Here is a 115,343-nt window from a genome sequence, read left to right as displayed (position 1 = left end):
TCATCCCAGTCTGCTGAAATACTGGCAGGTTACCGTAAAATCGATGAAATCCCATTTGATTTTGAGCGCCGCCGGATGTCCGTGGTGGTCAGCGACCAATCGGATTATCACGAATTAATCTGCAAAGGCGCATTGGAAGAGATGCTGTCTATTTGCCGCCATGTCCGTCAAGGAGATGACGTTATCCCAATGACTGATGCGCTGCTGGCACGTATCCGCCGCGTTACCGATGAGCAAAACCAGCAAGGGCTGAGGGTGGTAGCAGTCGCTACACGGATTTTGCCAGCATATCAGCGCAATTATGCGGTTATCGACGAATATGACCTGATTCTTGAAGGCTATATCGCCTTCCTCGACCCGCCCAAAGAGAGCACCGCGCCCGCACTACTGGCATTGAAAAACAGTGGCGTCAGCGTCAAAATTCTTACCGGTGACAATGAGTTAGTGGCACGTAAAGTCTGTAAAGATGTCGGGTTGTCGGTCGAAAAAGTTTTGCGTGGCAGTGATATTGAACAAATGAGTGAGGCAGAGCTGACTCAAGCTACTCGCACCACCACCGTATTTGCGAAGCTGACACCGATGCATAAAGAGCGCATCGTGCAAAATCTGCGAGAAGCAGGTCATGTGGTCGGCTTTATGGGCGATGGTATCAACGATGCTCCGGCACTGCGGGCGGCGGATATCGGGATCTCGGTGGATTCGGCAGTAGATATTGCCAAGGAAGCGGCTGATATCATTTTGCTGGAAAAGAGCCTGATGGTGCTGGAACAGGGCGTGATAGAAGGCCGCCGCACCTTTGCCAACATGCTGAAATACATCAAAATGACGGCCAGTTCTAACTTCGGTAATGTTTTTAGTGTGCTGATTGCCAGTGCATTTTTACCCTTCTTACCGATGCTGCCGCTGCATCTGCTGATCCAGAACCTAATGTATGATATTTCTCAGATTGCCATTCCATTTGATAATGTCGACGAAGAGCAACTGGCAAAACCACAACGCTGGAACGCCGGCGATCTTGGACGCTTTATGGTGTTCTTTGGGCCGATAAGTTCAATTTTTGACGTTTTGACCTTCAGCTTAATGTGGTGGGTATTTAAAGCTAATACGCCGGAAATGCAGACCTTGTTCCAGTCTGGCTGGTTCGTTGAAGGGCTGCTGTCCCAGACCTTAATTGTGCATATGATTCGCACCCGTAAAATTCCCTTTATTCAAAGTCGCGCTTCATGGCCGCTGTGCCTAATGACATTGGCAGTGGTGGTCGTCGGTATCGGGCTGACTTTCTCGCCACTGGCCGGATTCCTGCAATTACAGGCACTACCACTCTCATACTTCCCATGGCTGATGGTGATTTTGGCAGGTTACATGGTGACGACACAGCTAGTGAAAGGCTGGTTTGTCAGGAGATATGGTTGGCAGTGATTCGGATTTAGTTATCGGTTCGGTTGATTTGGTCATCGATTCGGTTGATATGGGATCGGTGTTCACTTAACTACAGGTGCCTCAACCGCCAAAGGGTGCGCGCCCGCCCCCTTTGGCGGTTGAGCCACGGCAGTTATGTGAACGGTGAAGTATTAACAACCGAACTCATCACCGTATAACACCACCGAGTCGCTCACTCACTTAATCGGATAAAAATAAAATATGAATTAAATTCGACTCAAACAATCAATCGCAATAGCTTTAAAACTATCAAAATTCTGGCTGCTCAATAAACGGCTCATCGAGCGCTCGCGCACAAAGGTCACGAACAAATCATAAATCGCCATCGCTTCTTCATAATCGGTTTTACTGATAGCTAACAGGAAAATGACATGAGCCACTTCGCCATCCCCCCAGACAATGCCATTAGGTGCCAACAAAGTGACCACTACTGTTTTCTTGGCTAATAGGCCCAATGAATGTGGCAATGCTATCCCTTCACCCAGCATGGTAGAGACAATCGCTTCCCGCTCCACCACTGACGGGTAGAAATCCGCATCCACAAAACCTTCTTCTTCCAACTGACTACAGACTTTTTTAAACAGCTGCTCCTGCGTCATCGGCTGGTCGATAATCATAAAGTGTTGACTATCAAAGAACTTTTCCAGCATGTAAGGCCGGGTACGATCAACTAAGACCAGCTTACCCAGCTGCTCTAACTGATATTCCGTCGGGAAGGGGGACATCACGACTACCGACTTGTTCTTTTCCGTTAGTCGCGAATTAGAAATAATGAAATCTTCGTCGATATGGTCAAGATTTTCGTAATCACGCAGGGAAATGGTTTGAGTCATCACAATTTGCGGATACTTACGCGAGATCTGCGCCTGAATCATTCGGGTAGTAGAATTACCGGTATCACACACCAGCATCACCTGCGGATGGCGCTGATAACCAATGTTGTAATGGCGCTCCAACCCCACCCCTATATGCAACACCAGATAGCCAATTTCATTTTCACTTAAGCTGTAAGGCGTATATTTTCCCCAACTGGAAACCGCCGCCAGTGTGACATCATAAGCCATCGGATAGTGCTGTTTAATATTGGATAACAGTGGGTTAGGAATCGTAATCTGATACTTCACCCGGGTTATCATAGTCTTGATATGGGTGAGTAAATCAACCCGCAGCTGCTTATCGCCCTGCAAATTGTAGTTATAGTGAGCATTGATGTACGAGAGGATGTAGTCCACCAGCGTCTCTTCATCATCGGCATTGATTTCGTTCGGGCGACTGGTATTTAGCTGGCTGGCCTGCACCCGGCGGGCGGCAATATTCACGCGTAAATAAGCCTCTTCTGCGGCCGAAATACCCTTACCTGACAGTAACCTTAGCTCATTGGCCAAATGCCCCGAGGCTAACTTAACCGCCTCATCCACATCTTCGGCATCAAAATCAGATAAGGGATAACCGTCAGTGATACGTTTTATTGCCACCGCACAGTAGAAAATCAGGTATTGCTCGCCTTCATCGGTTAACCGTACGGCATATTGCGCGAGTAATTCATGCAGCAACCGTGTTAATTCTGGAATGGTTTGGATACTTAAAAATTCATTTTTTAATAACGGGTTATCAGCATCTTGCAGTTGTAACTGGAACAGTAAATCTGTCAGGCAGGTACGAATGGCCAGCTCAGAACCAAACAACTTCATACCATAACGAGGCTTAGTTTCGATGGTCAAATGATAGCGGTTTAACCTTTCTCTCACCTCAGCCATATCATTTTGCAATGTGCCACGGCTGACAAACCATTCATCGGCTAAATCTTCTAGCTTCAATGAAAAGGCAGAGGTCAAAAAACGGATTAACAGATAATGCACCCGCTCATTGGCGGTGCGCGGCGTCAGGTGCACCTTACGATTTTGCTGCTGTAGGCTACGGAAGCGGTCGGCATCTTCCACCATCAGCCGATAACCGAAACCACGATTATGTACAAAGTGCGCGCCATAATGCTCCAGAATCTCATTCAACGCCGTAATATCAGCCCGTACAGTACGTGTCGAGACCGCAAAACGTTTCGCCAACTCCTCCTGAGGTAGCGTTTCCGATTGCAGTGCATCGAACATATAGGCCAGGCGTTGATAGGGAAATCTCACTGCTCCACTCCATTATTCAGAAGATTAGCTGCCCCCCTGACAGCATGGCCGCAGGGGGCGCGTACCTCATATCATTTTTTCTGTGCGGCCGGGACGAACACCATTTGCGATGGGCTGCCAACGGCGGTATAGCCTGGGACAAAGGTCAATTTGCCACTTTGCGGAGAGACTTTAAAGCGCGTTATGTTATCGCTACGTTGATTCATGGCGTATAAATAGTGCCCCGTAGGATCAAGCACCAGCGTGCGCGGGTAGTCACCCCGTGTCCATACTTCCTCTATTGGCTTAAATTCACCGTCAGCGGTCACGGCAAATTGGCCGATACTATTATGCAGACGATTCGCGACATACAGGAATTTGCCGTCTTTCGAAAGCGTCAGGCCCGCTGCAAAGTTGGTGCCGCGATAATCAGCCGGGAGTGATGACAGAGTATGTAGCTGTTTCAACGTACCTTTTTCCGTATCCAACTGATAGCTGGTGAGGGTTGAGGCTTCTTCGTTGATTAAGAATAGTGTTTTGACGTTAGGGTGGAACACAAAATGCCGTGGGCCAGCACCGGCAGATGAGGCATCAATAAACGGCGGCGAGTTCGGTATCAATTTGCCATTATCCGCATCAAAGCGATATTGATAAATTCTGTCTAACCCCAGATCGGTGGAGAACACGAATTTACCACTCGGTGAACTGGCTATCATATGTGCATGTGGGCCATTGTGGTCACTGATGGCAAAGCTCCCTTCCACCGCCGCCGCAGGTCTCGCAGCCCCAGCAGGGCCTTCATCTTGCTGTACCGAACTGGCCTCAGCAAGTTTGCCGCCACTTTGTACCGGGAAAACGGCCACCGAACCGCTGATATAATTAGCGACCAGTAAATGGCTGCCCGATGGTGTTAATGAGAGATACACCGGCCCGCCGCCCTGAGAATCTACCTGATTAATTAATGTCAAATTACCATCAGCCGGGTTGATGCTGTATGCCGCAATCGAGCCGTGTTTGCCACCCTTGAAATCCGCAACCTCACTAGCGACGTATAAGGTTTTCCCCTGAGCATCCACCGCCAGTTGTGCCGGATTCGCCAGTGAGCTAACCAGCGTTCTCTCACTTAATTCACCGGATTTAGTATCAACCAGGAAGCGGTAAACCCCTTCCCCGTTGGGATTATAAGTACCGACATAAGCAAAAGACTGATTGCCAGGCTGTGCAGCATGCGCCAGTGGATTAAACAGCGCGACCATAGCCAGAGCAATACCTGCGGACAGGTCTTTCAAACCAGAATCTGTTGAACAGTTATTCATATTGGTCCTTACTCATAGGGAAGAGCTACCAGGCGGTAGGTGTCGCGCCAAGCCAAACCGCCACACCTACCTCCGCCGATACTGAGTTCTTAACCGGTAAATTAGTGGGTTATTGCACTATCTTTTTCACGATATCCAATAATGTTTTCACATCTTCCGGGCGGGTATTGCCGGTCTTGCTATCAATAATCGAGCTATAGATATGCGGGATAACTTTCGTCACGCCCGCATCCAGCGCGATTTGCACAATTTGTTCGAAATTATCCAGATCAATACCGCCGGTTGGCTCCAACCAAAAACCGGTTGCTGCACAAGCCTCGGCAACAAAACGATATTCATCAATAGAATCCAACCCATTCATCGGGAAGAATTTTACCGAGCTGCCGCCCATATCTTTCAACATCGCAATGGCGGTGGTGACCGGCACAATCGCGTCTTTTTGCTGTGAACTGAGCGGGCCGGTTGAAATCTTCACATAACCGACTTTGCCGGTCGGTGATATCAGACCATTGACCACAGTATCGTGCTGGCCCAGCAAGGCACGGCTGGCACCGACGCCGGTAAATACCTGATTCACATGCTGTGGCTGTACCTGTTGCGAAATCTGACTCACCATCACCGACTGCCTGGGATCACCCGCACCTAGCCCCACCGACAAAGCATTGTCGATCAGAGCTGCGTACTCACGCATGTCTTTGACGGCACTGTCGACATCCGGGTAATTCTTCGATAACACGCCCACCAGCACATGGCCTTCAGCAGCCTGATAAATCGCGCGCGCATTGTCTTTAGAACCGGCCAGCACATTCAAGCACACGCGGTCACGGTAATAATTTGGCGTCAGTTTCATTGGTTAGGCTCCTTTAACCAGGCGGTTAATACAGCTGTAAATAGTCTCAAGTTGCGCTGGCGTGACACTGCGCACATCAACCTCAATCTTGCCTTCGTTGGCTTTGTAAGCACGGAAGTAAATAGCGATGTCGCCATTTTTTAGCGCATCAACCAAATCGGGTGTCGAACGGCCAATTTTAATTTCATCAAAACTGATTTCCGTGCGGGCAATATCGCGCCCCGCCGCATCCCAAACCACTTTGGCTGAAACCCCATCAATGGAATTCAACTGGCTGATAAACGGCGTCATTTTATCTATCATCTGCTGGCCAGTTTCTTTCTCCAGCGTGATGTAACTTTCGATAGCGCGGGTCAAACCAAGGATGCCCTCTTTACCCACTTTCATTGCCCGACCGATACCGTTTGATTGCAACTTCACCCAATCCACATAGGTTTTTTTGCCCAAGACCAAGCCACTGGTTGGGCCTTCAATCGCTTTGGCTCCGCTGTAAATCACCAAATCAGCGCCCATTTGGTAGTAGCACTGCAAATCTTCTTCTGCAGCCGCATCAACAATTAATGGCAGTTGATGCTTGCGTGCAATTACCACCGCCTGTTCAACTGACAGAATGCTTTTTTGCACACAATGATGGGATTTTATATACAAGATCGCCGCAGTATTCGGCGTGATCGCAGCTTCCAGCTGTTCTGGTAGGCATTCATTGGCATAGCCCGCCTCCACTACTTTGCCGCCGCCCAATGTCACCATAGTATCGACTGGCGCACCAAAGTTAACATTGTGGCCCTTGGGTAAAACAATTTCATGGGGCACCGTGCGCGGCGCGGCGTGCAGATTCACCAGCAAATTGGCATTGTCTTTAACAATCACGGCCGCGACCGACTGGGCAATCCCGGCCGAAGCACAAGACACCACCACGGCGCTTTCTACATTCAGTAACTTCGCAATATAAGCGCCGGTCTGATTCACTAAATCTTTCATGACAAAGTAATGATTCAGGCCCAACTCTACGGCTTCGACCACATCTTGTCGTGGCGTCGAAACACCCAGCATCGTCATGCGGCCAGAAGCATTAATGACATGCTTTAACTGGTATTTTTCATAGACTGAAGACATCTTTTGACTTCCCTTCATCAGTTAATACTAAGTCACCGGCGACGACCGCAGCCAGTGGCACCAGATACTTCTCACCGGTTACCGATTTCCCTTCAGAATCATTGAATACTTGAGGTTGCTGTTTCAGCTCAAAAATAGTGAAATCAGCATCATAGCCTGTATCCACTACCCCTTTATCGGTCAGGCGCAGGGCGTGCGCGGCATTTTCTGTCACACAGCGAATGACTTGATCAAGGCTCAAACCGAGGGTGAAAAATTTGGACATTACGGTCGCTAAGCTATGGACGGGCCCGTTCAGGCGGTTGCGGCAATAAATGTCAGAACTGATAGTGTGCGGATAAATACCTTGCTTGATAGCAAGCTCAGCCACATCAAAGCTAAAACTGGCGCTGCCGTGACCCACATCTAACAATACGCCGCGTTTCAGTGCCCGCTGGATAGACTCACGTAGTGCGCCAGCAGGCGTCAAAATTCGGTTCGGTTTGCCGTTATAGCAATGAGTAATAATATCGCCCTGAGTCAATAAGTCGGCGATTTCATCCAGATCCGGTGGGTTATTACCGATATGCACCATCAGCGGCAACTGATTGTTTTCTTGCTGAATTTCTTTAGCGCGTACTAAGGGTTTGATGCCGTTTTTACCGACCACACTACTGCTCATGCGCGCTTTAATACCAATGATAAAACCAGGATTGCGGGCTATCGCCTCGGTCACACTTTGCTTATCAATCTGCGCCATATCGGCTAATTCGTTTTGTGTCACGATGCCGGTTTTCGCAATATTCAGAAAAGCGTAAACTTGGGTTTTAGCCGCACGAGTTAAGCGGTAAAAATCGTCCACATCATTGGCACCGGTACTACCCGCATCCACCACCGTGGTGACGCCACTGGCAACCCCGACTAAATCAGCCTCATCATGATAAATAGGCGATGCGGGGTAACAGTGGACATGGGAATCAATCCAACCTGCACTGAGGTAATATTTCCCCGCCAAATCCAACACTTTTTTAGCGGAATAAATCTGAGATTTTGTCTGATTTTCTTTATCTTCAGTAATAGCCGCACTGACCGCGACTATTTTTCCGTTATTAATTGCGATATCAACCTGGCGACCGTCAACTAATAGTGCTCCGGTAATAATAAAGTCATACATTATGTTCCCCTTCTTACTTGACGTCGCAGCAGTGTTAGCTGCTCTCACTTACCCGAATCACTTACTTATGTAAGCTCATCGGGATGCATTCATTTGCTGCCTTGCTGCATCGCCAATTACTTTGGGTAAATGACCTTCTTACTTGACGTCACAGCGGAGTAAATATCCTGTTATTTGAATATTTACTCCGTGGATTAGGAAATGGCGACGGGGAAAATAGAACCTAGAATCATCGCCCCCAAAATTGCACCACCGGTAATAGGTTTATTCCAGAGATAAAACAGTAATGCGCCGGCCAAAGAACCAATCCCAATTGGAATTGACGCCGTAATAGCAGACAAAATAATCAGTGGCCCTAAGAAACGGCCAGATGAATTACCTGCTCCCATCATGACATCAGCACCGTAGGTTGAATTACTTTGGTTAATAGTGAATTTACGCGCCAAAATAATCAGATAACCGATAGCTAAACCAATAATCAGGCCAGTAACTAGAGAAGCGGCAAAATTAGCAACCGGGAAGACAAATCCGGCCCCCAGCAATAATGCTGGCACACCCAAACCGACACCTGTTTGAATGGCACCGCCGATATCTAAAATACCGACCAGTGAACCTTCAATAATTCTGGCGAATAAGAAGCTGGCACCAAATGCTGCAACTGCACCATAAACTCCGGTGTCCATACCTGCACGTAGCATTGAAACAAAAGCGACTTCGTTAAATGCGCCGATCCCATATAAATAATACATATGAGTACCCGCGAATACGCCGGAGGATAATAATCCTACAAAGATCGGAAATGACCAGTCGGCATACCAGAAGTTATTCTTGGTTTGTTCATCCATCATCAAGCTCCTCTCACTGTGTTATTTTCCGCTTAATGCGTTATGAATAGTATCGAGCCATACTGGTGCACTCAGACTGAATGATTCCAGGAATTTCAGATCGAATCCGCGGAAGAAACCACTGAGCACGAATAACAGAACAATCACTGTCATCATGATTTTAGTGACTTTATTCCAGCCACTTTCTTCAACACCTTTCCCAATTAAAATACCCAAAACCAGGCCAGGTACTGCGTTACCCATAATTAACTGCGCCAAACCACCGAAAATAGTGGCCCAGAAACCAGAGCGTCGCCCTGCATCAATCGCTGCTAACCAGAAAATAACCGGCATCACGGTGTTAACCAGAATATTTGCCGCCGGTACAAGCACTTTAATTGCTGTGACCTGTAATGCCGCAGGAACAGCTGATGCTGTGGTATTTAAGAAACTGACCACAATAACCCCGATAATTCCGCAGGCAATCGCCATCTTTTTCGGGTTATGCATAGTTTCCGCCACATTACGATTTTTAATCATTAATGCTGCGGCACCCCAGTTAGGAATAATGCGGTGGTCAACGTCTTGAGTAAAAGCACCTGCAGCCACTGAAGAGGCCCAGGCGTTGAAGAAGAACCCTAATCCAAAGGAGAAATGCGAAGCCGGATCACCCTCACACGAGTTTAACTCGCCCAAAGTACGAAACGCCCCCATTCCCTGGATGGTCGGTGCATGGAACATGCGGGCGGCCCCAACACCAACCCCCACGCCGACCAATCCGCCGATAATAATCGACTTAAAAAGAATGATTAGAAACATCAGTATATCCTTTTATTTAGATATGAAGACGACCTTATCTGTATTAATAATTGTCACGCTCACCGTAATATCTAATTCGACGCTGTAGGTTTTTCTTTCCCGTGGCAGGAAAAAGAATAAAAACTTTTCATTTTTGACTGATAATTCGGCTTTTAATACTTTTACGTCTTGTGGTTCAATCCGCAGCAAAATATTTTGTGTCGACTTCAACACCGTATTCTGGACATTACCGAGTGCATTGGCGAAAGCCTTACCTTTAGTATCGCCTTTGCCTTTTACTTGCACCTGAGTGGTATATTGCTCTTTCATTACGGCTGACCATATTTCTTGATATAGGCTTCCACTAGCTTTTGTCCTAACTCTTCTTTGTCCATAAATCCGAAGCCTAATACCTTGCAGCCTTCGTTTATTGCCGTCACACCCTCTTCCACTGAACGCATACCGTATTTTGCTTTGTAACCATATTTATTTTGTGCAGTAATAGCACCCGCGCCACCACTACCACAGAATGAAATACCGAAATCTGCTTTTTCGCTATTCATCACATCACCCAGTTTCATATCTGCGGCTACACCAGGAATAACCACCACGCGGCCACCAGCTAATTCAACGCCTTGCCCAACTTTCTGGCCTTTTCCTAAACGGTCGCCAATCACAACGGTAATTTGACTCATAGTCTCTTCTCCATATCAGTATTTTATGGGTTATTATCTTTCGCTACTTCAAAATGCACCGACAACAAATAAGCCTCTTCAATGGGTAAATTAGGAAATTTATCGACTACCTGTTGCGCCATTTCCATCGAATGTTCCGAGATCTCATCAAATAATGATTTATCCACTTCAGGCAACGGCTCACCTGTTATTGATCTCAGCACCATAGCCCGAATATGTGATGTCAACATCTGCTGTTGAACAGCATTGGTAAAAATATTTTCGGCATTTAACATCGCGGTAATTTCAGCTAATACCCGCTCAGTGATGATAATGGCCTCTTTCATTCCAGGGTCTTCGGCTGCATTCAATGCGGCTACATCATTCACGCTGGCAATCCTCTATTCCTTGCTGCTACAGCTCTATGACTGCAAAGATAAGTTCAGTTATTTATTCGACCTTGCCTCTGCGCGATAACATCACCCTACCTGCAAGCGGAATAGCTGTGTAGCGGCATTTTTTCCAGTTCAAAGTGGAAATGTAATGGAGTGGAGGGATCACTTTCGCAAATAACGGTGTTAGATCGCTAACTTAATCATTAACAACAAAATAACTTTTATATAAATGCACAGCGAAAGCAGATGGCGGGAAAAAGTTCGTGATCTGGATCTCTTTCTTTTCTAGCCGGAAGAGCCTAATATCAGATAAATATTAAGCTATTTTCTAACACCCCCTCTCCTATGGCGTGGGGGTGTTGTTTTTATACTCTAAATAATTCGAGTTGCATGCAGGCGGCAAGGGAGATAACCCTGATGAGCTTACTGTGTTGTAAGTGATTCGGGTTATTGGGCGCAGCTAACGCACATGCAGCTTGAAGTATGACGGGTATATGTTTTGTTGAAATTGAATTGGAGAGTAGTATGACCAAGCCAACCATCACGATTAACGAGCTGGATGCTGAACGTTTGGATGCGTTACTGGCGCAACCGGCCTTTGCCGGTTCTGTGGTCGCAACAGCGCTCAATGAAGAACTGGATCGTGCAGAAATTCTGCCGCCGAATGCTATCCCGGCTGATGTAGTGACCATGAACAGTCGTGTGCGTTTTCGCGACCTAAATAGCCAGGAAGAACATATTCGCACCTTGGTTTATCCAGCTTCGCTGAAAGATAGCAACGAGCAACTCTCCGTCATGGCGCCCTTAGGTGCAGCATTGCTGGGATTGCATGTTAATGACGAAATTAGTTGGAAACTGCCGGGTGGGGATGAAGCCCGCATTACGGTGCTGGAATTGCTGTACCAGCCAGAAGCTGCCGGTGAATATCACCGCTAATTGATGTCATGAGGGTAACGACCTAAACCATTACCCTCTTTCCCAATCAGCGGTACTTTTTGTGATAAGTATCGCGCGTCGGTTTAAAGTCTTGTGCCGCCTTTTTAGCTTCATCTAGCTTGCCCTGTTCGGCCAATGCCAGTGCACCATCAATTTGCCCAATCAATAAGTCCAAACCGTGGCGAAAATCTTTCACCTCAGGGCTATCCTCAGCTTTATTTTTCAATTTGGTAGGAATCCCTTTCTGCGCATCAAGTGCTGCCACTCGCATCGCCTGTAAGCCTTTCTTGATGACATCAGTAGAATCAGCTTTCAGCACTTTGCCGTAATTCTCGGCAATAGTGTCCATGTTATCTGCCACACTCGCTGCCATTGCCAGACTGCTGGCACTGAGTAATGCCGCCGCGATTAATGCCATGATTATCTTGCCCATTTGTGTTCCTTATAATTATTGTTAATTTAATAGTTACATTGCTCCTACTTAACATAGGCAATGAAAGCGGAAACTGACAATAATTTTTGTCATCAGTTGAGAAATGGAACTGGGTTGGATTCAGACAAAAAAAAAGCTGGCAACAGATGCCAGCCTTAGATTCATAGCAACAAGTTATTATTCGCCCGCAATCTTCATGGCAGGTAATAAAATAGAGCCGCATTGAATGTTACTGCGCGTTTCGATGTCACTGCCGATGCTGACGATGTTACGTAGCATGTCTTTCAGGTTGCCAGCGATAGTTATCTCGCTGACCGGATACTGAATTTCACCGTTTTCGACCCAGAAACCAGCCGCACCACGCGAGTAATCACCGGTCACGGTGCTGACCCCCTGGCCCATCAATTCAGTTACTACCAAACCTTTATCCAATTGCTTGAGCATTCCCGCGAAGTCCTGCCCCTGACCGGCAACACGCCAGTTATGGATGCCACCTGCATGTCCGGTGCTTTGCAGCCCCAATTTACGGGCAGAATAGCTGGTCAGCAGATAGGTTTGCAGCACACCGTCCTTGACGATTTCACGTTGCAGCGTCCGCACACCTTCACTGTCAAACGGCGTCGAAGCCAAACCACGCAGTAAATGTGGATGCTCTTCAATCGTCAGCCACTCAGGCAAAATCTGCTTGCCGAGGTGGTCGAGTAAGAAAGTGGATTTACGATAAATATTGCCACCACTGATAGCCGACACCAAATGCCCAAACAGGCCAGTTGCCACTTCTGCGGCGAACAGCACGGGCGACTGCATGGTAGGCAGCTTACGCGGCGATAAGCGGGATAGAGTACGACGGGCGCACTCTTCACCCACCCATTCCGGGCTGGCTAAATCTTCCATTCGGCGGCCAATGGTATAAGCGTAATCTCGCTCCATATCCCCATTGTGCTCGGCAATCACACTGCTGGAGAGTGAGTGGCGGCTGGAGCAGTAGCTCTGCAACATGCCGTGGCTATTGCCGAATACCTTAATTCCGTAATGGCTGTTAAAACTACCACCTTCCGTATTGGTAATCCGCTTGTCAGCCTGCAATGCCGCCTGTTCTGCCCGGGCGGCCAGCAAGATACCTTGCTCTGCATCTAAATCACTCGGGTGGAACAAATCCAAATCCGGCGCATCAAAGGCCAGCAGCGATTTTTCAGCCGGGCCAGCGTAAGGGTCTGGGGAGGTATAACGGGCAATATCCAGCGCTGCCTGCACTGTACGAGCTACCGCATCTGGGTTTAAATCAGTAGTGGAAGCACTGCCTTTACGCTGCTGGTGATAAACGGTAATTCCCAGCGCACCGTCGCTGTTGAACTCCACGTTTTCCACTTCGCCAAAGCGGGTGCTAACGCTGATTCCGGTGGTTTTACTGACGGCAACTTCGGCCGCATCAGAACCCGCGCGGGCCAATTCCAAAGCCTGTGCAACAGCTTGTTCCAGCGTTTTACGCTGTTCTGCAACTTGAGTGACTACTTTCATCAGTCTGCCATAATTAATGAGATAATCGTTCAGGAAAGTGTCGTAATGAAACGACTTACACGGATAAAATAGAGAACGCCATGGTTCTGAGTCTATCAGAGATCTTTGTACAATTTCGCAGAAAGCCAACAACCTGCTACGATTAGCCTCTTTTTAAGGAATTTGACCATGAACAAACAGCCCGAAGACTGGCTAGATGAAGTCCCAGAAGATAAAAACGACGATGATGATGAAATTATCTGGGTCAGTAAAAGTGAAATTAAACGTGATGCCGAGGCGCTGAAAGATCTCGGTACTGAACTGGTTGAGCTGGGTAAAAACGCGCTAGAGAAGATCCCGTTAGATGAGGATCTACTGGCTGCCATTGAGTTAGCACAGAAAATCAAGAAAGAAGGCCGCCGTCGCCAAATTCAGTTAATTGGTAAAATGCTGCGTGCTCGCGATGTTGAGCCGATTCAAACCGCATTGGATAAGCTGAAAAATCGCCATAACCAGCAAGTCTCGTTGTTCCATAAATTGGAAACCCTGCGCGACCGTTTGGTTGAAGAAGGCGATGATGTCATTCCAACCGTATTGGAATTGTATCCAGATGCTGATCGCCAGCAACTACGTAGCCTGGTGCGTAATGCCCAGAAAGAGAAAGCGGCGAATAAACCGCCGAAATCATATCGTCAGATCTTCCAGTATCTGCGTGAATTGGCAGAGAAGCAGTAGTCTATCGGGTGGCAAACGGGCCAGATTTAATCAGGCGTAATTATCGGGCGGGGTCGGACTAATCCGGCTCCCGACTCAATAAGCGTCTCATTTAGGTAATATTGAAACGTAAGCTGCCCGCCAACTCCTCTTCCGCCTCTTCGAACAATAAAACTATTGCCCCAAAACGGCGTTTCCGGCGGTGATTGAAATGAATAAATTCAATCTCTACCGGTAAAGCTATCTCGCCTGTTACCACATCCCACAGCGCATCCAGATTGGCACCAAAACTTTCGCTCAACGCAAATTTTTCGGAAAATACGCGATAAAAAGCAGGAAGATCAGGTATATGGTCAAAATCGAATACTGCTTTTACCATCTTTTCACTCCATCCGAATGAAATGCTTGTAGTGATCCTGAGTGAGATAAATCAGGCCGTCATTGGAGTAAAGCAAGCGATCAGTACCACGATGCCCACAACGATAATTTACATCAGCTTCACGCCAGTTACGGCCTTTGGCTTCAGGTAGTTGGCGTTCACGGTTAGAAAAGCGATCACCACCAATCGCTTTCCCCGGCAGCACCTTACACAAGTTTCCCTCTTTTGGATTCCAGCCCTTTTCACGCGCCTGCTGTTTGGTGATGTAAAAATCCGGCAGGCGGTGATGGGCTTGCAAGTATTTGACGACCTGCTGGTGCTGAGTCAGTTGCTCAATAGAGGCAGGAGCCGATAACCGTGGGCGCTCAAGATCCGGTGACTGGCCAATATCACGGGCAGTGACATTATCAACGCCCTGGAACGCCACCACCACTAGCAGCAATAGCGCTGCCAGAATGGCCATAAGTCGTTTATTCATGGTTCTCCTTAACCGTCTGGCTTCCAATAATAATTTGGCTACTCATCGCGATCACCCACGGCCTGCCATAACTTTAATCTGAATTATAAATTGCCCAGATGCAGGGTTTTCACTTCCATAAACTCATCCAACCCCAGCACTGAACCTTCGCGGCCAAGGCCAGATTCTTTAACGCCACCGAAAGGTGCCAGCTCAGTTGACACCGAGCTTTCGTTCACACCAATCATACCGCTTTCCAGTGCGTCTGAAACCCGGAATACCCGTTGCAAGTTCTGAGTATAGAAATAAGCTGCCAATCCAAATGGAGTATTATTCGCCCGCTGAATGACTTCTTCTTCCGTTTTGAAGCGGAAACAGGCAGCCAGTGGGCCAAAGGTCTCTTCAGAAGCCACTTTCATTTGTTCGGTGGCATCAGCAATAACCGTCGGTTGGAAGAAATTACCGCCCAAGGCGTGGCGACTGCCACCGGCCAATAACCGCCCACCTTTCTCAAGCGCATCTTTTACGTGGTCTTCCACTTTCTCCAGACCGGCCAGGTTAATCAGCGGCCCCATATTGATGTCTTTATCCATACCATTGCCGACGTTCAATTTTTTAACCTCAGCGGCCAGGCGAGTAACAAACTCATCGTAAACGCCATCCTGAATATAGAAACGATTGACGCAAACACACACTTGCCCGGCATTGCGGAATTTACAGGCCATAGCGCCGGCGATGGCAGCATCCAAATCAGCATCATCAAATACGATATAGGGTGCATTCCCGCCCAGCTCCATGGAGATTTTCTTCATGGTAGCGGCGGCGTTACGCATCAAAGTCTTACCCACTTCGGTCGAACCAGTAAAGGAGATTTTGCGAACTTCAGAGCTGGCCATGATGGCATCGCTAATAGCATGAGTATCACCGGCGACACCATTGAGCACTCCAGCTGGCACACCCGCCTGCTCAGCCAATGCCAGTAAAGCAAAGGCGGATAATGGTGTGTTATTGGCCGGTTTAATCAGGCCGGTACAACCTGCTGCCAGTGCTGGCCCGAGTTTGCGGGTGAGCATCGCCAGCGGGAAGTTCCACGGCGTGATAGCCGCAACCACACCGACCGGTTCACGGGTCGCCAGAATGCGGGCACCTTCTTTGGCTGGCGGAATGATTTCGCCATTGGCGCGCTTAGCCTGCTCGCTAAACCATTGAATAAAGCTGGCGGCATAAGCAACCTCACCTAATGCTTCTTTCAATGGTTTACCTTGCTCAGAAACCATTATCTCGGCCAATGACTGCTGATGTTCCATTATCAACAAATACCAGCGCTGTAAAATCTCTGCTCGCTGTTTAGCGGGAGTTTTGCGCCAGGCAGGAAAGGCCTTACTGGCGGCTTTAATCGCAGCCTCGGTTTCATGTTTACCGGATTTCGCCACTTTTGCCACCAATTCACCAGTGGCAGGATTGCGGACCTCGAAAGTATCCTGTGCCTGATGCCAGGTGCCGCCAACGAAGTAGCCAATATGATAAACACCGTCGCTGTGTCGCTGAGGTTGTAATGGATTGCGTGATGGGGTGTGTGATGGATTATGTGATGGATTATGTGCTGACATCTTGTCGACCTCCTGCGGGAAATGATGCCCCCCCATCAATGGAGGGCGAGGAAGGATGGTTCCAGATTCAGTATAGCCTTTGAAAAAGCGATGGGAACAGCTTAGCGCCTTTCCAACATTAACTAGATAAGGGCATTCTGATATTTATGCAGCATATCTGCCAGTCGTTTTACCGGGCGGGTAACAGATTCAGGTGATTGATAATCAACTAACTTCTGCTGATATTGATCAAGTTCCTGTAATAATCTGGCGAAGTAATAACGGCGCTTCTGGGAGTTCTTCGCATTAATGACTCTATCCGCGGTGTAACGAATTTGCTTATGGAAAGCACTCAATTCAGCATTCACCGGAACTTCCGTTTTGTTGAGCCGCTGATGGGCGATTATCAAGGATAAAGCCAGGCGATACTTATCGATATCACCAGGGAACATCATCAAAAGCTGATTCAGTTGTTGATATAGCGCGGGCAGATGATTTTCATTGCGGCGCGCTTTATTGGTGGTCAGCGCGGATACTGCACTGTAAACAAAGCGATTTAATAGGGTTCTGCCGGTTCTGTCCTTGGCATTATCACGGATCAACAGCAATACAATCAGGGAAACAAAACAGCCGGCAATTTGGCCCAATGCGCTGTCGAGAAACAGGCTGACATTAAATTCCATTGGGTTGCTCAACACCATAATATTGATGGTGCTGGCTAGCGTCCCGAGTGATCCCAAGCGCCGTTTTTGCACTTCGATACCAATAATAAATGCCAACAACCCCAGGCTGATACACAGCAGCAGCATACTCTGCTGCGTAGCGGGGATGATAAACATAAAGTACAGCGCCCCGATGGGCAGCGCCATTATCACTCCCAGCAGGAAGTCTATCGCCACCATGCGAGGATTAGGGGTTCGCATCGCCAGCGACGTCACCACCGCAATCATCACCATACAACCCGCACCGGATGTCCAGCCAGTCCAGAGCCAGAACAGGCCACCAATTGCTGTTGCAATGCCGGTACGCAGGCCATTAATCATCGCGTGATGGCCTTCAGCTGAGACATGTTTCACCGGCACCACGCCCGTTAAAATATCTTCTTCAACCCCGCTAATGCTGCTGTTGGTATGAATCCCTTTTGCCAGTAATAAATAGCGGGTTGCCGCCCCAACCCAACTGCTGATGGTCGCGGGAATAGCATCACTGTGGCTGGCACCAATAAATTGGCGCAGTCTTTTCATTCGTTGATGAATTTCAGCCGGTGTTTGTGCCGGTTCGCTCAACATGGCTTTCAGTTCAGCGGTTAAGATATCGGGGTGATTGGCGAGCACCAGATAGGTTTCACACGCCTGGGTGATGAGTGTTAATGATTCGGTATGTAAGACCTGTAAACGGCGATTACAGCGCTGCCAACGAGAAGACTCCATCATCAGATAGCTGCGCATCCCATTGAGTGCAGTGGTATTTTTGACTAAATCATTCCAGGCACGATCAATATCGGTTTTTTCCGCCGGGCGAATACACAGTTGTAGTAGCCGATATTGATCCACCAACACCTTATCCACCAGCCGATCAATATCCTGCTTGATTGATCGCGGCGAAAACAGCAGATCAGCCATCACTGCACAGACGATCCCCAGCACAATCTCGCTACAGCGCTCGACAGCAAACTGAGGGGTTAATAGCGGGGTTTCACCGGTTGTCACAATGATGATAAGCGCGGTATAGCCTGCTAAACCAAAGGCATAGGAGTTTTCGACGCGCACCAGTGAAGAGATCCAGGTACACACCCCAGCCCACAGACAGCACAGCATTAAGGTCAAGACCGGCGCTCTGATGGTCAGGACAATTATAATCAGGCCACCAATACAGCCGATGAATGTCCCGATGATACGCAGCCAGCCACGATGACGAATTGCGCCAGAAAACGGTTCGCCACCGGCGGCAAAAGCCGGGCCTGCGGCCACAATTGCCGCCGTCAATACCGACCAGCGCGGTGTTTCCAATTGCAGATGAAAGCCCAGAAACAGTGCCGCCACAATGGCGAAACTGAGCTTAAAAGCAAAGCGCAGGCGGATAAAAGTCGGGCTGGTCATGTTAGCCAAACTCGCGCAGACGATGCATTAATTTCACAATAGGTGATGCCTGATTAGGATCGCGATCCGTTGAGCCAGTAATAACCACTGTCGCGGTAGTACCTGCCGGATACGAATGCTGCTGATCTTCGCTATCCAAACGGATCTTCACCGGCACACGTTGCGCCAGCCGCACCCATTCCAGATTATTATCAATGGTCGCCAACCCTTTGCTATCCGCACTGCTGCTGCTATTAGTCACCCCCGCAGAGATACTATCAACAGTGCCATGCAGAATGCGGTTGCTACCCAATGGCGTGATTTCCGCCCGATGCCCTGGCTTAACCCCTTCCAGCTTGGTCTCTTCCAGATAGGCTAAAATATAGAACGTATCTTTTTTCACCAAGGCCACCGCCGTTGCACCACGGTTAATAAACTCTCCGGCGTGAACATTCAGGTTTGTCACCCATCCTTCGGCGGGAGCACGCACGGTGGTGCGCTCCAAATCAAGTTTGGCTAAATCGCGCACCGCGACAGCTTTCGCCAATTGATGACGCACGGTTTGTAATACGTTGTTGGACTGATCTATCTCTTCTTGTGACATGGCCTGAATCCCCAGACGTTGGCGTCTGCCAGATTCCCGCTGTTTCTCGGCGGCCAGTGTCTGGTAATAGGCCACATCAGCTTCGGCTTCAGCCAATGCTTGTTGATAGCGCGGCTGGTCAATCACAAACAGGATCTGGCCTTTCTGCACCAGTTGGTTGTCTTTCACCGGCACATCGGTAATCAGGCCACTGACGTCAGGGGCAATCGCCACCACATCGGCGGTAAATTTTGCATCACGGGTCCACGGCGATTCAGTGTAAAAGGCCCAGACTTTGAAAATGGCGATAACAGCCAGTAAAACCACCAACAAGGTGATGCCGATGCGGATTATTTTTAATGAAAAAGTACTCACGGCGACCTCAGGAAAAAAGACGAGATATTAAATAAAAAAGACAACCATACAGCGCGGTATTAAACAGCGCTGGATGCCAGACAAACTCATAAATACCCGTGGGCTGCAACACACGGCGCAGAACGAAAAAAAGTGCCAGCGAGAGAATCAGTTCAAGGAATATCGGTGGAAAAGAAAGACCGAAAATAACCATCACCGGAAGCAAACTCATTCTTTAAATCCTTTCTATTATAGGGTGTCGGTGAATACGCCCGGGTGAATAATCTGATACTCAGTTGCAACACATCCAACCACAGCGATCACGGCCAAAAGCACCAGCCATAAGACTGACTTATAGGTTAAACTTGATTGTTCAGTATGACTGCAACCTGGACGAGGCGAGGTAACACTTCGGCTACGCGGCTTTCAAACTTCGGACTTTTCTCCCGACAGCAGTATATTAGCCTGCTTATTATCAAGTTATCTACAATGTGTGATCTAAATCACTTTTAAGCCAGAGTTAACAATCAATACAGAGTGAGCCATGGAAAGATTAAAACGGATGTCAGTCTTTGCCAAAGTCGTCGAGTGCGGATCCTTTACCGGCGCGGCACGACAGTTGGCAATGAGTGTGTCGTCGATAAGCCAAACGGTGTCAAAACTAGAAACTGAGTTAAATGTGAAGCTGCTTAACCGCAGCACCCGGCGTATTGGTTTGACGGAAGCTGGCCGGATTTATTATCAGGGCTGTCGGCGCATGTTGCAGGAAGTGCAGGAAGTGCATGAGCAGTTGTATGCGTTTAACAATACCCCGACCGGCACACTGCGAATCGGTTGCTCTTCAACTATGGCACAAAATGTGCTGGCGACCATGACGGCTGAGATGCTGAAAGAATATCCAGGGCTTTCTGTCAATCTGGTGACCGGTATTCCTGCGCCGGATCTGATTGCCGATGGTTTAGATGTGGTAATTCGTGTCGGTGCTTTGCAAGATTCAGGACTATTCTCGCGCCGCCTTGGTTCTATGCCAATGGTAGTCTGCGCGGCCAAAAGTTATTTAGCGCAACATGGCACTCCGGAAAAACCCAGTGATATGACTAACTTCTCCTGGCTGGAATACAGTGTACGGCCAGATAGCAATTTTGAATTAATCGCACCTGAGGGTATTACCACTCAGATATCGCCACAGGGCCGCTTTGTCACCAATGACTCGCAAACCATGATCCGCTGGCTTAAAGCGGGTGCAGGTATCGCCTATGCGCCATTAATGTGGGTTATTGAGGAAATAAAACGTGGTGAAGTGGAAGTGCTATTCAAAAAATACCATTCTGACCCACGCCCGGTATATGCTCTCTATACCGAGAAAGACAAAATGCCGCTTAAAGTCCAGGTCTGTATTGATTATTTAACCGAATACTTTAAACGCGTTGCAGAGGTGTATCAGGGTTATAGATAAATATTAGGTGCCCAATTTAAGACTAAACTGAGCACTCTAAATACCGACAACGCTTACGCCGTACCACCCACCGTCAGATTATCCAACTTCAGGGTCGGTTGACCGACACCAACCGGCAGGCTTTGGCCTTCCTTGCCGCAGACACCGACGCCTTTATCCAGCGCCAGATCATTGCCGACCATCGAAATCTGCTGCATGGCTTCAATACCCGAACCAATCAAAGTAGCCCCTTTCACCGCGCTGGTGATTTTGCCTTTTTCGATTAAATAGGCTTCTGAGGTTGAGAATACAAACTTGCCGGAGGTGATATCCACCTGACCGCCACCAAAGTTAGGGGCATACAGGCCATATTCCACACTGGCAATAATATCTTCCGGTGTTGATTTACCCGCCAACATATAAGTGTTGGTCATACGTGGCATCGGCAGATGAGCATAGGATTCACGGCGGCCGTTACCGGTCGGCGCAACACCCATCAGGCGCGCATTCAGCTTATCTTGCATATAGCCTTTCAGAATACCGTTTTCAATCAGCACGTTATATTGGCCCGGCACCCCTTCATCGTCGATAGCTAATGAGCCGCGACGGCCTTGCATGGTGCCATCATCCACCACGGTACACAGCTCTGAAGCCACCAGCTTACCCATTTGCCCGCTGAATACTGAGCTGCCACGACGGTTGAAATCACCTTCCAAGCCATGACCGACCGCTTCGTGCAACAACACGCCCGGCCAACCTGCGCCCAGCACCACCGGCATGGCACCAGCAGGTGCAGCGATCGCAGACAGATTCACCAGCGCCATACGCACCGCTTCATTGGCAAAGTTATCGGCACGCACTTCACCATCCACCGTTTCCAGAAAGTAGTCATAGCCGAAACGACCACCACCACCGCTAGCGCCGCGTTCACGTTTGCCGTTCTCTTCCACTAATACGCTGACTGACAGGCGCACCAGTGGGCGCACATCTGCCGCCAGCGTGCCGTCGGTGGCGGCGACCAAAATTTGCTCATACACACCGGTTAAACTGGCGCTCACTTCCTGCACCCGCTTATCAGCAGCACGCGCGACTTTATCTACGCGATGCAATAAAGCAATTTTGTCTTCACGCGACAGACTTTGCAGCGGATCGAGCAGCGGATACAACGCTTGATGGCGAATCTCACCCAAGGTATGTACTTTGCCGTTGCCAATATCGCGCACAATGCTGCGTGCGGCATGAGCGCTTTGCTGTAAAGCATTCAGAGTGATTTGGTCTGCATAGGCAAAACCGGTCTTTTCACCGCTGACCGCGCGCACACCTACACCCTGATCAATATTGTAAGAGCCATCTTTAATGATGCTGTCTTCCAACACCCAGGCCTCGTGATAGCTGGACTGGAAATACAGGTCAGCATAATCGAGGCGGCGTTCAGCCAACTGCCCCAATACTGAGAACAAGTCCTGATGGTTCAGCTTGTTAGCAGCGAGTAACTGCTCACTGACAAACGAGAGGCTCATAGTTTTCACTCTTTATTTAGATGATTGTTTTGAATCAGATAATCGCGGTACAAGCGATGACACAAAGCGATTGTGCTGTAATACCGGCATCTGATTACGAATAGTTTTCAAACCTGTGGTTTCAATTTTGACTTTTAAAGCAGCAACTGCATCCGGGTTCTGCCCAATGATTTTACCCCATGCATCTACTGCCATGGTATGGCCCCAGGTACGGCGGGTCGCGCCATGACGCCCTACTTGTGCTGCAGCCAGTATCACGCACTGGTTTTCAATTGCCCGTGCGCGCAATAAGATCTCCCAGTGAGCTTCACCGGTCACTTTTGTAAAGGCCGCCGGGACTGAAATAATCTCGGCTCCCTGCGCCCGCAAAGCCTGGAACAGACCTGGGAAGCGCAAATCATAACAAACCGTCATGCCGAGGCGACCTACCGGCGTATCAACCACTGTAAGGTGTTCACCCGGCTGATAGGTATCAGACTCGCGATAACGGCCATGCACATCGTTGATATCCACATCAAACATATGAATTTTATCGTAACGAGCTTTAAGTTCGCCTTGAGAGTCAAATAACAAGCTACTGGTGGTGATAAGATCCGGTGACTCACGGCTTATCATCGGCATAGATCCCACTTGAATCCAGACACCATACTTACGCGCCATCTCGCGGACTTCTTGCTGCAATGGCCCGTCATTATGTTGCTCGGCATGGTGACGATATGAGGCTGCATTGGCAAATAGCAATGCATTTTCAGGCGTCATAACCAGTTGAATACCTGAGTTTAACTGTTTGATCTGCTGCTCAATCTGAGCCAGATTGTCACGGGTATTTTCACCGCTGCATAACTGTAATAATGCAACATTGGCATTTTTCATGGCGCCTTACTCTCCTTTAGTTGGCGTAATACTTCATGGATGGTAGGTTGATCCAAGCTGCCAGTAATCTGGTAGCGAATCAGCGAAACCTTGCTCCATAATGGCCCTAAAATCTTCGAGGCTGCAAATACCGCAGCCCCAACCACCGGGTTAATCGCGAAAGCAGTGGCGACACCGACAGTGGCAGAAATCTCTGGTGTAATGACGGCTTCCATGGCTATCTGACGTTTCGCCAAATCAACATTCCCACTCATGGCAATATCAGCCGCCAACCCATCAACCACTAAGTCATTGGTATGCATCACGCCATCTTTGATATTGGCGGTGCCGCGAATAGAATCAAACGCAAAGTCACGACTAAACGTATCACTAAAATCAAGCTGGAGCTTACGTAATAGTGCGTCAAAACTCACCAGACGCAATAACTGACCCGCACGGCCGCCACCGAGATCCGTCAGTTGGCCTCTGCCCAATCTATTCTTTAACGTGCCATTCAGGGTATTAATCTGCGGTTGCCACGGAACCCCACGCCAATTGACGTCAGCATTAATATCAAACGAGGCATTCTTTATCGGCGTCGTCAGGCCAAAGAACGAGATAGTTTCATCAATTTTTGGCCCGCTTAGCGCAACATTGAGCGATGTTTTATCACCTGAACTGTCTTGTTGCCACTGCCCGCTAACTTTCGCCCGCCCATTACCCGCTTCGATTAGCCCATTAGTGAGCACCAACGTGTCACCTTTCGGGGTCAAATCTGCATTAACTCGCCCGACACTCTGCCCAAGAATCCAACAATCCTTGCAGCGTAGTTGCAGGGCTGGCCAGTCATGGAAGCGGATATTACTAATGCTTTGTGGCTCCTGCAATGCCGCTTGCGCCAGTGGGTCTTTCTTTTCATTTCCCGTCCACTGCGGGTTGTAATAAAGGTAATCAAAATCAGCATGCCATGGCCCACTTGCCGCCATAAGCAGACGACCATTCACTTCCTGACCTTGTGCCGTGATTTTTGTCCCGGAGGGTAACGGATCGACCTGTAAGGTCAGATTGTGCCAAGCCTGACCACCCACCAAGAGCTGAGGTGTCTGCAATATCAGTCGCTTAGGAAGAATGACACTGGACTGACCACCCTTAATTGCGGGTTGATCTGATGCAGCAAAAGGTGCACTGACCGCCGCAAACTCCGCTCCCAACAAAGCCAGCCAGCGCTCACCATCGAGGTTAGGCAACTTGAGCACCAAACCGTTATCATCTGGCAATGGCGGCACTTTTTTGCTGTCTGTTTTTAAAATAGTGGCGGTCTGCCAGATAGCGCGCGCCAACTCTACTTGCTGTTTTTGCATCAACCATTGGCTATTAAAAGTATTGTGACTACCCGCACTGCCCGACAAGGTAAAACTCTCCAGACCACCGACTGCTTGTACCTGTAGTGGTAACGGCTGACCACTTAATTTATCTAGCGGTGACGGTAAGTGACTACTCACTTTCTTAAGATCGGCTGTCACATCAATTTTGTAGTCCGGCTTACCATTTTTAGGCAATTGCACCACGACTTTACCTTGCCAGTTGGCGCTGCCACTCAGTAACTTGGCCACATCGCTCGGTACGCCCGGCAACTTGGCGGGTAACCAGTCGCCGTGCAGCCCAACATTCACCAGGAAGTTCTTCGGCTGCTCTTCGGTCGTAAAATCAACGGTTAACGGCTGCCCAAACCAGTTGGCTGATAAAGTATCACTTTCAAGATTACCGTCATTGAAACGGAATTTACCGCTGATATTCTCCAGTTGGCTTTGCAACGGCTTCACCAACAGGCTGTTATTTTTTAGTGTGACTTCACCGCTGGCATGAGTAATGCGGTTTTCTTCCAATGGGATATCTAGATGTAAGCGCCCACTAACATTACCTCCTACCTGCAACTCTTCCAGTGTTTCCGCTACCGAATCATTGAGTGGAGTTTTGGTAAAGTAGTCATGGACGTCACGCCCTGCACCGGCGACTTCAGCATCAACATAGAGTTTTTCTTTCAGATAGTCCGGAATGATAGCGCTGATATTGCTACCGGTAACTTTACCCAGCATGGCATGAGGCGCATTCATCCACAGGCCTTCATTGATAAAGTCGAGGTCGATGGCTAAATTATCTAACGCGGGCCAATCTGGCTGGAACTGGAAGGTCGCGTTACGCAGCGGAACATAAACCTGGAACTGGCCTTCTTTATGCTTATAGGGGAAATCGTGAGGATTGCCGTTGTAAATCAACGTAGCGTTATCGACCTGCCCTCCCTGCAATGCTTCAGTCAGATAATCAGCCAGCTTTCCACCCATTAAGGGCACCGGGAAGTAACGCCAGGCATCTGCCGCATCATACAAACGGATACCACTTAGAATCTTAAGCCACGGCTGCCCCGTGTCTGGCTGCATATAACGGAAACTGCCATTGGCCCACAATGATTTAGCCCTGACATCCAGCTGATCACTCCACAACTCCCAGCCGTTATCATCAACCTGCCAGTTCACCGTGCCGCTAGCCTGGCTGACCTCTAGCGGCGCACGGAACATATCGCCATAAGGTAATGTGCTGTTTTTCAAGTTGATATCCAGCCGCCCAAGCTCGGCGGAGCCACTGAGTGAACCGGCAAAATTATTCACCCCCGGCACCATATCCCAATGCTGCCAACTGATATCGTGCCATTTCGCCTGAAAACGGGTCTTTTGCGGCTGGCTGATAGGAATATCCAAAGCCAAAGCATCGACGATCCCTTGAGGCCGCAAATCAGCTAAGTGATTCATAAGCTCGGGGGTCAACAGTGACAAAGTGGGTAATAGCGGCCCGACTCGCTCTAACTGAATATTAGTGGCACGAATGCGTAACTCTTGAGATTGGTCTGGCCCAATAAATTGGGTGTTTTCCGGTAACCACAGCGCAGATAAATGCCCTTTTGGCCAAGGTTGCCCATCGGTTTTCAGACTCAATTCTGGCGCATCAATTTGCCAACCATTGCCATGACGGCTGCCTTCCAACACCAAGTTATCTACTGCTAACTGATGAGATTCCCCTTCCACCGTCCAATTGGCTTGCCCCTGACGGAGCAATACATTGCCGCTGTAGATTTCGCCACTTTTTATACTCAACCACGCCGCCAAACTGAACTCAGCACTCTCCAACCCGGTATTGGTGTGTAGCCAACGGCTAATCCAGGGTTTTACATCAATATTATCGGCCTGCATATAAACAGTACCGTTACTTAAAATCCCCTGATTATCATGCAGATCCATCCGCACCATTAGCACGCCATGCTGACCATTAATGGTCGACAGGCTGATTTGCCCTTCAGCACGATGCCGGGCTGGGGAGTTAAGCCAGGTGAGTTGTGGAATCTCTAATTCGGCGCGCGGGCCTGATGGGGTAAGGAAAGAAATACGGCTGTTACGCAGATCAAAGTGATCTAACTGACGTAAGAAGATATCAGTGATAGTGCTGGCTTCAAAGCTGTTGCCATTGCTCTGCTGCCTATCTAACGTGGTATGGAGATCCAGTTGCAACTGATAGAAAGTCATATCACGGAATTGCCAACGCCGATGTAGCAATGACTGCCATACATCAAGCGCAAGAGTCACCCGTTGCACTTGCCAGTCAGCTTTCGGCAACTTAGCGCGAATATCACGCAATTCCAATGTCGGACCAAAGGTTTCCCACGTCCCTTGCATAAATCCCACTTCCAGTGGAATACCGCTGATGGACTGAATCTTGGCCACGATTTGTGGACGATAATCGTTGATAAGCGGCAACATCATGCGCAGCCCACTGACCAACAGTGCAACCACAACAATTATTGTGGCGCCTGTCGCAAACATTATCCTGGGCAGTCGCCTCACACTTCTCTCCTTGCCATCCGCTGCAAGCTGTAAGACCGGGGGGCTCTTACATCATCACCACATCAAATTGTTCTTGGTTATACAGTGGTTCAATCTGAACTTTCACTTGCTTACCAACGAAGATTTCCACTTCAGCCAGTGCATGAGATTCTTCACCTTTCAGTGCTTCCCCCACCGCTGGAGAAGCATAAACCAGGAAACGGTCAGAATCATAAGCATGGTGAACACGGACAATTTCGCGCAAGATCTCGTAGCACACGGTTTCTACCGATTTTACCGTGCCACGGCCACGGCAGGTTGGGCACTCATTGCATAATACATGCTCGATGCTCTCTCGCGTGCGCTTGCGAGTCATCTCTACTAAGCCTAGCTGAGAGAAACCGCTAATACTGGTTTTTACTCGATCTTTAGTCAGTGCTTGTTCCAGTGAATGCAGGACTCGCCGACGATGCTCTTCGTTACTCATATCAATGAAATCAATAATGATAATTCCACCCAGATTGCGCAGCCGTAACTGGCGCGCGATAGCTTGAGTGGCCTCAATATTGGTATTGAAAATAGTCTCATCAAGATTACGATGACCGACAAAAGCACCGGTATTGATATCCACGGTGGTCATGGCTTCGGTCTGGTCGATAATCAGGTAACCGCCTGATTTTAATTCAACTTTGCGTTCTAATGATCGCTGTATTTCATTCTCGACATCATAGAGGTCAAAAATGGGCTGCTTACCCGCATACAGCTCCAGTTTTTCGGTCATTTCTGGGATATATTCACTGGTAAATTCCACCAGCAAATCATAGGTCAATTTGGAGTCGACGCGGATTTTATCCAATGCTGCACCGGCAAAATCCCGCAGTACACGTTGTGCCAGCGCCATTTCACCGTATAGCTTATATTTAGTAATATTACGTTTTTTACGTTCCTGAACCTTTGTCCATAAACGCTTGAGGAAAGCGGCATCAGCGGCCAGTTCTTCTTCACCAATCCCTTCCGCGGCGGTACGGATAATAAAACCACCTTGCTCATCGCAATACTCTGCCACGGTTTTTTTCAGGCGCTCGCGCTCAGCTTCACTTTCAATACGCTGGGAAACACCAACATGGGCAGCACCTGGCATAAGCACCAGATAGCGGGAAGGTAGGGTAATATCGGTGGTCAAACGTGCGCCTTTGGTGCCAAGCGGATCTTTCACCACCTGTACCATGAGATCCTGCCCCTGACGAACCAGTTCAGCGATATCGCGCACATTGAAATTTTTCTGCTCATCCCCAGCCACGCATTCGGTGTGAGGCATGATATCGGAAGCATGAAGGAAAGCGGCCTTATCCAGACCTATATCAACAAAGGCCGCCTGCATCCCCGGTAAAACCCGGCTAACACGACCTTTGTAAATATTACCGACGATCCCTCTTTTAGCTTCTCGTTCGATGTGTATTTCTTGTAGGATGCCGCCATCAATATAGGCAACCCGCGTTTCAGACGGTGTAATATTGACCAGTAATTCAGCTGTCATGTATTCCTCTCACATTACGTAGCGCAATGAAATTACTTAGTAATTCATGGGTTTCAACTAACGGCAGCCCCACCACAGCATGGTAACTGCCGGTAATGGATCTGACGAAACAACCACCTTTCCCCTGAATACCGTAAGCGCCCGCTTTGTCCATGGGTTCACCGGTAGCAATATAGTCACTGATTTCCAACTGGGATAACACGCGAAATGTCACATCTGTCACAACCATGGCAGATAACATATTTTTCCGGTCAGCGAGAGACACCGCAGTGATCACTTGGTGCTGCTTTCCAGACAGTGCACTCAGGATTTGCTGTGCATGCACTTTATCCCGTGGTTTTTCTAATACTTGCCCATTTAACACCACAATGGTATCTGCACCGAGTACCGGCAAATCCTGTGGTGCGACACTCACCCCTGCTCGTGCTTTATCCTGCGCTAAACGCTGGACATATTGTTGTGCACTTTCCTCGGCTCTGCGCTGCTCTTCAACGTCTGTTTTCAGTACCTCGAAAGGGACATCAAGCAGAGTCAGTAATTCACGGCGGCGCGGAGAGCCAGAGGCGAGGTACAGGGCGGTCATGAGTCTTAAGTCCTTATTGCACCGAGAATTGACGGCGAATTTTACGCATTAACAAAAATAGCCACGGCCACAAGATACCGTTGACCACGCTACTCCAGAAGACTTCGGGGCGGAATGAGACATTGCTGACTAAAAACTCAGACCAAAACACCACGACATCCATCGTCAGCGACAGCAACATCACAATAAGCGCCTGCTGCCACAAAGCCATATTGCGAAATAGCTGAAACTTAAACGCGACCAGATAAGCAATAATACTCAGTGCCAGCGCTCGTACACCGAGAGTGGAACCCAAAATAAGGTCCATAATCAGCCCAAGAGTAAAGCCTGTCCCTACATTCACGCGGTGTGGCAATGCCATAACCCAATAGATTAGGACTAATGCTAGCCATGAGGGCCGGAACATATATATCTGTTCAGGCCACGGCATGATTTGCAGCACCATGGCAATCAGGAAGGATAACCAGATAACCCAACGGCCATTGCTGCTGTAACGGTTCATGGTGACACTCCCGGAGCAGTCACTGCTGTTGGGGCCGCTGCTGCTGGCGGTGCCGGAGGGCCCATGGCATCTGCGGCAGGCAATACTTGCGACATCATGGGAGCCAGGCGCTCATTTGCGACGCGACGAACTTCATCGGGTGGTAATGGAATATCCCCATTGCGATCCGCACCCCATAATAACAGCAGGTAACGTAAGCGCTGTAAATCAGCGGTTGGGCGCGCTTGAATCACAGTATAGGCTCGCTGGTTATCAACTTTAACGGAAGAAACCACCGCGACCGGATATCCCTCAGGGAAACGGCCGCCCAACCCGGACGTCACTAATACATCACCAACACGAATATCGGTATTGCTAGGCAAGTGCTCTAATAATAAGTCATCAGTGCAACCGCTACCGGCGGCAATCACCCGAATATCATTTCGTAAAACCTGAATAGGAAGCGCGTGAGAGGTGTCACAGATTAATAATACGCGGCTGGTGAGTTTACTGACCGCAACAACCTGGCCTACGACGCCGCGATCACTAATAACCGGTTGGCCTTCGTACACCCCATTGTTAGAACCTTTGTCGATAACCACTTGGTCACTATAGGGGTCTGTCCCACTGGACATCACCTGCGTCACCATTTTTTGTTCATCCTGACGCAGCGGAGAGCCGAGCAATTCACGTAAGCGATTATTTTCCTGCTTAAATTGCCCCAACAACTGCAGATCAGTATTTTTTAGCAATAGCTCCTGGCGCAACGCACGGTTTTCCAGCTCCAACTGTTGGTGGGTAGCCAGAGTTTCAGAAACGTTGTCGAGAACTTTGCGTGGCCCATTGGCCAAAAAATAGAAAGGGCTAACGGCGGTGTCCATATAGGTACGTATTTTAACAAATGTACCCAATCGGCTATCCGCTATAACCAAAACAATGGCTGCAAGAACGGCAAAGAACAACCGCAGTTGCAGGGATGGACCCCGGCTAAAAATCGGCTTCATAAATTTTGCGTATTCCTCGACGACAAAAAAAGAAGCACTTGACCTGATGCGTACAGAATACGGTTATCCGATCAAGTCCTCTTCTTTTGTTTTGGCTGACTATTCTTCGCTGAACAAATCGCCGCCATGCATGTCGATCATTTCCAACGCTTTACCACCGCCGCGCGCAACGCAGGTCAATGGATCTTCTGCTACCACAACCGGGATACCTGTTTCTTCCATCAGCAGGCGATCCAGGTTACGCAGCAATGCGCCGCCACCGGTCAACACCATACCGCGCTCAGAGATGTCAGATGCCAATTCTGGTGGGCACTGTTCCAGCGCAACCATGACTGCACTAACAATACCCGTCAGCGGCTCTTGCAGCGCTTCAAGGATCTCATTGGAGTTAAGAGTGAAGCCGCGTGGCACACCTTCTGCAAGGTTACGGCCGCGAACTTCAATTTCCAGAACTTCATCACCTGGGTATGCAGAACCAATGCTGTGCTTGATACGTTCAGCCGTTGCTTCACCAATCAGGGAACCGTAGTTACGGCGCACGTAATTAATGATGGCTTCATCAAAGCGGTCACCACCGATGCGCACTGAAGAAGAATAAACCACACCGTTCAGAGAGATAACGGCCACTTCTGTAGTACCGCCACCAATATCCACAACCATTGAGCCGGTTGCTTCAGAAACCGGTAAGCCTGCGCCAATTGCCGCAGCCATAGGTTCTTCAATCAAAAACACTTCACGGGCGCCTGCACCCTGAGCAGATTCACGGATCGCACGGCGCTCAACCTGAGTTGCCCCGACCGGTACGCACACCAATACACGCGGACTTGGGCGCATAAAGCTGTTGCTGTGAACTTGCTTAATAAAGTGTTGCAGCATTTTTTCAGTGACAAAGAAGTCGGCGATAACGCCATCTTTCATCGGACGAATTGCTGCGATATTGCCGGGGGTACGCCCAAGCATCTGTTTGGCATCATGGCCCACAGCCGCAACGCTCTTCGGGGAACCGGCACGATCCTGGCGAATAGCAACCACTGAAGGTTCATTCAGTACAATGCCTTGTCCTTTAACATATATAAGGGTATTGGCGGTACCCAAGTCGATGGACAAGTCGTTGGAAAACATGCCACGAAATTTCTTAAACATAACGAAAGGATAATCCTGCAAGCTGGGGGCGGAAAATAAAATCCGCCTACTTTACCAACCACACGAAGCAGCGACAAGGCGCAAAAACGTCCTGATTCGGTGAAAAAGTAGCTGCGTTATTGACATCTCGCTCCATCATGAACCCATGTCGTTTGAAAAGGTTGAATAAACCCTCGGTACAACACAGACTCTGCGCAACGACCGGCGTAACACAGCACATAAAATCTAACATTTAACCTGATTCTCGTCGGAAGTAAGCACCCACCAACGATTTACGGAAATGACTGGCACATTCTACGTTAATTTTTGCTCAACGATCAGGCTAAACATGGCTCTAATACGAATATTTTTTCTTTCCAGGGTTTAAAAGCGTTGGCGGAGCAAAAAAATTGCCCTGTCCACCGTAAACACCTTTCTCCTTCAGAGTTTGCCATTCTTGCCGGGTAAGAACTTCTGCTGCAAAAACTTTTGCATGCGTTCCAGCACAAGCACCGGTCAGGCTCTCGACAAACAACTGATTTTCATAACGCAAATTAATACTTCTAACTAATCCAGGATGAAGTTTAATCATTTCAACCCGAAGAGACTTAATATATGACGTACTGACCACCGTCAATCCGGCCTGCGACACCATGACCTTACAACCCACACCCAGCAATAAACGCATCATCGGGCGTATTTGGCTGATATATTGACACACATCTGCCTCTGCAAGTTCAAAGATAATTCGCTCTCTATCTGATTTTCTACATTGCAACAGCGTATCACGCAGCCAGCGCTGGAAAGGACGCTGCAATAATGAATCAACGCTGATAGAAAATGCCAGAGTTTCATTCGGCCATAAAGCTAATAAAGGAATTATCCGATCAATTTTTTGACGGTCATAGCGCTCACCCAGACCGAACAATTGCACCAGCGGTGTAAATTCGGCAGCGCGTAATTCTTGTTCGCCATCATATATGCGGCTTATTATTTCCCGGTGGTGGATTTTGCCGTCAACGGTAACAACCGGTTTCTGATAAAGCCGAGGGCCACCGTTAGCCAGCGTTTGTTCTAACAAAGTGCGCCATTTAACACTACCTCGCCCTTTTTCTGCTACGTGGGTATCATAGACATACCAGCCGTTACCCCCATACATCGCCGCATTTTTAGTCGCCTGCCCAGCATTATCCATTACCTGCTCTGCCGAATCGCCATTGCGGTACGCCACAATGCCAATATGCAACAGTGATTCGCGATCAATAACCTGTGAATCGGGTAATGCCCCAAGGGCATGCACCAATTGAGCGGCGATAACATCAGCATCTTTTAGTGTTTTATGGGGGAGTAATATCGCGATATCACTGTGATGATAACGTGCCAATAACGCAGAAGGATGCCGGGTAACAAAAGTCGAAAGCAGGTTAATCAGCGAATGCATCAGTTCTTGTACTTTCTGGTGATCATCCGTTTCAATTAAGCTGTCAAAATCTGGTAGCTGCACCATCATCACAACCCCGTGGGCACCAGGTTCTTCCAATTGAGTGGTTAATTGATTATCAAAAAACTGGCGGTTACTGAAACCGGTTTTGGCATCCTGTGCGGCAAAAGTACGAATCAATGTATCAACGCGATTACGTTCTTCTCTTACTTCTATCAACTCAGCCAATAGCTGGTCTATGGCACGGCTGGCACAAGGCGGCCATTCGTGGCCGTCACTATTCATGGCATATTCACGTTCACCATTTAGGATCCGTTTAGCCCGCCATTCAAGTTTTTCCTGGCCGGCGGTCTGTTCACGCAACCAACGGAAACTCAACAACAGTGTTATCGCAATAATCACCACCGCCAACGATAAAATGGCAGCGGCATAAAGGGAACGGGCATAGCTGTTTAAGGGGTCAATATAAGTGAAGTGCATAGAGGCCCCCGGTTGATGCAACATAGGAACAACCAGGCTACGGGGGCGGTTTTGACTGTTCCAGGGGGTATAAATGGCGGAAAGTTTTAGTTGGTACAAAATGCGGTCTTCATTTTGAACGCTAACTTCCAGCACCCCCAGAGTTCGCATCATTATAGGTAGCCATTCGCGTTCTTTATCAGCAGGTTGTAACAGCAATGACTGATCATAAGCTGTCACAATGCTCTGAAGCCGATGCTCCATTTTTTTCTGGCATAAATAAAAGAAACTAGCCGTGCTCCCCAGCAGCACTAAGCACATCGCCAATACGACCAACAAGGTCATAAATACAGAAAGTTTGGTTGTAAATCGCATCCTTTAACCTTGCGAAGCGCAATTCAATGAAAAAATGCCTCAGTTCCTTCGAGAAAAACACTATATGTCAGAATACCGACATAATACTGGTTTTTTACTTCATAATGCGACCAGAACACAATAACTCAGCCTTTTTCCCTGAACTTTGGTGAATCCTCTTTCAAGGATAGTCATGGGCGAAATCAACCACCTGATTTTTGTTCTTGATCAGGCTCAAAGGTTGATGTTGTCGCTATATTGGCTCACTCTTAAATCATTCTTTTTCTGTTTTTCTGGAGTGCCATATGCGAGCGCTTGTACTTGAGCAAACTGAAGGCCGTACTACTGCAGAAGTGCGTGAGATATCCCCTTCACAGTTGCCAGCCGGTAATGTCACGGTTGATGTCAATTGGTCTAGCCTGAATTATAAGGATGCACTGGCTATCACGGGTAAAGGAAAGATTATCCGTGAATTCCCGATGGTGCCAGGTATCGATTTTGCTGGCACCGTTCACAGTAGCGAAGATCCACGTTTTCATATCGGTCAGTCGGTTTTACTGACCGGTTGGGGCGTAGGGGAAAATCATTGGGGTGGTTTGGCAGAACAGGCTCGCGTCAATGGCGATTGGCTGGTTCCTATGCCTGAAGGGTTGGAACCGCGTAAGGCCATGATTATTGGCACTGCGGGATTTACCGCAATGCTGTGCGTCATGGCGCTAGAAGAAGGTGGCGTGACACCGGATAGCGGAGAAGTGGTGGTTACCGGAGCCAGCGGTGGTGTGGGCAGTACAGCAATTGCCTTACTTGCCGCACTGGGTTACAAAATTGCCGCTATTTCGGGCCGAGACAGCAACAGCGAATACCTGAAAAGCCTGGGGGCTCATCGGGTGCTATCGCGTAATGATTATCTTGATGCTTCACGTCCACTAGAGAAGCAATTATGGGCGGGTGCGATTGATACCGTTGGCGACAAGTTATTGGCTAAAGTGCTGGCACAGATGAATTACAACGGCACTGTCGCAGCTTGTGGTTTGGCTGGAGGCTATTCACTCCCGACGACCGTGATGCCATTTATTCTGCGCAATGTGCGGTTGCAAGGGGTAGATTCAGTGATGACACCGCAACATCGCCGCCTACAAGCCTGGCAACGATTACAGAAAATTTTACCTGAAAGTTTCTATCAGCAGGCTTCGCAAGCCATTACACTCGCTGATGCACCGACTATCGCTGCTCGCCTGTTGGCAAATGAAGTCACAGGTAGAACCCTGGTGAAAGTACGCTAATTTAGTACCTCGGGGGGATTATACCCCCCGACTTATCATTTCCATTGTAATGATTTTCAAATTTCCCTCCGCCTACTAGCACTTATCCCCATAAGCCGCCATGATTAATGTCAATAAGGTTGGTATGTCTACCCCTGTTTGACGGAGTCATTTTATGCGCAACTTTTTACCCCATTCTCTGCGTAATGCTGCCACGCCGCGCAAACTGACCGAAGCTGATGTAACACCAGAAAGTGTTTTCTATCAGCGCCGTAAGGTACTACAGGCATTGGGAGTCACTGCCGCTACACTGGCATTGCCCACATCGGCACAGGCTGATTTGCTGGCATGGTTTAAAGGAAACGACCGTCCCAAAGCCCCTTCTGGCAAGCCACTGGATTTCACCAAATCAACGGTTTACCACCCAGACTTGGCGCTAACGCCGGAAGATAAAGTCACCGGCTACAATAACTTCTATGAATTCGGTTTGGATAAGGCTGACCCTGCCGCCAATGCCGGAACACTGAAAACCGAGGATTGGCAGATAAAAATCGACGGTGACGTCGCCAAGCCCATGACACTTGATATTGATGACCTGATAAAACGCTTCCCGCTCGAGGAACGTATTTACCGCATGCGCTGTGTTGAAGCCTGGTCAATGGTTGTACCGTGGATTGGTTTTGAATTGGGGAAATTACTCAAGTTAGTTGAACCCACCAGCAATGCCCGCTATGTCGCATTTCAAACACTTTACGCACCGGATCAAATGCCGGGACAAGAAGATCGCTTTATCGGCGGCGGTCTGAAATACCCTTATGTCGAAGGATTACGGCTGGATGAGGCAATGCACCCACTGGCTTTTATGACCTTGGGTGTCTATGGCAAAACCTTGCCACCACAAAATGGCGCGCCACTACGCCTCATCACCCCCTGGAAATACGGTTTTAAAGGAATAAAATCCATCGTTCATATTCATCTGACTCATGAGCAACCTCCGACGACCTGGAATCTGAGTGCGCCTAACGAATATGGTTTTTATGCCAATGTGAACCCACATGTCGACCACCCGCGCTGGTCGCAAGCAACCGAACGCTTTATTGGCTCCGGCGGAATTCTTGATGTTCAGCGCCAACCGACATTACTGTTTAACGGCTATGCCGATCAGGTAGCTTCACTCTATCGTGGCCTGGATCTACGGAAAAACTTCTAATGCGACTGACTTTACGACAAATCAAGTGGATCAAGGTGGCTATCTGGCTGGCCGCCGCACTGCCGTTTATATGGCTGATTTTATCGGTAGATCAAGGTTGGTTCAGTGCTGATCCCGCCAAAGACATTCAACACTTTACCGGACGCATGACACTGAAATTATTATTAGCGACACTGTTGGTCACGCCGCTGGCGCGCTATGGTAAGCAACCACTGCTGATCCGCTGTCGTCGATTATTGGGTTTATGGTGTTTTGCCTGGGGAACCTTGCACTTGGTGAGCTACTCGGTATTGGAACTTGGGCTGAGCAATATCGGACTGCTGGGACGTGAACTGGTGACCCGCCCTTATCTTACGTTGGGCATAATCAGTTGGTTGTTGTTACTGTCACTGGCCGTGACATCCACCTTATGGGCGCAACGAAAAATGGGAGCTAACTGGCAAAAATTGCATAATTTGGTGTATGTTGTCGCCATTCTTGCACCGATTCATTATCTTTGGTCGCTGAAAACCCTATCGCCACTTCCCATTATTTACGCAGTGACGGCAGCAATATTATTGGCGTTACGTTATAAAAAATTTCGGCAATGGTGCCGCTAACAGTCTGAACTTATCGTGGTTATCCCCATCATAAATAATGTTGAACGCACAGTTCGCTATTTTTTCTATTGAATATCTTCGCTGATAAGACCAGTATTTAGCTGCTAATTGCTACGATATCATTATAATGCCCGACCTTAGTACCGATCGCAGTGTCAAATTCATCGTAAAAAGGTGACAAATCGGTGACATCAGGTTATTTTTTACGATGATGTACTAATTGCCGGAGATACCAGCACAATGTCGGATAAGTTTCACATTTTGCTTCTGAATGGCCCTAACTTGAATCTGCTTGGAACCCGTGAACCGGAAAAGTACGGTTACACGACTTTGGCTGAGATTGTCAGTCAATTAGAGACTCAAGCTCAGGGAATGGATGTGGTGCTATCCCACTTGCAGTCAAATGCAGAGCATGTGCTGATCGATAGAATTCACCAGGCGCGGGGTAATACCGACTTTATCCTGATCAACCCGGCAGCGTTTACACACACCAGTGTTGCACTGCGCGATGCGCTGTTAGGTGTGCAGATCCCGTTTATCGAGATTCATTTGTCTAACGTGCATGCCCGGGAGCCTTTCCGTCATCATTCATATCTCTCTGATATCGCGGTTGGCGTAATCTGTGGACTTGGCGCAGATGGCTACAACTTTGCTTTACAGGCAGCGGTAAATCGCTTGTCAAAATCCAACTAATTGCAACACACAAAGAGTACGGAATCACACTCATGGATATTCGTAAGATTAAGAAACTGATCGAACTGGTTGAAGAGTCCGGCATTTCAGAGCTGGAAATCTCAGAAGGCGAAGAGTCAGTACGTATCAGTCGTGCTCCCGCCGCACCAAACTACCCAATGATGCAACAGCCATATGCTTTTGCTGCACCACAGCAACAACCAGCGTTGGCTGCCGCCGTTGCTCCAGCACCAGCTGAAGCCGCAGCACCAGCAGCCATCAGTGGCCATATCGTGCGCTCCCCAATGGTCGGTACGTTCTACCGCACCCCGAGCCCGGATGCTAAATCCTTCATTGAAGTAGGTCAGAAAGTTTCTGTTGGTGATACTCTTTGCATCGTTGAAGCGATGAAAATGATGAACCAAATCGAAGCAGATAAATCCGGTACTGTAAAAGCCATTCTGGTTGAAAACGGTCAACCGGTTGAATTCGACGAGCCTCTTGTCGTCATCGAGTAACGAGGCGTTCCATGCTTGATAAAATCGTAATCGCTAACCGCGGTGAGATTGCGCTACGTATCCTGCGAGCTTGTAAAGAGCTGGGGATCAAAACTGTTGCAGTTCACTCTGTTGCGGATCGTGATCTTAAACACGTGTTATTGGCTGACGAGACTGTCTGTATCGGTCCCGCACCTTCTGTTAAAAGCTATCTGAACATTCCAGCAATCATTTCTGCTGCTGAGATCACCGGCGCGGTGGCTATTCACCCCGGCTATGGTTTCCTGTCTGAAAATGCTGATTTTGCCGAACAGGTAGAACGTTCAGGTTTCATCTTCATCGGCCCACGCGCCGAAACCATTCGCCTGATGGGTGACAAGGTTTCGGCGATAAATGCCATGAAGAAAGCCGGTGTACCTTGTGTGCCTGGCTCTGATGGCCCACTGGACGACGACACTGCCAAGAACAAAGCCTTTGCCAAACGAATCGGTTATCCGGTCATTATCAAGGCATCAGGTGGTGGTGGTGGTCGTGGTATGCGTGTGGTGCGTCACGACAAAGATCTTGAGCAATCCATTAACATGACCCGTGCGGAAGCCAAAGCGGCTTTCAATAACGACATTGTTTACATGGAAAAATACCTGGAAAACCCACGCCATATCGAAATTCAGATTTTGGCGGACGGTCAAGGTAATGCTATCTATCTGGCTGAGCGTGACTGTTCTATGCAGCGCCGCCATCAGAAAGTGGTTGAAGAAGCACCAGCACCAGGCATCACCAGCGAAATGCGCCGTCATATCGGTGAGCGCTGTGCGAAAGCCTGTGTGGAAATCGGCTATCGTGGCGCAGGGACTTTCGAGTTCTTGTATGAAAACGGCGAGTTCTATTTCATCGAAATGAACACCCGTATTCAGGTTGAACATCCGGTTACCGAAATGATTACCGGTGTTGATTTGATCAAAGAACAGCTACGTATTGCTGCGGGCCAACCTCTCTCCATCAAACAAGATGAAGTGAAAGTTCATGGTCACGCAGTAGAATGTCGTATCAACGCCGAAGACCCGAATACCTTCCTGCCGAGTCCGGGTAAAATTACCCGCTTCCATGCGCCGGGTGGTTTTGGTGTGCGTTGGGAGTCTCATATTTATGCCGGTTATACTGTGCCGCCATATTATGACTCCATGATCGGCAAGCTGATCACTTACGGTGAAAACCGTGATGTTGCTATCGCCCGCATGAAAAATGCGCTGGCAGAACTCATTATCGATGGCATCAAGACCAACGTTGAGTTACAGCAACGCATCATGAACGACGAAAACTTCCAGCACGGTGGCGCCAATATCCACTATCTGGAGAAAAAACTCGGGTTGCAAGAAACCTAATATTTCGCCTTTCATGTGTTTTACCTTTTATATCAGGGCCGGTTAATCATCGGCCTTTTTCTTTGTTTGATTTTCTTTTGATTGATATAGCTGGTGTATTGCATAGCAGTAACTAACAACGCTGTAGCGCTAAAGAGTAATTACCCAAAGTAATTGGTGCTACAGCTAGGCAGCAAACGAGCTTATCCCGATGAGCTTACATAAGTAAGTGATTCGAGTGAGCGAGAGTAGCTAACAACGCTGTTGTGCCAAGTACGAAGGGTATTGGAGAGAATATGGACACAAGGTTCCTACAAGCCAATAAAGAAGCGCGCTGGGCCTTTGGCTTAACGTTGGCTTATCTGGCTGGGTGGATAATAACGGCGTATTTACCGGGCAACATTGCTGGGATAAGCGGTCTACCGGCCTGGTTTGAAGCCGCCTGTATTGCACTGCCACTGCTGTTTATTGTGCTGTGCTGGTTAATGGTACGCATCATATTTCGTGATATTCCATTGGAGGACGACAATGCAAACTGATGTCATCCTGCCATTAGTGGGCTATCTGGTCATGGTATTTGGCTTATCCGTTTATGCTTATACCCGCCGCAAAACCGGAAATTTCCTTAATGAATACTTCATCGGCAACCGCTCGATGGGGGGATTCGTACTGGCAATGACCCTGACCGCCACTTATATCAGTGCCAGCTCATTTATCGGCGGGCCGGGTGCTGCTTATAAATATGGCCTTGGCTGGGTACTGTTGGCCATGATTCAATTGCCAGCGGTGTGGTTGTCACTGGGCGTATTGGGCAAGAAATTCGCCATTCTGGCGCGCCGTTATAATGCTGTAACCCTCAACGACATGTTGTATGCCCGCTACCAGAGCCGCTTATTGGTATGGCTTGCCAGCCTCAGCTTACTGGTAGCATTTGTCGGCGCCATGACAGTGCAATTTATCGGCGGCGCTCGCTTACTGGAAACAGCAGCGGGTATCCCTTATGACACGGGTTTACTAATTTTCGGTATCAGCATCGCGCTATATACCTCTTTTGGTGGTTTTCGCGCCAGTGTACTCAACGACGCCATGCAAGGGCTGGTGATGTTGGTCGGCACTATTTTGCTGTTGGTGGCGGTTATCCATGCCGCAGGTGGGCTACATAAAGCCGTCGAAACCCTACAGCATATTGATCCCGCACTGGTTTCTCCGCAGGGTGGCGATCAGATCCTCGATCTGCCGTTTATGGCATCATTCTGGATCCTGGTGTGCTTCGGGGTTATTGGCCTACCACATACCGCCGTACGCTGTATTTCGTACCGTGATAGTAAAGCGGTGCATCGCGGCATTATCCTCGGCACCATTGTGGTGGCAATCTTGATGTTTGGTATGCATTTAGCTGGTGCATTAGGCCGGGCGGTGTTGCCGGATCTGAAGATCCCGGATCAAGTGATCCCGACACTGATGATAACCGTGCTGCCCCCCTTTGCTGCCGGGATCTTTTTGGCGGCACCGATGGCGGCGATTATGTCGACCATCAATGCCCAGTTGCTACAATCCTCTGCCACCATCGTGAAAGATTTATACCTCAATCTGTGGCCGGAGGAGCTGAAGAATGAGCGTAAACTGACACGTATATCCAGCATGTCGACACTGATACTCGGGCTATTACTGCTGCTTGCCGCCTGGCGTCCACCAGAAATGATTATCTGGCTGAATCTATTAGCCTTTGGTGGCCTGGAAGCCGTATTCCTCTGGCCACTGGTGTTAGGATTGTACTGGGAGCGCGCCAATGCTCACGGTGCCCTTAGCTCAATGATCGTCGGTGCGATATGCTATACAGTTCTGGCCAGTTTCGACATTAAGATTGCTGGTTTGCATCCGATAGTGCCCTCTCTGGTGCTTAACCTGCTGGCGTTTTATATCGGTAATCAGTTTGGCGATAGGGCGCGAGCGCGGCAGCCCGTGGTAGTTAGCGCTGATTAGAAACGATTAATTTATATCGGCTCGATTTTATACCCAATAGATTTCAAGATGCAGGAAGGCGGCAAGCGAGGGCATCCCGATGAGCTTACACAAGTAAGTGATTCGGGTGAATACGCGCAGCCAACACCCCTGCGACTTGAAAGATGAAGGGGATTGAACTTTTGAGAGAAAAGCTATGCCTTGGATCCAACTAAAATTAAACACCACCGGCAATCAGGCCGAATCCCTTGGGGACGCGCTCATCGAAAGTGGCGCAGTATCCGTAACTTTCCAGGATACCCACGATAACCCTGTATTTGAACCGCTGCCCGGTGAAACCCGCCTGTGGGGCGATACCGATGTCATCGGTCTGTATGATGCAGAAACCGATATGGCAGAAGTGATTGCCATGCTGGAATATCACCCGCAGATCGGTAAAGGTTTCATCCATAAAATTGAACAGTTGGAAGATAAAGATTGGGAACGCGAATGGATGGATAACTTCCATCCGATGCGTTTTGGCGAACGTCTGTGGATCTGCCCGAGCTGGCGCGATGTGCCCGACCCTACTGCCGTTAACGTGATGCTTGACCCCGGTTTGGCTTTTGGCACCGGCACCCACCCGACGACCGCACTGTGTCTGCAATGGCTTGATGGCCTCAGTCTGGAAGGGAAAACAGTTATCGACTTCGGTTGTGGCTCTGGCATTCTGGCGATTGCCGCGCTAAAACTCGGTGCAGCGCGCGCTATTGGCATTGATATCGATCCGCAGGCCATTCAGGCCAGTCGTGATAACGCGCAACGTAATGGCGTTTCAGAACGTCTGGAGCTGTATCTCGCCAAAGATCAGCCAGCCGATTTATCTGCTGACGTGGTGGTCGCCAATATTCTGGCTGGCCCATTACGCGAACTTGCGCCGTTGATTAGTGTCTTGCCGGTGGCAGGTGGCCATCTTGGCTTGTCAGGTGTGTTGGCTACGCAAGCGGCGGGTGTCGCACAGGCTTACGAGGATAAATTCACTCTCGACCCAGTGGCAGAGAAAGAAGAGTGGTGCCGCATCACCGGCATCAAGAAGTAATACCGCCAGCAAATTATTGGCGTTGCAGCTTACATTCAGTATTGTGATGCCAATGCTGTGACGCCAAATTAGCTGTGACGCCAAATTCGAAGAATAGCGCTAGCATTTCTCTGCACCAGGCCGCAATCCATCGGGCATTATTTTTAACTGAAATGAGATGCCGGACTCATTTACATCTACTCTTTATCATTGATTTGATGAATAAATCAGCACTTTCGACCATAGTTATGCTGCGTCAGCAGTCGATAATCATGTTGTTTAGTATAAAATCCTAAAGCGCACAAATTAACCACACCAAGATAACCAATTGTTATATATAAATAAATTATTAATCGACCAAGATTATCCTATAACTTATCGCTCTTTTTTCATCAATTGGTCAAAGTTTGGCCTTTCATCTGAGCGCAAAAATGCGTAATATACGCGCCCTTACGGACACAGTGTGGTCATTCTTTGTCTATGCGTATTGGACACATCCAGCTTACAAATTGCCTGATTGCCGCCCCGATGGCTGGTATAACAGACCGCCCCTTCAGAGCGCTATGTCACGGCATGGGGGCTGGGATGACTGTATCTGAAATGCTCTCCTCTAACCCAGAGGTATGGCGGACGGATAAGTCGCGTTTGCGCATGGTTCATAGCGATGAGCCAGGAATTCGTACCGTGCAGATTGCCGGTAACGACCCGGATGAGATGGCAGCAGCCGCCAAAATCAATGTGGCGAATGGTGCACAAATCATCGACATCAATATGGGATGTCCGGCCAAGAAAGTGAACCGCAAACTGGCAGGATCTGCATTATTGCAACATCCTGATCTGGTCAAACAGATCCTCTCCGCAGTGGTTAATGCGGTAGATGTGCCGGTAACGTTGAAGATCCGGACTGGTTGGTCTGCCGAACACCGTAACTGTATAGAAATTGCCCAACTGGCTGAAAATTGTGGTATACAGGCCCTGACGATTCATGGCCGAACCCGTTCTTGCCTGTTTAATGGCGAGGCGGAATACGACAGTATTCGATCAGTTAAGCAGATTGTTTCCATTCCCGTTATCGCGAATGGCGACATCACTGACCCGCATAAAGCCAGAGCGGTGCTCGACTACACTGGGGCTGATGCCCTGATGATAGGACGTGCCGCTCAGGGAAGACCTTGGATCTTCCGGGAAATCCAGCATTACCTGGACACTGGGGAGCTGCTGCCACCGATGCCACTTGGCGAAGTACAGCGCTTGTTGGACGGGCATATACGGGAATTGCACGACTTTTATGGTCCAGGCAAGGGATTTCGTATTGCACGTAAGCACGTCTCTTGGTATCTCCAGGAGCACGCCCCTAACGACCAGTTTCGGCGCACATTCAACGCCATTGAGGATGCCAGCGAACAGCTGGAGGCGTTGGAGGCATATTTCGAAAATCTTGCGTAAACAGAAAAAAGAGCTGACAGAACTATGTTCGAACAACGCGTAAATTCTGACGTACTGACCGTTGCAACCGTAAACTCACAAGATCAGGTGACTCAAAAGCCTTTGCGTGACTCGGTTAAACAAGCACTGAAGAACTATTTTGCTCAACTGAATGGTCAGGATGTAAGTGACCTGTATGAGTTGGTACTGGCTGAAGTTGAACAGCCATTGTTGGACATGGTGATGCAATACACCCGTGGCAACCAAACCCGCGCTGCCCTGATGATGGGCATCAACCGTGGCACGCTGCGTAAGAAATTGAAAAAATACGGCATGAACTGATACTAGTCAGTTAACTTGTTGTTTAAAAAGGCGTACTCCACACGGAGCGCGCCTTTTTTATTATTTAGAAAACTTCAACCCGATTACGCCCGTGCTGTTTCGCTCGATATAGCGCTTCATCAGCCCGTTTCAACGCATCCTCTGGCATTCCTTCGCCATTCCAGAACGCCACACCCAATGAAATCGTGATAGGTCGGACGTCTGCTATCATCATCATTTCTACATTATGCCGTAGCCGCCTGGCGACCTGTGTGGCAACCTCAGGCACAGTGCCGGGTAACAACATCAGAAACTCTTCACCACCACTGCGACACAGGATATCGCTGTCACGTGAACTTTCGCGAATTTGTATCGCCAATTGTTTGATAACTTCATCACCGACGTCATGACCATAAGAGTCATTAATCGCTTTAAAGTGATCAATATCCAATGCAATAACAGAAAAATGCTGCCCGAGCTGCGCGATAGGCTCAAGTGTTGTCGCCAGTCCACGTCGGTTATACAGGCCGGTCATGGGATCGGTTTGGGCCTCAAACCTTAACTTACCGATTTTCTTTTGCAACAGACTGATGCCTATCAGCAATGCCCGTTTGAGCTGAGTCGCTTCGAAATACCAAGAAGGGATCTCTTTAATGCTGCTGGCAATATCTGGCTTATCCATATCATTAGCACTACCTGCCAGTAACCACAGCGGACGAGCGATTAAGCGGGATAATAACCAAACCCCCAACAAGGTCAGTAATGCCAGTGGCGCTATGTGACCCAAGCCTTTAAGCATCAACCCTTCCAGAGGTTTCAAAGTGGATGACTCTGGCCGCAGAGTAATAATTTCCCATCCTGACGGCTCCACAACAGCGTAACCCGCCAGCATCGACTCACCATTGGTGCTAGTCACCATCAAACTACCATTGTCAGCTTTTTTGACAGCCTCGGTAATCGGCTTCGGCTCCAGTATCTCACCAATACGTTTAACATCCCGGTGATACAGAATGCGCCGATCGCGGTCGAGCACCACAATGTAAGAACCATCGCGATAATAATGCTCACCCAATAATTCATTTAAAATACTTTGCTTACGCAGATAAATCGTCCCGCCTATATAGCCACGATAGCGTCCATCTGGCGTGATAATAGGTGACGATATATTGATAACCAGATTATTGGCTGCTGACACATAGGGTTTACTAATAAGCGGACGCCGGACTTTTAGCGCTTCCGCCGATCCTGGCGAGGTCAAAGTATGGCCCAAGAGTTGCAAGCTATCTGGCGATGTAGCACGGATAATGCCGTGCGCATCCGTTATCACTACCGAATTAAAACTGTCTGTTTGGTATTTGAGCCGTGCGGTTTCTGCTTGCAGAACGGCCTGATCGTCAAAATGCTTAGCGGCGATCATGCTGCTGTAATGAAGCTGCTTTTGCGCACTTCGCACAAAAATTTCAGCACTTGACGCCAGCTTAGTGGCATAAACACGGTTAGCTTCCAGAGTGTTATCAATCAATAGCTGCCGTTGAACCCGATAACTGGCATAGAAGCTATTTGCCAGTGTCACAAAGGCACTCATCACAGCCAGAATAAGGATTAAGCGACCTAAGTCGAGGCGGAAAATCTTGGTTGAAATCATCGAGCGTAACAAGACAACATTCCTGAAGAGGTTAATCGGCGATATTGGGTATTGACGTTAACATGAAAAGTAAGCGGGAACTCACCTATGTGAGCATCTGCTCATTATTTATCTCCTCAAATGCACCGTTATCACGCTATAGTCATTATTAACAGTTATCTATACCCTAAATAATTCGAGTTGCAAGAAGGCGGCCAACGCACATGCAGTTTGAAGTATGACGGGTGTATGGCTTTGGTGATTGTTAGCTAACGTCTGACTTGTACTGATAATTAGGGGTTCATGATGAATAAACTGGTCATTGTTGTCGCACTTGCGGCTACCGTATTAAGTGGATGTGCCAACAACCGAACGGCGTCTGGTGATACTTTCACTGCTTCTCAGGCACGACAAGTACAGACTGTGACTTATGGCACGGTGGTCTCAGCGCGGCCAGTCACCATTCAAGGTGGTGATAAGAATAATGTCGCTGGTGCCATTGGTGGGGCCGTAGTGGGTGGCTTCCTGGGTAATACTATCGGCGGTGGCCGTGGTAATAGCCTGGCGACAGCGGGCGGTGTCGTTGCTGGCGGTATGGCGGGTCAGGGCGTACAAAGCGCAATGAACCGCAGTGAAGGTGTCCAACTGGAAATCCGTCGTGATGATGGCAGCAGTATAGTTGTCGTACAGGCGCAGGGGCCAACCCGCTTCAGCGCAGGTCAACGCGTCATCATTGCCAGTGATCGCAGCGGCACCGTGACCGTTTCTCCTCGTTAAATTCAAATGCCGGGGGGATTCTCCTCGGCATTTATTCCATATCCAAAAAAAATTAATAGTGCTTATTTATCGGCCTAACAAGCTGTTTAATAAAATAAAATCAACGATAAAACATAAGTTTTTAGATGAAAAAACCATTGATATTGATTATGACAGTCAAATATTAGGTTGCCACGAGTAATGTGTTGTGGTTAAATAGCGTCATCGGTTTGGAACACAGACCTTATGAAAGCAGTTTTAGTAAAGCAGTCCTCAGTTCAAGCGTTATCCATAGATATCCCTTCTCCGTGAGTCTCCTCCTAAGTGCCCAATAAGTTATCCTCTGAAAGACAGACCACGTTCGCCGCTGTATTGTGGCAAAAAAATAATTGAAGGAAGTATCTCTATGTCTAATAAAATGACTGGTTTAGTAAAATGGTTTGACGCTGGTAAAGGTTTTGGTTTCATCACTCCTGCTGACGGCAGCAAAGATGTGTTCGTTCACTTCTCTGCTATCCAGAGCAATGATTTCAAAACCCTGGATGAAGGTCAAAAAGTTGAGTTCTCTATCGAGAACGGCGCTAAAGGTCCATCAGCGGTAAATGTAGTCGCCCTGTAATTCAGTGTGATTAGGGGAGCAGGCTGCCAATAGCGATGACGGCCAGACCCGAGCAGTGCACCCGCTCCCCAAGTAAATTAAGTAACAGTAAGCAGTACCCGGTTGACAGTAACATTTATGCAAGCAGTTTTAGTAAAGCAGTTCCCCGTATTAGCGTTATCAGACAGATACCTCTTCTCCGCGAAATTCCTTCTAAGTGCCCCATAAGTTGTGCCCAAGCCTATTCGCTCGCCTATGGCGGCAATCAAAAATAATTGAAGGAAGTATCTCTATGTCTAATAAAATGACTGGTTTAGTAAAATGGTTTAACGCTGATAAAGGTTTTGGTTTCATCACTCCTGCTGATGGCAGCAAAGATGTGTTTGTTCACTTCTCTGCTATCCAGAGCAATGATTTCAAAACCCTGGATGAAGGTCAAAAAGTTGAGTTCTCTATCGAGAACGGCGCTAAAGGCCCATCAGCGGTAAATGTTATTGCTCTGTAAGAGTCAATAATGATACCCAAGTCATTGAGCCACGGCGTTAATGATGCAGGTATATCGGAATGACTTACGATAGCGATGAAGGTGATAGCCCTGAGCAGTTAAATCATTCTGAGTGAAGAAACCCGCCTTTGTGCGGGTTTTTGGTTACTGCTCATATGAGCTCGCCCATAATCATATAAATTTATTCGCAGGCAAACACGGCATGTTCGATGAACAATGTTTATATATCATTTCTTAACCGGCGTTCAGGTAACATTAAACAACATATCTGCCATTGATCTTATTATTTCATTTTCCATGGCTATGATATAATTCGCCGAAAGCTAGCCTCGCTTATCGATAGCCCCTCTTTTGTGACCATTCACTACGCGACCCCGCTTTTAATGTAAATAATTCGTCAATTATCGTGTTTGTGAAAACGATAGTCGACCTACGGTGTCTGAAGATATGTACCGCTATCGAATTATATCCTTATGCGCTACAAGCTCGCACTTAACGTATAACGATAGAGTTCCTTATGATAAAACCGCAGAAATTTCATATTTCCCTGCTCCACCCACGCTATTGGCTGACTTGGTTCGGTCTCGGCGTACTGTTTCTGTTAGTCCAACTGCCCTACCCATTGATAAACAAATTGGGGGTTTGGCTTGGCCGTACCTCAATGCGTTTTCTCAAACGGCGGGTTTCCATCGCCCGACGTAACCTCGAACTTTGCTTCCCTGATATGGACAAAGCCACCCTCGAACGGACTATTGTGGGTAATTTCGAATCCCTAGGTATGGGGTTGCTGGAAACCGGTATGGCGTGGTTTTGGCCCGATGCGCGCGTCAAACGTTGGTTTACTGTTTCCGGTTTGAATAACCTGAAAAAAGCGCAGGAAGGCAATCGCGGTGTCTTAGTCATTGGTGTACATTTTATGTCGCTGGAACTGGGTGGCCGAGTGATGGGCCAATGTCAGCCAATGATGGCAATGTACCGCCCACACAATAATAAAGTGATGGAACTGGTACAGACCTGGGGCCGTATGCGCTCCAATAAGGCGATGTTAGACCGCAAAGATCTACGAGGTATGGTGCAGGCACTGAAGAAAGGTGAAGCCGTTTGGTTTGCACCAGATCAGGACTACGGCCCACGTGGTAGTGTTTTCGCGCCCCTGTTTGCGGTAAATCAGGCTGCGACCACCAGCGGCACCTTTATGTTAGCGCGTCTGGCAAAACCAGCATTACTGCCATTGGTGCTGCTGCGTAAAACGGATGGCAGCGGTTATGACCTGCTTATCCAACCGGCATTGGAAGATTATCCAATAGACGATGAATTAGCCGCCGCCCGTTACATGAATAAAGTGATCGAAAAAGAAATCATGCGTGCACCTGAGCAATATCTTTGGTTGCATCGCCGTTTCAAAACCCGCCCAGCGGGTGAAGCATCACTCTATTAAGTTATAGTGTAACCAGGAAAACCCGGTCTCTACCGGGTTTTTTATTATCTGAACCCCACTCAATATGACGAAATTATGGCTGCCGCCCCTCCGGTGCTGCATCATCTATCTGTGTCGCAACTTCACTTGCTGCAATAGCACTACGCCCCGGCAATGTTTTACAACCCGCTCCAACTATTGGAGGTGCCGTCGTGGGATAGACCTCTTTTGGGAATATATAAACTGGCGTGGTAGCAACAAAACCGTCACTGAAAGTGGCTTCAACAAAAGTCGCCTGCCAGCCCGTAGCCGGTGTGGTCAGTGCAATATCCAGGGTATTAGCCGGTGTGATTGCTAGTGGGAATTCGCTGTAGCGCACATCACAAGCATAGCGAAAATCACGTGCATCTGTGTTAGCAGCGGTCCATAGCAGCACTTTATCCGGTGTTTCAGACAGGCTCACCGTCAATGTTTGTACCTTGTCTTTTATGGTAATACTGGCATTCACTTGCGGCATTGGCATAGATTGACGTAGCCGATTAACAAAGGAAATTAATGACTGTTCGCTGAAAGCCTTAATTCCCGAGTGACTAGAATTTGGTGCAACCCGCAGTGCTTTATCACCGGGTAATTTGTCGTAATAAAAATCTGTATTATCAGGCACGTAAAAATCATCACCACTGGCATTGATAATATATTTCGGAATACTAAGTCGTGATTGATATTCAGTCCCCATATACTGGAGGGGATCAATAATCTGCATCAATTTGGCAAAACCGGCCGTATCCAGTTTCTTATCAACTTCGTCCAGATAGTAAGGGGTGAATGCGATGGGCCAGTTGCCACCATAAGATTGATACATGTGCTCCAATGCAGCGCGAGTATCCAGTATATCAATGACAAACGGTGCGATGGCCGCAACGCGCGAGTCCGCAATCGCCGTCAGCCAGGTTGTCCAGCCACGTTTTGATAAGCCTGTAACAATGAAACTGTCTAATGTTTTCTCCGGCAGGGCTTGTTGGGCCATCGTCATAGCCTGGGAAATCGCCGCCGCCATCGGAACCTGCAAAGGCAATGTTGAGCGAGACTCCGGCGCATCCATAAATAAAGTCCAGCTACGGGCAACACTATAATCCTCTTTGCGTGGCTCACTATCCTGCTGATATTCAAGATATTGATTGGGAATATTGCTCACTGCTATCACCACGGCATTGGTTTGGCGCGCAATATTTTGTAATGACTCAATGGAAAAATCAGTCGGCCCGGAAACAGGAACCGTATCGGTAGGATGGTTAGTACCATTATTAATCACCACCAGTCCTTGCGTCGAAGTGCTCTCACTCGGGATAAAGACCTCAACTTCATGCTGCCAGGCGGCAGGAGTTACCAATCCCTCTGGTGACCAATGTTGAGAAGTCAGTTGGTAGCGACGCCATTCTAGCCCCGGTAAGTTTTCTTGACTCAGCAAATGGTAAATAAGCGGTTCTGTCGCCAATTTATCTTTGTAACAGGACAAAACCTGAGAGAAATCCGTATTGCTACATTTTGTCGATTCAACATCTGTTTGTGCCAGGCCGCGGGTCGTGAGCAGCCATGGCAACACACATATCAAGGCCGTTAAGTAACGAAGCATAATCCCTATCCTTTTATCTGGTTTAGGTAAAACTTTCCCAAAGGGATTAGATAACGGATTGAGAATTCAAAAAATCCGAAACTCACCTGTATCGACGGTTTTTTATATTACGGCACAGATAAAATACGAGCAGTAAAGCCACTCAGCAGCCTGAGATCCTACAGATTAAAACCATCAGAATTTTCTGCACTAAAAAACACCAATCCGCCCTGAAATGCCCTATTAAAGTGCGTTTTATCCTCTCGGTAATTACCAATAAAGAGTTAACCCTTAGTAATTATCCAGTTGTTCAATGAAATATAATTCTGGCACTCCATTTGCTAATACCAAACTGGCTACACGCCAACAGACAGCGACGGTGCATCACGGGTGCGCTACAAAATTAAAATAGGCACGACTTTGCCTCACAGGACGCTTTCATGAAAAAAATAATGATTTCAACGCTGGTTGCTGCTGCATCATTGGTGGCATTGGCGGGTCAGGCCCATGCGGGCACTACTTTGGATGCGGTGAAGAAAAAAGGTTTTGTGCAATGTGGTATCAGTGATGGGTTACCGGGTTTCTCTTATGCTGATGCCAGCGGAAAATTCTCTGGCCTTGACGTTGATGTCTGTCGCGGAGTAGCTGCGGCCATCTTTGGTGATGCAGAAAAAGTAAAATATACCCCGTTGACAGCCAAGGAGCGTTTCACCGCGCTGCAATCAGGTGAAGTCGATATTTTATCCCGTAACACCACCTGGACATCATCCCGCGATGCCGGCATGGGGATGCTGTTTACTGGCGTGAATTATTATGACGGCATTGGCTTCCTGACCCACAATAAAGCTGGGCTGAAAAGTGCCAAAGAGCTGGATGGTGCCACAGTGTGTATTCAAGCCGGTACTGACACCGAACTGAATGTCGCTGACTACTTTAAAGCCAATAAGATGCAATACACCCCGGTCACCTTCGACCGCTCCGATGAAAGTGCCAAAGCGCTGGATTCCGGTCGCTGCGACACGCTGGCTTCTGACCAATCCCAACTGTATGCATTGCGTATCAAGTTAGGTAAACCAGACGAATTTATCGTATTACCGGAAGTCATCTCCAAAGAACCACTGGGGCCAGTAGTGCGCCGTGGCGATGAAGATTGGTTTGCCATTGTACGCTGGACACTATTTGCCATGCTGAACGCAGAAGAAATGGGCGTGACATCGAAAAATGTCGAAGAACTGGCAGCCAAACCGACCACTCCTGATATGGCTCACCTGTTAGGTCAGGAAGGCAACTACGGGAAAGATCTAAAAGTGCCGAATGATTGGGTGGTTAAAATCGTCAAACAAGTGGGTAACTACGGCGAAAGTTTCGATCGCAATGTGGGTATGGGCAGTGAGCTGAAAATCAAACGTGGACAGAATGCGCTGTGGAACAATGGCGGTCTGCAGTACGCACCTCCGGTTCGCTGATTTATACCCGTCATACTTCAAGCTGCATGCGCGTTGGCTACGCTCAAGAACCCGAATCACTTACTACAGTAAGCTCATCGGGATTATCTTACTTGCCGCCTTCCTGCAACTCGAATTATTTAGTGTATAGACTCCCCTCCGGCAGGCTAGCCCTGCCGGATGAATGACCCAGACCGAGGCCCACACCTATGTCACAACGCCCAACCGTTAAAGGTGCCTTTTCGCTGACCAATCCAGCGGTGCGCGCCTGGCTGTATCAAATTATCGCGCTATTGATACTGATCGGATGCGGCGCGTATCTTTTCCATAACACCATCACCAACCTGTCAACCCGAGGTATTACTTCGGGTTTTGCTTTCCTCAATAACAGCGCCGGTTTTGGCATTGTTCAGCATCTTATCGACTACGAGCAGGGCGATACTTATGGCCGGGTGTTTCTGGTCGGGTTATTCAATACCTTGCTGGTCTCCGTATTATGTATTTTCTTTGCTTCGATACTGGGCTTCTTTCTCGGATTGGCGCGCTTGTCGGATAACTGGCTATTACGCAAACTGTCGACCATCTATATTGAGACATTCCGTAATATTCCGCCGTTACTGCAAATCTTCTTCTGGTATTTTGCCGTTTTGCGCAACCTGCCGGGGCCAAGGCAAAGTCTGGATGCTTTCGGCGTGGCATTCCTGAGTAACCGCGGTTTGTATCTGCCATCTCCTGAATTTACCACCGGTTTTGTACCCGCCCTGATAGCGGTGTTACTGGCGGTTATCGCCATCATTGCATTGCAGCGCTATAACCATTTTCGTCAGTTACATACCGGGCAATTCCACCGCACCTGGCCTATAGGCTTGGTGCTATTAATCACCCTGCCCACACTGGCCCATTGGCTTTATGGCCCGGCGCTACACTGGGATTTGCCGCAGTTACGGGGGTTTAATTTTAAAGGTGGATTGGTACTCATTCCCGAACTGGCTGCCTTAACGCTAGCGCTGTCAGTTTATACCTCAACCTTTATTGCCGAAGTTATTCGCTCGGGTATTCAGTCCGTACCTTATGGCCAACACGAAGCCGCCCGCTCATTGGCGCTGCCCAACACTGTTACTTTACGTCAGGTGATTCTGCCGCAAGCGCTGCGGGTCATCATCCCGCCGCTGACCAGCCAATATTTGAACATCGTCAAAAACTCCTCACTGGCGGCAGCAATTGGCTATCCCGATATGGTGTCGTTGTTTGCCGGAACAGTGCTAAACCAAACTGGTCAAGCCATAGAAACCATCGCCATTACCATGTCGGTCTATTTGGTTATCAGTCTGTCCATTTCATTTTTAATGAATCTCTACAACCGGCGCATTGCGCTGGTCGAGCGCTAAGGGAAGCGAATGACGATGACATTAACTCGTGAGCCACCCAGCACGGTACGACCGGGCAACCCCCTGAGCCGCATAGTGTTTTGGGCCAAAAAGAATCTGTTCTCCAGTTGGACTAACAGCTTACTGACCCTTTTGTGCCTATGGCTGATGTGGCAGTTGATCCCACCGCTGCTGAATTGGGCCATTTTCAACGCCAATTGGCTGGGTACAACGCGCACTGATTGCACCCGAGAAGGTGCCTGCTGGGTATTTATTCATGCACGCTTTGGCCAGTTTATGTATGGCCTTTACCCTATTGAACAGCGCTGGCGCATCAATACCACGTTGATTATTGGCTTGATCACACTCATCCCGCTGTTCTGGCGTGGAATGCCACGCCGCGGCCGTTATCTGGCAGTTTGGGCTGTGGTCTATCCATTATTGGTATGGGTGATGCTATATGGCGGTTTCTTCGGGCTGACCCGCGTTGAAACACGCCAATGGGGTGGGTTGACACTGACCTTAATCATTGCAGCCGTCGGGATTGCTGGCGCGTTGCCACTCGGCATTTTGCTGGCACTGGCACGCCGCTCCAGTATGCCAGTGGTGCGTATTCTATCGGTGGTATTTATCGAGTTTTGGCGCGGGGTGCCATTAATCACCGTGCTATTTATGTCCTCGGTGATGCTGCCGCTATTTATGACCGAAGGCACCAGCATCGATAAGTTGATCCGCGCATTGGTCGGGGTAGTGTTATTTCAATCGGCTTATGTCGCAGAGGTGGTGCGCGGTGGCTTACAAGCCCTACCCAAAGGCCAAACCGAGGCCGCCGAATCACTCGGGCTGGGTTATTGGAAAACTCAAGGGCTGGTTATCTTGCCACAAGCACTAAAAATGGTGATTCCAGGGCTGGTGAACACCATTATCGCACTGTTTAAAGATACCAGTCTGGTCATCATCATTGGTCTGTTTGACCTGTTCAGTAGTGTGCAACAAGCCACTGTCGACCCCGCCTGGCTGGGCATGTCGACCGAGGGCTATGTCTTTGCCGCCGCCGTTTATTGGATTTTCTGTTTCAGCATGTCGCGCTATAGCCAGCATCTGGAGAAGCGCTTTCACACCGGACGTTCCACACATTGAGGCATAACATGAGCGACAATCAGCCAACCCAAGGCGATAAAATGATGATTACGCTGGAAAACGTCAATAAGTGGTACGGGCAGTTCCACGTATTGAAAGATATCAATTTGCATGTACGCCCCGGCGAACGCATCGTGTTATGTGGCCCTTCTGGCTCGGGAAAATCCACCACTATCCGTTGTATTAACCACCTGGAGGAACATCAGGAAGGAAAAATCATGGTGGATGGTATTGAGCTGAATGATGATTTACGCAACATCGAGCGGGTACGCACCGAGGTTGGCATGGTGTTTCAACACTTCAATTTGTTTCCGCACTTAACCGTGATGCAAAACTGCACGCTGGCCCCGAGCTGGGTTCGTAAAATGCCGAAGAAAGAAGCGGATGAGCTGGCGATGCATTATCTGGAGCGCGTGCGCATTGCAGAGCATGCACATAAATTTCCCGGTCAGTTATCCGGCGGGCAGCAGCAGCGAGTAGCCATTGCCCGCTCTCTGTGTATGAAACCCAAAATTATGCTGTTTGACGAGCCGACCTCAGCACTGGATCCGGAAATGGTGAAAGAAGTGCTGGATACCATGATAAGTCTCGCACACGAGGGGATGACCATGCTGTGCGTCACCCATGAGATGGGTTTTGCTCGTACTGTCGCTGATAGGGTTATTTTTATGGATCGTGGGGAAATTGTTGAGCAAGCACCACCAGCTGAATTCTTCTCCAACCCAAAATCAGAGCGCACACAGGCATTTTTAGCGCAGGTTATTCACTAACAAATTCATTACGTTGGGAGTTTCATTGGGTACTTCTGGGTGAGGGCATCCTCACCCTTTTTTATCCTTACTCACCCACAATATTGTCAAACAGAATTCGGTCGTGAGTGACATGCGACTCTGGACATAAAAAGATAAACTCAACATCGGTTGTTGCAGCCAATTGATGTGCTGTATCAGGATAAATACAGAATACTGAACCTTTAGCAAAGGCATCTAAGCGCTTATTTTTTAACGCACCAGCAATAACATCCGCAGTCCAGATAACCCCGTCTCCCGAGAGAATGATATACCATTCTTCACCTTTGGTATGACTGTGGCATCCTACGTATTCCCCCTGTCCAACCTTGGCTCCATAGGCCTGTAAACCTACTTTTTTAAACATTGTGATAATTGATATTCCAACCAAAGGATCTTCTATCGCATTATTATCATTAAAATTCGCGAAATTTATCATGTGACATATCCTTACATAGGGCAGAGTAAATAATACACTACAAGGAAAAATGAAATTGCTATTTAATAAATCATACACCCCTTAGAAATCATAGGAAACACACTTTAACCATACTAATAATTAATTAAGTTCGGGAGGTAACAGAAATGGAAACGTTATCAGAGTCACTTAAAATTCTAATACAATCTTGGGAGCACAGCTCAGAACCTTGGGGGGCTAAAGATAATCAGTCAAGATTTATTTATGCAAATAATAGATACCATAAATTATTAGCACTACCTGATAAATTCAGTGTGGAAGGTCGATTTGATGGTGAACTCCCCGCATCAACATCAGATTTTCAATCTGAATTTCAAGAGCATGACCGTAAAGTAGAATTATTACAGGATCGCGTAACATCAGTTGAAATACATGCCTTTGAGGGCAACTCATATTTTCAACCTTGGTTTTTTGATAAATACCCACTAATAGATGAAAATGGAATTTCTATAGGAACTATTTTTCACGGACGGACAGTTGACAACATGACATTGACTTATTTAAACAAAATAAAAATACCAACATCTCTTGTATTTACTCCACCATCAACTTTATTCTCCAACAGGGAATGGGAAGTGTTATTTTATATTCTGCATTCATTTTCAAGTAAAGATATTGCCAAAAAACTTTGTCTATCGCCAAGGACTGTCTGTAACATTATTCAAATCATCTATAACAAAGCAGGCGTTTCCAGTAAACGACAAATTATAGATTATTGTTATGAACAAAAAATCAATAATTATGTCCCTCAGAGTTTCTTCGAAGCCACAGGTTCTTTTACATTAATATGATGCCAAATAAAAACCAGCATCAATGATGGTAATTACCACAGCAGATGCCCCATCAGCGGTGCGCTGATAACTGTAATAATACCGGCCAGCATCATCACCAGGCTGGATACTACGCCCTCCTGTTGCCCCATCTCATAGGCTTTAGCCGTGCCGGCCCCGTGAGAAGAAGCTCCAAGGCCCGCGCCCTTTGCCAGGCCACTGCGCACAGAAAGACGTAGAAATAGCAAATCCCCGACCGCCATCCCAAACACCCCGGTAATCACCACAAACAGTGCCACTAAATCCGGTTGCCCACCCAACTGTTTTGCCGCTTCCAATGCAAACGGTGTAGTAATAGAACGCACCGCTAAACTGCGCTGCACTTCTTCCGATAGAGTTAATAACTTCGCTAACCACACCGAGCTGACCACCGCCACGGTAATGGCGGTAATAACCCCCGCTGTCAGAGACAACCAGTGGCGGCGAATAATCGACAGATTCTCATACACCGGCACCGCAAACGCGATAGTTGCTGGCCCTAATAGCCACAATAACCAATGCGTCTCACCAATATAATCCTGATAAGAGATATGGGTGACCACCAGCAGCAACACCAACACCATCGGCGTCAATACCAAGGGCATCAGCAATAATGACCGGCGGCGGCGATAGAGTTTTTTATTGGCGAAATAGAGTGCCAGCGTGGCAAGGAAACACGCAATACTGATAATAAAATCATTCATGATGATTAGACTTGCGGCGTTGTAGCCACACCTCAAAACGGTAAACCCGGTCAACTACCAAACCCGTTGCCGCCAGGGTCAGTGAGGTACTGACCGCGATAACGGCGAAAATCTTCCAACCGTCCACCATGATCAACTGGGCATAATTCACCACCGCCACCACCGCAGGAACAAAAAACAACAGCATTTCAGCCAACAACCAACGTGAACCAGCCTGAACCCAGCGCACCGGCAAAATCCGCAGCATAATCATAGCCAGCAGCAATAGCATGCCGACGATATTAGCGGGTAATGGCAGATGGAAAACGCTAACCAGTTGATCAGAAATAATAAATATCCCAGCATACAGTGCTACCTGAACCGGCACCTGTAAATGCGTGAGAACAGACGGCGCAAAACTGCGTAACGCCAACGACATGAGAAACCCCGATGGGAAATTTAACCAGTGCTCAGTATAGGCCGCAGGCAACCTTGCGAAAAATGAATTAAAATCATTAGAATCATGCCTAAATGGCATACTTCTCCACTCGCTGACAGGAAAAACATGGATATTCGAACATTACGTTATTTCGTTGAAGTGGTACGCCAGCAGAGTTTCACCCGGGCGGCGGAGAAGTTGTTTGTCACCCAACCCACCATCAGCAAAATGCTGCGCAATCTGGAAAATGAGTTGGACTGTAGCTTACTGACTCGTGAGGGAAGACGCCTTCATTTGACCGATAGCGGGCAGGCGGTTTATCAGCGCGGGCTGGTGATTCTCGACCAGTTTCAGCAGTTGGAAGCGGAGCTGGAAGACATCAGTTCATTAAAAAAAGGCAAGCTGCGACTGGGTATTCCGCCGATGGTTGGCACGCAAATGGCGGTACTGATCAGCGAGTTTCGCCGCAGTTACCCCGGTGTAGAACTGCAAATTGCTGAATTTGGCGGTTTAACCGTGCAGCAGGCGGTACTCTCTGGTGAATTGGATTTAGCCCTGACCGCCCTTCCCGCTGACGCCGATTTGCCGCTGACATCATTGCCGCTGTTCAGCCATCCATTGTGTGTGGTGGTGCCGCGCACCGTGTTTTGGCTCAACCGCACCACCCTCAGTATTCCTGAGTTAGCTGACCAACCCATCCTGATTTATAACGAAGATTTTGCCCTTTATCGCCAGCTAATGGATGCTTTTGCCGCTGGGGGGTTTACGCCGCAAATCGCCGTGCGTAGCGGTCAATGGGACTTTCTGGCTGCGATGGTGCAAGCCAATATTGGCATCGCGATTTTACCCGAGCCCATCTGTCAGCGCCTGGATAAAAGCGCTCTCCTATGGCTACCATTAGAACCGCTGATGCCTTGGCAATTAGGATTGATCTGGCGTCAGGGAAGTTACCTTTCTCACAGTGCGCAGGCGTGGATTAGCCGCTGCCGTGAGTTTTGGCCCAATGGTTCGTTGGTAGAAATAAAACCGGCTACTGATCAGTAGCCGGATTGAGGGATATTAACCTTCTTTTTCGATCAGCAGCGCTTCCAGCAAATCCAAATCGTGCAACAGTTTTTGCAGGGTTTCGTTGCTGATTTTCTGTGTGGCGCGCAAATGATACAGCTCGCCGCGTTCAGCCCGCAGCGCGGTTAAGCGAAAGCGCCGCTCCAGATTTTCGATGAGCAAAGTGTTTTCGACTTCATCTTTACTGCCCGTTCGTCGACGCAAAGTCCCGATGACGCGAGAGCTGACCTCTTTTAGCAATTCAGGATCGATATTCTCCTCACTGCTGGCCGCCAGACGCTCTTCCATCTTATTCAAGCTGACAATCGCCACTTCTGCCGCTGCCGCCCGCGCCAAACGAATCTCTTCGCGGCTGGCGCTTTTATCGGCAACAACCACGCCACGCAATAATGGTGGCAAAGCAATCACCCCGACAATCACCGACAGCAAAATGACGCCGGTGGCGATAAACACCAATTGGTAACGGGATGGGAAGGCCGAACCATCACTGAGGAATAACGGAATGGACAGCACACCGGCCAGTGTAATTGCCCCACGCACCCCGGCAAATGAGGCAACCCATAGTTCACGGGTGGTGTAATTACTGAACTCCAATGGCCGCTTGCTCAACAAACGCTTACTGAGTTTTTTCATCGACCACAGCCAGCCAAAACGTAGCACCAGCAATGCACCATAAATGATGGCGACGTCGGCAAACAGATTCCAGGTTTGAATCGTCGGATCTAACTCAGCCTGCACAATTGAGGTTTCGAGAATCCCCGGTAATTGCAGGCCCAGCAGGATAAACACCATGCCGTTAAACACGAATTCCAACATCGACCATACACTGTCGGCGCGTAATCGCATGGTGAGCGGGGCATTACGGATCACACCAGACTGACTAATGGTCATCCCCGCCGCCACTGCGGCTAAAATACCGGACACACCAATATGTTCTGCAATCAAGTAAGAGGCGAATGGCAACAGCAGCAGCAAGACGATTTGTGTGGCCGGATCATCGCCACTCCAGCGGCTCATCAGGCGCAGCGACTTACTGTATAGCCAGGTGACGGCCACACCAGCCAGCAGGCCACCAATCGCTACTTTCAGGAATTCCAGCGTCGCGCCAGACACCGTAAACACCATAGTGCCCATGGCAACGGCAATAGCAAACTTCAGCGCCACCAGACCGGAAGCATCATTCATCAATGCCTCCCCTTCCAGCACGCCCATAATTGATTTAGGTATGCGCCCTTTCCCCACGATACCGGACAACGCCACGGCATCGGTTGGCGACAGTACCGCCGCCAGCGCAAAGGCGGCAACCAGCGGAATACCTGGCACCATCCAGTAAATCAGGTAACCGATACCCACCACCGTGACCAACACTAACGCCAAGGCCAGACCAAATATTTCCCGCCCGTGGTGAATAAACTCCCGCGTCGGTGTTTTCCAGCCATCAGCAAACAGTAGCGGTGGAATAAACAGAACCAGGAATAATTCCGGATCAAAATCGACATGCAAACCAAAGTGGGGCCAGGCCAACAAAGCACCACAAACTATCTGCATCAGAGGGAGGGGAACTTGAAACGGTAACATTCGCGTGACAACGCCGGAAAGCGACACCACTAAAATCAGAATGAGGATTGTAAAAAAGATTTCCATGCTTTCCTTAGACTCAACTCAACGCAACACAAAACCTGATCGTACTCGCCCGTAAATAGGGCTGGAGCGCAGCTTTTGATAGTAGATCAATTTTTTGTGCAATGGGGAAAAAAATCGGTAATTGATGGCAGGAATAGACAAAGAAAGTAGGGGCATTACGGAGGGTAATGGCATCGGGAATATATTCATCCCGATGCCAACAAAAACTCAGGGCTTAGATTGCCCAACCGCCAGCATAGAATGCCACCAGCGCCACTGCGATAATTACAGTACCAAGATTCAGCTTACGCCATTCACCGGAGCAAATACGGCCAATCACCAATGAACTGAAGCCCAGCATAATACCGGTCACGATATTACAAGTCAGCACGATAAACACCGCGCAGAGCAAGCCAGACATCGCATCAACGAAATCTTCAAAGTCCAATTTAGACACGTTGCTCAACATCAACAAACCGACATACATCAGGGCCGGGGCGGTTGCATAAGCTGGAACTAAATAGGAGAGCGGTGAGAGGAACAAAATCAGCAAGAACAAGATACCGACGACAGTCGCGGTCAGGCCAGTCTTGCCGCCTGCTGCAGTACCAGCCGCTGATTCAATGTAAACTGCCGCTGGAGCTGCGCCCACCAAACCGGCGAAGATGCTGCTGACGGAGTCAGAAGTCAGCGCTTTACCGCCACTGATAATCTGACCGTCTTTATCCAGCAAGTTTGCCTGCCCTGCTACCGCACGGATGGTGCCAGTGGCATCAAACACCGCAGTCATCACCAGCGCCAACACACTTGGCAGTACCACTGGTTTCAGCGCACCCATGATATCAAGACTAAAAATCAAGGAGTTGCCGTTTTCATCTGCCAGACTTGGCATAGCAAACAATCCTTGATATTTAACACTCGGATCAAAAATCAAACCGATAACTGAGATGGCAATAATCACCAACAGAATACCACCCGGCACCCGCAGTTTTTCCAGACCAAAAATCACCGCCAGACCCAATAACGTCATCATGACCGGGAAAGAGGTAAATGCGCCCAGCGCGACCGGCAAACCTTCAATTGGGTTTTTAATAACCAGACCGACACCGTTGGCAGCAATCAGCAGCAGAAACAGACCAATACCGATACCTGTACCATGCGCCACGCCCATTGGCAGGTTGCGCAATATCCACGAGCGAATACCCGTCACGGAGATAATGGTAAACAGCACCCCCATCAGGAATACTGCCCCCAGAGCCACAGGAATACTGATGTGTTGGCCCAATACCAAGCTAAATGCAGTAAACGCCGTCAATGAGATGGCACAACCAATCGCCATCGGCAAATTCGCCCACAAGCCCATCAGCAAAGAACCCAGGCCCGCGACCAGACAGGTTGCAACGAATACCGCTGTTGGTGGGAAGCCCGCTTTGCCTAACATGCTCGGGACAACAATCACCGAATAGACCATCGCCAAAAAGGTCGTCAGACCGGCCAGCACTTCCTGGCGCACATTACTGCCACGTTCACTAAGTTTGAAAAACGCATCAAGCGAACTCTTCGGCTTTACTGCCTGGTTCGCTTGAGGATTGGTGCTAGACATGGTTATGTCCCCTGTGTGTCATTTTAAAGTCGTCAATAAGCCACGCGCTCTTTCCATACGTAATCGTTTCCGTCCCTGCCGATTAACTCGTCAATTTTCCCAACGTCGACATGACGGAGAAAATAGCAAACGATTAGCTGGAAATACGCATGACTGAAAAAAATCGAAGTTTAGGGTAGATGAAATTCAAGGCAAACGATTATCTAGCTATTCACAGCGACTAATCAACATCAGAAAGTGACATTTAATGCATTTTCTTACATTAATTTGTCTGGGGACATGCAATTCGAGTTACATGAAGGCAGGAAAAGAAGTGTGAGCGGTCTCACACCCATTTTTCTTGCATAATTCTTGATAGCTAATTGTGGGTTTATCCGTTTTCTAATTTGAACGCGCCGCCCTTTTCAATCGCTTGTTGATAAGCCGGTCGCTGATGGATGCGCACTAAGAAATCTTGCAGTTTCGGAAATCCTTCAAGCCCATTACGGGCGTTGATAGCCTCAATAGGAAAACTCATCTGGATATCTGCCGCACTAAAATCACTACCTGCAAACCATTGGTTATTTGTTAAATGCTGTTCCAGATAATCGCGATGAGTGGCAATTTGCTTATTCAGATAACTTTTCTGCACCCCATCACCCAATGCTTTGGCCACCGGACGAATAATCCACGGCACAGGCGGCCCACCGAAGCGGCTAAAGATAAGTTTCATCACCAGCAATGGCATCAAAGATCCTTCTGCGTAATGCATCCAGTAACGGAATTGTTGGCGATCATAATGACCGGTGGGCTTAAACAAGCCCTGCGCATCATAAGTTTCCTGCAAATACTCGATGATGGCACCCGATTCCGCCAGTGTCAGGTCACCATCAGTAATCACCGGTGATTTCCCCAAGGGATGGATTTTTTTCAACTCCGGTGGTGCCAACAAGCTGCCAGGATCGCGTTGATAACGTTTTAACTCATAGGGGACTTGCAACTCTTCCAACATCCACAAGATACGCTGCGAACGTGAGTTATTCAGATGGTGAACAGTGACCATAGCTAAGCTCCAGATGGTAAGTGACAGAATGAGTTGCAACTATTGATACATGATTATAGTTGAGTCACGGATAGCGCTTTATAAATCTGGCTGCTGGCTCGATATACCACTTATACGTTGTTTAATAAAAAACCCCGCCGAAGCAGGGTTTTATTTTTATACAGACGATTAGTTAGTGCTTAGCAAGCCACAGGATCAGAACGGAATATCGTCGTCAAAATCCATTGGTGGCTCATTGCCGCCTTGTGGTTGTGCTGCTGGTGCTGACTGAGCCGGGCGTGACGCCTGCTGACCGCCGCTGAACTGGTTGCCTTGTGGCTGCTGAGGTTGACCCCAACCGCCTTGTGCGCCGCCGTCTTGTGATGCACCACCACCCGCCGGAGCACCGCCGCCTTGACGGCCACCCAGCATTTGCATAGTGCCGCCCACGTTAACCACAACTTCAGTGGTGTATTTCTCAACACCAGCCTGATCTGTCCATTTACGGGTTTGCAATGCGCCTTCGATATAGACCTGAGAGCCTTTGCGCAAATATTCACCAGCAACTTCCGCTAGTTTGCCGAATAACACCACCCGGTGCCATTCCGTCTTTTCTTTCTGCTCGCCGGTTGCTTTATCACGCCAGCTTTCGGAAGTGGCCAGGGTGATATTGGCAACAGCACCGCCATTCGGCATGTAGCGGACTTCCGGGTCTTGGCCCAAATTCCCGACCAAAATCACTTTGTTTACGCCTCTGCTGGCCATGTGAACTCTCCTGATGAAATAAATTTTGTACAGTATAAACCAGTGAGTTTAACACGCTAGCAGGTAAACGGCACAACTGATCATCACTGCGCAATGCATTGCAAATTTATTGCAATAACCGCCTTAATTGCACCCGGATACTGGATATCCATTCAGGTTTTTTTGTGTCATAATTATCCGTTTCGTACTGGCTGTGTCCTTTTTTGACGTTGCAAAATGCGTCTATACATTACTCAAAGTAGTTGGAGTTGCAGGTAGGCGGCAAGCGAGCGAGTCCCTATGAGCTTACAACCAGTAAGTGATTAGAGTGAGTGAACGCAGCCAACAACCCTGCGGCTTCAAGTACGAAGAGTAAAAAAGGGCATGGGAGAGGCTCAGTTTACATCCGGGAAGTGTTTGAATGGATAATATCGAAGTTCGGGGCGCTCGCACCCATAATCTTAAGAATATCAACCTGATTATCCCGCGCGACAAACTGATCGTGGTCACCGGTCTATCGGGTTCAGGCAAATCCTCACTGGCTTTTGATACCCTGTATGCCGAGGGTCAACGCCGCTATGTTGAGTCTCTCTCCGCCTATGCGCGCCAATTTCTATCGCTGATGGAAAAACCGGATGTCGACCATATTGAAGGTCTCTCTCCGGCCATCTCCATCGAGCAAAAATCGACTTCCCATAACCCGCGTTCTACCGTGGGCACCATCACTGAAATTCATGATTACCTGCGTTTACTGTTCGCCCGCGTCGGTGAACCGCGCTGTCCGGATCATGATGTACCGCTTGCCGCGCAAACGGTCAGCCAGATGGTGGATAACGTCATCAGCCAGCCCGAAGGCCGCCGCCTGATGTTACTGGCACCAGTGGTAAAAGATCGCAAAGGCGAACATACCAAGACGCTGGAAAATCTGGCGATGCAGGGCTATATCCGGGCGCGGATCGATGGCGAGGTTTGCGATCTGTCTGATCCACCAAAATTAGAACTGCAAAAGAAACATACCATTGAAGTGGTGGTCGATCGTTTTAAAGTGCGCGAAGATCTGGCTCAGCGTCTGGCTGAATCATTTGAAACCGCATTGGAACTTTCCGGTGGTACTGCCGTAGTTGCCGACATGGACGATCCTCACGCCGAAGAACTGCTGTTCTCTGCTAACTTTGCCTGCCCAATTTGCGGCTATAGCATGAGCGAGTTGGAGCCGCGCCTGTTCTCCTTTAACAACCCGGCCGGTGCTTGCCCAACCTGTGATGGTCTGGGTGTACAGCAGTTCTTTGATCCAGACCGTGTGCTACAAAACCCTGAGCTGTCACTGGCAGGGGGCGCAATTCGGGGCTGGGATCGCCGCAACTTCTATTACTTCCAGATGCTACGGTCACTGGCTGATCATTATAAGTTTGATATCGAAGCACCATTTAACTCATTGGATGCCACCATCCAGAAAGCCGTGCTGTATGGATCTGGCAAAGATACCATTGAATTCAAATACATTAACGACCGCGGTGATACCACGGTACGCCGCCATCCATTTGAAGGTGTGCTGCACAATATGGAGCGCCGTTATAAAGAGACGGAATCCAGTGCGGTGCGCGAAGAGCTGGCTAAATTCATCAGTAATCGCTCCTGTACTTCATGTCATGGCACACGCCTACGCCGTGAAGCACGTTATGTCTTTGTCGAAAACACCACATTGCCAGAAATCTCAGAACTGAGCATCGGTCATGCACTGAGCTTCTTCCAGAATATGAAACTCAGCGGCCAGCGGGCGCAGATTGCCGAGAAAGTACTAAAAGAAATTGGCGACCGGCTGAAGTTCCTGGTTAACGTCGGGCTGAATTATCTGTCACTGTCCCGTTCTGCGGAAACCCTCTCCGGTGGTGAAGCGCAGCGTATTCGTCTGGCCAGCCAGATTGGTGCCGGTTTGGTGGGTGTGATGTATGTGCTTGATGAGCCGTCCATCGGTTTGCATCAGCGCGATAATGAACGTTTGCTCGAAACACTGATTCACCTGCGTAATCTGGGGAATACCGTGATTGTGGTGGAGCATGATGAAGATGCGATTCGTGCCGCCGACCATGTGATTGATATCGGCCCTGGTGCTGGTGTGCATGGCGGTGAGGTGGTTGCAGAAGGGACGGTTGATGACATTATGGCAGCGCCCGAATCACTCACTGGCCAGTTCCTCAGCGGTAAGCGGGAAATTGCCATTCCAGCTCAACGCGTGGCAGGTGACCCGAGCAAAGTGTTGAAGTTGATTGGTGCCAGCGGTAACAACCTGAAAGATGTCACTCTCACACTGCCCGTTGGGTTATTTAGCTGCATTACCGGTGTTTCTGGCTCAGGTAAATCGACGCTAATTAACGATACTTTATATTGCATTGCACAGCGCCAGCTGAACGGGGCGACCAGTAATGAACCGGCTCCGTATCGTGATATTCAAGGGCTGGAGCATTTCGATAAAGTTATCGATATAGACCAAAGCCCGATTGGCCGCACACCGCGATCTAACCCGGCAACCTATACCGGTATCTTTACCCCTATTCGTGAACTATTTGCGGGAGTACCTGAGTCACGCGCCCGAGGCTACACGCCAGGCCGTTTCAGTTTTAACGTGAAAGGCGGCCGCTGCGAAGCCTGTCAGGGTGATGGGGTGATTAAAGTTGAAATGCACTTCCTGCCTGACATTTACGTACCTTGCGACCAATGTAAAGGCAAGCGCTATAACCGTGAAACGCTGGAAGTGAAATACAAAGGTAAGAGTATTCACGAAGTGTTGGCGATGACTATCGAAGAAGCACGTGAGTTCTTTGATGCCGTTCCGGCATTGGCGCGTAAGCTGCAAACCTTGATGGATGTTGGCCTGTCATATATTTGTCTGGGCCAGTCGGCAACTACCCTATCGGGCGGGGAAGCACAGCGCGTCAAACTGTCACGCGAACTGTCAAAACGCGGCACTGGCCAGACACTCTATATTCTGGACGAACCGACCACTGGCTTACACTTTGCTGATATTCAGCAGCTATTGGCGGTGTTACATCAGTTGCGGGATCAGGGCAATACCATTGTGGTCATTGAGCATAATCTGGATGTGATTAAGACCGCAGACTGGATTGTTGATCTGGGGCCAGAGGGCGGCAGTGGCGGCGGCGAGATTTTGGTTTCCGGCACGCCAGAGACCGTCGCAGAATGCGCAGCATCACATACGGCCCGATTCCTCAAACCTATGTTGCAGCGTAAGTAGCCATTAAATGAGCGCTCCGGGGCAATCTGTCAGCTGTCCTGGAGTGCTTTTTTAGCCCTCAGACAACTAACTCTTGCCGCCGATGTTCGGGCAATCCCTGTAAAACCAATTGATAAGAGCGGTCTATCAGCGAATAGAACTGTGAGTTTGGTAATTTGCCATCCAGAAACACCGTGTTCCAGTGCGCTTTGTTCAAGTGTTCACTCGGCACGATCTCCGGATGTTGCTCTCTCAGGCTTTCTGCCAATTCAGGGCTGGTTTTCAATGAGATAGAGGGGCGTCCTTCCGTCTCGCCTACCATAGCAAACATCACATCTGCTACTTTAATCTGATTCACCTGCCACTTCTCATGGTCGCTCTGCTCTGCCCCAGGTTTGGACATGCAGTATTCCAGTAATGCTGAATTATTCATGGGGATATCTCCTGTAATGGGCCGGTACCGTCTCGCGAAACGGCCTCATAAGCTATTTATTCCATAAAGACTCATTGCATCGGTTACATCTACTGAACCGCCAGTCTGCGCCTTTGACAACTGATTTACTGTGAGCAATGAATGATCGTTTGGCATGTATCAACCACATCAATTAGTATATTCTTTAATCGATTTACAGCCATCGGTCTTGGGCTAAACAAGTAGAAGATAAAGGTAACTCACGGATAGGCGGCGAAAAAAATAAACAAAAAAAGGCGATATTGCTATCGCCTGAGGTTAATGACAACGTGCCCATACCGGTGAAAACAGGCAGATCGTAAAGACGCCGTAAACCCCTCCCTGGGGGCTCGAGCCGCGCCATCCCTGGCGCGGACGCTTTACTCTTCTACCTGTTCTCACCTTGCAAGATCGAGTCGTTGGGGTTTGTCAGCAGTCTGAGGCGATATTCCTATCGCCTTAATTTAAATCATGTGAATAGTAGATTACTGTACCGCTGCAAAAGCCGCCGCAACACGCTGAACATTACTGTGATTGACGCCCGCCATACACATCCGGCCACTGGCAATCAGATACACACCAAACTCTTCACGCAGACGATCCACCTGTGCTGCGCTAAAACCGGTGTAGCTGAACATTCCGCGCTGTTGCAGCAAGTAGTCAAAATTGCGATTTGGTAGTGAGGCTTTCAAGGCTTCAACCAACGTGCTGCGCATTTCAATAATACGCAGGCGCATTTGCTCCACTTCAGCCCGCCATTGCGCCCGTAACTCGGTGTCATGCAGTACTTTGGAAACCACTTGCGCACCGAAGTTTGGTGGGCTGGAATAGTTACGACGAACGGTGGCTTTCAGTTGCCCTAATACACGGCCCGCGACGTCTTCACTCTCACACACCACAGACAGGCCACCGACTCGCTCGTTATACAAAGAGAAGATTTTAGAGAAAGAGTTACTGATCAAACAGGGTAACTCAGCCGCTGCCATCGCACGGATAGCATAAGCATCTTCATTCAGTCCAGCGCCAAAACCTTGATAAGCGATATCCAGGAAGGGGATCAGATCCCGACCTTTCGCCACTTCAATCACTTGATCCCATTGCGCATTAGTGAGATCCGAACCAGTCGGGTTATGGCAGCAAGGATGCAATAACACAATACTTTTGGCGGGTAATTGCTGGAGTGTAGCCAGCATTCGATCAAACTTCACGCCCAGTTTGTCGTTATCGAAATACGGATAGGTGTTTACCTTAAAACCCGCACCACTAAAGATAGCAACGTGGTTTTCCCAGGTAGGATCACTGACCCAGACCTGTGAATCAGGGAAATAATAATTCAGGAAATCAGCACCGACTTTTAACGCACCAGAGCCACCTACGGTTTGGATGGTCGCCACTCGCTGCTGCGCCAACATCGGATGATCTTCACCAAATAATAGCTGCTGTATAGCAATGCGATAGGAGTGCAGGCCTTCCATCGGCAAATAGACCGGTGCTCCGTGCGGCTGAGCATTCAATTGTTCTTCAGCCGCTTGAACCGCTTGCATCAGTGGGATCTCACCCAGCTCATTGTAATAAAGCCCGATACTCAAATTCACTTTATGAGTACGGTTATCGGCTTTAAAACTTTCCATTAGCGACAGGATCGGGTCACCTGCGTAGGCGTCAACATTTTGGAACACGGCGCTGCTCTCCTGAATTAAATAATAATTGTTTATACCTTGATTAGGCAGCTTACCTTATTCACCTAAATATTCCATCGCGACGCGGGAGGTCAGCTTTGTAATCAATTCGTAGGCGCTGATACCTGTGCACGCTGCAATTTTTTCAACTGGCAGTTCAGCCCCCCACAGCAATACTTCGTCACCCACTTTATCTTTTGCATTTGGCCCGAGATCAACAGAAATCATATCCATTGAAACCCGGCCCACAATGCCAACTTCGCGGCCATTCAACCACATCGGGGTGCCTGAAGGAGCGCTACGCGGATAACCGTCTCCATAACCGATCGCCACCACACCCAGACGGGTATCACGCTCACTCACCCAAGTGCCACCATAACCCACAGGCTCACCGGCTTTGTGCTCACGCACAGCAATCAGACTGGATTTCAATGCCATTGCAGGTAATAGACCAAAATGACTGGCATAAGGCTCATCCATCGGCGAAACACCGTACAAGATGATTCCCGGACGAACCCAATCACGGTGCGCTTCTGGCCACAGTAATATGCCACCAGATGCCGCAATAGATTGCTTGCCAGGCTTATCGGCGGCGAAAGTATCAAAACAGTCCAGTTGCTGGCGGGTGGTATCCACTTGTGGCTCATCAGCACGGCTAAAATGGCTCATGATATTGACTGGCTGAATAACATTGTTACACGCACTTAAGCGCTGGTAAAAAGCCTCAGCTTGTTCCGGGCGAACGCCCAGACGGTGCATACCGGTATCGAGTTTCATCCAGACATTGATTGGCGCAGAAAGCTCGGCAGCTTCCAATGCTTCCAACTGCTCAATACTATGTACTGCTGTTTCAATGCGGTTGGCCACCAGAACCGGCAGATCTTCTGCTGCAAAGAACCCTTCCAACAACAAAATCGGTTTCACGATCCCACCAGATCGGAGCATCAGTGCTTCACCGATCCGCGCTACACCGTAGCAATCTGCATCCTGCAAAGTATGTGCTATCTCTAATAACCCATGGCCATAAGCGTTTGCTTTCACAACAGCAATCAGGCGACTTTGCGGCGCCATGCGCCGTACCTGTTGCAAATTATGTCGCAGAGCGCGGCGGTCGATTACTGCTGTTGCCGCTTTCATTTCTTATCCTTATTTATTGATATTATTCACTACTCATCATCGTATTGCGGGCCTGCGTAGTTATCAAAGCGCGACCATTGACCATTAAACTTCAGTCGAACAGAACCGATCGGGCCGTTACGCTGTTTACCCAAAATAATCTGTGCAATCCCTTTCTCATCACTGTTTTCGTGATACACCTCATCACGATAAATAAACATGATTAAGTCGGCATCCTGCTCAATAGAGCCTGATTCACGTAAGTCGGAGTTGACGGGCCGTTTATCTGCACGTTGCTCCAGGCTACGGTTAAGCTGAGAAAGTGCTACGACCGGCACTTGTAGCTCTTTGGCTAATGCTTTGAGGGAACGCGAAATTTCGGCGATTTCCAGGGTACGGTTATCCGAAAGCGACGGGACCCGCATCAATTGCAGGTAGTCGATCATAATCAGGCTTAACCCACCATGTTCGCGGAAAATACGTCGCGCACGGGAGCGCACTTCTGTCGGAGTCAGGCCGGAGGAGTCATCGATGTACATATTGCGCTTTTCCATCAATATGCCCATGGTGCTCGAAATCCGCGCCCAATCCTCATCATCGAGCTGGCCGGTACGGATACGTGTCTGATCGACATGGGACAATGACGCCAACATACGCATCATGATCTGATCGCCTGGCATCTCCAGACTGAAGATCAATACCGGCTTTTCCTGCATCATCGCGGCATTTTCGCACAGGTTCATCGCAAAAGTGGTTTTCCCCATCGACGGACGCGCGGCGACAATGATCAAATCTGACTTCTGCAAGCCAGCAGTCTTCTTATCCAAATCGGTAAAACCAGTTGAGACCCCGGTAACGCCATCATGTGGCCGCTGATAGAGCTGCTCAATACGCGCGACCGTGGCTTCTAGGATCTGATCGACGCTTTTCGGCCCTTCATCTTTATTCGCGCGGCTTTCGGCAATCTGGAACACCTTCGATTCGGCTAGATCCAGCAGATCTTCACTGCTACGCCCTTGCGGATCATAACCGGCATCGGCAATTTCATTGGCGACCGAGATCATTTCACGTACAACTGCACGTTCGCGAACGATATCAGCATAAGCGCCGATATTCGCTGCACTTGGCGTATTTTTTGATAACTCTGCCAGATAGGCGAAACCGCCTACCGACTCCAAATCACCCTTTTGCTCCAGTGACTCAGAAAGTGTGATCAAATCAATCGGCTTACTGTTTTCCAGCAAGCGCTGCATTTCAGTAAAGATTCGGCGATGTGGGCGGCTGAAAAAGTCATTGCTGGCTACGCGCTCAGATACGTTATCCCAGCGCTCGTTATCCAGCATCAAACCGCCCAACACGGACTGCTCTGCCTCCAGCGAATGAGGCGGGAGTTTCAGCCCTTCCATCTGGCGATCGCGTGGCTCTGTCATATTGTTGGTTGGTTTTTTTGCTGCCATGAAAAGTGTTCTTTACCTCTTGCGATAGGATAATGGTTGCGATAGGAAAATAGTGCCGCTTAGTATACGCGATGATACCCGAAGGGTAATTATGAATTCCCTATTACTTATCGGTATTAGCAAGATCTTGGCTCCTCGTGTAGAACCCTGTAGGGTAAAAAATATATCTATCGTAAAGGAGCTAACATGGCAAAGCATATTCAATTTAGCACCACGGGTGGGCCGGAAGTATTGCAATATCTCGACTTCACACCGGCGGACCCTGCGGCACATGAAGTTCAGGTAGAAAACAAAGCTATCGGAATTAACTATATTGATACCTATGTGCGTAGCGGCCTTTACGCACCGCCACATTTTCCGAGTGGACTGGGAACAGAAGCCGCCGGGATCGTGACAAAAGTAGGTGCGGCGGTTAACTCGCTAAAAGTGGGTGACCGGGTAGTTTATGCTCAGTCAACTCTCGGGGCTTACAGTGAAGTACATAATGTTGCTGCGGAGAAAGTTGCCCTCCTTCCAAAACAAATCTCTTTTGAACAAGCCGCTGCTTCCTTCCTTAAAGGGCTGACCGTTCAATATTTATTGCGCCAAACTTATGAAATCAAACCCGGCCAGGTGTTCTTATTCCATGCCGCAGCAGGCGGTGTCGGGTTGATTGCCTGCCAATGGGCAAAAGCGCTGGGTGCCAGGCTAATTGGTACAGTCGGTTCTGATGAAAAAGCCGAACTGGCTAAAGCCAACGGTGCGTGGGCGACTATCAACTACCGCACAGAAAATATCGCCGAGCGCGTGGCTGAATTGACGAATGGCGAAAAAGTGGATGTGGTATATGACTCGGTGGGTAAAAGCACCTGGCTGGACTCTCTTAATAGCCTTAAACGCAGAGGCTTGATGGTCAGCTTTGGTAATGCCTCCGGCCCAGTGACAGGGGTAGACCTTGCTATACTCAACCAAAAAGGTGCGCTGTATGTGACTCGCCCATCACTTAATGTTTATGTCACCAACCGGCAAGAACTGGAAAGCGCCAGCTACGAACTGTTCTCACTGATTATCAGTGGCGCAATTAATGTTGATGTGGCCAAAGCTCAGCAATTCCCACTAAGTGATGCCCGTCGCGCTCATGAAATATTAGAAAGTCGTCAGACAACCGGCTCCAGCCTGTTAATTCCTTAATTAAAGACTTTCATCAATAATGGATAGTTAAATATTACTGTCCATTATTTACAATTATAATTTATTAAAAAAGTTATTTCCTATTATTTTCAGACTGCAGACTAATATATCCTGATTGCCCTCGCGTAACTAAATATATATCCTCAGAGCGTAATATCCAAACAATCAAAATCATTACATACACTGAGGTTTAAATAATGACTAACACTGAAAATAACAGAGATATAGATAAATTGTTAAGCTGCATTTATCATGATAATAAAATAAGTAACTTAGAGTTTCAGATATTACGGGATTTCGCTGATGAGAAATTTGATTTCTTATTAAATAATTATGGTAAGAATAATAATTTATCCGCCTTCCAGAAATCAATGGATGTCACAGTCCAATTAATGCAACAGAGTTTTTTTGATATCAAAGAGAAATGCAAAAGTGATGATGAAAAGAAATTAGCAAAAGAAGCCTTTGATGCACAAATTTCTTATATCATTGCCAACTATGAGCGGTTCTTTTCTAACCTTTAATATTGTTCCTTAATTTATTGCTCATCCGAGGCTCTTCTCATCAAGCCTCACATTGAAAGTAATAACCAGGGCCTCTAACAACTAGGAGCCCTGGTTACACTGTTTTCTTTAATGCAAGTGTAGGGGTACTACAGGGTAGACTGTCAGAACTGAGTGCTGTTTATACAGCTATTGTTAGCTCTGCCAGGGATGAAAATGTGACACCAAAAACGTATCGGATAGCATCCTAGCAAGCTCGTTTGAGAAAAAATACGTTTTCTCCCAGATTCATCCCACTAATCTTTCAGGCTGTGATCGCTGCCGCAAGAAAGCGAAACTTTAGTAACGCCTTACAGTGGGTTTCTGCATTGAACGCCATATCCAGACCACCACAACAGCCAAAATCAACCATGGCAGTAATTTAATCATCATCACAAATAAACCACCTAGCATCATAAAAGCTGCCGCTACCACTAAAGCTGCAAATATGCCCAACAAGGAGATGCCGGTTGCCATCAACATGATGAAAAAACCAATAACAAAAAGAATTTCGAACATGGCTAACTCCTTAATAACGGTGTATCCCCACCGCTGTATCATTAAATAAATGATATCGCCTGAGGTTTTATCAAGAGTATTACAAGAAACGTGCCAATCTAGTAAACGTATCTAACCGGTTGAATTTATTTGCTTTAGATAAAATAAGCCTGCCAGAGAAATAGGCAGGCATGGTCAATTTCACTAACTTATAGTCACTTTTCTTACGAATTGTGCTGTGGGCGAGTCACCAGAGCCAGCGCCTGTTCTACCACGGAAACATCAGCTCCAGGCTTATGTGCATTTTCACTTAGATGACGACGCCACTGGCGCGCACCAGGTATCCCTTGGAAAATACCCAGAATATGACGAGTGATATGACCCAAATAAGCACCGCGTGACAATTCCTGCTCAATATAAGGAAAGAGCGCTTCTATAGCCTTAACACTGTCGACCACCGGTGCATTTGGATCAAAAAGTTCACGATCCACTTGCGTCAAAATACTGGGGTTTTGGTAAGCCTCGCGCCCCATCATCACCCCATCAACATGTTTAAGATGTTCTTTGGCTTCAGCCAGTGTTTTCACGCCGCCATTAATGGCGATCGTCAGAGCCGGAAAATCACGTTTAAGTTGATAAACTCGCTCATAATCCAGCGGTGGTACTTCGCGGTTTTCTTTCGGGCTCAATCCTGAGAGCCAGGCTTTACGGGCATGAATGGTGAATATATCGCACTCACCACGCTCCGCGACAGTTTGCACGAATTCGCACAAAAACTCATAGCTATCCAGCTCATCAATCCCGATGCGGGTTTTCACCGTAACTGGAATAGAAACCACATCACGCATCGCTTTTATACAATCAGCAACCAAGCTGGCCTCAGCCATCAAACAAGCACCAAAACGGCCATTTTGCACTCGGTCAGACGGGCAACCTACATTTAGATTTATTTCATTATATCCACGCTGCTCGGCTAATTTAGCACAATGGGCTAATGCTTGCGGATCACTGCCACCCAGTTGCAATGCAACCGGATGATCCTGTTCGCTATAAGCCAGATAGTCTGCTTTACCATGGATAATCGCACCTGTCGTGACCATTTCGGTGTATAGCAATGCCTGCTTGGTTAACAAACGATGAAAATAGCGGCAATGACGATCTGTCCAGTCGAGCATCGGCGCGACGGAGAAACGCTGTAGGGGGTAACGCGGAGATATGCCTGGCTCATCTTTTTTCATGGCCAAATCGACTAAAGTATGTTCTTGATACATTCGTTGAATTTATTCTTGATTGGCCTCGCGACAGCCCATAAATGGGGCAAAGACTGAACGAGAGTGACGGAAAACGGCTCTTATAATAGCACAAAAATGTACCCGGAAATCCGGAAAATCTTTCTATCGTTTGCTGCAAAAAAGATCCTCCGATGCTATTAAATTTATATTTATTTGGATTTATCTTTGGTGTCCTAAGGGGAATTGCTCTATGACCAATTTAGCCCCTGCATTGGAAAGATGATTCCCCTGATTATACAATCCACCATTTTTATTGATAATCATGCAGTTATGCCCATCACATAAACTATCAACGGGTCTAATAATAATTAAGTTAGGATTAGGTTTAATATAGTTATCTAACTCTTCACTCAATGATATTGCAGCATTATATCCTTTTGTACTTTTATCATAAACTTTCCCGACATTACCATTACTGATATCGAGTAATCTGAAATAATCCCTTTTCACATCCGTTCGTACCGAAGGAATTGGGTAAACCAAAACAACGCGGTGCCCCATGGAAAGCAGTTTATTAATATTATCGGCTAAAGACTCCCATACCAATTGGTTCGGCGCAATTTTCTCTGATGTTATACCTTGAACTGAAGCACCCTCAACAAGTTTGGTATCTTTAAATTGGGCATAATTAGCCGCAATAAGAAACGTCTTTTTATCTGTGAATGCTTTAATCACTTCCCAACGTCTGCGATTGATTTCTGGACACTCTGGCGCAGTTCCAAACCATAAGTTATCTGACACAAAGGAGCATTGTTCATATGCCAGAGATATAATGCCTTTACCTTGCTTAGCCAACTCTGTTTGCAACGCATATTCAAAAGACCCAGCATAGCTATCACCAATAACAACCCAACTTTGATCGCCAAATCGACATGCATCCAGAGGGTCTCTATTCCCACATGATGGCACCGCATCACCTGAAAGGTAATTCCTCCCTTTTGTGTTACCGTCTAATCGTCTAAATTCAGGTACTTTAAATTCTTGATACATCTTTTTTGCAACAGGAGATAAACGTTCTCCCGTTGAATCAGCAAAGCCATTTTTAATAATAACTACACCAGCAAAGATAACCAGAATGAGTACTGATACCAACATCACTATCCATTTCCATAGTGCAAGTTGTGTTTTCCTAAATGGTTTTTCGATTAAATAAAATGATATGACAGCAAAAATTACTGTAAAGACAGTTAACATTAAAGATGTTTTATTGTCTATACTGCCAATTTTTATTCTATAGAAAACAAATAGCGGTTGATGCCAAAGATAAACGGAATAAGATATAGCGCCAATAAAAATTACAGGTTTGGCTGATAATAGTGACGTGGCGATATCATTCTGTCGCGAAAAATAAATAATAATACATGTTCCCAATATGGGAATAGCTGTAATGAATGAAGGGTGTAAAATCTTATCATCAATAAAAACAATTGAAATTATAATAAGAAGCAAGCCGATAATAGGCATTATTTTAGTGTAATTATCTTTTAGCCTAATTTTATTTTCCATTAAAAGAATGGCAACAATGCTACCTGCTAATAACTCCCACATCCTTGTCGGTAATAAATAAAAAGAAAAATTCGGTTGCCAGAATGATAGAAATTGAGCCAATAACAACGATAATAAAAGCAAACATACAATAAATATCCATTTATTGCATTTAAAATACCTGAATGCAAGAACACATAAAAATGGAAATATTAAATAAAACTGCCATTCAACAGATAAGCTCCATGTATGTAATAATGGCTTGTATTCACTTGAGTCAGAGACATAAGTATCTTCATCAAAAAAATAAAAATTTGATACAAAAAATAGTGCGGATAGCAGCGTTTTTGCATAAACCACCAAACTATCTGGCAATAAAAATCTATAAGCAAAAAAAGAAGTAACGATCAGTATGAAAATTAATGCTGGTAATATTCTCTTCGCTCTTCTTAAGAAGAACTCACGTATGGAAAATTTATCACCCTCTAAATCAGAAAATATAATTGAAGTTATCAAAAAACCTGATAATACAAAAAATATATCAACACCAAAAAAGCCACCTTTAAATAATTCATAACCCAAAATAGATAACTTAGCGTGGTAGAAAACCACGGCTAAAACAGCTATTGCCCTCAAACCATCTAACTCGGCTCTATATCTCAAGTTGTGGGACATATATTTCTCTATAGTTTTATAAATTATATTTTTTATTACATAAAAATCATTATAAATAAAAAGATAGAGCCAGGTAAACAGATTAATACAACCAGATGATTTTATTAGATTTCATAACCAGAGTTAACTCACTATAAAGTGTTTTATTTTACTTCCATGAAGTTCACTTCGACTGATACCAATAGATGAGATTGGTTTTGTGAACCGCAAACCATCAATCAGTCTAAACACCTGTCATTATGCTGACTGCTGCAAATATGATAAAGTCAGACTATAAACTAGCGCTGTGAGAAGACAATGATGAACCCTATCAATCAGGAAAGGCTGCTTGCTCAGGCTGAAAGCCTGTGCCAACAACGAAACGTCCGGCTGACACCGCAACGTCTTGAAGTTTTGCGTTTGATGGCGCAGCAACCTGGCGCAATCAGTGCTTATGACCTGTTGGATTTACTGCGTGTATCGGAACCGCAAGCTAAGCCACCAACAGTCTACCGTGCGTTAGATTTCTTGCTAGAACAAGGTTTTATTCACCGTGTAGAATCAGCAAACAGCTATGTGCTGTGCCATCACTTTGAAGAGCCAACCCATACTTCGGCACTCTTTATCTGTGATCGCTGCAAGATAGTGACTGAACGGACTACTGTCGGCATTGAAGAATCTCTGGCACAACTGGCCAAACAGTCGGGCTTTACCCTGCGCCATACTGTGGTTGAAGCTCATGGTTTATGTGCTGAATGTGGAGAAGTCGAAGCCTGCGAAAGCCATGATCATTGTGATCATGACCATTCTATTGTGGCTAAAAAGAAATAGTCCCTGATGGTAAAAGCAAGCTGTCGCCAGATAGGCGGCAGGACAAACATAAGTGGGATTAGAATAGTAGAAAGTATGGATGGACTTTAAATAAAGCACGTCCTTGTGCTGATTCGATATAAATATGACACCAATAGAATATTGTTAATTATTAAATTTCCCACTCATTTAATTTTAAAAAATAGAAAAGGAATGGTTACTTAACAAATAAATATTCTATAAAACTAGAGACCAAATATATTTATATCGATATCAGTTTAATTCCATTTAACGCTGCTACCAGCGATATTTACTATGATCTTCCCAGGCTTTAACTTCTTTCTCGGCTTGCTCTTTCTGATAGCCGTATTTTTCCTGGATTTTACCCACCAGTTGGTCACGCTTACCTTCAATGACTGTCAGGTCATCATCGGTTAACTTGCCCCATTTCTCTTTCACTTTACCTTTAAACTGCTTCCAGTTACCGTCGGCTTGATCTTTATTCATAATATCTCCGTTACCTTAGAATTAGTCAGTTTATTTAATTCAATACGGTAAATAATTTAAATTAAACATCGTTACTTCGCTTACCGTATGAATAACTATAGCAGAGGATACTGATAATTAAAGTCAGACTAATATTAATCACTGTCACTTAGGTAATAAACAGAAAAGAAAAATTCGTAATATTCAGTTAAAACAGCAAGTAATAACTTATTATCGGAATGTTCTCAAACTAAATAAGGAGAAATAGGAAAGGTATTAAAATAAGTTATATACCCTTCATGCTGAAGGGTATATATGAACGACTAAAATCAGATCCAATCGCCATTGCGGATGACACCAACGGCCAGCCCTTCAATAGTGAAGTTTTGTTCACGCAGATCGACCACAATCGGCTGAAACTCACTGTTCTCTGGCAGAAGCTGTACGATATTACCTTGTTTTTTCAAACGTTTTACCGTTACTTCATCGTCAATACGCGCAACAACCACTTGTCCATTACGCACATCCTGAGTTTTATGTACTGCCAGCAAGTCGCCGTCCAGAATGCCGATATCTCTCATCGACATTCCATTAACCCGTAACAGGAAATCTGCGCTCGGCTTAAACATGGAAGGATCGACTTTATAGTGCCCTTCAATGTGCTGCTGCGCTAATAGTGGCTCACCTGCGGCAACCCGGCCAATAAGTGGTAAACCATCTTCCTCTTCCATCAATAGACGGATACCGCGAGAAGCGCCGGAGACAATCTCGATAACGCCCTTACGGGCCAGTGCTTTTAAATGCTCTTCAGCAGCGTTAGGAGAACGAAATCCCAGACGCTGCGCAATTTCGGCACGGGTCGGTGGCATACCTGTTTGCGATAGGTGATCGCGCACAAGGTCATAAACCTCTTGCTGTCTGGTAGTAAGTGCTTTCATTCCGCCCCCTGTTTGTTTATACAGTCTTGCTGTGAGTATATACAGGTAAGCGGGTATTTGGAACTAAAGAGTGAATAAAAACAGGGATTAATCACTGTTTACATCTACAGCGTTGTTCGTCGCATTCTTAGCCGAGATGTTGCCAGAGCACTGTTATCCAGATAAATAGCGCCAACAAAATGGCCAAAAACACGGCAGCAGACCCCATATCCTTGGCTCGACCTGATAGTTCATGGAGTTCACTGCCGATGCGGTCCACCACCGCTTCAATAGCGCTATTGATGACTTCAACAATGATGACTAACACCACACTCGCGATCAATAAAATACGCGCTATGACATCTACATCCAGCCAGAAGGCCAGTATGATAGCGAGTATGGCAGCCACTGCTTCCTGACGAAATGCGGCTTCATTTTTCCAGGCGGCGGTTAAACCTTTCACAGAATAACCAGCGGCTTTATAGATTCGGGTTAATCCTGTTGACTGATTTGCCATTTTTATTGCCTTTATCTTAAGTTAATGATGATTTTTGCCGCTTTCTGTTGTCTTATCACCACAGATCTCAAAACCAGTTTCTGGTATCCTTGCGACGAATTGCTAACAAGAGGCTTCATGTAGTTATGTCAGGTTGGCGTAAAATATATTATAAGTTATTGAATTTACCACTTAAATTATTGGTAAAAAGCAAGGTTATTCCGGCAGATCCTGTGACTGAGTTAGGGTTAGACCCATCTCGTCCTATTCTGTACGTTTTGCCTTACAATTCTAAGGCTGATTTACTGACTTTGCGAGCGCAGTGTCAGGCCCAGGATCTGCCCGACCCATTGATTCCATTGGAAATCGATGGCGTGCAGCTTCCCAGCCATGTCTTTATCGATAACGGCCCAAGGGTGTTTCGCTACTATGCCCCGAAGCAGGAATCGGTAAAAATATTCCACGATTATCTCGATCTGCATCGCAATAACCCGGAGCTGGATATTCAAATGCTGCCGGTGTCGGTGATGTTTGGCCGCTCTCCAGGCCGCGAAGGCCACGGTACGCCACATTTGCGCGTACTAAACGGTGTGCAGAAATTCTTTGCAGTATTGTGGCTGGGCCGCGATAGCTTTGTGCGTTTCTCGACCACGGTTTCACTGCGCCGGATGGCCAGTGAGCATGGTACAGATAAAACGATTGCCCACAAACTGGCACGCGTAGCGCGGATGCACTTCTCGCGCCAGCGTTTGGCGGCGGTCGGCCCGAGCTTACCGGCGCGTCAAGACCTATTCAAGAAGCTGTTAACATCCAAAGCGATTGAAAAAGCGGTCGCTGATGAAGCTCGCACCAAGAAAATCTCCCATGAGAAAGCACAGCAAAACGCCATTACGCTGATGGAAGAAATTGCTGCTGACTTCTCTTATGAAGCCGTGCGTCTGTCGGATAGGGTTTTGAGCTGGACGTGGAACCGCTTGTATCAGGGGATTAACGTCCATAATGCAGAGCGTGTACGGCAGTTAGCGCAAGATGGCCATGAAATCGTCTATGTGCCTTGCCACCGCAGCCACATGGATTACCTGCTGCTTTCCTATGTCCTTTATCACCAGGGGCTGGTGCCGCCGCATATTGCTGCCGGTATCAACCTTAATTTCTGGCCTGCTGGCCCGATCTTCCGCCGCTTAGGTGCTTTCTTTATCCGCCGCACCTTTAAAGGCAACAAGCTCTATTCCACCGTATTCCGTGAATATCTGGGTGAGTTATTCACCCGTGGCTACTCAGTGGAATACTTTGTTGAAGGTGGGCGCTCACGTACCGGCCGTCTGCTGGAGCCCAAAACCGGCACATTGTCGATGACCATACAGGCGATGCTGCGCGGCGGTTCACGCCCAATCACCTTGGTGCCGATTTACATCGGTTACGAGCATGTGATGGAAGTGGGTACTTACGCCAAAGAGCTACGTGGTGCGACTAAAGAGAAAGAGAGCCTGTTGCAGATGTTGCGCGGCTTGCGCAAGCTGCGCAATCTCGGTCAAGGCTACGTCAACTTTGGTGAGCCGATACCGTTGACCACCTATCTGAACACCAATGTGCCGCAGTGGCGTGATGCTATCGATCCTATTGAAGCACAGCGCCCAAGCTGGCTGACGCCGGCGGTGAATGATTTGGCCGGTAAGATTATGGTCCGAATTAACAATGCGGCAGCAGCCAATGCCATGAACTTGTGTTCTACCGCATTGTTAGCTTCACGTCAGCGTTCACTCACCCGCGAGCAGTTACTTGAGCAACTTGATTGCTACTTGCAACTGATGCGCAATGTGCCTTATGCGAAAGATGTTACCGTGCCGGATAAAACGCCGGAAGAGTTACTTAATCACGCCTTGAATATGAATAAGTTCGAGGTGGAGAAAGACAATATTGGTGACATTATCATCCTGCCACGGGAACAAGCCGTGCTGATGACCTACTATCGCAATAACATCCAGCACTTGCTGATCCTGCCATCGCTGATTGCCAGCATGGTAATGTACCAACGGCGTATTACCCGCGCCGAGTTGTTACGTCAAATCAGTATGATCTACCCGATGCTGAAAGCTGAGCTATTCCTGCATTACAGCAAAGAGGAATTGCCACAAACCCTGGATACGCTGATTGATGAACTGGCGCGCCAGCAGTTGATTTGCGACAAAGGGAATGAGTTAGTGCTGAACCCAGCCCGTATTCGCCCACTGCAATTACTGGCGGCGGGTGTGCGAGAAACCCTGCAACGTTATGCGATTACGCTGTCATTACTGAGTGCAAACCCAAGTATCAATCGCGGTGCACTGGAGAAAGAGAGTCGCATTATGGCACAGCGTTTGTCTGTGCTACATGGGATTAACGCACCGGAATTCTTCGATAAAGCGGTGTTCTCAACCTTGGTGGGCACGTTGCGCGAAGAGGGTTATATCAGCGACAGCGGTGATGCTATTCAGGAGAATACGCTGGAAGTTTATAATATGCTGAGCGCATTGATGACTCCGGAAGTAAAACTGACGATTGAAAGTGTCAGTATGCCGGCAGAAACCAATAATTTGCTGCCAGAACCCGAGGCAGAAGATAAAGAAGAAAACTAACTCTTCGCGCTGTTAAGCAAAAACAAAAATGGCCGGATTCATCATCTGGCCATTTTTTTATAGATAACTAATGAAGATCCCGAGAAACAAGACCAATCCCACATAATTATTATTCAAAAATGCGCGGAAGCATGGGTCACGTTCACGCCCGGCAATCATCTTCTGTTGGTGGACAAACAACGCGCCAGCCAACAAGATTGACCAATAAAATGCTCCGCCAAGATTCATCAGCCAGCCAATAGTCACCATCAGAATCAGTGTTGCCAGTTGCAGCAAACCAATAATCAGTTTGTCCTGTTGACCAAACAAAATCGCAGTAGATTTGACGCCAATTTTCAGGTCATCGTCACGATCGACCATGGCATATTGGGTGTCATAAGCCACCGTCCAGCAGATATTCGCCAATAAAAGCAACCAACAAACCAAAGGTAAACTTTCACTGACAGCAGCAAACCCCATGGGAATTGACCAGCCAAAGGCTGCACCCAAAACCACCTGCGGCAGATGTGTCACCCGCTTCATAAAGGGATAGACCCAGGCTAATGCCAGCGCTGCCAATGATAGCCAGATGGTCATGCTATTGAGCGTGAGTACCAACCCAAACGAGAGCAATACCAACACGACAAACAGGACTTTGCTTTCTCTCTCACTGATAAGGCCGCTAGGTAATGGCCGTGATGCGGTGCGTTTCACAAAACCGTCAATGCGCCGATCAGCATAATCGTTGACGACACACCCAGCTGCGCGCATAAAAAAGACGCCCAAGACAAAAACAATCAATATTTTGGTGTCGGGAATACCTTTCCCTGCCAACCATAATGCCCACAGTGTCGGCCATAGCAGTAATAATGAACCAATGGGCTTATCGATACGCATCAAACGGCAATAAGCCCGCCATTTGTTTTGAACATCACTTCCCTTCAATTTCTCGCTCTCCAAAATCTCACCAACCCTTACATCGAATAAAGCGGCGAGGCCGGTAAAAAAACTTCAGTCAGTAACAGGGGTTTACCTGATAAACGCAGCAACGAACGTCGCGCCCAAAGCGCCTCCTGCCTCCCGATTTGAATATAATCCCGGGTTAAATTGTTACCACCAAATAAATAGCGACCAAGCGGTAATGTGCCTAAATCCACCAGCGCCCGATCAGGGCCAGACAGTGTTTCTTCGGGAATAATAGTACGCCCCAGCAGCCACGGTTCATTATCGCCACACAACACAATCTCGCGCAGCCAATAGCGCTCACTTACCGGCAAATGCTCAGCATCTTCGCCTAATGCATGACGTGTAATAAAGCATTCTCGCTGTGGCTCGACATGAACCCGCTGGCAATGCTGCTCAAAACGTCGGGTCATTGAACCTAATTCCATCAGCCAATCTGCGATATCAACTGGTAAGTTCGGCTGCTCAATGGCACACCATTGGATAGGTTTTATAATTGATGCATCACCGGTAGACATACAACTCCCTGCCAGGGATAAAAAGCTATCCCAGCTAATTCGCCAATAGGGAGCCATTGTAGCGCAGAATAGTCCTCTGGCGACACGGGTAGTCGAATCAGATGATCTCCACCACAACAGATAATTAACTAAAATAGCTTTAGCGCCCGCACCACTGAGTCAGTAACTGAATAATACGTTGTATCGCTGGGTCATCCTTTTGTGTTTTATGAACATAAGCATTTAAATTGTATATTTGCTCAAATAAGAAAGGACAATCAACCGCACGCAGATCCAGCATCTGACTACAAAAATCTGCAAATGGTGCAGGAATAAAGATCACTGCATCTGTCATTTTCACGTGAAGCAACAAATTGATTAGTGAGGAACTACGATAAGTACGGTTCATCAAGTGATAGCCATCAAAAGCCACCACAAAGGTTTCGCGCTCCAAAGATTCTTGAATGGGGATCCAACTGACTAATTTTTCAGACTTTAACTGTTCAACCGTAACAGTATTACCCAAACGAGGGTGGCCTTTGCGGCATAATAACACCGTGCCATGGAGATATATGGGGTATTTCACGATCGAACTGTCGTCTTCTATAGTCTGACCAATATCAATATCCGTTTGTTTTTTACGCAAGGCCTCCTGCCGCGACTTGGCATTCAACAAGTGATACAAAAAATCCAGTGATGGGGGTGTCGTAAGCTCTTTAGACGTTAAAAACTGATGTGAAAGCCGCATTTCAACCAATGAATTACAGCGAATACGGATAGTCTTCTTATCCAAAAGGGGTTTGAGGTTGTCCGGTTTATCCACTGACTGCCCTAGCGCATCTAACGCCGGTTTGAACACTTTGTAGAGTTCAAGTGCAATCGCGGTAGGTTGCATTCCCTCTTCGGAACGAAAAAATAAGGCATCGCTATAATAGCGCCTCAATTTGTTTAAGGCATAACTCACGGCAGAAATGCCCATATCTAAACGCAGAGCCGCCTGAGTCACGGTTCCTGTTTCCACAACTGCACAGAGAATACGAATCAAATTCAGATCCAGGTATTGTTTTGTCATCATTATTTTATCTTGTTTATTTTATAACCATCAGTATAGATGGTATTTTCTAATTTATAGAAAATGGTTTTTGTATTTTTCGTTGGATTTTAGAATCAAATACAGCTTTAATTAACTCATCAATTGAATTACACCTTATATAAAAAATATTTTCTCAACAATCTTTTCTCAACATAAGAGTTATCCGAACACAATAAATGTATTCCTAATGACTTAAAGGTGTCCCTGGCAGGATAATGCGTAACATGAAAAATTACCATTCACCTTGATTTTAAAATTCCATGGTAAATCTATGTCTGAGCACTCAGAGAATTCCATAAATATTTTCATTCTTACTTTTAATAAATTACTCAATTACTCACTAGTGGAATTTATATTAAACATCATTCCAACCAGTGATATATCCACAATGAACATTAAAATAATATCTAAGGAAAAAGTCAGTGAAATTATTTTATCACTATTAAAATCAAGAAATAAGTCCGTTATCATCCTGGATTTTGACAGCCTGTTTTTCCCTGAGAAGTTACAAATTATTGAAAAGTTAAGTGCAGCAAGTCGTAATTTTAAAACTATCGCACTATGTAATGCACCGGAATTTATAAATTTTTCCAACCTTTATACTTCATTATTTGATGACGTGTTGAGAAAAAACTCACCACTCGTGTTGTTCAGGGAGAAAATCCTCAATAAAATTAATGAATTATTGAATTTTAATGCCTGCGAAACAGAGTATTTACCATTAGCGCATTATCAATTTTTAATGCTAACACCTAAAGAGCACGTCATTTTAAAGAAGATAATGTCAGGTAAGAATAACAATGACATCGCCAGAGATCTGTTCATCAGTCATAAGACTGTATGTACTCACCGCTCTAATATTTATGCAAAATTTAGCGTGAAAACATTAGCTGGACTTTATAACTACTTAAAGAAAGAGTCATTGATTAATACGACGTATTTTAACACTAGTATCAGATGACAGTTAATTAACACAGTCATTAACAAACAAAAAACAATCCAAAAATAAAAAGATATCAGCTTAACTAAACTCACTCTTAAATAAGCAACTGATTAAAGTCAGGGCCACATTAGCGAGGTTCATTATCGTTATAAAAACAGCCAAATAATAACATGTTATTTTAACCTAATCGTAACAAGTCAGCGAATAATGAATGATAACGTTTATTATTTGATATTAGTACACACCCAAGAAACAACTCTATTTAAATTGGTTTAATCAAAAGATACACATATTACTCAGGAAAATAGTCATCGCTACTATTGCCTGAAACTGGAGTTTATTATGAACAAAATCTATCGGTTAGTCTGGAATTCTGCGCAAAAAAACTGGGTTGTCGCCAGTGAGTTTTCTGCAGTGAAAGGCAAAGGTAAAAGTAGCGCTCATCGCGTGCTGCTTCGTGCTGGCAATATTGCCAAAGCATTCACCACAGCGTTAGCTATGATTCCTGTTATTTCTTTTGCTGATATCGCTGTTACTGGGGATGTAAATCAAAGCAACCCGACAAACCCTTCATGGGCGATTCCTGATTCATTAATTGTCGGTAATGTCACTTCCGGTACACTCACTGTTTCTAACGGCGGGAGCCTGACTAGCGGAATTTCTGCAACAAATTCGAATTATATCGGTAAGGTTGCAGGCTCTACGGGCCAGGTTAACATTATCGGACAGGGTTCCCAGTGGACCACCAACGGTGGGTTAGTGATAGGTAACTTTGGTAATGGTTCTCTGCGAATCTTAGATGGCGGCGTTGTGACAAGCCAATCCAATGCAGATATCGGTGCGAATAATACCGCCTCTGGTTATGTCGAAGTAAGTGGCAAAGATTCCCGTTGGAGCATTAATGACGGTCTTGAAATGGAGGGCCACAATAGCACCATGCTTATCTCAAATGGTGCTGTGGTAACCAGTGGTTACACGTATATGGATGCTGATGTAGGGTTGGTCAACGTCACAGGATCAGGCTCTCGCTGGGATAATAAAAACTCACTGATAGTTGCATTATTCCAAGGGAATGACGATACGATCAATATCACTGATGGTGCCGTCGTCACCAACACTTCAGCGCTTGTTGGTTTAAATAATAATGCAACCGGTCGGATTAATGTCTCAGGCCCAGGTTCTACATGGCAAAACAGCAGCTATTTGCTCTTAGGTGCCTCCGGTGGTCACGGTGTGATGACCGTGTCTAATGGCGGGAGTGTAACCAGTGTAAACAGCTCTCTCGCCGAAAAAGCTGGCTCTCAAGGTGAAGTGCTGGTGACTGGCGCGGGTTCTTCCTGGAAAGATACCGGTAGTAATATCAGCATTGGGAATTGGGATGGCAAAGGTTCAGTAACTGTCAATGATGGTGCTTTAGTGGAAAGCAATGCAATTAATATCACCAAGGGTCAGGCAGCTACTGGGGTGTTAAATATTGGTAGTGCCGCAGGAGTCGCTGCAACAGCAGCTGGCAACATTATCAGCCCAACCATCACCCTAGGGATAGGTGATAGTTCTATCGTCTTCAATCATACCGATACAGATTATCAATTTAATCCTCTCATTGATGGCCAAGGTAAAGTCTCGATCTATAGCGGTACTACGGTTCTCAACGCTCTGAATACCTATGCAGGTACAACAACCATTGATGGCGGTGTTTTACGGGCTGGCACCAGCAGTGCTTTCAGTGCAGCATCTGATTACGACGTACATAGTGCTGGGCAATTGGACTTAGCTGGTTATGACCAAACTCTGGCTAACCTGCATAACGCTGGTTTAGTGAGTTTTAATGGTGCACCTGGAACAGTATTGACCATCACTGGTGACTATACCGGTAATGATGGTTTCTTAAATTTCAACACGGCACTGAATGACGATAATTCTGCGACTGATAAGTTACTAGTTGAAGGTAATACCTCAGGCACTACGTATGTCAGTGTCACGAATATCGGTGGCTCTGGAGCAGCGACGCTGAATGGAATTGAGCTAGTACAGGTAAATGGCCTTTCTGACGGTGAGTTTGTTAAGAATGGTCGTATTGTCGCTGGCGCTTATGATTATTCTCTGGTTCGTGGTGCAGATGCCAATGCAGGCAACTGGTATCTGACCAGTTCAGCTATCCCAGCTGACGATCCGGTTAAACCACTGCCGCCACCGCCAGTACCGCCAGTACCGCCAGTGCCACCAGTACCGCCAGTGCCACCAGTACCACCAGTACCACCGATTGTTCCGATTTCGCCAGTGGAGCCAAGAACATCAGCTAGCCCGGCAGCATCACCACAATTAGAACGCCCTGAAGCTGGTGGCTACGCCGCTAACTTGTCGGCAGCAAATAATCTGTTTGTCACAACACTGCATGACCGTTTAGGTGAAACACAATATATCGACGCCCTGACTGGTGAGAAGAAAGTCACCAGTATGTGGATGCGTAATGAGGGCGGCCATACTCAATCCCATGATAGTTATGGTCAACTGGGTACTCAGGCCAACCGCTACGTGTTGCAATTAGGGGGGGATATTGCCCAGTGGAGCAATGATGGTCAGGATCGTTTACATCTGGGGATAATGGTTGGCTATGGCAACAGCCAAAGCAAAACCGAATCTCACCTATCCGGTTATAGCGCGGATGCAGCAGTCGATGGTTATAGCACAGGTGTATACGGTACTTGGTATGCCAACGAAACCGATAAGTCTGGTTTATATGTGGATAGTTGGGCGCAATACAGCTGGTTCAATAACACCGTTGACGGTCAGGATTTGAATAGCGAAGAGTACAAATCTAAAGGGGTGACTGCCTCTATCGAAAGTGGCTATACCTTTAAAATTGGTGAGAATAGCGCTAAAAACGCGACCTACTTTATCCAGCCTAAAGCACAGGCAATCTGGATGGGTGTCAAAGCCGATGACCATAAGGAAACTAACGGGACTAATGTGTCAGGAGAAGGTGATGGTAATATCCAGACTCGTCTTGGAATTAGAGCTTTTATGAATGGTTATAGCGATCAGGATAAAGGTAAAGACCGAGTGTTCCAGCCGTTTGTTGAAGCCAACTGGATCCATAATACTAAAGACTTCGGTACAATTATGGATACCGTGACCGTTAATCAGGCCGGTACTGCCAATATCGCAGAGTTGAAAGTAGGTGTGGAAGGCCAGATCAACAAGAAATTGAATATCTGGGGTAACGTTGGTCAGCAGGTTGGTAGTAAAAGCTACAGTGATACTAACGTGATGCTGGGCGTTAAATACAACTTCTAGAAATAACGTAAGATGTCTCCCCGCGACTATATCAGCCGAGGGGAGATATACACCTGATAGTTAAAGTTATTATTAATTAAACACCATTGCTAATGACAAGTATTAAGCAATACCTAAACCTGAGGTTTAGGTATTGCCTCCTCAATAGATATTTTCAGCCCCATAAATTATTACTTATCTACTGTCTCTCTACCGAGCCAACAAACTAAGGCGTAGCGAACTAAATTAGGCTGAGTGCATACAGCGTCCAGAACAACACAAAGAAAAAAGGTGCGCCGAGGCGCACCAATCATCCAGCCATATTCGGCAGTGCCGGGATTTACCCCTTGCCTTTTACACTACCAATAAAGGTTTTTCGGGCTGAAGTTGAGCCCAAATGTTCCGCTTCGTTCAACAATTTCAGCGCCTTATCGACATCACCGGCTTTCACCGCGTCTTTAATCGCCTGGTTGAAGTAGTTTTCAGTCTCACTCAGCATTGGCTCTGCCGGTTTTGCCGCGACTGGTGCCGCGACTGCCGCTGGCTGGGCAGTGCTGCCCACCACTACTGGTGCTGATGCCGGTGTTGACTGTATTAAGCCAATCATCACGTTACCCATACCTTGCTCGGCAGTGGCTTTAATTCTCAAATTACCGGTCGGGATATGTTTGGCAATAGGATCCGGAATATCGGGCACTGCATTACCCACGCCCATGGCATAAGCCTTCGCCGGATCCAGTAACTTGGTGGTTTTAGCCAGATCATCACGGGTGGTGTAGACCAACAGATAGATCTGCTTTTGTCCCAGTGCCGGAGTCAATTTCATCACTCCTTGCAAGCGATCGCTGGTCATAATGCCCGCTTTTTCATAAGTGAAATAGCTGGAAGGATAATAAGCCGCCGGGCGCATTTGTTCGTCTAACACTAATACGCTCGGAGCAAATAATTGGTTGTCTGTCACTAAACTGCTGAGCGTGATCTCCATCGATCCACGATCGGCTGGTAAAGCAAAAGCGGCCACCGCCCCTTCTACATTCCCTTGCGAGATTTGCGGGCTGGAAGCGGTTAGTTTGATGTCTTGCGTCACCGGTGGCACTAATGGCTGCCAGGGCAATTGTTGTAATGTCGCAGTACTGATAGTTGGCGCAATAGAAACATTCGCCGGAGAAATCGTTGATTCGGCTTGTACTGCAAGAGGTGCGGTGACCCCCAGAGCCAATGCCAGACAGAGTGTCAGCAGATTCTTTTTCATTGTTATACCCTCGTACATTGAGCGTCAGCGCTAACTGTGCACAGGCAAGGTCGGCAAAGTTAACCAATCTACCCGTCATACTTCAAGCTGCATGTGCGTTGGCTTCACTCAATCACCCGTATCACTTACTTATGTAAGCTCATCGGGATTATCTCGCTTGCCGCCTTCCTGCAACTCGAATTATTTTGGGTATGCTTCTTGTTGTCAGCAGAATGCGGGTCATCGCCCGCACACCGGTAACACAGTTATTTCAGCAAACAGAACAGCCGCCCCAAAGGACGGCTGTATCACTTCTGTTACCACCAGGCTTCGAATTGCGCGCCGAAGGTCACTTCATTGCTCTTACCACGGCTATCTGTACCCGCAGTGCCATTTTGCGCCAGACCGTAGTCAGGGCCATTAGCTCCACTCGGCAGCTTCGCATTGTTATAGCCCCACTTCTCATCCCAGTTGGCATAAGTTGCGAAGATACGGATTGCCGGACGAGACCAAATGCTGTCACCTGCCTGCCATTGTTGTGCCAGGGTCAGTTTGTATTGACCGTTACGGTCACCAGTACGTTGTGACTTAACATTGTCGTAGCCCGCTTCCAGCAAGGTACTCATGATTGGCGTCCATTTGTACATTGGGCGCACACCCACGCTGTACCATGTGGTGCCGTTGTTGTTGTCCCAGTCAGTATCCTGATACAACGCGACATACATCATGTCCCACTTCTCTGCCAGATTGATGGCACCGTGGTCGATAACACGCAGCATGTGGCCGTTGTTGTTGACAGACGTCCCTTGTGAATGGCCGCTGTTCCATGAAGTCATAGAGTCAGTCGCATACTGAACTACAAATTTGTTAAAGCCACCCATCATGCTTTGGGTATGTTCAGCGGTCAGCATCACGCCATCTTTAGAGGCATCAGGAGCTAATGTATAACCATCCTGGGTGTTGGCGCGGCCATAGTCCACACCGAACTCCAATGAACCGCCTGGGTTGGTTTCCAGGCCAGCTAAACGGATGTCATACACATCGTTAACAGTTTTGTCAGCATCTTTACGTGCATTATCAATCCAGGCGCTTGAACCACCCGCTTCTGAGTTACGGGTTGCAGCCACAGACAATTTACCGAAGCCCAGATCAATAGCTTCTAAACCTGCACCTGGGCCGGAAATATCCCAGTAGTAGAAGTCAATCATATGGACGTCATGACGTTGATAGAAGCGCTTACCTGCCCACATGGTGGAACCTGGCAAGGATTCGATCAGATTCTTACCCTGCACGTTGGCTTCACGGAAAGCCGGATCAGTGGATTCCCAGTCATCACGTTGTGAAACGGAATAGGCTACGTTGGTATCTAAGTAGAAGCTCTTATCACCTTCTTTCCACAATTCCTGGCCTAATTTAAGTTCCGCATAAGTTTCACACTCGTTACCCAGACGGTATTTACTTTGAGCACCGGTTGTTTTGAAACATTGTTGTTCACCGCCACTTCCCGTCCAGCCGATACCGGAACGCGCATACCCGTGGAAATCAACAGCCATAGCTTGAGTGGAAAGGACACCAGCGGCAACAGCCAGTGCTATCGGTAACTTGCGCAGAGTAGTCATCAGTAATCTCCTGTTATATTTGCCTGTCGGCATGCGTGCTTAACATTTTCCGAAACCGGTCGTCGTGGTAACTAGACGCCCAGTTCTTGGTACAATCGCTTACACGCAGTGCCATCTTCACGGAACAGATGACAACGGTATGGCGGCAGACCGATGGCGAATGTTGCACCTTCTTCTACCAGCACCACGTCGTTCTGGCGGTAGACCAGGTTTTGACGTATTGCAGGGATTTGGATGTGAATTTGAGTCTCATTACCCAGTTGCTCTACCACCTGAATCTCGCCTTCCAGCGTGACTTCAGAGGCACTGCTTGGCAGCAGATGTTCCGGGCGGATACCCAAAGACATATTTGCACCGACATGAACTCGCTCACCTTCCACCGGCAGCCACACTAACTGCCCATTAGGATTTGGCAGTTCGATCTGCACCTGATGAGGTTCAACGGCGGTCACTTTAACCGGTAAAAAATTCATTTTTGGCGAGCCGATAAAGCCCGCGACAAAGCGGTTGGCTGGATAGTGGTACAGTTCCAGTGGCTTACCGACTTGCGCCACATTGCCGGCATCCAGCACCACAATTTTGTCGGCCAAGGTCATGGCTTCGACCTGATCGTGGGTGACGTAAATCATGGTGCGTTGCAGGCGTTTATGGAGGCGTGATATCTCAATGCGCATCTGTACTCGCAGTGCCGCATCCAGGTTGGAAAGCGGTTCATCAAGCAGGAAGACATCCGGCTCGGCGACCAAGGTACGGCCGATGGCCACACGCTGACGCTGACCACCGGATAACGCTTTAGGTCGGCGTTCCAACAGGTGAGCCAGTTGCAGCACTTCAGCTACCTGATTCACCCGTTGGTTAATTTCCGCTTTCTTCGCACCGGCCAATTTCAGGCCGAAAGACATGTTTTCTGCCACAGATAAATGGGGGTAAAGCGCATATGACTGGAACACCATGCCAATACCGCGCTCTGACGGTGGCACTTCATTCATCCGTTTACCGCCAATCAACAACTCACCCGAGGTAATATCCTCAAGACCGGCAATCATCCGCAGCAGCGTTGACTTTCCACACCCGGATGGCCCAACAAAGACAACAAATTCACCGTCATTGATTTCCAAATTGATGTCTTTGGAAATCACAGCCTCACCAAAGGCCTTATAAACGCCGCTCAGCGTTACATTAGCCATCTGTTACTCCTTTGCTTACGCAAACAACTTTTCATATGAACCTGACTGAAGAAAAATGGCGGAAGCAAATTCCGGCATGACCCATCGATTACTCCCAGTCCCCTGATGACTCTCTTGCTGCGCGCCGTACCGCCATGCCTTAGCAAGGTTGCCCCGGACGACGTCGCGGCCTGAGTATAGGGCCGCACGTTGGTTAAAGCTGCAACGTCCTGATCTACCTGGGTAATAATTAACCGAACAACCACATTTGGTTGGTGACGCTATTTCAATGGTGCTGACACTGTTTCAATGACGGCGATAATGCGGGAGTAGCACTATTTGGTAATCATCCGTAACAAAGTTTTTCGTGGGGGAGGAGATGGGAGGATGAGGGAACGACCACTGCGAGCAGAAGTTCCATCACAAATACAAATACGTGACCTGACACGCAAATTTCGACCTACATTATTGTGCCTGACACCACAGAATAGGCAGCAGTGTTAAGTCGATCACAATAACTCGTTGGGGGGCGTAGAGAGGGGGAGGATGATGCTGTATCTAGTTGTGACTCAATATGTCAGCGTAATGTATTAGTCCCTGTAATAAATGTAATGACTCACAAGAAAGTCGGTACCCACAAAATTGGATAAAAGGATTGGATTATGACTCGCAGCTTCACAAAATCCGGCATTGGTAAGACCGCACGTGTTTTGGCCCTTTCAGCGTTAACCACACTGGTGCTCTCTTCCTCTGCTTTTGCCAAGATTGAAGAAGGTAAACTGGTTATCTGGATTAATGGCGATAAAGGCTATAACGGATTGGCGGAAGTCGGTAAGAAATTTGAAAAAGACACCGGCATCAAAGTCACTATCGAGCACCCAGATAAACTGGAAGAAAAATTCCCACAAGTGGCTGCGACCGGTGATGGCCCGGACATTATCTTCTGGGCACATGACCGCTTTGGTGGCTACGCGCAATCTGGCTTGCTGGCCGAACTGCACCCATCTAAAGCCTTCCAGGACAAACTGTTCCCGTTCACTTGGGACGCCGTGCGCTTTAATGGCAAACTGATTGGTTACCCAGTGGCGGTAGAAGCACTGTCTCTGATTTACAACAAAGACCTGATCAAAGAAGCACCGAAGACTTGGGAAGAGATTCCTGCACTGGATACCACCCTGCGTGCTAACGGCAAGAGCGCCATCATGTGGAACCTGCAAGAACCCTACTTCACCTGGCCACTTATCGCCGCTGACGGCGGTTATGCTTTCAAATCCGAAAATGGCATCTATGATGTCAAAAACGTCGGCGTAAATAATGCGGGTGCCAAAGCCGGCCTGCAATTTATTGTCGATCTAGTGAAGAACAAACACATCAATGCTGATACTGATTACTCCATCGCAGAAGCAGCCTTTAATAAAGGCGAAACCGCGATGACCATCAATGGCCCGTGGGCATGGTCAAACATTGATAAGAGTAAAATCAACTACGGTGTGACGTTGCTGCCAACTTTCCATGGCCAACCGTCCAAACCGTTCGTCGGTGTTCTGACTGCCGGTATTAACGCCGCCAGCCCGAACAAAGAACTGGCGACTGAATTCCTGGAAAACTATCTGATTACCGACCAAGGCCTGGCCGAAGTCAATAAAGATAAGCCTCTGGGCGCTGTTGCACTGAAATCATTCCAGGAGCAACTGGCAAAAGATCCACGTATTGCGGCAACTATGGCTAACGCCACCAAAGGCGAAATCATGCCAAATATTCCGCAAATGGCCGCCTTCTGGTATGCAACTCGCAGCGCGGTGCTGAACGCCATCAGTGGACGTCAGACCGTGGAAGCTGCATTGAACGACGCAGCAGCCCGTATCGTTAAGTAACTGTTTCACCTGCAAAAGGGGCGCGGTTCGCCGTGCCCCGACAGTACTCGCTGTAACATACTCAAAGTAATTGATGTTGCAGCAAGGCAGCCAATGAACGAATCCCAATGAGCTTACTCAAGTAAGTGATTAGGGTGAGAGAGAGCAGCTAACACCGCTGTAACGTCAAGTACGAAGAGTATGAAAGGGAACATTATGCAGTTATCCCACACCGAATACCAAAGCCGTAAAAAGAAAACCGCCTGGTGGCAAAGTGATGCACTTAAGTGGCTGATTATCAGTATATTAAGTTTATTCACCTGCTATTTAATCGTGTTGATGTATTCTCAGGGCGAATATCTTTTTGCCATCGTGACGCTGATTCTGGTGACTCTGGGGCTGTACGTTTTTGCCAATCGCCGCGCTTATGCCTGGCGTTATGTTTACCCCGGCGTAGCAGGGATGGGGCTATTTGTTCTGTTCCCCTTGATTTGCACTATTGCCATTGCCTTTACCAATTACAGTAGTACTAACCAATTAACCTTTGAACGCGCCCAATCAGTGTTGCTGGATAGACAATTCCAGACGGGTAAAACCTACACTTTTGGTCTTTACCCCAGCGATAACCAATGGCGTTTACAACTGACTAACCCGGATGATAGTAACATCCTGATTTCCGAGCCTTTCAGCTTTGATGCGACCAACGGCCAACTGCTGCATCTTGCCCCTGCCAGCGCTGAACAGACTGGCGAGCGCGCTTCACTGCGTATTATTACCCAAAATCGCCAGGCATTAAGTGGCGTAGTGGCGGTCTTGCCCAATGGGGGCGAGCTACGCATGAGTTCACTGCGTCAATTCGCCGAAACCAGCCCGCTTTACACATTAGCTGCTGACGGTAAAGAACTCAAAAATCAGCAGACAGGTGTGATATATCGGCCAAATCTTGATACTGGCTTTTATCAGGCAATCAATGCTGACGGTCAGTGGGAAAATGAAAAACTCAGCCCCGGTTTTACTATCACCATCGGCTGGAAAAACTTCCTGCGAGTACTGCAAGATGAAGGAATCCAAAAGCCCTTTATCTCGATCTTTATCTGGACCATCCTCTTCTCAGTCTTGAGTGTTATCCTGACCGTTGCCGTTGGTATGGTGCTGGCCTGCGTGGTGCAATGGGATGCCCTGAAAGGTAAAGCTATCTATCGCGTGCTGCTGATATTGCCCTACGCGGTTCCGTCATTTATCTCAATTTTGATCTTCAAAGGGTTATTTAACCAAAGTTTCGGGGAAATTAACCTGATGCTTAATCAGTTATTTGGTATCAAACCCGAGTGGTTCAGTGACCCAATTACTGCTAAAAGCATGATTTTGATTGTGAATACCTGGCTGGGTTATCCCTACATGATGATCCTCTGTATGGGGCTGTTGAAAGCTATCCCTGATGACTTATATGAAGCATCGGCTATGGATGGTGCAGGGCCTTTCCAGAACTTTTTCCGTATCACCTTCCCGTTACTGATTAAGCCGCTGACCCCGCTAATGATTGCCAGTTTTGCCTTTAACTTTAATAACTTCGTTCTGATTCAGTTATTAACCCGAGGCGGCCCGGATATGATTGGCACCAGTACTCCTGCTGGATATACCGATTTGCTGGTCAACTATACCTATCGTGTCGCCTTTGAAGGTGGTGGCGGGCAAGACTTCGGGCTGGCAGCGGCAATTGCAACACTGATTTTCATTCTGGTAGGCGCACTTGCGATACTGAATTTGAAAGCCAGCAAAATGAATTTTGACTAAGGAGGAGATGCAGATGGCTATGGTTCAACCTAAATCCCAGCGTTTGCGTCTATTTGGCACTCATTTCTTAATGCTGTGCTTTATCGCGCTGATTATGTTCCCGCTACTGATGGTGATTACCATTTCACTGCGGCCCGGTAACTTTGCCACTGGCAGCCTGATCCCGGATCAAATCTCCTGGGAACACTGGAAACTGGCTCTGGGCATGAGTGTCACCCATGCTGATGGTAGCGTGACACCGCCGCCATTCCCGGTGATGTTATGGCTGTGGAACTCAGTCAAAATTGCGGTGATTACCGCCATTGGTATTGTCACCCTATCCACCACTTGTGCTTACGCCTTTGCCCGTATGCGTTTTCGCGGCAAAGACACCCTGCTGAAAAGTATGCTGATTTTCCAGATGTTCCCTGCAGTACTGTCACTGGTGGCGTTATATGCCCTGTTCGACCGCCTTGGACAATATATGCCATTTATTGGGCTAAATACCCACGGCGGCGTAATCTTTGCTTATATGGGAGGGATTGCCCTGCACGTCTGGACTATCAAAGGTTACTTCGAAACCATTGATAACTCATTGGAAGAAGCTGCCGCCTTGGACGGAGCTACGCCATGGCAAGCCTTCAGACTGGTGCTGTTACCACTGTCAGTGCCAATTTTAGCTGTGGTCTTTATTCTGTCGTTTATTGCCGCGATTACCGAAGTCCCGGTTGCGTCATTGCTGTTGCGCGATGTGGACAGCTACACCCTGGCTGTGGGTATGCAGCAATATTTGAACCCGCAAAACTATCTGTGGGGTGATTTTGCCGCTGCCGCTGTGCTATCGGCTATTCCCATCACCGCCGTCTTCTTACTGGCGCAGCGCTGGCTGGTCGGTGGCCTCACGGCAGGTGGAGTGAAAGGTTAAACGGATGCTAAAGGGGTGACTGTTCCTACGGGCGCTCCGGTGGCTTACGCCACTACGACCCGAACGGAACATTTCCCCTTCGATCCGCATTATCAGTTATCTAAATTTATGCCGCTGCTTCACTTGCTGTATTTTCCCTCTGGTACTGTGTCTTTAGGGCGGCCGTAATGGCCGCCATTTTTATTTCTATAAACAAATAATACCCAAAATCATTGGCGTTACAGCAAGGCAGCAAGCGAATAAATCCCGATGAGCTTACTCAAGTAAGTGATTCGGGTGCATGAGTGCAGCTAACACCGCTGTAGCGTCAAGGATGAAGGGCTATTCTCTCTTCAATCTTTCGGTATTAGCTAAATACAAAGTCACCACCAGCAATAATATCGAGCCGGAATAAATCAGCGTATCAATTGGATTCTCATGATCGACAATGATCAACCGGATAATTGCGGTGATCCCGATATAAATAAAATAGCGCAGTGGGAAGTGATAACCAGACTCAAAGTATTTAACAATCAACGCGATAAACTCGAAGTACAGAAAGTAAATCACTATCCCTTCAATCAGCATGTAAGAAGACGCATCCTGATTATTGACGAATAACACCTTTCCAAGATGGAAGGTTTCTTTTATCAGAAAGACCACCAAAATAGCGGCCAATGCAATCAACCCCACATTCAGTAAACGCTGTAGATTTTTGGCTATCCACTGTGAGCGCGAATTTTTGGCCATAAATACTCCTATTGAAAGTAGGTGAAATGATCCGGGCCGAAAAAAAACCCCTTACATCAGTAAGGGGCTAATAAGCACGGATCAAAGAGCTTAGCCCGTTAGCTTAACGCCAGCTCTTGAAACGGTTAATCAACGCATTGGTTGAACTGTCATGACTGGTCACATCTTTATCATCGGCCAGTTCTGGCAAAATACGATTCGCCAGTTGTTTACCCAGTTCCACACCCCATTGGTCGAAAGTGTAGATATTCAGGATAATCCCTTGTGTGAAGATCTTGTGCTCATACAGCGCAATCAATGCGCCCAGGCTGAACGGCGTGATTTCGCGCAGCAAGATAGAGTTGGTTGGGCGGTTACCTTCGAACACTTTGAACGGCGCAACATGAGCCACTTGCTCAGGTGTTTTGCCTGCTGCGGCAAATTCTGCTTCAACTTCTGCCAGTGATTTACCGAAAGCCAGCGCTTCGGTTTGTGCAAAGAAGTTAGACAGCAGTTTCGCGTGGTGGTCACTCAGTGGGTTATGACTGATAGCCGGTGCGATAAAGTCACAAGGAACCAATTTGGTGCCCTGATGGATCAACTGATAAAACGCATGCTGACCATTGGTGCCTGGTTCGCCCCAAATAATTGGGCCAGTCTGGTAATCAACTGGGTTACCATTACGGTCAACATATTTACCGTTGGATTCCATATTGCCCTGCTGGAAGTAAGCCGGGAAACGGTGCATATATTGGTCATATGGCAGGATGGCTTCGGTTTCTGCGCCAAAGAAATTGTTGTACCAGATACCAATCAACGCCAGCAGAATCGGCAGGTTCTTCTCAGCCGGAGTTTCGGCAAAGTGTTTATCCATGGCATGTGCGCCACTGAGCAATTGTTCGAAGTTTTCGAAACCAACCGACAGCGCGATAGACAAACCAATAGCTGACCACAGGGAATAACGGCCACCGACCCAATCCCAGAACTCAAACATATTGTTAGTATCAATACCAAACTCGCCTACGGCTTTAGCATTGGTAGATAATGCAGCAAAATGCTTAGCAACATGCTCTGGTGAACCAGCCGTAGTCAGGAACCAGTCACGCGCACTGTGGGCGTTGGTCATGGTCTCTTGGGTGGTGAAGGTTTTTGACGCCACCAGGAACAGCGTAGTTTCCGGATTTAGCGGTTTCAACGTTTCAGCAATATGAGTGCCATCTACGTTAGAAACGAAATGCATATTCAGATGATTTTTGTACGGACGCAGCGCTTCGGTCACCATGTAAGGGCCGAGATCTGAACCACCGATACCGATATTCACCACATCAGTTATGGCTTTACCGGTATAGCCTTTCCATTCGCCGCCAATCACGCGGTCACAGAAATCTTTCATTTTCGCAAGAACCGCATTCACTTCCGGCATCACATCTTTGCCATCAACCATAATCGGTGTGTTACTACGGTTACGCAGAGCGATATGCAGCACGGCACGGTCTTCGGTGCGGTTGATTTTCTCACCAGAGAACATCGCTTTAATTGCACCAGCCAGATCAGTTTCTTTAGCCAGAGCTTGCAGTTTTTCCATGGTTTCGCTGGTAATGCGGTTTTTGGAGAAATCTACCAGCATTTGATCGTCAAAAGTCGCTGAAAACTTGCTAAAACGCTGATCGTCCTTGGCAAACAGACTACTGATAGTGACATCTTTCATCTGTTCAAAGTGTTGCTGTAACGCTTTCCAGGCAGCGGTTTGACTAGGATTAATATTTTTCATAGCGGCGCTCTTCTAGGCTTAAGGATTAATGAAACGAATACCTTGATTGTATCCTGTTACCCTGTGATTGAGATCTCTTTTCTTGCGATAGGTATTATCTCTCGAAACAACTATTGATCTGATCCATGTTTCTCAATACCTCAGTTCATCTTAAGATTTTTAATCTTAGCAGCAGCTCATATTCAGGCCAGTATCCAATCAATTTAGTGATATGAGGGAGCATATTATTAAATATGAAAATACCTCATAGCCATTTCATTGACAGAAAGTGGATAACCCGTTATTCCCTTGTACAGAGAAAAATACAGCCGACCACCCGAGATGGCATCTGACACGAGGTTTTTTAGATGATTTCCGCTTCACAACGACAGGCTTCACAACGACCGTCTTCACAACAACAAGCTCGCAGCGCCCCATCCCAGACGGTAGTCGCCAAATTTGGTGGTACCAGTGTGGCTGATTTTGATGCCATGAGCCGCAGCGCTGACGTAGTTTTATCGAACCCGGATGTTCGTTTAGTGATTCTGTCGGCTTCGGCCGGGATTACCAATCTGTTGGTCGCGCTGGCCGATGGTTGCGAACAGGAAATACGCGCCCTTCATTTAGATGAAATCCGTCGTATTCAATACAGCATTCTCACTAAACTTTCTGACCCAGCTGTCATTCGCGAAGAAATTGATCGCATGCTGGAGAACATCGCCATGCTGTCAGAAGCGGCCAGTCTGGCGACCTCGGCAGCACTGACGGATGAACTGGTCAGCCACGGCGAATTAATGTCGACATTATTGTTTGTCGAACTGTTGCGCCAACGCCAGGTGGCGGTGGAATGGTTTGATGTGCGCAAAATTATGCGCACCAATGATCGCTTTGGCCGAGCCGAACCAGATACTCATGCATTATCCGAACTGGCCCAGACCCAATTAGCACCGCGTATCGAGCACGCCATTATCGTGACGCAAGGTTTTATCGGTAGCGAAAGTAAAGGTCGCACCACCACGCTAGGCCGGGGTGGCAGTGATTACACTGCTGCATTGTTGGGGGAGGCGCTGAATGTCAGCCGCATTGATATCTGGACGGATGTACCAGGGATTTATAGCACTGACCCACGCGTCGTTCCCGGTGCAAAACGTATTGATAAAATCGCTTTTGAAGAAGCTGCTGAAATGGCGACGTTTGGTGCCAAAGTGCTGCACCCGGCAACTTTATTACCGGCCGTGCGTAGCGATATCCCGGTGTTTGTCGGATCGAGCAAAGATCCCGAAGCAGGCGGCACCTTAGTGTGCAATGAAACTTACAACCCTCCGCTGTTCCGGGCTTTAGCATTGCGCCGCAAACAAACCCTGCTAACCCTGCATAGCCTGAATATGCTGCACGCACGCGGTTTTCTGGCCGAAGTTTTTAACATTCTGGCGCGCCACAATATCTCGGTTGATTTGATAACCACCTCCGAAGTGAGTGTAGCGCTGACACTGGATACGACCGGCTCGACATCAACTGGAGACAGCTTGTTGACCAGTTCATTGTTGACCGAACTCTCCTCCCTGTGCCGGGTTGAAGTGGAAGAAAATCTGGCATTGGTGGCGATTATCGGAAACAACCTGTCGCAAGCCTGCGGGGTGGGTAAAGAGGTGTTTGGCGTGCTAGACCCATTCAATATCCGCATGATTTGCTACGGAGCCAGCAGCCACAACCTGTGCTTCCTGGTGCCGGGCACTGATGCAGAGAAAGTGGTACAAACTCTGCACCACAATCTGTTTGAATAACGGGTTGTTTGAAAACAAAAACCGACACTGCCTGTGGGGAGTGCCGGTTTTGACTGTTTGAGTTCGCAATAAACCAATCAAGAAATGTTCGGTTTCAACTGAGTGTTAAGAGCACGCTTTAAAGCATTTTCCAGCTGAATAGCGGCGTCTTTCACTCGTGGATCTCTTGCCATCTGTCCCTGATGCCGAACGTTAATTATTTTATTTATCAAATCACAACAATACTTTATTTTCTCTGGCGATCCAGACTCCGCGGCTTTGGTTGCTGAAGGAGCAGTAAACGGATCCGATTTCTGCGGAAGAATAGATAGCCGAGTATGAACTCGCCCAATGCGCTCTCTGCTGGCAATACCATTAGATATCCCAGAGAGCTTGTTGGACATATGGTTACCTGATTCTGCGGTTTTCGATTTACTTTCCACTGCAACAGGCCGCGAAGTCTTTGCTGTTCTAAAAAGATTAAGCACGCTATTTTTGATGTTCATTTATCGTCTTTCCTCTGCTTCAATAGTTTGAAACAGAGTAGCGAATTGGCTCAAACCTCTTCTATCATAAATTGAGGACAATTCGCTTTTCATTGTCAATCCGCATCGTAACCCAGGTTCGGAGCTAACCAGCGCTCAACCTCGGCAACTGGCATCCCTTTACGGGCAGCGTAATCTTCAACTTGATCTCGCTGAATTTGTGCCACAGCAAAATATTTGCTATCCGGATGACTAAAGTACCAACCCGACACCGATGCCCCAGGCCACATGGCGTAGGATTCCGTCAGTTTCATACCCGTATGAGTTTCCACATCCAGCAACTGCCAGATTTGGCCTTTCTCTGTGTGCTCAGGGCAAGCCGGATACCCCGGCGCCGGGCGGATCCCTTGATAATTTTCCCGCACCAACTCTTCATTACTCAGATTTTCATTTGGTGAGAAGCCCCAATACACCTTACGCACCCGCTCATGCAGATATTCCGCAAAAGCCTCTGCCAGCCGGTCAGACAGCGCCTTAATCATGATTTTGTTGTAATCATCATGTTGAGCATCATAGGCATCGGCCAGAGCATCCTCTTCCAGTCCGCCGGTAACCGCAAAAGCACCATAATAATCAGCTTTACCGCTGGATTTAGGTGCGACGTAATCAGCCAGACAATAGTTCGGAAAATCGGTTTTCTCGGTTTGCTGGCGCAAGTGATGGCTAACCACCAGCACTTCATCACGTCTTTCATCGCGATAGATTTCGATGTCATCGCCAACACTGTTGGCCGGAAATAGCCCGACGACACCTTTTGGATGCAGTAACCCCTCTGCTGACAGCTTATCCAGCATCTCATTGGCATCAGCAAACAGGCGCTTGGCCTCTTCACCCACCACTTCATCTTCCAGAATACGCGGATACTTACCCGCCAGCGACCAGGTCATAAAGAATGGCGTCCAGTCGATATAGTTACGCAAAGTTTCGATGCTGGCTTCCACTGCCTGCACACCCAACTTATGCGCCACTGGTGGAGTGTAATTTTCCCAATCAATAACAGTTTGGTTATCTCGCGCCACTTGCAGGCTAACCGGTGGGGTTCGTGGTTTTTTACGCGCATGTTGAATACGGACCGTTTCATATTCTTTGCGAGTTTTCGCTATAAAATCATCTCGTTGCGTATCAGATAATAAAGCTGAAACCACACCAACACTGCGCGATGCGTTAGAGACATAAGTGGTTGAGCCACTGTAGTTCTGCTCAATTTTAACTGCGGTATGGGCTTTGGAGGTGGTAGCCCCGCCAATCAGCAGCGGCAAGGTAAAGCCCTGGCGCTCCATCTCTTTGGCGACATTCACCATCTCATCGAGCGATGGCGTAATCAGGCCAGATAAACCGATGATATCGACCTTTTCTTCCCGCGCGGTACGCAGAATTTTTTCGGTCGGCACCATCACGCCCAAGTCTATGATTTCATAGTTATTACACTGCAACACCACACCGACAATGTTTTTGCCGATGTCATGCACATCGCCTTTAACCGTCGCCAGCAGGATTTTGCCTGCGGTGGTGCCTTTCTGTTTACTGGCTTCAATATAAGGTTCGAGATAGGCGACCGCTTGTTTCATCACTCGGGCAGATTTTACCACCTGCGGCAGGAACATTTTCCCCTCGCCAAACAAGTCTCCCACCACATTCATCCCAGCCATCAATGGCCCTTCGATAACCTCGATTGGCCGGTCGGCTTGCTGACGGGCTTCTTCAGTATCCAACTCAATGAACTCGGTAATCCCTTTAACCAGCGAGTATTCCAGGCGTTTTTTCACCGGCCAGCCGCGCCATTCCGCTTGCTGAACCGCCACCTCATCACTCTTACTGCCACGGTATTTTTCTGCCAGATCCAGCAGGCGCTCGGTGCTGTCATCACGACGATTAAGAATGACATCCTCAACCGCATTACGTAGTTCATCTGACAGATCGTCATAGATAGCCAACTGCCCGGCATTGACGATACCCATATCCATTCCATTACGAATGGCGTAATAAAGGAATACCGCGTGAATAGCTTCCCGCACCGGATCATTACCACGGAAGGAGAACGAAACGTTGGAGACACCGCCTGAAATCATGGCATGCGGCAGTTCGGCTTTGATATCGGCACAAGCCTCAATAAAGTCGACGGCGTAGTTATTATGTTCTTCAATCCCGGTGGCGACGGCGAAAATATTCGGGTCAAAAATAATATCTTCCGGCGGGAAGCCAACGGTTTCAGTCAGAATTTTATAGGCGCGGCGGCAAATCTCTATCTTGCGCGCGCGAGTATCAGCCTGCCCCTGCTCATCAAACGCCATCACCACCATCGCCGCGCCATAGCGCCGCACCAGTTTGGCATGATGAATAAAGGCATCCACACCCTCTTTCATCGAAATGGAGTTAACGATGCCCTTGCCCTGAATACATTTCAGACCTTTTTCGATGACATCCCACTTGGAGGAGTCGATCATAATCGGCACCCGGGCAATATCGGGTTCACCGGCAATCAGATTCAGGAAGCGCACCATAGCTGCTTCGGCATCCAACATGCCTTCATCCATATTGATATCGATGATTTGTGCGCCACTTTCAACCTGCTGACGAGCCACATCGAGCGCTTCGCCATATTTCTCTTCTTTTATCAGCCGCTTAAAACGAGCCGAGCCCGTGACGTTAGTCCGCTCGCCGACATTCACAAACAGCGTATTTGCATCAATTGTCAGTGGTTCCAACCCTGCTAAACGGCAAGCGACTGGAATATCCGGCAACGGACGTGGTGCAACGCCAGCGACAGCTTTAACCATCGCAGCAATATGACGTGGCGTAGTACCGCAGCATCCGCCGACAATATTTAAAAAGCCTGCCCGTGCCCACTCGCCAATCTGTTCGGCCATCTCTTTGGCTTCCAGATCATATTCACCAAAGGCATTCGGCAAACCGGCATTGGGATGTGCGCTGACATAATATTCAGAAATTCTCGATAACTCAGCGACATACTGACGCAATTCATCTGGCCCCAAAGCACAATTCAGGCCAAAAGAGAGCGGCTTTACGTGGCGCAGGGAATTATAAAAAGCCTCGGTAGTTTGGCCGGATAGAGTACGGCCAGAAGCATCGGTAATGGTGCCGGAAATCATCACCGGCAACAGCACTCCCATGGCTTCAAATTCAGATTCAACAGCAAAAGTGGCAGCTTTGGCATTCAGGGTATCGAAAACTGTTTCAATCATAATCAGATCGACACCGCCCTCTATCAGGGCGCGGGTTGATTCCCGATAGGCCTCAACTAACTGATCAAAACTGACATTACGAAATGCCGGATCATTCACTTTCGGTGAAATAGACGCGGTTCGGTTGGTCGGGCCAAGCACTCCGGCAACATAGCGTGGTTTGTCGGGGGTGCGGGCAGTCCATTCATCCGCACAGAGACGGGCCAGTCGGGCAGCTTCATAGTTAATTTCAGCTGACAGCGACTCCATCTGATAATCCGCCATAGCAATGGAGGTAGAGTTAAAGGTATTGGTTTCGAGAATATCAGCGCCGGCTTCAAGATAGGCATTGTGAATGGCAGTAATGACTTCGGGCTTGGAGAGCACCAATAAATCATTATTCCCTTTCAGATCACTGGGCCAATCAGCAAAGCGCGCACCACGGTAATCCGCCTCTTCCAGTCGATAGCTCTGGATCATGGTTCCCATGCCACCATCCAACACCAAGATCCGTTGTGCTAATTGCTGGTGTAATTCCTTAACCTTATTATTTGTTACTGTGTCCACCACTGTCGCCTCTTTACCCTGTTGCCTTGCCATTATCCGATGCATCTTTAATTGTTTATTCGTATCAGACATGCTGAAAAATTCATCTGTCATCCTAGCACAAGTTGTCAGCGTAATGAGTCCAGTCACAGTTGAGACTTTTTCAGGTAGGAAACCAAACTCATCGGATGAGCAATTTTTGTGGTTTGCATGCATAATTAAAAACGAAAATGAGTTCCATAATAATAGATGAGAGGTTGATTTATGGCGTTACCGATTGCGATCAAACGGGGGAAGAAACCCAAGGCAGCTGCGCAAATGGCGACAGCTCCTACCGGTCAGGTTCAATCATTGACACGGGGTCTTAAATTACTGGAATATATTTCCGAAGCACAGGGCAGTGTCGCACTGACAGATTTAGCACAGCAGGCAGGTTTGCCTAATTCCACCACTCACCGCCTGTTAACCACCATGCAACAGCAGGGTTTCGTCCGTCAGGTGGGGGATTTAGGCCTTTGGACGATGGGCGCACACGCCTTTATTGTCGGCAGCAGCTTCTTGCAAAGCCGCAATTTGCTGGCTATGGTTCACCCCATGCTACGCCGTTTAATGGATGAATCCGGTGAAACCGTCAATCTGGCCGTGCTGGATCACAGTGACTATCAGGCCATTATTATCGATCAAGTGCAATGTACCGCCCTGATGCGGATGTCCGCACCGATTGGCGGCAAACTGCCTATGCACGCCTCGGGTGCCGGTAAAGCATTTCTCTCCACCCTGCCAGACGAGCAACTGGTTCAGCTTTTACACAAAAAGGGGCTGCATGCCTACACGCAGCATACCCGCACCAGCCCTGCTAGTTTGAAAGAGAATCTGGCGCTGATTCGCAAGCAGGGTTATTCATTTGACGATGAAGAGCATGCCCTCGGTCTGCGCTGTATCGCCGCCTGTCTGTTCGATGAACATCACGAAGCCTTTGCCGCTATTTCCATTTCCGGCCCGATATCGCGTATTACCGACGATCGCGTCACAGAGCTTGGCGCATTGGTTATTCATGCTGCGAAAGAAATAACTCAATCATACGGCGGCGGGAATCGGAGTTAATTAGTTAAGACGTTGTCGTTCGGTGAGAACAAGCAGATCGTAAAGACGCCGTAAATACTTCCCTGTAGGCTCGAGCCGCGCCGTCCTGGCGCGGACGCTTTACTCTTCTGCCTGCTCTCACCTCTCTGAATCGAGAACTAATTACTCACAACAGTGTTTCTTTACATTCCCGCTCAAGGCGTAGCGAGCTAAGTCAGTTTAGGTGCGGCCAGCGCGGAAAAACCGGAGCGTACACGAAGTACGTGAGGATTTTGAGCACTGCCCAATCCTAAAATGACAACGCGCAGTAGCCGTTAATTTAAAACCCGCTGGGAGAAGCGTTGTTTTCGACGATAAGCAAAAACATCTTCCACATACCCATCACGGATACGCTGCTGCAAACCGCGCCAGTAACTGGCATGGAACAAGTCGCTGTGCATTTCCTCAAAAAAGTGCCGAACTTTGCGGTCACTGCATAAGAAATGGCGAAATTCTTCGGGGAAAACATCATTGGGAGATACGCTATACCACGGCTCACTGGCCATTTCATCTTCCGGATAGCGTGGTGGCGGGATATCGCGGAAATTCACCTCAGTCATATAACAAATTTCGTCATAATCGTAAAACACCACGCGCCCATGGCGGGTTACCCCGAAGTTCTTAAATAACATATCGCCGGGGAAAATATTCGCCGCAGCCAGTTGTTTAATGGCATTGCCGTATTCTTCAATAGCATCCTTCAACTGCTGATCATTTGCCTGCTCCATATAGAGATTCAATGGCGTCATCCGCCGCTCCATATAAAGGTGTTTAATGATGATTTGGTCGCCTAAGTCTTCCAGTTTTTCCGGCACTTCCCGCTGTAATTCCGTCAGCAATTCTGCGCTGATGCGATGCTTATCAATCACAAAATTCTCATACTCTTGGGTATCCGCCATTCGTCCTACTCGGTCATGTTCTTTAACCAATTGATAGCACTCTAAAACTCTCGCCTGACTGACTTCTTTTTGTGGCGCGAACTGGTCTTTAATGACCTTAAAAACCCGGTCAAATGATGGCAGAGTAAATACCAACATCACCATTCCTTTGACCCCAGGCGCAATAATAAACTGTTCGCTGGATTGATGAACAAAGGTTAGGTATTCACGATAGCTTTCGGTTTTACCGTGTTTTTGGCAGCCAATCGCCATATACAGTTCAGCTGTCGATTTGCCCGGCAAGATTTCCCGCAGCCACTCCACCATTGCCGCAGGTAAGGGGGCATAAACCATAAAATAGGAACGGGCGAAACCGAACACGATACTGGCCTCTGCCTTGCTGGTGAGGCAGGTATCAATAAATAACCCGCCTGATTCATTGTGATGGATAGGTAGCAGAAATGGATAGACCTCGCCAGCCAGTCGCAGTTTTCCCACCAACCAAGCGGCTTTATTACGATAAAACAATTCATTCGCAATTTGAAAACGTGCGGTTGCGAGCTGCTCATCGGTAAAAGTTTGCCGCAATGCGGTCGCAATATAGCCAATATCGCGTGACAGGTCTTCCCAGGGTAAACGCAGCGGTAAATCATTGAGAACGAGCTGCAACATGCCGCTCAAATTATCCTTGGGGACAAAATCGCGCGCCAAAGGGCGGGGAATTTCACGAAAGCGCCGCTCCGGTTGTGAACTGAAAACAAACAGCTTATCCGGGGTTAAATCGCGGTGTTTAAACAACCGACAATAGACTGAATTAAAAAAACTTTCGGCGATTTCAAAGCGCGGATAATCCGGCAACAAGCCGGTATAAATTTCTTTTACTCGCGTTAGAAAATTTACATCAAAACAGCGCTGATCGGTGATGTGTTTCAATTGCTCAACTACCAGACCCACATGGCTGTCATAGAGGTGAATACGCTTTTTCATCGCCTGCTGTACCGCAGGCCAATCAGCCTGCTCAAAACGATGTTGCGCCCCCGCAGTGACCTCCAGAAAGCGGCCATATTGAGCATCAAACCCCTGCAAAATTGTTTGCGCGATTAATTGTTCCAGCTTTGTCACCATACTCACCTCCGCCATACAGAACAGAGCCTGCGTAAGCAGGCTCTTGATAACACAGACTTTCACTTAAATCAGTGGAGTTAGAATTGCTGTTCTTCCGTCGAGCCAGTCAATGCTGTCACGGAAGACTCGCCGCCCTGAATGATATTGGTGACTTTATCAAAGTAGCCGGTGCCCACTTCCTGTTGATGGGACGCGAAAGTGTAGCCGCGCTCAACAGCAGCAAATTCTGGCTGCTGAACCTTCTCAACATAGTGTTTCATGCCCTCTCCCTGTGCGTAAGCATGCGCCAGATCGAACATGTTGAACCACATGCTGTGGATACCCGCCAGTGTAATAAACTGGTATTTGTAACCCATAGCTGACAGCTCATCCTGGAAGCTGGCAATCTGTTGGTCCGTTAGGTTCTTTTTCCAGTTAAATGATGGAGAGCAGTTGTAAGCCAATAATTTACCGGGGAATTGTGCGTGAATCGCATCAGCAAAACGTTTAGCTAACGCCAGGTCTGGCGTTGAGGTTTCGCACCACACCAAATCGGCATACGGGGCATAAGCCAGACCGCGGCTGATGGCTTGCTCAATACCAGCATGAGTGCGGAAGAATCCTTCAGCAGTGCGATCGCCAGTAATGAATTCGCTATCATGCGGGTCACAATCAGAAGTCAGCAAATCAGCGGCATCAGCATCGGTACGGGCAATCAGCAGTGTTGGTACACCGAGAACGTCCGCAGCCAGACGGGCGGCGACCAACTTCTGAATCGCTTCCTGAGTCGGTACCAAAACTTTACCACCCATATGACCACATTTCTTCACGGCTGCCAGTTGGTCTTCGAAATGCACACCGGCAGCACCCGCTTCAATCATAGCTTTCATCAATTCAAACGCATTCAGTACACCACCAAAACCGGCTTCCGCATCGGCTACAATCGGCAGGAAATAGTCGGTATAACCTTTGCTACCCGGCTCAATATTATTCGACCATTGAATCTGATCTGCGCGACGGAAACTGTTATTGATACGTTTAACCACCGCGGGAACGGAGTCAACCGGGTACAGCGACTGATCCGGATACATGCTTGATGCGGTGTTAGCATCAGCCGCGACCTGCCAGCCTGACAGATAAATGGCCTCAACCCCTGCCTTCGCCTGTTGCAGCGCCTGACCACCGGTTAATGCACCTAAACAGTTGATATAGTCTTTACGCGATTTGCCGTGCAGTAATTCCCACAATCTCTTCGCACCATGTTGCGCCAGAGTGCACTCTGGATTGACTGAACCACGTAACTTAATCACTTCTTCGGCACTATACGGGCGAATAATGCCCTCCCAGCGCGGTGATTTCCATTCCTGTTCCAATTGCTGAATTTGTTGAGTACGAGAGGTAGTCATGGCGATATTCCTTATTATTTAATTTTGTAGGGTTAAATAAGTTAGTGTCTTAGGCTAGCAGCGCGTAGCCGGGTAGTGTCAGGAAGTCGATAAGCTCGTCTTGTGTTGTTATTCGCTCCATCAAGCGCGCAGCTTCTTCAAACCGCCCGCCATCAAATCGCTCTGCGCCAAGTTCCAGCTTCACTACCTGCATTTCTTCACTCAACATGTTTCGGAACAGCTCTTTCGTCACCGTTTGACCATTACTTAGGTTTTTCTGGTGATGTATCCATTGCCAGATAGAAGTACGGGAAATCTCTGCCGTCGCGGCATCTTCCATCAGGCCATAAATCGGCACGCAACCATTGCCAGATATCCATGCTTCAATGTATTGCACCGCAACCCGGATATTGGCGCGCATCCCTTCTTCCGTGCGTTCACCACTGCAAGGCTCCAACAACTCAGCTGCGGTGATAGGTTTGTCCTGCGCCCGGCTAACCTCTAATTGATTTGGCCGGTCACCCAGCACCTTGTTAAAGACTTCCATCACGGTATCGGCCAGCCCTGGATGGGCTACCCATGTACCATCATGGCCATTACTGGCTTCTAACTCTTTATCCGCACGGACTTTATCCAGTACTTGCGCATTTTTTACCGGATCTTTATTCGGGATAAATGCCGCCATACCACCCATCGCTAAAGCACCGCGTTTATGGCAGGTTTTGATCAATAAACGGGAATACGCGCTCAGGAATGGTTTATTCATGGTGACCGATTGGCGGTCTGGCAACACACGATCACCGTGATTTTTCAGTGTTTTGATATAGCTGAATATATAATCCCAACGACCACAATTGAGGCCAACAATGTGATGGCGCAGGTGATAGAGGATTTCATCCATTTGGAACACAGCAGGTAATGTTTCAATTAATACCGTGGCTTTAATGGTGCCTTGCGGTAAGTCGAAGCGCTGCTCGGTAAAGGTGAAAACATCACTCCACCAAGCGGCTTCCTGGTAAGACTGCATCTTCGGCAAATAAAAATAAGGGCCACTGCCATTGGCAAGTAATTGCTTATAGTTATGATAGAAATACAAAGCGAAATCGAACAGTCCACCAGGAATAGCTTCCCCCTGCCATTTCACATGTTTCTCCGGCAAGTGCAGGCCGCGAACTCGCGCAATCAGTACCGCAGGATTGGGTTTGAGCTGATAAATCTTGCCAGATTCATTTGCATAGGAAATCGTACCTTTTACCGCATCATGCAGGTTAATTTGACCATCGATCACTTTGTCCCAACTTGGTGCCAACGAGTCTTCGAAATCAGCCATAAAGACTTTTACATTGGCATTGAGAGCATTAATCACCATTTTGCGCTCAACCGGCCCGGTAATCTCCACCCGACGATCACGTAAGTCAGCAGGAATTCCTTGAATCTTCCAGTCACCTTCGCGAATGGAATTAGTTTCCGAAATAAAATCCGGTAAGGCGCCTTGGTCGATATTTTTTTGCCAGGATACCCGTGCGGCAAGGAGTTCACAACGTGAGTGTGTGAATTTCACCACCAATTCGGTCAAGAATTCGATCGCTTCATCCGGTAAAACCTGTCTTTCAGCAGCATTAAAATGCTGTGTAAAAACTAACTCCATGCCGACTAACTGTTGTGTCATTTCCCTTCCCCTTTCCAATCTCACGGTTTTTACATCAACGCTAATGTCGCGTCATTCTTGGATTCGTATCGGATAATGTGTTCCAACCGGAAATTGAAGGCTAGATTATATGGTTACTTTTCACCCCGACAGGACTAAGAATAATCAATTAATTAAGAAAATCAAAAACGATTTCCATTTTTATTTAAAATAATTTTTTAATCTTTATTTATCATATTGTTAACATAATGATGAGTGATAGATAGATAGGAACCAGCTTCCATTAATGACTTTATCTCATGGTAACTCGTTGTTTGATAAAGAGATCAGACCAGTTTAAGTCAAGATGAATGGAGTATATTCGAGCAAAAAATAGAAAGGCGGCTCGATTCAGCCGCCTTTATTAACATTCAGGGAGGGGGAAAGTTAGTCGAGAGTAGGATTCATATGACGTAAATCAAATGGTGTGATTTGGTAAACGTAGTAGTTCAGCCAGTTAGCAAATAACAGGTGCCCGTGGCTGCGCCAGGATGCTTTTGGGGGTAATGACGCATCATCATTGGGGAAATAATTGAGTGGGATTTGTGGATTCAGACCGGCAGCCAGATCACGTTGATATTCGCCGGCTAAGGTATCGACATCATATTCAGGATGACCGGTGACGAAAGCGACTCTCTTGTCTTTACTGGCAAACAAATATGCACCAGCCTCTTCCGAGGAAACCAGAATATCCAGATCAGTGTATTGCTGAAGTACCTCAACGGGGAAATCGGCATAACGAGAGTGTGGAGCCAGGAATGTCTCATCGAAACCGCGTGTGAGTAGTGCCAGTGGTTTATCTGTTTGATGCTGATAAATGCCTGAGAGCTTAGTCTCACGCGTCATTTTCGGAATACCATATAAGATATTCAAGGCTGCCTGTACCGCCCAACACACGAATAAAGTTGAGGTTACATGATCTTTTGCCCAGGCAATAATACGCTCAATTTGCGGCCAATAAGCAACATCACAGAAATCGACCAAGCCCAGAGGAGCCCCTGTCACAATCAGCCCGTCAAAGTTTTGCTCCTGAATATCTTCAAAGTCACAATAGAAGTTGTTCAAGTGCTCAGCTGGCGTATTTTTTGACTCGCGACTATCGATCCGCAGCAATTGGATATCAACCTGTAAAGGCGAATTAGAGAGTAAACGCAGGAATTGGTTTTCCGTCTCAATTTTTTTAGGCATCAGATTTAAAACCAACACCTTCAGGGGACGAATTTCCTGAGTTTTTGCACGCGATGAGGTCATTACAAAGACATTCTCATTACGTAAGAAACTCACAGCAGGTAATTCATCAGGAACCCGAATTGGCATGCCTATATCCTCAATATATCCGTTTATACGTTTAGACTTCTAGATGCCCGAAGATAACGGTTTTTTGGGAAAAAGTCGAGCAATCTGCGGCAAACTGAAAATGTTTCATTGCTGAAATTTCAACATATAGAATTTAGTGAGCTAGTCGTAATTATTTTATATGTTTAAATACAGTAAAAAACATTTAAATACATATAGTTAGACTAAACTTGCCGATATGGTTTCAAATATATTATATGGAGAATGGTGAGGATTGGGGCAGCCTATTATCGGTTACTAACTGTTTATGGATATGTAGATATTTTTCAGGTGGCAAAAAAGCAAAAACCCCACGCTTTTGGCATGGGGTCTTTACTTGATTTGATACCTGGCAGTGTCCTACTCTCGCATGGGGAGACCCCACACTACCATCGGCGCTACGGCGTTTCACTTCTGAGTTCGGCATGGGGTCAGGTGGGACCACCGCGCTATTGCCGCCAGGTAAATTCTTTTCTACAATTGCCGAACTTTAACCCATGTAACTGGTGCTGATACCCAGAGTCGAACTGGGGACCTCACCCTTACCAAGGGTGCGCTCTACCAACTGAGCCATATCAGCACGCTAAATTTGATGCCTGGCAGTGTCCTACTCTCGCATGGGGAGACCCCACACTACCATCGGCGCTACGGCGTTTCACTTCTGAGTTCGGCATGGG

Annotated in this window: 97 protein-coding genes, 1 tRNA gene, 2 rRNA genes and 1 pseudogene (1 of these 101 running past the window's edge); 37 read left to right on the top strand and 64 right to left on the bottom strand. The window is 47.7% G+C overall.

The window, feature by feature from the left end:
- Positions 1-1,419, top strand: the 3' portion of a protein-coding gene (gene mgtA, locus FTB31_RS09385) for a magnesium-translocating P-type ATPase (protein ID WP_227731302.1). The gene continues 1,302 nt to the left of window position 1, outside the view; 1,419 of the gene's 2,721 nt are visible here — the last part of the coding sequence; its start codon lies beyond the left edge, outside the window; it ends in the stop codon at positions 1,417-1,419.
- Between the two features lie 227 nt (positions 1,420-1,646).
- On the opposite strand, the gene FTB31_RS09380 is transcribed toward mgtA, so the two are convergent.
- From FTB31_RS09380 to FTB31_RS09335, 10 genes are all read right to left on the bottom strand, one after another.
- On the bottom strand, positions 1,647-3,575 hold the full coding sequence (locus FTB31_RS09380) for a BglG family transcription antiterminator (protein WP_227731301.1): 1,929 nt from the start codon (positions 3,573-3,575) through the stop codon (positions 1,647-1,649).
- A 71-nt stretch (positions 3,576-3,646) separates the two neighbouring features.
- Complete coding sequence (locus FTB31_RS09375; protein WP_227731300.1) at positions 3,647-4,870, bottom strand: lactonase family protein; 1,224 nt, start codon at positions 4,868-4,870, stop codon at positions 3,647-3,649.
- A gap of 109 nt (positions 4,871-4,979) precedes the next feature.
- The gene (gene dagF / locus FTB31_RS09370) at positions 4,980-5,720 is read right to left on the bottom strand and encodes a 2-dehydro-3-deoxy-phosphogluconate aldolase (RefSeq protein ID WP_005174290.1); all 741 of its coding nucleotides are present in this window, start codon (positions 5,718-5,720) and stop codon (positions 4,980-4,982) included.
- Positions 5,721-5,723: 3 nt separating this feature from the next.
- On the bottom strand, positions 5,724-6,836 hold the full coding sequence (locus FTB31_RS09365; protein ID WP_077175476.1) for a DgaE family pyridoxal phosphate-dependent ammonia lyase: 1,113 nt from the start codon (positions 6,834-6,836) through the stop codon (positions 5,724-5,726).
- Positions 6,820-7,989 carry an amidohydrolase/deacetylase family metallohydrolase gene (locus FTB31_RS09360; protein WP_077175477.1) on the bottom strand — a complete coding sequence of 390 codons (1,170 nt, stop codon included), beginning with the start codon at positions 7,987-7,989 and terminating at the stop codon, positions 6,820-6,822. Before FTB31_RS09360 ends, FTB31_RS09365 begins: the two co-directional genes overlap by 17 nt.
- 194 nt (positions 7,990-8,183) lie before the next feature.
- The gene (locus FTB31_RS09355; RefSeq protein ID WP_025376851.1) at positions 8,184-8,834 is read right to left on the bottom strand and encodes a DUF4310 family protein; all 651 of its coding nucleotides are present in this window, start codon (positions 8,832-8,834) and stop codon (positions 8,184-8,186) included.
- Between the two features lie 21 nt (positions 8,835-8,855).
- The gene (locus FTB31_RS09350; RefSeq protein ID WP_004392358.1) at positions 8,856-9,632 is read right to left on the bottom strand and encodes a DUF4311 domain-containing protein; all 777 of its coding nucleotides are present in this window, start codon (positions 9,630-9,632) and stop codon (positions 8,856-8,858) included.
- A gap of 12 nt (positions 9,633-9,644) precedes the next feature.
- Positions 9,645-9,941: a DUF4312 family protein gene (locus FTB31_RS09345; protein ID WP_005174302.1), complete on the bottom strand. Its 297-nt coding sequence runs from the start codon at positions 9,939-9,941 to the stop codon at positions 9,645-9,647.
- The gene (locus FTB31_RS09340; RefSeq protein WP_004392359.1) at positions 9,941-10,306 is read right to left on the bottom strand and encodes a glycine-rich SFCGS family protein; all 366 of its coding nucleotides are present in this window, start codon (positions 10,304-10,306) and stop codon (positions 9,941-9,943) included. Before FTB31_RS09340 ends, FTB31_RS09345 begins: the two co-directional genes overlap by 1 nt.
- Before the next feature lie 23 nt (positions 10,307-10,329).
- Positions 10,330-10,674 carry a PRD domain-containing protein gene (locus tag FTB31_RS09335; protein ID WP_077175478.1) on the bottom strand — a complete coding sequence of 115 codons (345 nt, stop codon included), beginning with the start codon at positions 10,672-10,674 and terminating at the stop codon, positions 10,330-10,332.
- A gap of 531 nt (positions 10,675-11,205) precedes the next feature.
- Between FTB31_RS09335 and rnk the strand changes: the two genes are divergently transcribed.
- Positions 11,206-11,616 (top strand): nucleoside diphosphate kinase regulator, encoded by a 411-nt coding sequence (rnk, locus tag FTB31_RS09330; protein ID WP_005174306.1) that lies wholly within the window; start codon positions 11,206-11,208, stop codon positions 11,614-11,616.
- A gap of 46 nt (positions 11,617-11,662) precedes the next feature.
- On the opposite strand, the gene cybC is transcribed toward rnk, so the two are convergent.
- Positions 11,663-12,049 (bottom strand): cytochrome b562, encoded by a 387-nt coding sequence (gene cybC, locus FTB31_RS09325; protein WP_050078232.1) that lies wholly within the window; start codon positions 12,047-12,049, stop codon positions 11,663-11,665.
- Between the two features lie 177 nt (positions 12,050-12,226).
- Positions 12,227-13,567, bottom strand: coding sequence for a metalloprotease PmbA (gene pmbA / locus FTB31_RS09320; RefSeq protein ID WP_020282726.1), 1,341 nt, complete (start codon positions 13,565-13,567; stop codon positions 12,227-12,229).
- Positions 13,568-13,735: 168 nt separating this feature from the next.
- On the opposite strand from pmbA, the gene yjgA reads away from it, so the two are divergent.
- On the top strand, positions 13,736-14,281 hold the full coding sequence (yjgA, locus tag FTB31_RS09315) for a ribosome biogenesis factor YjgA (RefSeq protein ID WP_050078230.1): 546 nt from the start codon (positions 13,736-13,738) through the stop codon (positions 14,279-14,281).
- 91 nt (positions 14,282-14,372) lie between these two features.
- On the opposite strand, the gene FTB31_RS09310 is transcribed toward yjgA, so the two are convergent.
- The 6 genes from FTB31_RS09310 to aaeX all read right to left on the bottom strand — a co-directional run bounded on the left by FTB31_RS09310 (position 14,373) and on the right by aaeX (position 19,932).
- Positions 14,373-14,639 carry a barstar family protein gene (locus tag FTB31_RS09310; protein ID WP_050078229.1) on the bottom strand — a complete coding sequence of 89 codons (267 nt, stop codon included), beginning with the start codon at positions 14,637-14,639 and terminating at the stop codon, positions 14,373-14,375.
- A 4-nt stretch (positions 14,640-14,643) separates the two neighbouring features.
- Positions 14,644-15,117, bottom strand: coding sequence for a ribonuclease (locus FTB31_RS09305; RefSeq protein ID WP_050078228.1), 474 nt, complete (start codon positions 15,115-15,117; stop codon positions 14,644-14,646).
- Positions 15,118-15,200: 83 nt separating this feature from the next.
- On the bottom strand, positions 15,201-16,706 hold the full coding sequence (locus tag FTB31_RS09300; RefSeq protein WP_227731299.1) for an NAD-dependent succinate-semialdehyde dehydrogenase: 1,506 nt from the start codon (positions 16,704-16,706) through the stop codon (positions 15,201-15,203).
- Between the two features lie 122 nt (positions 16,707-16,828).
- Positions 16,829-18,784: a p-hydroxybenzoic acid efflux pump subunit AaeB gene (aaeB, locus tag FTB31_RS09295; RefSeq protein WP_227731298.1), complete on the bottom strand. Its 1,956-nt coding sequence runs from the start codon at positions 18,782-18,784 to the stop codon at positions 16,829-16,831.
- A gap of 1 nt (position 18,785) precedes the next feature.
- Positions 18,786-19,721: a p-hydroxybenzoic acid efflux pump subunit AaeA gene (gene aaeA, locus FTB31_RS09290; protein WP_005174322.1), complete on the bottom strand. Its 936-nt coding sequence runs from the start codon at positions 19,719-19,721 to the stop codon at positions 18,786-18,788.
- A gap of 7 nt (positions 19,722-19,728) precedes the next feature.
- Positions 19,729-19,932 carry a p-hydroxybenzoic acid efflux pump operon protein AaeX gene (aaeX, locus tag FTB31_RS09285; protein WP_005174323.1) on the bottom strand — a complete coding sequence of 68 codons (204 nt, stop codon included), beginning with the start codon at positions 19,930-19,932 and terminating at the stop codon, positions 19,729-19,731.
- A 312-nt stretch (positions 19,933-20,244) separates the two neighbouring features.
- Between aaeX and aaeR the strand changes: the two genes are divergently transcribed.
- Positions 20,245-21,156, top strand: a complete 912-nt coding sequence (gene aaeR, locus FTB31_RS09280) for an HTH-type transcriptional activator AaeR (RefSeq protein ID WP_019080077.1) — start codon at positions 20,245-20,247, stop codon at positions 21,154-21,156.
- Positions 21,157-21,209: 53 nt separating this feature from the next.
- Here aaeR and tldD read toward each other — a convergent pair whose 3' ends face one another.
- From tldD to csrD, 9 genes are all read right to left on the bottom strand, one after another.
- Positions 21,210-22,655: a metalloprotease TldD gene (tldD, locus tag FTB31_RS09275; protein WP_046694472.1), complete on the bottom strand. Its 1,446-nt coding sequence runs from the start codon at positions 22,653-22,655 to the stop codon at positions 21,210-21,212.
- A 12-nt stretch (positions 22,656-22,667) separates the two neighbouring features.
- Positions 22,668-23,528 (bottom strand): deaminated glutathione amidase, encoded by an 861-nt coding sequence (gene nit1 / locus FTB31_RS09270; protein ID WP_077175482.1) that lies wholly within the window; start codon positions 23,526-23,528, stop codon positions 22,668-22,670.
- Complete coding sequence (yhdP, locus tag FTB31_RS09265) at positions 23,525-27,400, bottom strand: AsmA2 domain-containing protein YhdP (RefSeq protein ID WP_227720274.1); 3,876 nt, start codon at positions 27,398-27,400, stop codon at positions 23,525-23,527. The genes nit1 and yhdP overlap by 4 nt, the downstream gene beginning before the upstream one ends.
- A gap of 46 nt (positions 27,401-27,446) precedes the next feature.
- Positions 27,447-28,916 carry a ribonuclease G gene (rng, locus tag FTB31_RS09260; RefSeq protein ID WP_005174333.1) on the bottom strand — a complete coding sequence of 490 codons (1,470 nt, stop codon included), beginning with the start codon at positions 28,914-28,916 and terminating at the stop codon, positions 27,447-27,449.
- A complete protein-coding gene (locus FTB31_RS09255) occupies positions 28,906-29,499 on the bottom strand; it encodes a Maf family protein (RefSeq protein ID WP_050078220.1) in 594 nt (197 codons plus the stop codon). The genes rng and FTB31_RS09255 overlap by 11 nt, the downstream gene beginning before the upstream one ends.
- A 13-nt stretch (positions 29,500-29,512) precedes the next feature.
- The gene (mreD, locus tag FTB31_RS09250; RefSeq protein ID WP_005163138.1) at positions 29,513-30,001 is read right to left on the bottom strand and encodes a rod shape-determining protein MreD; all 489 of its coding nucleotides are present in this window, start codon (positions 29,999-30,001) and stop codon (positions 29,513-29,515) included.
- On the bottom strand, positions 29,998-30,984 hold the full coding sequence (gene mreC / locus FTB31_RS09245; protein ID WP_050078219.1) for a rod shape-determining protein MreC: 987 nt from the start codon (positions 30,982-30,984) through the stop codon (positions 29,998-30,000). Before mreC ends, mreD begins: the two co-directional genes overlap by 4 nt.
- 99 nt (positions 30,985-31,083) lie before the next feature.
- Positions 31,084-32,127 (bottom strand): rod shape-determining protein MreB, encoded by a 1,044-nt coding sequence (mreB, locus tag FTB31_RS09240; RefSeq protein ID WP_002228205.1) that lies wholly within the window; start codon positions 32,125-32,127, stop codon positions 31,084-31,086.
- A gap of 334 nt (positions 32,128-32,461) precedes the next feature.
- A complete protein-coding gene (gene csrD, locus FTB31_RS09235) occupies positions 32,462-34,381 on the bottom strand; it encodes an RNase E specificity factor CsrD (RefSeq protein ID WP_050078218.1) in 1,920 nt (639 codons plus the stop codon).
- A gap of 284 nt (positions 34,382-34,665) precedes the next feature.
- Here csrD and acuI point away from each other — a divergent pair, with 284 nt between their 5' ends.
- The 11 genes from acuI to fis all read left to right on the top strand — a co-directional run bounded on the left by acuI (position 34,666) and on the right by fis (position 44,747).
- Positions 34,666-35,643: an acrylyl-CoA reductase (NADPH) gene (acuI, locus tag FTB31_RS09230; RefSeq protein WP_077175484.1), complete on the top strand. Its 978-nt coding sequence runs from the start codon at positions 34,666-34,668 to the stop codon at positions 35,641-35,643.
- 154 nt (positions 35,644-35,797) lie between these two features.
- Entirely contained in the window at positions 35,798-36,832 is a 1,035-nt protein-coding gene (gene msrP / locus FTB31_RS09225; RefSeq protein ID WP_077175485.1) for a protein-methionine-sulfoxide reductase catalytic subunit MsrP, read from the top strand.
- Positions 36,832-37,431 carry a protein-methionine-sulfoxide reductase heme-binding subunit MsrQ gene (msrQ, locus tag FTB31_RS09220; protein ID WP_077175486.1) on the top strand — a complete coding sequence of 200 codons (600 nt, stop codon included), beginning with the start codon at positions 36,832-36,834 and terminating at the stop codon, positions 37,429-37,431. The genes msrP and msrQ overlap by 1 nt, the downstream gene beginning before the upstream one ends.
- 240 nt (positions 37,432-37,671) lie before the next feature.
- On the top strand, positions 37,672-38,124 hold the full coding sequence (gene aroQ / locus FTB31_RS09215) for a type II 3-dehydroquinate dehydratase (RefSeq protein ID WP_050078213.1): 453 nt from the start codon (positions 37,672-37,674) through the stop codon (positions 38,122-38,124).
- Between the two features lie 32 nt (positions 38,125-38,156).
- Entirely contained in the window at positions 38,157-38,621 is a 465-nt protein-coding gene (gene accB, locus FTB31_RS09210; RefSeq protein ID WP_004392389.1) for an acetyl-CoA carboxylase biotin carboxyl carrier protein, read from the top strand.
- Between the two features lie 11 nt (positions 38,622-38,632).
- Positions 38,633-39,982: an acetyl-CoA carboxylase biotin carboxylase subunit gene (gene accC / locus FTB31_RS09205; protein WP_050078211.1), complete on the top strand. Its 1,350-nt coding sequence runs from the start codon at positions 38,633-38,635 to the stop codon at positions 39,980-39,982.
- 275 nt (positions 39,983-40,257) lie between these two features.
- Entirely contained in the window at positions 40,258-40,500 is a 243-nt protein-coding gene (locus tag FTB31_RS09200; RefSeq protein ID WP_019080086.1) for a YhdT family protein, read from the top strand.
- Positions 40,490-41,944, top strand: a complete 1,455-nt coding sequence (gene panF, locus FTB31_RS09195) for a sodium/pantothenate symporter (RefSeq protein WP_050078210.1) — start codon at positions 40,490-40,492, stop codon at positions 41,942-41,944. The genes FTB31_RS09200 and panF overlap by 11 nt, the downstream gene beginning before the upstream one ends.
- Before the next feature lie 175 nt (positions 41,945-42,119).
- Positions 42,120-43,001 carry a 50S ribosomal protein L11 methyltransferase gene (gene prmA, locus FTB31_RS09190; RefSeq protein ID WP_050078209.1) on the top strand — a complete coding sequence of 294 codons (882 nt, stop codon included), beginning with the start codon at positions 42,120-42,122 and terminating at the stop codon, positions 42,999-43,001.
- A 459-nt stretch (positions 43,002-43,460) separates the two neighbouring features.
- Positions 43,461-44,426, top strand: coding sequence for a tRNA dihydrouridine synthase DusB (gene dusB, locus FTB31_RS09185; protein ID WP_050078208.1), 966 nt, complete (start codon positions 43,461-43,463; stop codon positions 44,424-44,426).
- 24 nt (positions 44,427-44,450) lie between these two features.
- Positions 44,451-44,747 (top strand): DNA-binding transcriptional regulator Fis, encoded by a 297-nt coding sequence (fis, locus tag FTB31_RS09180; RefSeq protein ID WP_002210061.1) that lies wholly within the window; start codon positions 44,451-44,453, stop codon positions 44,745-44,747.
- Between the two features lie 64 nt (positions 44,748-44,811).
- Here fis and FTB31_RS09175 read toward each other — a convergent pair whose 3' ends face one another.
- Complete coding sequence (locus FTB31_RS09175; protein WP_227720307.1) at positions 44,812-46,371, bottom strand: sensor domain-containing diguanylate cyclase; 1,560 nt, start codon at positions 46,369-46,371, stop codon at positions 44,812-44,814.
- Positions 46,372-46,656: 285 nt separating this feature from the next.
- On the opposite strand from FTB31_RS09175, the gene FTB31_RS09170 reads away from it, so the two are divergent.
- The 4 genes from FTB31_RS09170 to lpxP all read left to right on the top strand — a co-directional run bounded on the left by FTB31_RS09170 (position 46,657) and on the right by lpxP (position 49,647).
- Positions 46,657-47,127, top strand: coding sequence for an outer membrane lipoprotein (locus tag FTB31_RS09170; protein ID WP_019080091.1), 471 nt, complete (start codon positions 46,657-46,659; stop codon positions 47,125-47,127).
- 385 nt (positions 47,128-47,512) lie between these two features.
- On the top strand, positions 47,513-47,725 hold the full coding sequence (gene cspE, locus FTB31_RS09165; protein ID WP_005163090.1) for a transcription antiterminator/RNA stability regulator CspE: 213 nt from the start codon (positions 47,513-47,515) through the stop codon (positions 47,723-47,725).
- A 271-nt stretch (positions 47,726-47,996) separates the two neighbouring features.
- Positions 47,997-48,209 (top strand): cold shock protein CspG, encoded by a 213-nt coding sequence (cspG, locus tag FTB31_RS09160; RefSeq protein WP_005163087.1) that lies wholly within the window; start codon positions 47,997-47,999, stop codon positions 48,207-48,209.
- Between the two features lie 517 nt (positions 48,210-48,726).
- Entirely contained in the window at positions 48,727-49,647 is a 921-nt protein-coding gene (gene lpxP / locus FTB31_RS09155; protein ID WP_077175488.1) for a kdo(2)-lipid IV(A) palmitoleoyltransferase, read from the top strand.
- A gap of 73 nt (positions 49,648-49,720) precedes the next feature.
- On the opposite strand, the gene FTB31_RS09150 is transcribed toward lpxP, so the two are convergent.
- Positions 49,721-51,259 (bottom strand): PhoPQ-activated pathogenicity-related family protein, encoded by a 1,539-nt coding sequence (locus FTB31_RS09150; protein ID WP_077295430.1) that lies wholly within the window; start codon positions 51,257-51,259, stop codon positions 49,721-49,723.
- A gap of 419 nt (positions 51,260-51,678) precedes the next feature.
- Here FTB31_RS09150 and FTB31_RS09145 point away from each other — a divergent pair, with 419 nt between their 5' ends.
- The 4 genes from FTB31_RS09145 to FTB31_RS09130 all read left to right on the top strand — a co-directional run bounded on the left by FTB31_RS09145 (position 51,679) and on the right by FTB31_RS09130 (position 55,960).
- Positions 51,679-52,704 carry an amino acid ABC transporter substrate-binding protein gene (locus FTB31_RS09145; RefSeq protein WP_005174361.1) on the top strand — a complete coding sequence of 342 codons (1,026 nt, stop codon included), beginning with the start codon at positions 51,679-51,681 and terminating at the stop codon, positions 52,702-52,704.
- A gap of 188 nt (positions 52,705-52,892) precedes the next feature.
- The gene (locus tag FTB31_RS09140) at positions 52,893-54,071 is read left to right on the top strand and encodes an amino acid ABC transporter permease (protein ID WP_050078193.1); all 1,179 of its coding nucleotides are present in this window, start codon (positions 52,893-52,895) and stop codon (positions 54,069-54,071) included.
- A 15-nt stretch (positions 54,072-54,086) separates the two neighbouring features.
- Positions 54,087-55,190, top strand: coding sequence for an amino acid ABC transporter permease (locus tag FTB31_RS09135; RefSeq protein ID WP_050078269.1), 1,104 nt, complete (start codon positions 54,087-54,089; stop codon positions 55,188-55,190).
- 8 nt (positions 55,191-55,198) lie between these two features.
- Positions 55,199-55,960, top strand: a complete 762-nt coding sequence (locus FTB31_RS09130) for an amino acid ABC transporter ATP-binding protein (RefSeq protein WP_005174366.1) — start codon at positions 55,199-55,201, stop codon at positions 55,958-55,960.
- Between the two features lie 67 nt (positions 55,961-56,027).
- Here the strand turns inward: FTB31_RS09130 and FTB31_RS09125 are convergent, their stop codons facing one another.
- On the bottom strand, positions 56,028-56,417 hold the full coding sequence (locus tag FTB31_RS09125) for a cupin domain-containing protein (RefSeq protein WP_050078189.1): 390 nt from the start codon (positions 56,415-56,417) through the stop codon (positions 56,028-56,030).
- 146 nt (positions 56,418-56,563) lie between these two features.
- Between FTB31_RS09125 and FTB31_RS09120 the strand changes: the two genes are divergently transcribed.
- Complete coding sequence (locus tag FTB31_RS09120; protein ID WP_077295434.1) at positions 56,564-57,247, top strand: helix-turn-helix transcriptional regulator; 684 nt, start codon at positions 56,564-56,566, stop codon at positions 57,245-57,247.
- Positions 57,248-57,279: 32 nt separating this feature from the next.
- On the opposite strand, the gene FTB31_RS09115 is transcribed toward FTB31_RS09120, so the two are convergent.
- Complete coding sequence (locus tag FTB31_RS09115; RefSeq protein ID WP_050078187.1) at positions 57,280-57,969, bottom strand: LrgB family protein; 690 nt, start codon at positions 57,967-57,969, stop codon at positions 57,280-57,282.
- Positions 57,962-58,387, bottom strand: coding sequence for a CidA/LrgA family protein (locus FTB31_RS09110; RefSeq protein ID WP_050078267.1), 426 nt, complete (start codon positions 58,385-58,387; stop codon positions 57,962-57,964). Before FTB31_RS09110 ends, FTB31_RS09115 begins: the two co-directional genes overlap by 8 nt.
- Positions 58,388-58,513: 126 nt before the next feature.
- Here FTB31_RS09110 and FTB31_RS09105 point away from each other — a divergent pair, with 126 nt between their 5' ends.
- Entirely contained in the window at positions 58,514-59,431 is a 918-nt protein-coding gene (locus FTB31_RS09105; protein ID WP_050078186.1) for a LysR family transcriptional regulator, read from the top strand.
- A 15-nt stretch (positions 59,432-59,446) separates the two neighbouring features.
- On the opposite strand, the gene FTB31_RS09100 is transcribed toward FTB31_RS09105, so the two are convergent.
- The 4 genes from FTB31_RS09100 to FTB31_RS09085 all read right to left on the bottom strand — a co-directional run bounded on the left by FTB31_RS09100 (position 59,447) and on the right by FTB31_RS09085 (position 64,464).
- On the bottom strand, positions 59,447-61,096 hold the full coding sequence (locus FTB31_RS09100; RefSeq protein WP_050078184.1) for a Na+/H+ antiporter: 1,650 nt from the start codon (positions 61,094-61,096) through the stop codon (positions 59,447-59,449).
- 214 nt (positions 61,097-61,310) lie between these two features.
- Positions 61,311-62,678 carry an NCS2 family permease gene (locus tag FTB31_RS09095; protein ID WP_050078183.1) on the bottom strand — a complete coding sequence of 456 codons (1,368 nt, stop codon included), beginning with the start codon at positions 62,676-62,678 and terminating at the stop codon, positions 61,311-61,313.
- Positions 62,679-63,048: 370 nt separating this feature from the next.
- Complete coding sequence (locus FTB31_RS09090; RefSeq protein ID WP_050078182.1) at positions 63,049-63,720, bottom strand: glutathione S-transferase family protein; 672 nt, start codon at positions 63,718-63,720, stop codon at positions 63,049-63,051.
- Between the two features lie 195 nt (positions 63,721-63,915).
- Positions 63,916-64,464, bottom strand: a complete 549-nt coding sequence (locus FTB31_RS09085; RefSeq protein WP_050078181.1) for a single-stranded DNA-binding protein — start codon at positions 64,462-64,464, stop codon at positions 63,916-63,918.
- A gap of 400 nt (positions 64,465-64,864) precedes the next feature.
- Here FTB31_RS09085 and uvrA point away from each other — a divergent pair, with 400 nt between their 5' ends.
- Positions 64,865-67,696, top strand: coding sequence for an excinuclease ABC subunit UvrA (gene uvrA / locus FTB31_RS09080; RefSeq protein WP_005174389.1), 2,832 nt, complete (start codon positions 64,865-64,867; stop codon positions 67,694-67,696).
- A gap of 58 nt (positions 67,697-67,754) precedes the next feature.
- Here uvrA and FTB31_RS09075 read toward each other — a convergent pair whose 3' ends face one another.
- The 4 genes from FTB31_RS09075 to dnaB all read right to left on the bottom strand — a co-directional run bounded on the left by FTB31_RS09075 (position 67,755) and on the right by dnaB (position 72,378).
- Positions 67,755-68,108 (bottom strand): MmcQ/YjbR family DNA-binding protein, encoded by a 354-nt coding sequence (locus FTB31_RS09075; RefSeq protein WP_050078180.1) that lies wholly within the window; start codon positions 68,106-68,108, stop codon positions 67,755-67,757.
- A 503-nt stretch (positions 68,109-68,611) separates the two neighbouring features.
- On the bottom strand, positions 68,612-69,805 hold the full coding sequence (locus FTB31_RS09070; protein WP_227720299.1) for an amino acid aminotransferase: 1,194 nt from the start codon (positions 69,803-69,805) through the stop codon (positions 68,612-68,614).
- A 57-nt stretch (positions 69,806-69,862) separates the two neighbouring features.
- Positions 69,863-70,942 carry an alanine racemase gene (gene alr / locus FTB31_RS09065; protein WP_050078178.1) on the bottom strand — a complete coding sequence of 360 codons (1,080 nt, stop codon included), beginning with the start codon at positions 70,940-70,942 and terminating at the stop codon, positions 69,863-69,865.
- 29 nt (positions 70,943-70,971) lie between these two features.
- Positions 70,972-72,378 carry a replicative DNA helicase gene (gene dnaB / locus FTB31_RS09060; RefSeq protein ID WP_025376782.1) on the bottom strand — a complete coding sequence of 469 codons (1,407 nt, stop codon included), beginning with the start codon at positions 72,376-72,378 and terminating at the stop codon, positions 70,972-70,974.
- A gap of 186 nt (positions 72,379-72,564) precedes the next feature.
- On the opposite strand from dnaB, the gene FTB31_RS09055 reads away from it, so the two are divergent.
- Positions 72,565-73,548, top strand: coding sequence for a quinone oxidoreductase (locus FTB31_RS09055; protein WP_077175492.1), 984 nt, complete (start codon positions 72,565-72,567; stop codon positions 73,546-73,548).
- A gap of 197 nt (positions 73,549-73,745) precedes the next feature.
- The gene (locus FTB31_RS09050) at positions 73,746-74,072 is read left to right on the top strand and encodes a hypothetical protein (protein WP_050078176.1); all 327 of its coding nucleotides are present in this window, start codon (positions 73,746-73,748) and stop codon (positions 74,070-74,072) included.
- Between the two features lie 318 nt (positions 74,073-74,390).
- On the opposite strand, the gene pspG is transcribed toward FTB31_RS09050, so the two are convergent.
- From pspG to FTB31_RS09035, 3 genes are all read right to left on the bottom strand, one after another.
- Positions 74,391-74,609 (bottom strand): envelope stress response protein PspG, encoded by a 219-nt coding sequence (pspG, locus tag FTB31_RS09045; protein ID WP_050078175.1) that lies wholly within the window; start codon positions 74,607-74,609, stop codon positions 74,391-74,393.
- Positions 74,610-74,812: 203 nt separating this feature from the next.
- Positions 74,813-75,859: a tRNA dihydrouridine(20/20a) synthase DusA gene (dusA, locus tag FTB31_RS09040; RefSeq protein WP_050078173.1), complete on the bottom strand. Its 1,047-nt coding sequence runs from the start codon at positions 75,857-75,859 to the stop codon at positions 74,813-74,815.
- A gap of 180 nt (positions 75,860-76,039) precedes the next feature.
- On the bottom strand, positions 76,040-78,040 hold the full coding sequence (locus tag FTB31_RS09035) for an acyltransferase family protein (protein WP_050078172.1): 2,001 nt from the start codon (positions 78,038-78,040) through the stop codon (positions 76,040-76,042).
- Between the two features lie 300 nt (positions 78,041-78,340).
- Here FTB31_RS09035 and zur point away from each other — a divergent pair, with 300 nt between their 5' ends.
- Positions 78,341-78,850 carry a zinc uptake transcriptional repressor Zur gene (zur, locus tag FTB31_RS09030; protein WP_050078171.1) on the top strand — a complete coding sequence of 170 codons (510 nt, stop codon included), beginning with the start codon at positions 78,341-78,343 and terminating at the stop codon, positions 78,848-78,850.
- Positions 78,851-79,126: 276 nt separating this feature from the next.
- Here zur and FTB31_RS09025 read toward each other — a convergent pair whose 3' ends face one another.
- From FTB31_RS09025 to FTB31_RS09015, 3 genes are all read right to left on the bottom strand, one after another.
- Complete coding sequence (locus FTB31_RS09025) at positions 79,127-79,336, bottom strand: CsbD family protein (protein ID WP_004391853.1); 210 nt, start codon at positions 79,334-79,336, stop codon at positions 79,127-79,129.
- A gap of 308 nt (positions 79,337-79,644) precedes the next feature.
- A complete protein-coding gene (lexA, locus tag FTB31_RS09020) occupies positions 79,645-80,253 on the bottom strand; it encodes a transcriptional repressor LexA (protein ID WP_050078169.1) in 609 nt (202 codons plus the stop codon).
- 127 nt (positions 80,254-80,380) lie between these two features.
- Positions 80,381-80,749 (bottom strand): diacylglycerol kinase, encoded by a 369-nt coding sequence (locus FTB31_RS09015; RefSeq protein ID WP_050078168.1) that lies wholly within the window; start codon positions 80,747-80,749, stop codon positions 80,381-80,383.
- A gap of 125 nt (positions 80,750-80,874) precedes the next feature.
- Here FTB31_RS09015 and plsB point away from each other — a divergent pair, with 125 nt between their 5' ends.
- Entirely contained in the window at positions 80,875-83,343 is a 2,469-nt protein-coding gene (gene plsB, locus FTB31_RS09010) for a glycerol-3-phosphate 1-O-acyltransferase PlsB (RefSeq protein ID WP_050078167.1), read from the top strand.
- 57 nt (positions 83,344-83,400) lie between these two features.
- On the opposite strand, the gene ubiA is transcribed toward plsB, so the two are convergent.
- From ubiA to FTB31_RS08995, 3 genes are all read right to left on the bottom strand, one after another.
- Entirely contained in the window at positions 83,401-84,267 is an 867-nt protein-coding gene (ubiA, locus tag FTB31_RS09005) for a 4-hydroxybenzoate octaprenyltransferase (RefSeq protein WP_050078266.1), read from the bottom strand.
- Positions 84,268-84,296: 29 nt separating this feature from the next.
- A complete protein-coding gene (gene ubiC / locus FTB31_RS09000; RefSeq protein WP_050078165.1) occupies positions 84,297-84,803 on the bottom strand; it encodes a chorismate lyase in 507 nt (168 codons plus the stop codon).
- A gap of 139 nt (positions 84,804-84,942) precedes the next feature.
- Complete coding sequence (locus tag FTB31_RS08995; protein WP_175631748.1) at positions 84,943-85,827, bottom strand: LysR family transcriptional regulator; 885 nt, start codon at positions 85,825-85,827, stop codon at positions 84,943-84,945.
- A gap of 319 nt (positions 85,828-86,146) precedes the next feature.
- Here FTB31_RS08995 and FTB31_RS08990 point away from each other — a divergent pair, with 319 nt between their 5' ends.
- Positions 86,147-86,836, top strand: coding sequence for a helix-turn-helix transcriptional regulator (locus tag FTB31_RS08990; protein ID WP_077295442.1), 690 nt, complete (start codon positions 86,147-86,149; stop codon positions 86,834-86,836).
- Positions 86,837-87,160: 324 nt separating this feature from the next.
- Positions 87,161-90,115: an autotransporter outer membrane beta-barrel domain-containing protein gene (locus FTB31_RS08985; RefSeq protein ID WP_227731297.1), complete on the top strand. Its 2,955-nt coding sequence runs from the start codon at positions 87,161-87,163 to the stop codon at positions 90,113-90,115.
- A 319-nt stretch (positions 90,116-90,434) separates the two neighbouring features.
- Here FTB31_RS08985 and malM read toward each other — a convergent pair whose 3' ends face one another.
- From malM to FTB31_RS08965, 4 genes and pseudogenes are all read right to left on the bottom strand, one after another.
- Complete coding sequence (gene malM / locus FTB31_RS08980; protein WP_050078161.1) at positions 90,435-91,346, bottom strand: maltose operon protein MalM; 912 nt, start codon at positions 91,344-91,346, stop codon at positions 90,435-90,437.
- Positions 91,347-91,642: 296 nt separating this feature from the next.
- The gene (locus FTB31_RS08975) at positions 91,643-92,944 is read right to left on the bottom strand and encodes a maltoporin (RefSeq protein ID WP_050078160.1); all 1,302 of its coding nucleotides are present in this window, start codon (positions 92,942-92,944) and stop codon (positions 91,643-91,645) included.
- 71 nt (positions 92,945-93,015) lie between these two features.
- Positions 93,016-94,131, bottom strand: a complete 1,116-nt coding sequence (gene malK / locus FTB31_RS08970; RefSeq protein ID WP_050078159.1) for a maltose/maltodextrin ABC transporter ATP-binding protein MalK — start codon at positions 94,129-94,131, stop codon at positions 93,016-93,018.
- A 15-nt stretch (positions 94,132-94,146) separates the two neighbouring features.
- Positions 94,147-94,376, bottom strand: a pseudogene (locus tag FTB31_RS08965) (hypothetical protein).
- Positions 94,377-94,772: 396 nt separating this feature from the next.
- Between FTB31_RS08965 and malE the strand changes: the two are divergent.
- From malE to malG, 3 genes are all read left to right on the top strand, one after another.
- On the top strand, positions 94,773-95,984 hold the full coding sequence (gene malE, locus FTB31_RS08960) for a maltose/maltodextrin ABC transporter substrate-binding protein MalE (RefSeq protein ID WP_050078158.1): 1,212 nt from the start codon (positions 94,773-94,775) through the stop codon (positions 95,982-95,984).
- Between the two features lie 195 nt (positions 95,985-96,179).
- Complete coding sequence (gene malF, locus FTB31_RS08955) at positions 96,180-97,757, top strand: maltose ABC transporter permease MalF (RefSeq protein WP_050078157.1); 1,578 nt, start codon at positions 96,180-96,182, stop codon at positions 97,755-97,757.
- Positions 97,758-97,770: 13 nt separating this feature from the next.
- The gene (gene malG / locus FTB31_RS08950) at positions 97,771-98,661 is read left to right on the top strand and encodes a maltose ABC transporter permease MalG (RefSeq protein ID WP_005165723.1); all 891 of its coding nucleotides are present in this window, start codon (positions 97,771-97,773) and stop codon (positions 98,659-98,661) included.
- A gap of 321 nt (positions 98,662-98,982) precedes the next feature.
- Here the strand turns inward: malG and psiE are convergent, their stop codons facing one another.
- Complete coding sequence (gene psiE, locus FTB31_RS08945; RefSeq protein WP_004705335.1) at positions 98,983-99,390, bottom strand: phosphate-starvation-inducible protein PsiE; 408 nt, start codon at positions 99,388-99,390, stop codon at positions 98,983-98,985.
- A 103-nt stretch (positions 99,391-99,493) separates the two neighbouring features.
- The gene (gene pgi / locus FTB31_RS08940) at positions 99,494-101,140 is read right to left on the bottom strand and encodes a glucose-6-phosphate isomerase (RefSeq protein WP_077175498.1); all 1,647 of its coding nucleotides are present in this window, start codon (positions 101,138-101,140) and stop codon (positions 99,494-99,496) included.
- 347 nt (positions 101,141-101,487) lie between these two features.
- Here pgi and lysC point away from each other — a divergent pair, with 347 nt between their 5' ends.
- Entirely contained in the window at positions 101,488-102,903 is a 1,416-nt protein-coding gene (lysC, locus tag FTB31_RS08935) for a lysine-sensitive aspartokinase 3 (protein ID WP_077175499.1), read from the top strand.
- A 77-nt stretch (positions 102,904-102,980) separates the two neighbouring features.
- On the opposite strand, the gene FTB31_RS08930 is transcribed toward lysC, so the two are convergent.
- Together FTB31_RS08930 and metH are read right to left on the bottom strand one after the other, a co-directional pair.
- The gene (locus FTB31_RS08930; protein ID WP_077175500.1) at positions 102,981-103,388 is read right to left on the bottom strand and encodes a hypothetical protein; all 408 of its coding nucleotides are present in this window, start codon (positions 103,386-103,388) and stop codon (positions 102,981-102,983) included.
- A gap of 95 nt (positions 103,389-103,483) precedes the next feature.
- Positions 103,484-107,179 (bottom strand): methionine synthase, encoded by a 3,696-nt coding sequence (metH, locus tag FTB31_RS08925; protein WP_077175507.1) that lies wholly within the window; start codon positions 107,177-107,179, stop codon positions 103,484-103,486.
- A 240-nt stretch (positions 107,180-107,419) separates the two neighbouring features.
- Here metH and iclR point away from each other — a divergent pair, with 240 nt between their 5' ends.
- A complete protein-coding gene (gene iclR / locus FTB31_RS08920) occupies positions 107,420-108,259 on the top strand; it encodes a glyoxylate bypass operon transcriptional repressor IclR (RefSeq protein WP_077175501.1) in 840 nt (279 codons plus the stop codon).
- 293 nt (positions 108,260-108,552) lie between these two features.
- Here iclR and aceK read toward each other — a convergent pair whose 3' ends face one another.
- The 7 genes from aceK to rrf (FTB31_RS21635) form a co-directional block, all read right to left on the bottom strand.
- Positions 108,553-110,280: a bifunctional isocitrate dehydrogenase kinase/phosphatase gene (gene aceK / locus FTB31_RS08915; protein WP_227731296.1), complete on the bottom strand. Its 1,728-nt coding sequence runs from the start codon at positions 110,278-110,280 to the stop codon at positions 108,553-108,555.
- 77 nt (positions 110,281-110,357) lie between these two features.
- Positions 110,358-111,665, bottom strand: coding sequence for an isocitrate lyase (gene aceA / locus FTB31_RS08910; RefSeq protein ID WP_019080130.1), 1,308 nt, complete (start codon positions 111,663-111,665; stop codon positions 110,358-110,360).
- A gap of 49 nt (positions 111,666-111,714) precedes the next feature.
- On the bottom strand, positions 111,715-113,313 hold the full coding sequence (gene aceB, locus FTB31_RS08905; RefSeq protein WP_227731295.1) for a malate synthase A: 1,599 nt from the start codon (positions 113,311-113,313) through the stop codon (positions 111,715-111,717).
- 405 nt (positions 113,314-113,718) lie between these two features.
- A complete protein-coding gene (gene metA, locus FTB31_RS08900) occupies positions 113,719-114,648 on the bottom strand; it encodes a homoserine O-acetyltransferase MetA (protein WP_050078150.1) in 930 nt (309 codons plus the stop codon).
- A gap of 365 nt (positions 114,649-115,013) precedes the next feature.
- Positions 115,014-115,129 (bottom strand): 5S ribosomal RNA (rrf, locus tag FTB31_RS08895).
- A 41-nt stretch (positions 115,130-115,170) separates the two neighbouring features.
- A tRNA-Thr gene (locus FTB31_RS08890) sits at positions 115,171-115,246 on the bottom strand.
- A gap of 14 nt (positions 115,247-115,260) precedes the next feature.
- Positions 115,261-115,343: ribosomal RNA gene (gene rrf / locus FTB31_RS21635) — 5S ribosomal RNA — on the bottom strand; the annotation flags it as partial.

The sequence above is a fragment of the Yersinia proxima genome (genome assembly GCF_902170785.1).
In the GTDB taxonomy this organism is placed as follows: Bacteria; Pseudomonadota; Gammaproteobacteria; order Enterobacterales; family Enterobacteriaceae; genus Yersinia; species Yersinia proxima.
Note: the sequence above shows the minus strand (reverse complement) of the source record. Positions and strands in the feature narration are given on the sequence as shown.

Coding starts and splice junctions, on each gene's coding strand:
- FTB31_RS09375 (WP_227731300.1), bottom strand. CDS start 4,870: ATGAATAACTGTTCAACAGATTCTGGTTTGAAAGACCTGTCCGCAGGT.
- dagF (WP_005174290.1), bottom strand. CDS start 5,720: ATGAAACTGACGCCAAATTATTACCGTGACCGCGTGTGCTTGAATGTG.
- FTB31_RS09365 (WP_077175476.1), bottom strand. CDS start 6,836: ATGTCTTCAGTCTATGAAAAATACCAGTTAAAGCATGTCATTAATGCT.
- FTB31_RS09360 (WP_077175477.1), bottom strand. CDS start 7,989: ATGTATGACTTTATTATTACCGGAGCACTATTAGTTGACGGTCGCCAG.
- FTB31_RS09355 (WP_025376851.1), bottom strand. CDS start 8,834: ATGGATGAACAAACCAAGAATAACTTCTGGTATGCCGACTGGTCATTT.
- FTB31_RS09350 (WP_004392358.1), bottom strand. CDS start 9,632: ATGTTTCTAATCATTCTTTTTAAGTCGATTATTATCGGCGGATTGGTC.
- FTB31_RS09345 (WP_005174302.1), bottom strand. CDS start 9,941: ATGAAAGAGCAATATACCACTCAGGTGCAAGTAAAAGGCAAAGGCGAT.
- FTB31_RS09340 (WP_004392359.1), bottom strand. CDS start 10,306: ATGAGTCAAATTACCGTTGTGATTGGCGACCGTTTAGGAAAAGGCCAG.
- rnk (WP_005174306.1), top strand. CDS start 11,206: ATGACCAAGCCAACCATCACGATTAACGAGCTGGATGCTGAACGTTTG.
- cybC (WP_050078232.1), bottom strand. CDS start 12,049: ATGGGCAAGATAATCATGGCATTAATCGCGGCGGCATTACTCAGTGCC.
- pmbA (WP_020282726.1), bottom strand. CDS start 13,567: ATGAAAGTAGTCACTCAAGTTGCAGAACAGCGTAAAACGCTGGAACAA.
- yjgA (WP_050078230.1), top strand. CDS start 13,736: ATGAACAAACAGCCCGAAGACTGGCTAGATGAAGTCCCAGAAGATAAA.
- FTB31_RS09310 (WP_050078229.1), bottom strand. CDS start 14,639: ATGGTAAAAGCAGTATTCGATTTTGACCATATACCTGATCTTCCTGCT.
- FTB31_RS09305 (WP_050078228.1), bottom strand. CDS start 15,117: ATGAATAAACGACTTATGGCCATTCTGGCAGCGCTATTGCTGCTAGTG.
- FTB31_RS09300 (WP_227731299.1), bottom strand. CDS start 16,706: ATGTCAGCACATAATCCATCACATAATCCATCACACACCCCATCACGC.
- aaeB (WP_227731298.1), bottom strand. CDS start 18,784: ATGACCAGCCCGACTTTTATCCGCCTGCGCTTTGCTTTTAAGCTCAGT.
- aaeX (WP_005174323.1), bottom strand. CDS start 19,932: ATGAGTTTGCTTCCGGTGATGGTTATTTTCGGTCTTTCTTTTCCACCG.
- aaeR (WP_019080077.1), top strand. CDS start 20,245: ATGGAAAGATTAAAACGGATGTCAGTCTTTGCCAAAGTCGTCGAGTGC.
- tldD (WP_046694472.1), bottom strand. CDS start 22,655: ATGAGCCTCTCGTTTGTCAGTGAGCAGTTACTCGCTGCTAACAAGCTG.
- nit1 (WP_077175482.1), bottom strand. CDS start 23,528: ATGAAAAATGCCAATGTTGCATTATTACAGTTATGCAGCGGTGAAAAT.
- rng (WP_005174333.1), bottom strand. CDS start 28,916: ATGACAGCTGAATTACTGGTCAATATTACACCGTCTGAAACGCGGGTT.
- FTB31_RS09255 (WP_050078220.1), bottom strand. CDS start 29,499: ATGACCGCCCTGTACCTCGCCTCTGGCTCTCCGCGCCGCCGTGAATTA.
- mreD (WP_005163138.1), bottom strand. CDS start 30,001: ATGAACCGTTACAGCAGCAATGGCCGTTGGGTTATCTGGTTATCCTTC.
- mreC (WP_050078219.1), bottom strand. CDS start 30,984: ATGAAGCCGATTTTTAGCCGGGGTCCATCCCTGCAACTGCGGTTGTTC.
- mreB (WP_002228205.1), bottom strand. CDS start 32,127: ATGTTTAAGAAATTTCGTGGCATGTTTTCCAACGACTTGTCCATCGAC.
- csrD (WP_050078218.1), bottom strand. CDS start 34,381: ATGCGATTTACAACCAAACTTTCTGTATTTATGACCTTGTTGGTCGTA.
- acuI (WP_077175484.1), top strand. CDS start 34,666: ATGCGAGCGCTTGTACTTGAGCAAACTGAAGGCCGTACTACTGCAGAA.
- msrP (WP_077175485.1), top strand. CDS start 35,798: ATGCGCAACTTTTTACCCCATTCTCTGCGTAATGCTGCCACGCCGCGC.
- msrQ (WP_077175486.1), top strand. CDS start 36,832: ATGCGACTGACTTTACGACAAATCAAGTGGATCAAGGTGGCTATCTGG.
- aroQ (WP_050078213.1), top strand. CDS start 37,672: ATGTCGGATAAGTTTCACATTTTGCTTCTGAATGGCCCTAACTTGAAT.
- accB (WP_004392389.1), top strand. CDS start 38,157: ATGGATATTCGTAAGATTAAGAAACTGATCGAACTGGTTGAAGAGTCC.
- accC (WP_050078211.1), top strand. CDS start 38,633: ATGCTTGATAAAATCGTAATCGCTAACCGCGGTGAGATTGCGCTACGT.
- FTB31_RS09200 (WP_019080086.1), top strand. CDS start 40,258: ATGGACACAAGGTTCCTACAAGCCAATAAAGAAGCGCGCTGGGCCTTT.
- panF (WP_050078210.1), top strand. CDS start 40,490: ATGCAAACTGATGTCATCCTGCCATTAGTGGGCTATCTGGTCATGGTA.
- prmA (WP_050078209.1), top strand. CDS start 42,120: ATGCCTTGGATCCAACTAAAATTAAACACCACCGGCAATCAGGCCGAA.
- dusB (WP_050078208.1), top strand. CDS start 43,461: ATGCGTATTGGACACATCCAGCTTACAAATTGCCTGATTGCCGCCCCG.
- fis (WP_002210061.1), top strand. CDS start 44,451: ATGTTCGAACAACGCGTAAATTCTGACGTACTGACCGTTGCAACCGTA.
- FTB31_RS09175 (WP_227720307.1), bottom strand. CDS start 46,371: ATGATTTCAACCAAGATTTTCCGCCTCGACTTAGGTCGCTTAATCCTT.
- FTB31_RS09170 (WP_019080091.1), top strand. CDS start 46,657: ATGAATAAACTGGTCATTGTTGTCGCACTTGCGGCTACCGTATTAAGT.
- cspE (WP_005163090.1), top strand. CDS start 47,513: ATGTCTAATAAAATGACTGGTTTAGTAAAATGGTTTGACGCTGGTAAA.
- cspG (WP_005163087.1), top strand. CDS start 47,997: ATGTCTAATAAAATGACTGGTTTAGTAAAATGGTTTAACGCTGATAAA.
- lpxP (WP_077175488.1), top strand. CDS start 48,727: ATGATAAAACCGCAGAAATTTCATATTTCCCTGCTCCACCCACGCTAT.
- FTB31_RS09150 (WP_077295430.1), bottom strand. CDS start 51,259: ATGCTTCGTTACTTAACGGCCTTGATATGTGTGTTGCCATGGCTGCTC.
- FTB31_RS09145 (WP_005174361.1), top strand. CDS start 51,679: ATGAAAAAAATAATGATTTCAACGCTGGTTGCTGCTGCATCATTGGTG.
- FTB31_RS09140 (WP_050078193.1), top strand. CDS start 52,893: ATGTCACAACGCCCAACCGTTAAAGGTGCCTTTTCGCTGACCAATCCA.
- FTB31_RS09135 (WP_050078269.1), top strand. CDS start 54,087: ATGACATTAACTCGTGAGCCACCCAGCACGGTACGACCGGGCAACCCC.
- FTB31_RS09130 (WP_005174366.1), top strand. CDS start 55,199: ATGAGCGACAATCAGCCAACCCAAGGCGATAAAATGATGATTACGCTG.
- FTB31_RS09125 (WP_050078189.1), bottom strand. CDS start 56,417: ATGATAAATTTCGCGAATTTTAATGATAATAATGCGATAGAAGATCCT.
- FTB31_RS09120 (WP_077295434.1), top strand. CDS start 56,564: ATGGAAACGTTATCAGAGTCACTTAAAATTCTAATACAATCTTGGGAG.
- FTB31_RS09115 (WP_050078187.1), bottom strand. CDS start 57,969: ATGAATGATTTTATTATCAGTATTGCGTGTTTCCTTGCCACGCTGGCA.
- FTB31_RS09110 (WP_050078267.1), bottom strand. CDS start 58,387: ATGTCGTTGGCGTTACGCAGTTTTGCGCCGTCTGTTCTCACGCATTTA.
- FTB31_RS09105 (WP_050078186.1), top strand. CDS start 58,514: ATGGATATTCGAACATTACGTTATTTCGTTGAAGTGGTACGCCAGCAG.
- FTB31_RS09100 (WP_050078184.1), bottom strand. CDS start 61,096: ATGGAAATCTTTTTTACAATCCTCATTCTGATTTTAGTGGTGTCGCTT.
- FTB31_RS09095 (WP_050078183.1), bottom strand. CDS start 62,678: ATGTCTAGCACCAATCCTCAAGCGAACCAGGCAGTAAAGCCGAAGAGT.
- FTB31_RS09090 (WP_050078182.1), bottom strand. CDS start 63,720: ATGGTCACTGTTCACCATCTGAATAACTCACGTTCGCAGCGTATCTTG.
- FTB31_RS09085 (WP_050078181.1), bottom strand. CDS start 64,464: ATGGCCAGCAGAGGCGTAAACAAAGTGATTTTGGTCGGGAATTTGGGC.
- uvrA (WP_005174389.1), top strand. CDS start 64,865: ATGGATAATATCGAAGTTCGGGGCGCTCGCACCCATAATCTTAAGAAT.
- FTB31_RS09075 (WP_050078180.1), bottom strand. CDS start 68,108: ATGAATAATTCAGCATTACTGGAATACTGCATGTCCAAACCTGGGGCA.
- alr (WP_050078178.1), bottom strand. CDS start 70,942: ATGAAAGCGGCAACAGCAGTAATCGACCGCCGCGCTCTGCGACATAAT.
- dnaB (WP_025376782.1), bottom strand. CDS start 72,378: ATGGCAGCAAAAAAACCAACCAACAATATGACAGAGCCACGCGATCGC.
- FTB31_RS09055 (WP_077175492.1), top strand. CDS start 72,565: ATGGCAAAGCATATTCAATTTAGCACCACGGGTGGGCCGGAAGTATTG.
- FTB31_RS09050 (WP_050078176.1), top strand. CDS start 73,746: ATGACTAACACTGAAAATAACAGAGATATAGATAAATTGTTAAGCTGC.
- pspG (WP_050078175.1), bottom strand. CDS start 74,609: ATGTTCGAAATTCTTTTTGTTATTGGTTTTTTCATCATGTTGATGGCA.
- dusA (WP_050078173.1), bottom strand. CDS start 75,859: ATGTATCAAGAACATACTTTAGTCGATTTGGCCATGAAAAAAGATGAG.
- FTB31_RS09035 (WP_050078172.1), bottom strand. CDS start 78,040: ATGTCCCACAACTTGAGATATAGAGCCGAGTTAGATGGTTTGAGGGCA.
- zur (WP_050078171.1), top strand. CDS start 78,341: ATGAACCCTATCAATCAGGAAAGGCTGCTTGCTCAGGCTGAAAGCCTG.
- FTB31_RS09025 (WP_004391853.1), bottom strand. CDS start 79,336: ATGAATAAAGATCAAGCCGACGGTAACTGGAAGCAGTTTAAAGGTAAA.
- lexA (WP_050078169.1), bottom strand. CDS start 80,253: ATGAAAGCACTTACTACCAGACAGCAAGAGGTTTATGACCTTGTGCGC.
- FTB31_RS09015 (WP_050078168.1), bottom strand. CDS start 80,749: ATGGCAAATCAGTCAACAGGATTAACCCGAATCTATAAAGCCGCTGGT.
- plsB (WP_050078167.1), top strand. CDS start 80,875: ATGTCAGGTTGGCGTAAAATATATTATAAGTTATTGAATTTACCACTT.
- ubiC (WP_050078165.1), bottom strand. CDS start 84,803: ATGTCTACCGGTGATGCATCAATTATAAAACCTATCCAATGGTGTGCC.
- FTB31_RS08990 (WP_077295442.1), top strand. CDS start 86,147: ATGTCTGAGCACTCAGAGAATTCCATAAATATTTTCATTCTTACTTTT.
- FTB31_RS08985 (WP_227731297.1), top strand. CDS start 87,161: ATGAACAAAATCTATCGGTTAGTCTGGAATTCTGCGCAAAAAAACTGG.
- malM (WP_050078161.1), bottom strand. CDS start 91,346: ATGAAAAAGAATCTGCTGACACTCTGTCTGGCATTGGCTCTGGGGGTC.
- FTB31_RS08975 (WP_050078160.1), bottom strand. CDS start 92,944: ATGACTACTCTGCGCAAGTTACCGATAGCACTGGCTGTTGCCGCTGGT.
- malK (WP_050078159.1), bottom strand. CDS start 94,131: ATGGCTAATGTAACGCTGAGCGGCGTTTATAAGGCCTTTGGTGAGGCT.
- malE (WP_050078158.1), top strand. CDS start 94,773: ATGACTCGCAGCTTCACAAAATCCGGCATTGGTAAGACCGCACGTGTT.
- malF (WP_050078157.1), top strand. CDS start 96,180: ATGCAGTTATCCCACACCGAATACCAAAGCCGTAAAAAGAAAACCGCC.
- malG (WP_005165723.1), top strand. CDS start 97,771: ATGGCTATGGTTCAACCTAAATCCCAGCGTTTGCGTCTATTTGGCACT.
- psiE (WP_004705335.1), bottom strand. CDS start 99,390: ATGGCCAAAAATTCGCGCTCACAGTGGATAGCCAAAAATCTACAGCGT.
- pgi (WP_077175498.1), bottom strand. CDS start 101,140: ATGAAAAATATTAATCCTAGTCAAACCGCTGCCTGGAAAGCGTTACAG.
- lysC (WP_077175499.1), top strand. CDS start 101,488: ATGATTTCCGCTTCACAACGACAGGCTTCACAACGACCGTCTTCACAA.
- FTB31_RS08930 (WP_077175500.1), bottom strand. CDS start 103,388: ATGAACATCAAAAATAGCGTGCTTAATCTTTTTAGAACAGCAAAGACT.
- iclR (WP_077175501.1), top strand. CDS start 107,420: ATGGCGTTACCGATTGCGATCAAACGGGGGAAGAAACCCAAGGCAGCT.
- aceK (WP_227731296.1), bottom strand. CDS start 110,280: ATGGTGACAAAGCTGGAACAATTAATCGCGCAAACAATTTTGCAGGGG.
- aceA (WP_019080130.1), bottom strand. CDS start 111,665: ATGACTACCTCTCGTACTCAACAAATTCAGCAATTGGAACAGGAATGG.
- aceB (WP_227731295.1), bottom strand. CDS start 113,313: ATGACACAACAGTTAGTCGGCATGGAGTTAGTTTTTACACAGCATTTT.
- metA (WP_050078150.1), bottom strand. CDS start 114,648: ATGCCAATTCGGGTTCCTGATGAATTACCTGCTGTGAGTTTCTTACGT.